This is a genomic window from Thalassoroseus sp. (assembly GCF_984380535.1).
This window is the reverse complement of record NZ_CFHRBF010000006.1, coordinates 57,672-173,014: the sequence shown is the minus strand read 5'-3', so window position 1 is coordinate 173,014 and position 115,343 is coordinate 57,672. Positions and strand designations below refer to the sequence as shown.

Below are 115,343 nucleotides of genomic sequence, written 5' to 3'. Positions count from 1 at the left end.
GTGACAACTCGGTCAACCAAGTCGTCTTTCCGCCGAGAAGTCGCCCGGAAATCACGTCCGCCAGCGGTAACGTCAATTCGATACCACAAGCCGCCTGACCGGTAATTTCACGACCATCGATGAGTTTCCAACGAGTCAATGTGATCCAACTGCCGTCGGCAAGCGTCAATAAAACACGGGCCGTCGTCGGTGCAGGGAAGCTGATGATCTCGTCATCCAAACGAACCGCTTGCACATCTTTTGTGGAGACAGGGATCTCCTTGCCGTTGCGGTCTAAAGTGAGCTTGTCGTCTTTCATTCCCAACAGAACGCCCGTCAGTTCATCGCGATTCTTGAGGCGGATTAGGTCCTGCCCTGCATACGGTTTGAGCCCCAAGGCGATGACGCGTCGACGGGGATCAGCCAGACGGGGTACATCGGCAAAAATGGCCTGAACGGTCTCAAACGGAATTTCGGCGACGGGCAGTTGAGAGAACACCGACCATTTCATCCGAACGGCAAGTTCATCGATCCCGATGACAGTTCCGCGGAGCCGATCACCATTGGCCAACACAACAAGCGGCCCACCGTTGACCACTTGCGGTTGTCGACCGGGTGATCGCAGCCAGACAAGATCGCCGGTCGGAATGGACTGCGTTTTGCCATCGTTGGTCAACAATTTGATCGCATCGTCATTCCAAGTCTGAATCTGGCCGGTGAGTCGCTGGTTCGAGACGGTGAGCAACTCGAACACTTCCGCCGAAGTTGCATTCGACGAGAGTCCGGCAAACAGGATAAGAAAAGCGATCAAGAACAGTCGGCTAGAAATGACCACAGGTGCTAGGTCTCAGCGTTGGAAGATGGGCAGATAATTGTTTGGCATTTGCAGGATGATCAATGCCATCCCGGTTGCATATTCGTTGCAGATCGCCGTGTCGGACCAAGAACCATTGGGGAGTTGCTTCTGCAGAAGTTCCTCGCGAATCGCGGAATACCACTCCGTCCAGTAACGTCCTCCAGCGTGCCACATGGCCTGAATCGCGTAGTAATGCCCGTAATAATAGTAGCTTTCGTAACGGAAAATCTCGCCTCGGGGCAAAGACCGCATTAGATAGTTCAACCCCCGTGTGACTTCGGGGCCTTCGAAAATACCGGCGTTGTACATAGCGACCACGCAGGCAGCCGAACGTGGAAACATGCTTTCGGCTTGACGGACTAGTTGATACCGAAAACCGCCATCAGGGTTTTGATTCCGTTTGATATAACCGATGCAGCGATCGACGGTCTCTTTGGGCACCGACAGCCCACAGTTACGGGCCGCCCGTAACGCCATCATTTGGCAAACCGTGACTGAGACATCTGCAGCAGACACCTGTGCCGGTTGATAACGCCAACCGCCTTCACGGTTTTGCGTGCGGATGATCAACTGGACGGCTTTCGCGAGCTTCTCCCGAATCTCGTCGTCGGGTGTCATTCCGTAAACTTCGGCTAGAAAGAGCGTTGCGAAACCATGACCGTACATCGGACCATGCGATTTGTAACGCTCGTTGATAATGAACCCGCTCGGCTTTGTTTTCGACAGCAAGAATCCGACGATTTTCTGAACGTGTTCGCCATACGGTCCACGCCCCGGTGTGCTGCCACTGGAGAGAAACGCCATTCCGCAAAGGGACGAGACCGCAACGTTGCGACCGTAGTTGTTGCCAGACCCGAAAGAACCGTCTTCATTCTGCCGACTTGCCAGCCACGCCAACCCGCGATCGATTGCAATCTGCGTCTCCGGCGTGACCTGGTCCACTGCCAATTCGGAGGTGTCATCCTGTTGTCCAACAACCGGTTCGGTCGTGGAGACGAGAACAATCAACCCCAGGAACACAACACGCATAAATCCGCTCCGGAATGAGAGACACCGGCGTCTGCATCCTTGCGGGTTCCAGGTGCCAAATTGGGGACGACGAAACACAATGGACTCGGTCAGCTAAGTGACACGAATCCACGGAGTGTCTCATCCCCTCGTTCCCGGCTATTGTACCGCGTCGGGGTAGTTTGTGGAAACCGCTGGTGGCAATGTCGGTGCGAGGAACGGGTCGGCTCCCAACATTGTCCGACCTTCGAGCGTGCGTCGAGGTTCCGGTCGTTGCTCTTGGAAGCTGGGCGGACGGGTGAACGTGTCCGGCCCGGCGTCTTCGTCGGCGAACGGATCGTGCAATCGGTATTTGGCCCGTTCGATCGGCGATGGTGTGGGAGCGACTTGCGGCAGCTCGGTGTTGAACGGCGTCACACACCCGGTTGCAAATGTCATTACACACGCAACGGCAACCAGCGTGACTAGTTGAAAAGATTTTCGCGACATGAGAACCGCTCGGATTTGAGTACCGCAATGCGAGAGAGGAGCGGAAATCTAACGAAATCCCTGAATTCCGGGAACCCCGATTCATCTTGGTCGAAATCGCCGAGATACTTACACTGTTCTCGCCTAATCAACGAGGATTTTCCTATGCCGGTCCGTGAAGCTTTGCTGCAAACCGTCTACCGCCCGTTCCGTCGCCGCACCAAACCCGGTTCGGTTCCTGGCACGATTCGGACCGACCCGTCGCTGCCGCCGACAGTCTGTGACATCGTGGCGTACGGTCCTGTCGATATCGAGGAACGCCTCGAAGCGACCGTCGACGATATTCCCGAATTGGCAGAGCGTTTTGCCGTTTGCTGGGTGAATGTCGTCGGTCTTGGCACAGCGGAAGTGCTCAAGAGAATCGGGGAATATCACAAAATGCACCCCTTGGCCTTGGAAGACGTCGTCAATACGCATCAACAGGCCAAAGTGGAAGAGTACGATGGGCAACTCTTCATCGTCGTACGGATGGCCCGGCAAACTCCACGGCTGTGGGCCGAGCAGGTCAGTATGCTGGTCGGTGAGAAGTTCGTTGTCACGTTTCAGGAACAAGCAGGGGATTGCTTCGACAGCGTCCGCCAACGCATCCGCAAGAGTTCCGGACGAATCCGAGGTCGCGGACCGGATTACCTCGCCTATTCCCTGATCGACGCAATCTTGGACAACTATTTCCCGGTTTTGGAACACTATGGTGTCGAACTCGATGCCTTGGAAGAACGGCTACTCTCCGGAAAAGCACACAATGTGATTCCGGAAATCCACCGAGTCCGCAGCGAAATCCTGCATCTTCGACGAACAATTTGGCCACACCGCGATGCCGTAAACGTGCTCATTCGAGAGGAACATCCTCTCGTGCAACCGGAAACAAAGATGTATTTGCGAGACTGCTACGACCATATCTCGCATCTCAGTGACGTAGCCGATACCTACCGCGATCTTGGCTCGGGGCTGCGTGAGTTACAGTTCTCGCTCGAAAGTCAGCGGACCAACGAAGTGATGAAGGTCCTCACGGTGATCGCCACCATTTTTATGCCGCTAGGGTTCATTGCAGGCGTCTACGGCATGAATTTCGACCCCGAGTCATCTCCGTGGAACATGCCGGAACTCGAATGGGCATATGGGTATCCGTTCGCGATCACTCTCATGATCGGAATCGCGGCCAGCTTATTGATGTTCTTCCGACACAAAGGATGGTTGGGAAATTCCGGCTCCTGAGCACCCCAAAATCGCACTAATGTCTCATGTCACAGGCTAAAGCCAGGCCTGATTTTTGGGAATCCGCCGGAAAAGTTTCATTTTGACCGGTCGCTATTCATCGAGAGTGGGTTATATAATACAGGTAATTAGCCTGGGCCATCCCCCACCTTTACACAAAGACCTCAACAAACATCCACTTTCACAACCGTGAATCGGGAGTGAATCGGTCCGTTGGCCACGGACTTAGGAATCGTGGGTGTACAGCGAGAGTTCTTTGTGTCAACGGACCCTGAATTACGCCATGCTCGACAGTCTTCCCACCAAATCGACAGAAGCGTCGGACGAAACCCAACCTCGTTCGGAATCCCGATTGAACCTCCGTAATGAATCGCAACACTCTCCCGGACGCAAAAAGTCGGGATGGTTGCTTGCGGTTGGTGTGATTGCCGTCCTGGTGGCAGGCGGGTTCTTTCTTTATCCGCGTCTGACGGAACTCTCGGCTGACGAACGAGATAAGGGTTGGTTGACCGCTCCGGTTTCCAAACAACGCCTCGTGATTTCCGTCACAGAAGACGGCAACGTCGAGAGTGCGAGCAACATCGACGTTAAGTGTGAAGTCGCTGGCGGTAGTACGATTCTGTGGATCGTCGAAGACGGTAAAAACGTCGTGCAGGGGGAAGAACTCGTTCGTCTCGATCAGGCTACGATCGAAGAGCAACTCGTTGCCCAAAAGATCGTTTATGAACGCGCCTTAGCGACAAAAATTAAAGCCGAACAAGATTACGCGGCGGCGGACATCGCGGTGAAGGAATACGTTGAAGGAACGTACATCCAAGAAAAACAGATTCTTGAGACGACTGTCACGATCGCTGAAGAAAACTTGCGGAGTGCCAAGAATGTGCACGATCACACGCAACGCATGTTCCGCAAAGGCTTTGTGACGGCTCTTCAACTCGAAGCCGACGATTTTGCAGTCAAGCGAGCCCAACTGGAACTCGAGTCCGCTAAGACAGCCCTGGATGTGCTCAAGAAGTTCACCCGTGCGAAAATGGTGCAAGAGTTAGAAGCCGTCCGAGACGCCGCTGCAGCCCAAGCGCGATCGGAAGATGCTGCCTGCACCTTAGAGAAAGATCGGCTCGATCAACTGGTGAAGCAGAAAGAACAATGTCTGATCAAGGCCCCGAAGAAGGGGATGGTGGTTTACGCCAACGAACGCAACCGACGCGGTGGCAGTGAAGCCACCATCGAAGAAGGAGCGGCTGTCCGTGAAGGTCAGGCGTTGATCCGTCTTCCCGATCTGTCGCAAATGCAAGTTGTCGTGAAGATTCACGAAAGCAAAGTCGAGCAAATCAAACCCGGTGCACCGGCAACCATCAAGGTTCAAGGTCGCGAGTATTCGGGCAAAGTCGTCTCCGTGGCTAACCAACCGGAATCGAAGAGTTGGTTCTCATCCGATGTGAAAGAGTATTCCACGGTCGTTGCGATTGATGGCGAGACCAAACGCCTAAAACCGGGGATGACTGCCCAAGTCGAAATTTTTGTAGCAGACCTCAAAGACGAGTTGACGGTGCCCGTCTCGGCGGTTGTCGAGCAGGGTGGCCAGTTTTATGTCTGGGTCATCGGTGAAAAGGGCCCTGAACGTCGACCGGTTCTATTAGGGCCAACGAACGATAAGGTGATTGCCCTCCGTGACGGTGTCACCATTGATGAAGAAGTGTTCCTGAATCCACGTGCTGTGATCGATGAAGCTCGACAGGATTCCGATGCACCAGCAGGTGAAAAGGTTCTGCCGGATGGAATCCCTTCGAAGATGGAGCCCAGTCAACCTCGTGATGATGCCCCTGGTCGTCCGGTCGCTAAGAACGGTCCGGCCAAAGGTGCTAAACCGACCCTTGCCAGTCTAGATACTGACGGCAATGGGAAACTCAGTCGCGATGAAGCGCCGGCCTGGATGAAAACCTTATTCGATAGTGTGGATACCGACAAGGACGGAAGCGTAGGAGCAGCGGAATGGGCGGCTATGCGAGCCCAAGCTCCCAAACGGCGTCCGGAGAATGCCGAGCAGACCACGAGCGAAACCGCCGTGGGCGGTTGATTGATTGTACGCCAAGACACTCCGCATGTTCTTCAGTGACGGCATAAACTCCTGTGATTTTTGAAATTTGGCGGACGCTCCGCCTCGGACTTAAAAGCCTGTTCCTGCACAAGTTGCGGTCGGCTTTGGCGATGTTGGGGATTCTGATCGGCGTGACGGCAGTCATTTGGCTCGTCGCGTTGGGAGAAGGCGTTAGTTACCAAGCTCAAGAGCAAATCAAAGAGCTCGGTGCCACCAACATCATCATCAAAAGCGTCAAACCAACGCAAACCCGTTCCTCGGGCAGCGGAGGTTTGGTCGTCGATTACGGTCTGACACGGAACGACTTTGACCGGATTCTCGCCATCCCGACCGTCGAACGTGCTGTCCCGATGCGGACAATCCGACGCCAAGCACGGTCGCAGGGACGGACCGTCGACGTCGAACTACTCGGCGTGACGCAGGAATACATGGAGATCAATCGGTTATCCCTGGATCGGGGTCGATTCATTGAGGACCGCGACTCTGCGATTCCGCCCGATAACGTAGCCGTCATTGGTAGCGAGGTCGTCGAGAAACTCTTTCCCGTCGGAAACCCGATTGGTCAAACGATTCTCATCGACGAGGACTTCTACGTAGTCATCGGCACCACCAAGAACCGCCAAGCCTCGGCTTCCATCGGCGGGAGCCTGGAAGGCAGGAACTACAATCTCGACGTCTACATTCCGTTGGCCACGCTGCGAGCCCGCATCGGCGATCAGGTGATGACCAGCAATGTCGGTAGTCTCGAAGGGGAACTGGTCCAGCTCAGTCAAATTACGGTGACAGCGAAGGACTTCAAGTCCGTCGAGGAAACGGCAGAAATCATTGAAATTCTGCTCGCGAAGTATCACACGAAATACAAGAAAACGCCGGACTACTCGATTACGGTTCCCAAAGAACTGCTCAAGCAGGCCGAAGTTGTTCGGATGATGTTCAACATTTTGCTGGTGCTGATTGCCGGTATTTCGCTGGTGGTTGGCGGGATCGGCATTATGAACATCATGCTCGCCACAGTGACAGAACGTACGAGAGAAATCGGAATTCGCCGAGCACTTGGCGCGAGACGAAAAGATATCGTCATCCAGTTCCTCGCGGAAACTGTTTTACTTTCGGCGATTGGTGGCTTATTGGGTGTGGGTCTGGGACTCCTCTGCGGCCCTGCCATCACTTCGGTGAAGTGGCTGATGAATGAATATTGGCCGGACGTGATCGTCGCTCTCCCACGCAACATTGCAAACTTGGAGCCGATCATCGCGAACTGGTCAGTGATCGCCGCCTTCTTGATTTCGGTCTGTGTGGGCGTGCTTTTCGGCGTCTACCCGGCTGTCCGAGCTGCCCGGATGGATCCGATCGAAGCTCTACGCCACGAATAATTTCAGCGACCTCGAATCACCACGACGACAATACAGCTATGCGTTTAGCCGCCCTCGTTGAGAATCTTCAAAAACACTACCGGCTCGGAGGCGACGTTCTCGTTCGAGCGCTGCGCGGTGTCTCGGCAGAGTTCCCGGAAGGTGACTATGTCGCACTGATGGGGACATCCGGGAGCGGTAAGAGTACGTTTCTCAACTTACTCGGCGCACTCGACCGACCAACTTCGGGTCGGTATGTGTTAGCAGGACATGATGTGTCTCAGCTTAGTGACGACCATCTCTCCGATATTCGCAATCAACTGATTGGTTTCATCTTCCAATCGTACAACTTGATCGCTCAGTACACGGTTCTAGAGAACATTCAAGTTCCGCTCCAGTACCGTCCTGGTCATCCGCCGTTGAGTTCGCGGGATGTCAATCATTGCATCGATTTGGCGTCGTCGTTGGGACTAGGGGACCGGCTCGATCACCGACCGAGCCAACTGTCCGGGGGGCAACAACAGCGGGTTGCGATTGCCCGGGCACTCATCAACGACCCCGCGATCATTCTCGCCGACGAACCCACCGGAAACTTGGATAGTGCAACCGGGGCGGAAATCATGCAGATCATGCGAGACCTCAACGAAGAGGGCCGCACGATCATCATGGTGACACACGAACCCGAAATCGCTCAGCACGCTCGCCGTCAGTTCTACATGAAAGACGGCGTGATCGCGGGCGAAGGCATCTTCCCTGGTTGAACCACTACGGTGAGTCGGTCGTCGACAGACTCGGTTCGGGTTGCCAGAGGTACAAGAACGTCGGCAACTTCGAACGGTCGAGGCCGGGTACGTTGACCGCCAAGAGGGTCTTCTGCAGCGGCGTATTCGGCGATATGTCGTAGGGCGAATTCACGGGATCGTTCTTGCGATGGATCATCACAAGACCTGCATCCTGGCAGTTCCCGAGTTCGGCCACTTTGTTCATCGCTTCATCAAGGTAGCCAACTTCGTCGATCAGCCCCCGTTCATACGCTTGAGCTGCAGTGAAGACGCGACCATCGAAGTTGCTTCGTTCGTCCTCAACCTGTACGGGTCGTGATTGCTTGACGACCGTGATAAAGCGTTCGTGGAATTCGTTGGCCATTGTCGCCAAGATTCGACGTTGTTGTTTCGTTTCACCTTCACGCATCGTCGGTGTGCCCAGGTCGATGTTTTTTCCCGACTTGATCGGTACCGCGAAAATGTTGAACTGGGCCATCTGCCCTTCGACATTGTAAAGGTTCAAGATCACGCCGATCCCGCCGACGACACTGGTCGGATGGGCAATGATATGATCGCTGGCCTGTGCCAAGTAATAGGCACCACCGGCACCATGAGCCATGATACACGTGACCACTGGCAGCCCCGTGCGAGCCTTAAAGGCAATCAGTTCACGAGCCATGATATCGGTCGCGGTCACGCCACCGCCGGGGCTGTTGATCCGCAGAAGCACCCCACAAAACCCATTGGGGTTGTTTGCGATATAATCCAGCTTCTCCCGGAACACCGCAACCGGATTTTGGCCGAGTGAGAATAGTCCCGTCCGCTCTTCGTAGACGAGCAATCCGTCCACATCGATGACTGCGATCTTTCCGCATCCGTTCTTCGGGTACGGAACGACCGGCATTTCGACCATCGGACCATGATCGGCATCCGGCGGCATGTTCACAATGACATCCGTCGTTCCGGTCAAGCCGACTTTCGAGAATGTGGTGACGGGGGGAATTGCCGGAATTCGACAACCAGCCAAACACACCAGCATTCCGTACAGAAGGAGACATTTCCGCATGTTGCTTCAAACCACAAGAGTCGCAAAACTGGATTGTTCCCATTCTGCGTATCGACCGTTGCGGCCTGAAAAATCGAACCAACCGTACGTTCGCCGATTGTACCGGTTATGACGATTTCAGCGGTTGTGAGCTATAAGAGCGAGTCTGTTACCCCGTGTTCAGTCACGAACGCAAAAAATGCCGGCTCACGAAACCGTGTTCGGCGAGTCTCAACTCAATTCGAAAATCGCATGCGATTTCGCGAAAACAGCATGATCAGCGGAGCATCGTGTCTTCGACGACTTGGCCGTCGAGAAAGCGAATCATCCGCTCGGCTCGGTTGCCGACGTCGTCGCTGTGCGTGACGGAAATCAAGGTCATACCACGATCTGCGTGGAGTCGGTCGAAGAGATCGAGAATCTCAGCGGTCGTTTTGCTATCGAGATTTCCGGTCGGTTCGTCCATCAACAATAACGCTGGATCGTTGGCGAGTGCCCGGGCAATCGCGATTCGTTGACGTTCACCGACGGACAATTGCATCGGTAAGTGTCGGGCACGGTGATCCATGCCGACGGCTTCCAACAGCTCGGCCGCCTTCTTCGCGCGTTCGCTGGCAGACAACTTGCCCTCGAACATCGGAATCTGAACATTCTCCACAGCCGTCAGCGTTGGGAGAAGATAGAACGATTGGAACACGAACCCGATTTGAGCACTCCGAAACGCATCGAGATCGCGAATTTCCGCTAAAGATTCGCCTTGGAAAACGACGCGGCCATCGGTCGGCAAGTCTAATGCTCCGAGACAGGAAAGGAGTGTGGATTTGCCACTTCCACTCGGCCCCATGATCGCCACATACTGACCGACTGGGATATGCAAGTTCACGCCATTGAGTGCGTTGACTTTGCCATCGGGGTACACTTTGCGAAGATTCTCAGCTTCGATCAGCATCGGAGTTTCATCCGTTCGTGTTGTGGAGTCGGGCGTGGTCATGATGCGGCTTATTCGTGTCGAAGACCTTCGGAGGGCAACAGTCGGGCGGCTCGCCACGCCGGATACGCACCGCCGAGCACCCCCACCGCCAATGCCAAAGCGAACCCTTTGCCAATCACATGCGGAGCGATGTCACCCTGAATGAACCCACCCGTGACCGACAACGTGGTTAGCCATTGCACCAAGGCGAGTGCACCGAGTGTTCCTACGGTGGCCCCGATCAAACTCAAGAGTATCGCCTCGCCCATCACCATGCGGATGACGCGATGTTTCTTCCAGCCGATCGCCCGCAGAATCGCGATTTCGCGAATCCGTTCCACGACGGACATCACCATCGTGTTCAGCACACCGATGGACCCCACGACGACAGCAATAGCGGAAGTCATCCAGGCCATCGCATGGGCAATCTGAATGTGCAGTGAATTCTGCACGAATTCTTTAGTGCGTTTCGCGTCGAGACCGAGGGACTTTCCTTTCTCGTTCTCGAAGCCATTGATCGCTTCCCGGATACGATCGAGTTCCTCGTCCTTGCCTTTCATCTCGTCTTCGAGCAATACCGAAAACGCGGAGACTTTGCCTTCCCGTGCGGTGATCTCTTGCAAGTCCTGTAGTGGTACGGTCATCGCACCGTTTTCGAAAACCACGTAGCTGTGGTAAATCCCGACCACTTCAAATGGTTCACCGGCAATGAGGAGTTCGTCGCCAACATTCTTGCGGACGTTCTTCGATGCCGTATCTCCCAAAACGACTTTCCGGGAGTCGCCATCTTTCAGCGGTCGGCCTTCGACGAATTCGATTTCACTGAATAGATAACCGTCCGGTTCCCAGCCTTGGACGATCGTTTTGAGCAAATTGTCTTCATCGTCGACGTAATCCAGCAGGTCGACGAGCGTCGGTTCGGCAATCTTCACGCCCTCGACCGCTTCAATTCGATCTCGGATCGATAGGTCGAGGTTCATCGTCAATTGATCGACGGCACCTTTCTCGGCGACGATCAAGTCGATACCGCGACCGCTCATCGAAGCTTCCCATGCCCGTTCAAAACTTTCGGACACGCCCATCAACGCGACCGTCGTGCCGACGGCGACCGCGAACCCACAGACCGTGAGCAGCGACCGCGATTTTCGTCGCATCAGGTTTTTGATCAGAAACGTAATGAAGTGCATGTCAAATCGCTTCGTGAAGTGCTTCGTGGGATGTGGGGCTGGCTTTAGGAGGTTTCAACAGCGGTATCCATTCCCGCCATCCGATGCAGATGCGTCTTCACCAACCGTGTGAATTCGACCGGACTTTGCAGCGGTGCCAAGTGTCGAGCACCGGGCACCACATCGATGCGGACGTCCGCCAAATGATCTTCAAGGTACTTACAAGTTGCCCCGAACGTGGTTTGTTCGTCGTAAAGTCCAACGACCGGAACAGTCACCGATTGAATGCGGTCAGCAGTCAGACCAGCTTCTTCGAACATTTCCATACCAGCAGTCGTACCGGCGAGCTTACCGAGCGGTGCTAACCAACGCACGGATGCTGGCCCGAGTGACTCACGAATGGCTTCGGTTTGCTCGGGTGTGAGATTCTTGACCGCTTCGAACAAACGACCGAAATCGACTTGCTCGCCCAGATCGATACCACTCTTGCCCAGATCGTTGCTAAGTTCCCGCCAGATAACGGTATCAGCCACGTTCGGCTCGATATGTTCAAGCCCCGGGAAATACGTGTCGGCCAAGATGATTCCCGACACCTTGTCCGGGTATTCGAGAGCCGCATGGGTCCCGATCACGCCGCCGTAACTGTGACCAACGACAAACGCCGAATCCAATTCCAACGCATCGTGCAAGCGGGCGAAGTCGCGTGCCATCGCGGCGGAGTTGTAGCCGTTCGGCGTGACTTCACTCAGCCCATGACCACGCAAGTCGTAGCTGGTGACGCGGAAATCCTTGGCCAACTCGTCCATGATGCCGATCATCATCCACACCGCAAGATTGCTCGTGAAGGCGTGGATCAGGACGACATCCGGCCCTTCGCCGGTTTGCTGGTAATGCAGTTTGACGCCATCCACATCGATGCGTGGCATGGTCTCACCTTTCGTAACGTGATCGGCGCGAGGCGATCGCAGTTCCACTCACTGACTGGATGATAAATCTTGATAGACAAAAGCGGACAATCGGCCAATCGGCATGTCTTCAACGCCTTCGGCCTGAAGTTCCATTAGCAATTCGTTGAACGGAAACCTGCGGTTGAAGGTGAACTCCATCTGCTCGCCGAGGAGCACCGCGTCAATCGATGCAAAACCCATGTCCGCAAAGAACATCGTGTCACGTTCGATCGGACCGGAGTATTCCTGCCCTTCAAAATTCCGCAGGATGTGGACGATATGCTCAAACACTTCCGCTTCGCTGTTTACGTGCATGCGGGAACTCCTTCCAGGATGCAAGTCGCCACGATGAATTTGTCTTTCCTCAGCGTCGGTACGCTGAACGTGGAATTCTGCAGGTCGGGCAACTCGCTGGCGAGTTTCTCGTTGATTGCCACTTCGATTTGTCCGGTCGCGGAATCCGCTGCCTGAATCGTGACGTTTGCCGGACTTTCCAGCAAGCCACGACCAACCGCGTTGACAAACGCTTCTTTCGCACAAATCAACCGGGCGACTGCCTCGTCGCGGTCCTCGAAACGGTCGATCAGTTTCAATTCGTTGGCACTCAGGATGCTTGAAACGGTCGCCGCGTCCCGATTCTCAATTGTCTTCAGGTCGACACCCACGGGACGATCGAACGACGACGCCGCCACGATCAGCCCACCCGCTTCAGCAATGGAAACGTTCGGGTAATCGTCTGGTCGTTCTTGTCCGAGTGGCGTCGCAACGGGTCGGCCGTTTTCGTCGAGATCGATGCTGATGTCGGCGGGAACCATTCGGGCCCCGGTGCGACTTCGCCACAATAGACGCACGGCATCCTTGGCAGCCATCCGTCCGAACAGCCATTGAATTTTCTCAGCGACCGGCACATTGAGTTTGCGGAACTTGGACAATTCCTCCGCTGTCAAGGTGACACGGGCACTTGCCATCATCAAACCAGGTTGTTGCAAATCGCGAGGCGGTTCCAGTGTCACGCACCAGGCATTCGGTTGTTCGGCGTTCTCATTCGCAGCGGCGACCGCTTCCGGCAAATTGTCGCTGAGGAAGTAATCGTCCTTCGGGCCGTGGAAGTTAAACTCGCCGAACGGCAGATAGAACCGCCAGTATTTCAGGCCGTGCATCTGTGCCCAATACCGACCGTTCGGTGCGATCGCATCGACCGAGTGCGTGAAGCGTCGGCCGGATTCATGCACGATCCGACCTTGCGACGTCATCTCGGTACCCACCGCCGGACGCGGGCCGTAGAATCGCATGTCCTTAAGTTCAAACGGCAGCAGAATTCGCCCGGATTGATCCGGTTGCTCCAGATGCCAACCGGCGAGCGGATGCATCAGGATGTCCATGAAGACCGGATCGAGCACAAACTTCGGATCGGGGTTCGATGTGAACAACCCATCGCGTGGCAACACTCGACACTGCCCTTGAATACCTTCTTCTCCGAACCGGTCCAGTGAGCACACGCCCTGGAAATATTCGCCGTGGAACAGGTTCTTGTAGAGTACGTCCAACGGAATTCGACACGGTCGCTCGTTCGACAAAGGAAAATCTTCGACCGGCGGCGGTTCCGGATAGATGTTGTTCATCCGCACGGTCCCGACAGCCGCGAGCGCACCTTGTTCGCCGTCTTGCGGATTGTGACCCAGGTCGTGAATCTTCATTTGCAATTCGGCTTCGGTGTCCGAGACCGAAATGAGTTTCGCCGTGAGTTCGATCGTCGGCGGTTCATCTTCATCGAAGCCCAGCCATTTGAGTAACTGCACGTTTTGAATCGCTGTGACGACATGACTTGGCACCAACAGCGTGGCGGTTTCAGCCATCATCTCCAAGCTGAACGTCATCGGTGTAACAGGTTGCCCGTTGCGTTCCGGATAGACGTAGCTCACCTCGCGACCACCGACCGTGTGATGAGCACCGAAGACGTCTTCTTCGAGATCGAGAATCCGTCGCACCGTAATTTCGTGCCCCGGTACAAACCGTGTGACTTCGTCGATCATCGGCAGATGATCTGTCGACGGTGGCGGTGCGGTAACGGCTGCGGGTTGTGGTTCGGGAGTTGATGTCGGTTCAGGATGAGCAGCCGCCGCTGGCGGTGGTGCCAACTGTTGTGGTTGCTGCATCGGTGCGGGTTGTTGAACTGGCACGCTCATGCCGCGTCCGCGTCGCCCACGTCGGACCGGTTGTCCCGATCGCCGACCATGCAAATACTGATGCATGACATCGTTTTGCAGTCCGAGGAACTGATCCATCAGGCCCAAGTACGAAGCCGCTGCGGAACCGGCCGAACCGGACCTCGTGGGAATTTGCGGTTGAGCTGAGGGAGTCGGCTGGGGAATTGTCGGCGTCATCGGGGCCACTCGTGATTCGTAAAGGGATTCCAACCGCATCGGCACATGATTGGCAACCAATTGGCCGGCGAGGTGGTTCAGTTGTGTCAATCCGTCCCGACGCGCGGTGTCGGCGGGCACGGCGAGATAGTCGCGGCCTCGCAGAATGTCATCGACAAAAGACGTCAAGTTCCCGCGTGGTCCAACTTCGACGAACACTCGGACGCCGTCGTCATGCATCTGACGAATCATGCGTGTGAATTCAACACGCGATTTCCAGTGCGATAACGCCAAGTCGCGAATCTCGTTCGGATCTGGCGGGAAGGGCAGGGCACTCGTGCAGGAGTAAAGTTTCGTGTGCGGTTGTTGGAAAGGGATGCCTTCGAACATCCGCGTGAGCGGTCCCATGAATGGATCGAACAACGGTGTGTGATAAGGCCGCGAAAACGGCAGCCGTTCGAACATGGTTTTCTTACGAGCGAGTTCCGCTTCGAACGTTTTCATCGGTTCCGGAGGTCCGATGACGACCGTTTGGTGCGGGCAGTTGTCCATTGCCAGGAAGAAGATGCCCGGATCGACGTTCAATTCGACCGCAACCTTTTGGACGAGTTCTTCCATCGCCTCGCGGGATGCACCGACGGCGAGCAACACGGATTCGCTTTCCGTTCCCGTGCCTTCGCCCTGTTCGAGTTCCTGCATCGATTGATGCACCGTCGCCAATGGCGGATCACCGCCCAAACATCCCGCCACCCACAAAGCCGCCAATTCACCAGCACTATGTCCGGCCATGGCGTGCGGTTGGACGCCGAGTCCTTTCAACATTTCGAGCAGACACCAATCGACCATCAGCACGCTGAACATCGTGTTGCCCAGCCCACCAAGTTCTTCCTCGAGTTGCTGGCGAACGGCGGGATCATCTGGCTTGAACAGGAACCGACTCAGCGGACGGTTGTCGTGTTCCGACATGGCCTGCATTTCGTCGCATTGCTGAATGATCTGTGCGACATGTGGAAAGTGCGGCAGTAAGTCGCCGAGCATTCCCACATAGGGTGCTCCTTCGCCGGGGAACAAAAACGCGACCTGGCCACCATGCCCCAGTGGTGCGGATGCGTAGTAGATTCCCATCCGATCGCGAATCTTGTCACATTTCGGATCGGCGAGTTTTGCCTCGGCCCGCTCCAAGTTGGTTTGCAACTTTTCGACAGACTCTGCCACGATCGCCAAGCGTTCCGAACCGGTCAGTGGATTGCGATTCAGAGACACTGCCAAATCGAGCAATCTGACGTGCGGATTCTGACCGAGATATGCCAACAACCCAGCAATGTGGCTTCGCAATTCATCGCGGCTTGTTCCTTGCAGAACAAAAAGTTCAGTGGGCCATTCCGGGGAGGGTGTCATGTTCGACTTGTGCGAGACCATCGCGGCGCGGACCTTGATTGAGTTCCGTTGATCGTTTGAAACAAGCGTAGCTCACGGGTGTGCTGCGGCGATAGATTCTTTGAAGAACCAATCGCGACAGCCCACACCGTTCACTTATGGGAGACCGACAATCCTAGCCCGCGGTCGCGGGTTGGGCGTCGGGATGTTGTCGACTGTGACGGGGTTGGAACTCATGTTCCTCACCGCCGGCGACCAGGATTTCGGCTTCACCTTTTTTGCCGAACAGGAGTTCGTCAGCGAGCATTCGCGATCCGACTTGCGGCGGAATCGGGAACAAACCGCGTTTGACGAAGTGTTTCTCCAAGTGCGAAGCCATGCCGACTTCGCCCCACGGTCCCCAGCAAATCGCCGTCACGCGGGCTTTCCATTGCCGATCGAGTTCGAAGGCCAACTTGCTGAGCACCTCGTTGGCGGCGGCGTAATCCGCTTGCCCACGGTTGCCGTATCGGCTGGCAATTGAAGCGAAGAACACGCAGAACTTCAGCCGTTCCGGGTTCAAGTGCTTCAGCAGAATCGAAACACTATCGACTTTGGTGAGGAAGACGCGATCGAACGACTCGGGTTGTTTGTCTTTGATGAACTTGTCATCGATGACACCCGCACCATGAATCACTCCGTCGATTCCGCCGAACTGGTTCTCCAACTCTTTGAAGAGAGCAGCAATTCCGTCGGCGTCCCGCACATCGCAGGCTCGGTAGTGAATCGTCGCACCAGCGGCTTCGATCTTCGCGAGGTTCTCCCGCAATTCTCGATCCCGCAGAAGTTGTTGATACGTCTTCTCGATGTCCACCGGTTTGAAGTCTTTGCCGGACGCTTTGAATCGTTGGATCAAAGCAGCTTTGATCTGCATTTGACCTTCGATGCCGACGGTATCGGCTTCTTCCTCAGCAGACGGCAATTCCGAACGCCCGACGATTACCACATTTGGTTGATGGCGTTTCGCCAGTTCTTCGACAATCCGAGCGGTAATCCCACGGGCACCGCCGGTCACCAGGATCGTGGCACCGCTGGGCAGTTCCATTTCTGGTTCGACAGTGGTGTCGAGTTCCGAACGAATCGGTTCCCACGTCACCCGTTTTGCACCGCGATGACCGACTTCCAACGGTCCTTCGGGATCGTTAAGTTCGTTCAGCAAATGGTCGGCCAACTCGGCTGGGTCTTCGGTCGGATCGAGATCGACTGCCCGCACCATGACTTCCGGCCATTCAGAGCCAAGCGTCTTGGTGAAGCCAATCACCGCACCGTCACCGGCGGATGCCGTCGTCGGAAGATGATCGTCGCCGAATCCAATCGTACCACCGAGTCCAGTTGCAGAGAGAATGAACGCTCCGCCGTCTTCACCGATGATTCGCAGTTCCTCGCCGATGGCTTTCGAGAGCACGAACAGCGATTTCACATTGCGGTGAGCCCGTTCGGCCCAGTCGCCACCGTCATTCGCGATTTCCGCCAGCGGCATCAGATGGATCAAACCACCCAGCGAACCAGCTTCCTCGCGGATGCGTTTGAGCAGGTCTTCGACTTCTTCAGGATCGGTCAGGTCGGCCGTCCAACCCTTCGAACCTTCGCCAGACATCCGTACGATGGCCACGTTGACGTCAAAGTCGGCCAACTTGGCGGCAACCGCTGGTGCGATGCCGCGTCCGTCGTCGGTGACGATGACGGTGCCACTCGGGACAACCGCCCCCGCCCCGGAAGGCAGGGGAGCGTCGACCAATTGGACCAATCCGCGTTGAATCTCGCCGGTGGCAGATTCCTCCGATTCCGTTGGGGCGGACTGATCATTCAATGACCCGTTCGCTGCCATCCCGGCGGCCGAACTGGTCTCATCCTCATTTCCGGAACCCGCGGTGTCCTCAGCTGACAACGCGGGCTGGGTGGGGTTTACGAGCGCCTCATCGAGGTAATCCAAGATGCCACGGAGCGTCCGCAAACTGGTCAGTTGTTCGAGGTCCAACGCATCTTCCATGTCGGCATCGCTCTCGGCGGAAATACCTTCCGCGAGCGTTCCGAGGATTTCGACGCGTTTGATGGAATCGATACCAAGTTCACCTTCGAGGTCGAGATCGAGCCCGAGCATATCTTTCGGATAGCCGGTTCGTTCGCTGACCAAGTCGAGAAGTTGATCGGCCATCGACTCGCGGCTGAGTCCACTGGACGCAGCAGGAGCAGATTCGGCGACAACCGGTTCTTTGACCTTCGCTAAGCCGGTTTCAGCGGCCGGTTTGGCTTCGGCTTTCGGCTCTGGAGCCGGTGCAGGTGCGGCCGGAGCAGGGGCCGGTGCAGCAGCAACCGGAGCCGGTTGCGGAACGGGCTGTGGTTGCGGAGCCGGAGCTTGGTACGCTTGCGGCTGTGGAGCCGGTGCGTATTGCGGTTGTGGTTGCGGCATCATCACCGGTTGAGCCGGGTAGCTCGCAGCCGGAATGGGTTCGCCAGCATCACCTTGCATGTAAGCCAGCATGACGCTGCGTTGCGTGTCGAGGAATTTCCCCATCACGTTTTGGAAACCTTGCATGACCACGGTGGCCTCGTCCATTGCCGGGCCGTACTGCATCGGCAATTGAGCCGGTTGCGGCTGAGCTGGCAATTGAGCCGGTGGCTGCGGTGCGGCCGGAGCCGGATACGCATGTCCGTTGGAATGACCATTCGCATGGCCGTTCTTTTCCGGGTGATGCCCATTGGTCTCAGCAGCCGGTTGGCTGGCACCGTTGGTGTGTGCATGACCGTTCGTGGCTGACGAGGACGAAGCAGCGGAGGCCGCTCCATTCTTCGGTGCCGACCCGTTGGAGGGCGGCGGCGGGGATCCGCCTGTGGCGGATGGCAGTCTGTCCTTCATTGGCTGTCCCAATACGTAAGGTTCGGGTTCATTGTGAAGACGAGAACGCACGCCGTTGACCATCCAGGTCATGGGTGAGTACGACGGAATGCTGGCGTCTTTCTCCAGCCGCGAAAGTTCGTAAGTCTCCGGCTCACGATCGCGATATAAACGACCCAAATCCATCGGGACGCCACTGACAAGAAGCTGAGCCAAACAGTGCTGGAACTGAACCAGTCCCGCTCGGCCTTTGAGATCGGTCGGCACCGCGATGTGCGGAGCATCACCCAGAGTTTGTTTGACCAAGTTGGTCAATACGCCCTGTGGACCGACTTCAATAAACACCCGGGCACCGGCTTTGTGCATCGCTTCGACTTCCGGTCGCCATTGGACCGACGAGGCCAAATGGTCGGCAAGAATCGAAGCAATCGCGTCGCCATCGTTCGGGTACGCCTCACCCAAGGTGTTCGAGAACACCGTGTGTTTGGGTGATCGGAATTTTGTATCGCTGAGAACCTTCGCCAGCGGACGAGCCGCATCGGCGACGAGTTCCGAGTGGAACGCACAGGCGACTGGAATTTGACGCCCGCGAACTTTCTTCTCTTGCAGCTTCGCGAGAAGTTCTTTCAGGCCTGCTGCTGTTCCGGAGACGACGGTTTGCGTCGGCGAGTTCAGGTTCGCCAACCAAACACCTTCGATGCCTTCGATGAGTTTCGCAACTTCGTCCGCATCGGCGTCGATCGCGACCATGCTGCCGGCATCTTCACCGGCGGCTTCGTTGATCAGGCGACCGCGTTCGTAGGAAATCCGGAACAAGTCCTCTTCGGAAATCACTCCCGCTGCACACAAAGCGACGTATTCACCATAGCTGTGACCGGCAACGAAATCGGGCTCGATTCCGAGAGCTTCGAGCAATCGGAACATCCCCAGACCAGACGCCCCCAAAGCCGGTTGTGCGACTTCGGTGTTCGCCAAGGCTTCGCGGACTTTTTTGTCTTCCTCGGGCGTGAATGTCGACGGCGGATAGATGAACCGACCAAGCGGTTTCGACCAAGTGCCGTACAACGTGCGTTCGGCGTTGTCGAATGTGCGACGCACTTCGGGGAAGTTCATCCCGACTTGCGAGAGCATATTCGGATATTGCGACCCCTGGCCGGGGAACAAGAACGCGACCTTCCCACCACTGTCAGCGGGTTTCTCGGCGAAGTAGATACCGCGTGGATCTTGGATCGTTGCGTCATCGCCGTTGAGTTTTTCAATGGCTTCCGGCAACTTCGTTTTCAGATCGTCGACGGTGGACGCAATAATCGCGAGTGTCGGATGACTTGCGTCGTCCGTGTTCGCTTTCCACAGCGTTGCCGCCAACTTGCCCATCACCGGGACAGCGGTTGTCGAAATGGCGTGATTGACCTTCTCGACAGCTTTCAATAATTCGGCTTTGGAACCACGTCGCCAGACCAGAAGTTCCGCAGGCCAATGTCGCATGGCAGGCGGAGTTTCCTCGCGGTATTCGCCGACGTATTCCTCAAGAACCGTGTGGAAGTTTGTGCCACCGAAACCGAAGGCACTCACGCCGGCACATCGCGGTTCGGGACCGCCGTGCACCCACGGTCGTGGATCGGAGTTGAGGTACAGCGGGCTGTCTTCGAAATTGATTTTCGGATTGGGACGCTCGACCAAAGTCGGCGGCAACACTTTGTGGTGAAGTGCTTTCGCGGATTTGATCAAACCGGCAACACCGGCGGCACACTTGGTGTGACCGATCATCGACTTGACCGACCCAAGAGCCGTCGATTGGATATCGGCTCCGCCTTCGCGGAAGACTTCGATCAACGCTTTGGCTTCGGTGTGGTCCCCGACAACGGTTCCCGTTCCGTGAGCCTCGACCAACCCGACGCGTTCCGGCGAGATGTTCGCCTTCTCGTAAGCTCGTTTGAGTGCCCGCACCTGTCCGGAGTGATTCGGAGCGGTCAGCCCCTTCTCGCGACCATCGCTTGACGACCCAACGCCTTTGATGACCGAGTAAATCGTATCGCCATCGCGTTCCGCGTCTTCGAGACGCTTGAGCATCACGATCCCAACGCCTTCGCTCAATGCGATTCCGTCACCGGCGGCATCGAACGGGCTGCACTGTCCGCGTGCGGAAAGAGCATGGGTCTTGGAGAACGCGGTGAACGCGAACGGCGTCATCACCGCATCCGCTCCCATCGCAAACGCAACGTCGCTGGTACCGCTTTCAAGTTCCCAGACGCAATCGTAAAGAGCCGCCAACGAGGACGCACATGCGGCGTCGATCGCCATGTTTTTCCCCGCGAAGTTGAAGCGGTTCGAAACCCGCCCAACCGTCACGTTGTTCAAGAAACCGGGGAAGGAGTCTTCGGTCCATTCCGGCAGAACGGCGTTGCTCTTTTCGACGAGTTGCTCGTGATCGATGTCCAAACCCGGCACCGTTGAAAACAACGGCAAACAGGCACGGAAACCGTAGGCGACGGATAGCGGAGCACCACCACCACCGATTCCGACCACCGCACACGTCTTCTCACGGTTGAACGGACGGTTCTCGTAACCGGCATCGTTGATGGCATGTCGCACACCTTCGAGCAACAGCAATTGCAACGGTTCGATCGACTTCACACTTTTGGGCGTGATGCCATACCGCATCGGTTCGAATGGCACATCGCCCATGAACCCGCCCCACTTCGAAATGCTCTTATCGGGGGCACGCGGATCGGGATCGTAGTACAGCCGCCAATCCCAGTGCGTGTCGGGAACTTCAGTGACGGCGTACGTCTTGTTGAGGATGTTTTCCCAGTATTCCTCGACGCTGATCGATCGCGGATAGAAACTCGCCATCCCGACGATTGCAATATCGCTCGGTTTCTGTTGCGGTACTTCGCGAATGACGGTCGGCTTGAGTTGGTCGATGCGTTTCATACCGCCGAGACACACGGTTTCGTGCAGTTCTTGCATCGTCAACACACGATCGTGCATGGCGGCGACTTGGCCGATCATGTACATGCCGCGAGCGAGTTGGTCATCATCGGAAACGTTAGCGAGTTTCGAGGCCCCGGTTTCGTCGTTTTGACGTTCGAGTCCTTTGGAAGCGACCCGCAGACGGCCCATGTTCATCCATTCGAGAGCCCGCGTGATTTCCTCAGGCGTCTTGCCTTCCTTTTGCAACCGGCGTTTTTCGGCATTGAAGTGTTCGAAGTACGGCGTGTTGATGCAGCGGATCGCGTGACCCGGTCCGGTTTCCAGCAACACGGTATCGCCACTGCTGACGGCCGCCTCTTGGAACTTCTTGACGATCGCTCCGCTGTCGACGGCTTCTTTCGTGAAGAGGTACGCGGTGCCCATCAAGACGGCCACATTCACGCCACGTTCGGCGAGCGGTGCGGACATCGCGGCGACGGCGGCACAAGAAACGTCATCATGAATCCCACCGGCGAACACGACGTGCAAATCTTCGCCACGTCCTTTTTCACCAAGGTGATTCAACAGCAGACCACACATGGTTTCCCATAAGAGGAAGCTGCCACGGGGACCAACATGCCCACCACATTCGCGGCCTTCAAAGACGAATCGTTTCGCACCGTCTTTGAGGAACATCGTGAGCAAACCCGGCGACGGAACGTGCAAGTATGTCGGCACGCCTTGGTCTTCGAGTTCTTTGGCCTGGTCCGGTCGTCCACCGGCGATGAGGGCAAACGGCGGTTTGTTCGCGAGCAGGGCAGACATTTGCTCTTTGCGAATTTCGGGCGGCAAGAAGCCCAGTAAACCGGCTCCCCAGGGTTTGTCGCCGACGAGTTTCTTCGTTTCGTCCAGCAACTTCACAACCGCATTTTTCCGCAGCAGCGAAAGTGCGAGGAATGGCAACGCACCGGCTTCCGCAACTGAGTTCGCGAACTCGGCGGTGTCGCTGACTCGCGTCATCGGACCTTGCAGAATCGGGAACCGAATGCCATGGCTTTCGGCGAACGGCGAGTTCTCTGCGAGCGGTTGCAGATCACGTGCGGAATCCAAGTTCTTGCGGACCCGTTCGACAACCGCCTGCAACACGCCGGAAACCGTAAAGTTCTCTTCTGCCAACGAAGCGGCCAGACAGGCGTCTTGCCCCAAGAAGACCGCTTGGCCAACAGGTGCAGTTTCCACAGCGTTGCGGATGGCCTGACGCCACTCGCAGAGTTTTTCCTCGCGGCTGAGTTCGGAGCCGATGAGGTCCTGCTCGCGTTTGGTCAGTTCTTCAACCGCTTTACTGCCGGGCCGTTTGTGAATGCGATAGGACTCACCGAGTTGTGCGCCCAAGCAGAGGGTGTCGCCACCGTCAAATGCGGCGATCAACTTTCGCGATTGCGGTGGAAGCGTGGACTCCCGCGTGAGCAGTAGTTGGCCATCCAGCACAACCCCGGCTGCTCCGGCAGCGGCACAAGCGGCGGCGGTGTTGAGACCGATCCCCCCTTGAATCCATACCGGCAAGGTCTTGGCATCGGTGCGATTTTTTAACCGGTGCTGCCAACGTTGCAGCAGGACGAACGCAGTCTCGTCGCCAACCCGACCACCGGATTCATTCCCTTTGAGAATGATTCCGTCGACATCGAGTTCTTCGGCCCAATCCATCTCGAGGACGCTTGTCGCCTCAAAATAGACGCCGAGCCCCTTCTTCCGGATTCGCGAGACGACTTCCTTCTGGCTCGATTCGATGCCGCCGCTCAGCAAGACCCATCCCAAACTCTCAGGTGGGGCCTGCAAGACGTGTTCAAGCACGGAGGCGTCTCGCACCCCAAGCTTGACGCCGAATTCACCCTGAGCAAATCGGCCGAGCCGATTCAGGGCTTCGCTCACGTCGTCGATCGAAGAAGCATATTCCAAATCGAGCGTGCCTTTGGCTCCAGCGCGACACGCGGCGATCGCCATTGTTGGATCGCATTCGCCAGCCGGCGTCAACACAAAGAGAGCATTTAAGTCCATTAGATAACCCCTGGGAGCCGAACGTGTCGGCCCACTGATGCAGCTACGATAGTTCACGAAGGTGTGGATTCCCGGTCCACAACTTCTGACGGAAGCAACCCGACGACCCATCGGGATTGCTCTATCCGTCCCACTTTACCTAGTTCCCCTGTCCCAAGATGCTACGCTACGCGCCGACCACACGCAAGCTTTTCATCGGATTCGTGGCAAGGTTGCAGCGACCGTGTGGATTTTCGAACGGGCAATACGGATGTGTTGCGAATCGGCAACACGCTGGTGAATCGAGCGGGAATCAAAGTCGGTCTTGACCAAATCCCATAATCGCGGTAAGCCGGGGCTGAAGCGGTCAGGACCAGATAGCCGTACGACATATCGTGGGCATTTCCTCGACCATCGGGTCAATTTGAACTGGACACTTTGTTGCCGAGCATGGGAGCGGAGAATTCCGATGCCACGTGTGACTGTGAAAGGAACTACGACGATGCCGTCGCACGGAAGCTCAACCATCTTGGGAATTTCGGCCGTCTGCCTGATTTCCGCCGGCGCAATGCTCCAAGGCGATGTGACGCCTCAAGAATTATCCGCCGTTCCCGTTCGCCAGAACTCCAAGCAACTTCCTGGGAATCAGCTTCCGAAGTTTCATACGGTCAATCGGCCGGAATATCCCCAGCCGCGACTTGTTCTGATTCGCCCTGGAACCGTCATCACCGATCGTGCCCCCGAAGGCTGGTCGCATCTCGTGTTGAAAAGTTTACCACGGATCCATCCCGATCACCGTTCGAAAGTCAATGAGCAAACGTACCGGATGTCGAGTCTGATCTTCACTGCTGTCACGGCAAATGTTCGGGAATCGGTCAACGCATCCGGCCAACGCGAGTTCCACATTGGGAACATCGGGCTCGGAATGGGCACCAAAATCCGCGGACAAGATGTTGTTATCACTCCTGAGACCAAAAATCGATTTGGTACGAAATTCGGGTTTCTCGAAGGGATTCTCATTTCCACCTGTTATGAGAAGCTGATGATGGCTCGATTACGCGCACAAACGCCAACCATGGCTGTCATTGATACTCACGCAGTGATGGTTCGAGGACAAGCCCACCGACCGGCAATCATGCGGCATGTGTTATTGGTAGATGCTCCAACAGGCCGACTGGAAACGCTTTCCTTCGGGATTGATCTCGACGAAAGAGGCCAATACGTCGGTGTTAACTCGCATATGGAATGGCTCGCGGGTAATGCAGTCGATGATTGCCAGCTCTATGTCGACCGACGCGAATTCACCGTGGGAATTCCATCAGACAATGCATTTGCCGTCAAAGCACCGCCGAAAGGTCGGATGACGGTTCAATTCACGAAGTCGCTTGCCGACTTAGCCGGACAACCGACCTTGAATGCTGAATCCCTACAAGCGTTGGAACACGGACTGCGAAAAGCTCTCTGGAGCGCGGCGACCCGGAAGTCTTCAAGCGGTCTTGCCGATGGTTATGGCGCCCGATAAGGTTGAAGGGAGGCAAATTGGCGACACAACATCAATCAGTCCGTTCGTGTCAGCCAGGTCAACTTTGCCATCCCGCCAGCTCAACTTCATAGGGTCGACAATGACGACACTACTCTGCTTAACCGCCGCACTTCTGTCCGCCGATGGCGTGGCCGACGCTAAGCATATCGCAGCGAACCCGGTCTACTCGGAGCTTCGCCAGACCGGTCTCACGATTGGTAAGCAAAAACCGTTCACGTTGCCCGCTCCCACCATGGACGACGGTCTGACCGGTGAGCAGCAAGACAAGATCATGAAAGCGGTCGGCGGCCGAGCAGCCCCGCTAGACCGTCTGACCCGCGACTTCATCTACGCACCATACATTCTGAAGAAGATCGACGAAGTCGATTGCCCAACGGTGAACGCGAAAGCCAAATTCGTCAATGCCTACTTTGTGGCATACGGTAACTTCGAAGACTTGGCCACCAATGGAAAACAGGACGACGACTGGACAACCATCGACGAAGCCGCACTCGTCAAGCGTGGCATTGACGAAATCGACGCCAAGCATGAACGTTACGGACACATCGAGCGGAATCTCATTGACTACGTGGAAATCAATGCCGCTGTGCGAACGTTTTGGAGTCAAACGGAAGACTCGTTAATCTTCGCCACACGGCTTGCGCCGGAGTTCAACGGGGATCCCGAATTCCCAAACCACTGGCAAAGCCTCGTGCGTAAGAAACCGACGGGCCCGAAACATCCCTATGAACATTTAGGGATGTACATCAAAGTCACGAAACTCAAGAACTACAAAGATGGTCTCTTCATCGAAGTTCACGTCGTTTTTTCGGAACCCGAAGGTTGGTTCGGCGGTCGGAACCTGCTGATTTCCAAATTGCCGCAGGTTGTGCAAGCCGAAGTCCGCGATGCTCGCTCCGACATGAAGAACAAACCCTAGTCGAGTTGGAGCAGTCGACTTTCGACCGTCGTGGTCTAGTTTCACACGATCTCGATGACTGACACGAGAATCGCCCCAAAGGAGTCGTGGTGTTTGTAAACCAGACGCACCTTCAATACCTACTGTCTTCCGACGACTATCGATCGGCCGATCAACATCAGGCTGAAATTCAAGAATTGTTCGTTCCGAGTTGGCAGTTTGTCGGCACGAAATCGGAACTGTCCAAGCCGGGTGATTATCTCACAATTGACCTGTTTGGTCATCCGGTCCAAGTGCGGAACTTTGATAGTACGTTTCATGCGTTCGAGAACGTGTGTGCACATCGGCATTGTTTGCTGACTCACGAACGTCGTGGCAACACACCGAAAATGGCCTGCCAGTATCATGGCTGGGAATACAATCAAGACGGTTTGACTGGCCGGATCCCCGATGCCCGTTGTTTTCGCCCATGGGACCGTGAGAATTCCCGGCTCAAGAAGTATCGATTGGAGAGTTGTGGCGATCTGCTATTTGTCGCACTGACCGATGAACCGCCGTCTCTCGTCGAATACCTCGGCCCGACGTTCGAACGCAACGATCGTTTCTTCTCGACTCCTGATTGGCGACTTCTGCACATCTGGGAATATGAATGTCCCTGCAATTGGAAAGTGCCGGCTGAGAATACATTAGAGTCGTATCATATTCCGCATCTCCACCCGGAGTCGTTCGGCGGTATCTACCCCAGTGAAGCGGCTTCCGATCATATCTTAGATCCGAAGTACACGGAACTAGCATACGATTCCGGCGAAGACCCACGTGTGGACCGTTGGCAAGGTCGAATAGTCCAGTGGCTTGGTGGTGAGAAAACTAACCTATACATCCACCAACATATCCACCCGAACCTTATCTTCGTAACAACGGACGTTTTCTCGTACGTGCTCACGTATCTCCCGTTGTCTCCGACTCGATGCAAAATCAATCTCAGAATGTATTCGTTCCGGGGACGGAAACGAGGCCCATTTGCTAGTTTACTCGCATTCGCTTCAGCTCGGTTCGCCAAGAATATGATGAAGCAAGTGCAACTCGAGGACTGGGAGATCTTCGCTGACCAGCAGAAAGGGTTAGAAGTTAGCAATCACCGCGGGGTGATTGGTACACGCGAGGAGCGAATTTACGTCTTCCAACGCTATATACTCGACCAACTTGGCAGAGACACTCCGAAGCATCCGAGTGAGCAAGAATCACAGCCACTAGCAAAGTAGAGCGTTACTAGTTCCGCGACGAGAGCGTTACGCATAACGCCACGAAGTACAACGAACCTATTGCCGAGCATAGATCACACGCCGAAGCTCTTCTTCGAATGCGTCACTGTTCTTGAGTAGCTCTTTGAAGTCGGACTTGCCAAGAACATAAGTAACGACTTTCCCCTCTGCGACGACATCGGCGTTGGTTTTCTGATCTTTCGCCAACGACGTTTCACCAAAGTATTCTCCTTCACCGAGTCTGGCGACCTGCTGCTGGTCTTCGCCGCGAAACACTCCGACCTGACCACTGCGAATCAGATAAAACGCCTTCCCTTCGTCGCCTTCGCGAATGATCTTCTCTCCACTTCGGAAATCGACACGCTGCATTTTCGCTGCGATATCAGCCAACCACTGCGCCCGAGACGCATTCTGAAACAGCATGACTTTATCGAGAAAGTGACAGATCAGTTCGGTTTCGCGAATGTGAGTGTCACTCTTGATCGCACCATCTTCCACGGTGATGACTCGATCAGCGATATCCATAACGCGATTATCATGCGTCACCATAACGACCGCACTTCCATGGTCCTTCGCAAGTGCTCGGAGCTTGTTGACAACGATCCGACTCGTTTTCGCATCAAGAGCCGCAGTAGGTTCATCCGCTAAGACAATCCGCGGCTTATGAATGATCCCGCGAGCAATCGCAACTCTCTGACGTTGCCCACCAGACAAGGACTTCGGCCGATAGTAAATCCTTTTGCCAAGATCAAGTTCCGTTAGCAACTCTTCGATTCGTTTTCGTTCGTGACTTCGATCGTTCGAAAGTTGCAGTGCCATCTTTACATTCTCATAAGCTGTGAGTGAACCAAACAGATTATGAGCTTGAAAGATGAACCCGATTTTCCGGCGGACGGCTAATATCTCTTCGGTGCTAGCACCGAGCAGTTCCGTGCCGTCAATGCGGATGCTCCCTTCCTGTAGACCGCGTAATGTGCCAATCAGCACCAACAAGGTCGACTTCCCGGAACCCGATGGCCCTTTGACAATCACCACTTCGCCCGAACGAACATCAAGATTGATATCGTGCAGAATCTGCGTTTGTGTCGCTCCCTCACCGTAACGATGATTCACTCCCGCAACATGAATAATGCCGGCCCCCGTCTTCGGAGGCGGGGGAATGACTAGGTCATCGACTTGAGACTCTACATTCGACATAGGACGAACAGACTCCGAGAATCGAAATAATTGACGCCAACATAGTGACCAACTCACGATCGCCCACTAGCTTCACACACTAGCTACTAACGACCTAACTCCAAAACAACTTACAACTCGTGTGTTAGAAACGAACCTGACTTCAAAGGCGAAGACTCGACCGCTTCTAAAATAATTCTGCAGGATCGAGTTTGAGAATCTTGCGAACAGCCAGCCCCCCCGAAACGAGACACATGACTAACGTAGCGAGAAAAACGTAGGCTGCGCGGCTTGTAACCATTTCCATGATCAAACCAGTCTCAGACGACAAAACATGAAACAAACCTGCACTAATAATACAACCTGGCACAAAACCGAACACGGCTAAATAGATCGACTGAGCAAAGACTTGTCCCACGAGAAACCGGTTCCGATAACCAATCGCCTTGACGGTTGCGAATTCGGCTTGCAAATCAGAAAGTCCGGAAAAGATAATCTGATAGCAAATCACGACTCCTACGAAGAAACCAAGGCCTTGTCCGAGTGTAAACACAAAGCCGATGGGAGTGCCTTTCCGCCAGTAGTTCTGTTCTCTCTCCAGAAATTGTTGTTTCGTGAGAACATCGACCCTCCGAATCGGTTGTTGTTGATTCGACCTCTGACGACCAACTTGCATTTGCTCAAGAAGTTGGCCACGAACTTCGTCGGCATTACTCTCGGAACGAAGTTTGATCAACGCAATATCGACCGTGTGTAGTGGATCATCAAACCGACCAAGACGCCTGGGAAAATAGCTTGCCAAATTTTGCGAGCTCATTAGAAGATTCCCGGTATTGATAAAGTCCGTCCCCAGGTCGAAGGATCCGACAATCTGAACTTCACGATTATTCAGTTCTACCGGCATTTGACTCATGCGAGTTGCATCGTCGAATGGAAGTGGAAAGTATTTCGACTTCGAACGACGATCGATCATCGCCGTCCCCGGATGCTGCAGTTTGGCGATCATATCGCTAGTCAACGCGGGAAACTCAATAACAGGTTTCGTCAGATCAAACGCAATGACTCGAATAAGCCGCGGCGATCGTTTTCCGGTTCGGAGTTTTGATTGCACAAACTCCAGGTAAACCGGCTCGACACTGACAACACTTGGATTTCCAGCAGCCTGTAGGATAAAGCGATACTCAATTGGTTGCGGCGTGGTTAGCATTCGACGACGTGGACTGACCAGCACCAAATCTGCATCCATACGATGAATCAGTTCGGCGGTACTATCAAGCAAGGTGTAGTAGAACCCCTGTTGCGTAAACATGAGCACAACCGCAAAGGCAATGCCCGCGACCGACAGCATTAGCCGACGCTTGTTATGAACTAAGTTACGCCACGCGAGTGGCACCCGTCTCTGAAACATAAGGTGCGATTCGTGTTCGTCGTGTTTTCAAGCCGAACGAATAGACAAAAAGAAACTAGAACAAATCCGCCGGCGCTGCAGCTCGAAGCTTTCCTAAAGCAGCCATACCGGACCCCACGCAAATTACGATTGCCGCCACTGCAACACCGAGGCAAAGCGGCACACTCATTTCGACGGGAATCCGAGCCATCTCCCGCGTCACACGATACAGTATGATCGAAACCACCCAGCCGACTAGGAACCCGACGATCGCGAGTAGCATCGACTGAAAAATCACAACCGCCGAAAGAAACCGATCACGGTAACCAATGGCCTTGAGGGTTGCGTACTCAGGCAACCGATTGGCGACATCGCTCGCCAAGACCTGATAAACAATGACCACGCCCACAACGCACGCAATGCCAGCGCCCATTACAAAAATCAAACCGAGAGGAGTATGCCATAACCAGAGCGTCGTTTCGTAGTCAATCACTTCCTGACGCGTTAGTACTGCCACATCCCCCCCTTCGCCAGTTGGAAGTTGCAACCGCATCTTTTGCAGTACGTCTTGCTTGTTGACATTAGGATGACAGCGTACTAGTCCTAGACTTACGTCGGCTAAATTTCTGCCCGGGTAAAGCCGTCGAAACCCGCGTTCGTTGACAAGTACAGTACCGTCGGCGCCAAATCCTGCCCCAAGGCGAAATACGCCAACAACCTGAACCGGTTGATCGTTCAACCATGTTAGTTGTTGACTGCTAGTCGTCCCGTCAGAATCCTGAAACTGACCAAAACCTGGATGTGACAATTCGTCGATCAACACGTCATCGGACAGACGAAGCTTGTTCAACGTTGCCAAAATTTGTGGCTGATTGAAGACTTGATCGTCCGGCTCAGATCCAATGACTTGAATTGCACGGTATTTGGGTTCCGTTGGATGTTTCCACTCACCAGTGCCAAGATAAACCGGCACAACAGATTCCGTACCGGCGATGGAATCCGCCTGACGCAGACGCTGAATCGGCAGACTTCTAGGATCGGAAAACTCGACGTACTGTTTCGAGCGAATTAGAAGATCAAAATCGAGTGCACTATAGACAAGCGTCGCTGTCCGAGCGGCAGACAACACCATTCCAATCTGAAAGAACAAGAGTACAACTGCGAACGAAACTCCGGCCACTCCTACGAATGTCCGCACTTTACTTTGTGCTAAGTTTCGAAACGCTAACCAGACTGGCATTAAACAACTCGTTGTAATAACGAGCACAGTGTACACGACTAGGCATCGTTCAGAGTGCGCCTAGTTGTAGTCCATTACTTGTTGTGCTCGTTGATTTTGGTTCCTGATCGGTTCTGATTTCGACTTCAACTTGCAGATTGATCAGCTGAGCCGCAATCCGCTGGCTTGGCTCGTCAAGTTGAATCTTGACAATGAAGACATGTTTGTCTTGCGGCTTGAAGGGGTCGAGATTGTCGAGAGTTGTCCGTGATATCATTTGCCCGACACTCACGACTGTGCCTGTCAACTCGGAAGACGCTGCCGATTGTCGTCCGCTGATGGCTGGACTGGTGATTTCGGCAGTCATTCCATTTTGAATCGCAGCACGATCGGACTCATAGACCTCTGCGACACAATACATGGGATTCAAATTCGCGATTTCCATGATCGGACGCGGGCCAAGAGTGTCCCCTTGATGCAACGCGATTTCCAGGACGGTGCCTTCAATTGGAGAGCGGATCGTCAAACGGTCGCGAAGCGACTCCGCTTTCTTGATCCGAGTCTCGAAGGCATCTTTCGAGTATGCGTTCTGAGCTTTGACCAGGTCGGCTTCCGCGAGTTTCAACTTTGAACGAGCGACTAAAATCGCCTGCTCGGCGGCTACATTGAGCTGTTTCAACGAATTATTGGCGGCCGCGAGTTGGGCTTCCGTCGATCGGACTAACTGGGCTTGCTGTTCGATTTTTTGGCTCGGCACGAGATCGGGAATCTCTCGCATTTTTTGTAACGAATCTTTTGCGGCAGCAAGATTCGCTTTTAGAACATTGATTTCCTGTTGCTGAGAATCGATCTGCGGGTTCTCTAGTTCGGCTTGCTGCAACTGTAGCTCGGCAGCTTCTTTCTGAGCCTTAGCGGCCAAGACCGCCGCTTCAGCCTGGATTTGAGCGGTCTTATGTTCAGCATGAAGAACGTCCAACTCAAGATCCGCTAGCTCGGAATCAAGCTGAACGAGGGGGCTTCCGGCATCGACTGAATCTCCCTCGTCAACAAGAATTTTCACAATCTGTTGCTCGGCGGGCCCAACGATACTGACGACTCCATTGGCCGGCACTAGCCGCCCGACCGCAACAACTGACGACCCCAGAAACGCCGCTTCCGAGCTAGACGCAGACTCAGCACCATTCGCTCCGTCCTCATGCCCAGTTGACGACTCCTGTCGATTCCAAAGGGCAAATACGCCCATCCCGATCCCTAGGCCGATTATCAGTGTGAGTAAATAACGCATGAGACATGTATCTGTCTAAGTCACTAGGAAAAGGGTACATCCGTCCTCGCACCACTCGCAGAATAGGCCGTGGTTTGCAATTTGATAAGGGCGGGCGATGCACCACCTCATGGTAAATGCGATGGGACTTGTCGCAAACACGGAAGTTCACGCGGACCAGAAAAAATAGGAAGTCCTGAAAAAACTTTCTGCCTGGCAGGCATGAAGACGCGCGGATTTCCGGCATAACCGGCAAAACCCCACGGATCCCACTTAAACCGACCGATTTCCAGATAAGAGCCGTCACGTTTGTGCGGGCTGGGTTTGTGGTTGCGGTATCCGCTCCGACGAAAACCTGGAAATGCTGTGATCACATGAATACAGGCCGAGCTACAAACGATCAAAGCGGTGAAAGCGACAGGGATTCCGAAATGATGCGGGCAATAACAACGACACCCCAAAACGTGACGATGTGGAAACGTCGGTTGTGGGGTTCTCTTACGTGTTCCTGTCTCGCGATCGTGACCGGTTGCGTCGGCCCCGGATTCTATGATTCCGACATTCGTTCAGAATCCGCAAGATCGCGAATGGTCCATCGTGCGCCGATCTATCCCCAATTAAATCAACGCGTCGATCATTCCACGCGAAAGCCAGCTCTCGAGCGACGCTCGTCAGTCAGCCGTCCAAGAATTCAGCAGACGAACTACGAAATACCGTCTTCGATCGAAGCAAGTCCAGAATTACCAGCTTTGGCTGCTGAACGGGTCCGTTGTCAGGCGGCACTTGCATCGACACCGGTTCAACTGATCGAGATCGAACGGCAATTCGCCTTCGAAAAAACTTCGAACACCCGGTGCATCAGCGAAGAAGTTGCCAATCAAGTCCAACAACTCCTGATGCTTCGAAGCGCAATCCGTGGAAACGAAGCCTCCGTTGCGGCACTGCAGCTCTATTACCAACTCGCTGAAGGCCATGCTCAACTCGGCTACTTGCAGGAGAGCTTGCAGAACATCGAAATGATGCAGTCGGACGTTGCCCGTATTCTGGCACGCGGGTTCGCCGTCGAAATCCGCCAAGGTGATCTAGAACGCCAGAAACTGGAAATCGAGCAAAAACAGCAAGAAATCGAAGGCCAACTCGCTCAAGGATGGGCCCGCCTCCAACCACTATTGGGCGAAGAACCAACCGCGCCAATGCCTGATTTCATGACATTGGAGGAACGACCCACGTCAGCTCCAACCCGAGAAACTGCGGTTCAGACGGCAATGCACCTGCGACCGGAACTGCGGTTGCTACGCGTCTTGATTCATGGCATCCGAGCGGAAACTCTGTCAGCAGCCATTGCCGCCTTGCAGCAGGCCGAGGCGAGTCTCGGAACCGCTTCAGAGTTAGATATCCTTAAGCAGTTGAGCGACACCATCTTCGTTATCAAGCCCTTTACGAAGTTCTGCCGCACCCGGGACGTCGAAGTTCGCACAACGCAACTCGTGGTACTGTTAAACGGTCAGGAACAAGCAGTTCGCGGCGAGATACATGCCGCGATCGCCGCCTGGAACGCCGCCACCGAACGCTGGCACATTGCAGATCGACTTGTTTCCAGTTGGGATCGTCAACTCGATGAACTTCGACAGAAGCAGGCAGTCGATGAGACCATCACCAGTTTCGATATCCGGCAGGCCGAGCTAGAACGGATTCAGGCAAAATCGGATCGACTTGCGGCGTTCTTCGCCACTAAGCAAGCCGAAGTGTCGTTGCTCAAAGCCCAGGGAACCGCAGCGATTGGTTGTGGACTGGCGGGACATGAACCATTTTGGTGCGAATCTTGCAAAATGACTCATGGAGGACCAATTCACCCGGAACCTCATCAGCCGACGGCAGTTCCTGGTGGATCACCAAGTTATGAAGTAGCGCCACAACCTCTACCAGCCCCCGAGCCTCCGGCACCACTGACTGGTCCATCCGTCCGCAGCCCACGTTTGATCCAACAAGCAGCCAACACCGCCCCTCGAACGCTCACGTTCCAGCCGACTCGATCACTCGGAAAATGCCGGCCAATCTCTCGACCGAAATAGATCGGCAGGGAGTTAACAGGCCGGCTTTGACTGAGGACGCGTGGAACCGTTACTGATCTCGATTGGCCAACCGTTCTGCCCGACGGCGTTCGCGGCGTTCTTCCCGCAACTCCTTCGCTGTTGGCTGACCATACCCGGGTAGCCGCCGACGCACGACGCTGGCAGTGGTATCGGGACCAATCGCCGCGGAATTCATTGGCAGGTTTGCAGAAAACCCCTGGGTCGTTCTTTGCGTTTGTGGTTGCAATAAGGACGCCTGCATCTGCTCACGCATTCGAAGTTGCTGAAGCTGAAATGCCTGCACTCGCTGAGCCTGGAGCGTCTGCATCTGCTGAGCAGCTTGCATCGTCTGCATGAAGTTCGAACCACCGCCTTGGCCACTGCCCGCCATCATTCCCATGCCACCAGGTGGTCGACCGCCACTCCCGGGCATCATACCGCCGCCTCCACCTCCACATCGACCTTGCGCAAACCCCTCGCCGGAAGTGAAAACACTGACCGCCAACGCAAGACCCGCCACCCAAAAACACTGTCCCTGAAAGATTCTCACAGAGTCACCTTTTCAAAAAAGAGATTGAACTGCTAAACGATGGCGAGGCCTGCCAAAGCTAGAAACGACAGGCCAAACCAAAATCAACAACTCAATCTTTCGAATCTTTGAAAAGGTCACGCGGAAGCGTCAGACCGAAGCGGCTTACGTGGCCGGTGTGGGTGTCAACAGTGAAGACCAGCGGCGTTCGGGACGCGCTTGCCAATTGCCTTGGTGATACGCATAGCCTGCGATCAATGGCACAGCGAGTGTCGCCTCACTGAACACCATTTGCTCGTATGCGATATCGACCTTGCCCCAACTGCACGCCTCTTTCAAGGTCGACCCGGACAAAGCCCCGTCCCGGACATCGGCGACCGTGACCTGAATCGCGTACTTGTGCATCGGCACTTCATGCCCCAGGATTTCAGCCGCCACCACAACATCCTGCGCGAAGTTCTTCGGCACGCCACCGCCAATCATGAGCAATCCGGTCTCGCCGCATTGAACTTTCAACTGCGTAATTTCGTGGAAGTCTTTCACGCTATCGATGCTGAGCCGTTCCCCGTCTTCACGTTTGGCTTGATGGGCAACCAACCCGAATCCTGCGGAACAATCGCTGAAAGCCGGAACGAAAATCGGTACCGACTTCCGGTAACACTCCAGTACGATGCTGTCGGTCTGCGTTCGCCCGTTCTGCTCGAGCCACGCACCCATACTCTGAATAAACTCCCGCGACGAATACGGACGCGGTTCCAATTCGTCAGCGATTTGCATGATGGTGTCATCGCAAATCCGAAGTTCATCTTCGTCGATCAACGTGTCATAGATGCGGTCGATCGCGAGTTTTCGCAGTTCGTCATCGAACAGACCACTTTTCAGCCGATCCTCCGCAACATAGTGGCGAAATCCAAGAGCTTCAAAGAAGTCTTGGTCGACAATGTTCGCCCCCGTCGAAACGATGGCGTCCACCATGTTGTGACGAATCAGGTCAATGAAGACCTTTTTCAGCCCAGCCGAAATGAGGGACCCCGCCAGACAGAGAATGATTCCGCAGTCGGTATCACGGACCATCTGATCGTAGATATCGGCAGCCCGAGCAAGATCACGGGCCGTAAACGCAGCGTGACGATACGCCTCGACAAGTGGACGTGCGTCGTGCTGAGTGATATCGATGTGTTCAATGGTCTGCTGAAGAAATCGTGTTTTGTCGCGCATATCTGTATTCGGTCCCATGAGTCAAAAATCTCTGGCAGTCCATCCAGAGACTAAGGTTCGCTTTGCGTTGCTTTCACGAATTCTAGTTCCCCTGAAGTGCAACAAGCAAGCACGCGGAACCTCCCGGCATCCAGCCGCATCTTTCACACCTTATAACAACCTCTCGATTGACACGTGCACCGGTTACGCCAGTCGTACTTGCGTGCGGCCTCAAACAACCGTCACAAAAGGAAATCCCACCGAATTTCCCCCTCCTTGACAGGATCTATGGTCTATGTATTCGGTGCCGGACACGAGCAACCCGGGAATCTACCATCACAACTGCAACATCTTGACGTTTTTTGAAACATAATGCTTGCTTTTGGTGATTCATTTCGGCAGACTGCTCCCATTACATGATCTACCCCATTCGAAGGAACGAGTGAATGCTCGTCGATCAGCGTCGGCAGCACATACTGAAAGCCGTTGAGTCGAAAGGATTTGTGTCACTCCAAGAGCTTTCCGAACTCTGTGACGCGAGCGAATCGACGGTACGGCGGGATTTGGAACACCTTGATAATTGCGGGACGATTCGACGGACACGCGGCGGAGCAGCGTTCACCGGGGAATCGCTTGTCACATTCGACGATCGAGAGAAGCAGTCATCGCACGAAAAACAAGCCATTGCCCAATTTATCGCCGCTCAGATCGAGCCCAATGAGACCGTGTTACTCGACGGCGGAACGACGACGTTGGAAGTCGCCCGACAATTGATCGGCAAAGAACTGCAAGTCGTCACCAATTCACTCCCGATCGTAACACTCCTCTCCCATCAACCTGGAATCGAACTGGTTATTATCGGAGGTTACTTATACCCCAAAACTGGCGTTTGCCTCGGTCCGATTTCGATCGATGGACTCAAAGGCATCTCAGCCCGTCGACTTATTATGAGTACTGGCGGAATCACTGAGAAAGGTCTTTTCAACAGCAATGTCCTACTTGTCGAGACGGAACGCCAAATGATGTCTGTTGCCGACGAAACCATCGTCGTTGCCGATTCCACGAAGTTTGGCCACTCGGAGCTGACACATCTCTGTGAGCTAAGCGAAGTTCAAACGATCGTGACCGATTCCAATGTCAAAGATGCCTGGAAAAAAACGTGTATCAATCATGGCGTTGAATTGATCGCTGTCGACGCCTGAACCAAGTTTGCAACCTCCAAAACCTGATTCTGTTCATTCATTGGTGTTATATGTCTCAGCTGGCTAATCCGATTTCGCGAGCCGATGTCGAGCGTCTCGTACGCGACGTCGTGACGCATCGACTGCAAGCGGCCAAGCCTCAAGTCGCTCGCAATCCGCTCGTCGTCAACATTTCGGCAAGACACTGTCATTTGACACACGAGCACGTCCGCATTCTATTCGGCAAAGACGACCTCACACCGTCCAAAGACCTCTATCAAGACGGTTACTACGCCGCCGAGGAAACAGTTGCGGTCGTTGGTCCACGTCGTCGGATGATTCCGAATGTTCGCGTCTTAGGACCATGTCGTGGGGACTCGCAAGTCGAGCTCGCGTTCACGGATGGCATCTCCCTCGGGATCGATCTTCCCGTTCGCATCAGTGGTGACGTCCAGGGTACACCTGGCTGTATTCTCGTTGGTCCGAAAGGTGTGGTCGATCTCCGTCAAGGCGTTATCCGCGCGATGCGACACGTTCACATGGGGCCGAGCGATCTCGAGTTCTACAACGTCAAGAATGGCGACGAGCTTAACCTGCGAATCGAGTCGCCCGGCTGCACGACGACGCTTGAAAACTTAGTCGTCCGCGCGGGGGACAACATCAAACTTGAAGTTCACTTGGACACCGACGAGGGCAATGCGGCAAACCTCGACAATGCCACAAACGTAGAACTCGTCAAGCCGGCTAGCTGCGGCTGCCAGACACATTAGTCGTACAAACTTTGTTGAAATCTAGACTTCTCGAGCACTAACTCAAAACTGGAGAGCACTCATGGCAAATCGGATGGAAGCATTGGGAATGATCGAAACCAAAGGGTTTGTCTGTCTCGTTGAGGCAGTCGACTCTATGTTGAAATCAGCCAATGTTCAAATGATGGGTTGGGAGAAAGTTGGCAGTGGGCTAGTCACTGCATTCGTCGTGGGCGATGTCGCTGCAGTCAAAGCAGCAATCGATGCCGGTGCCTCGGCCGCCAGCAAAATCGGTGAAGTTGTCAGTGTCCAAGTGATTCCTCGACCACACGAGGAATTGAGTGGCGTGCTGCCGAACAAAGGTGCCTAATGTCAGACGAAAACCAAACGTCGGAAACAGTTGAAAAATCCACTGAAACTTCTACGCAAAGTCGAAACATGAACGAAGCAATTGGCTTGATTGAAACAAAAGGACTCATCGCCCAGATCGAAGCCCTCGATGCGATGCTGAAGTCGGCAAATGTTAGCCTGGTGAAACAGGTTCAAATTGGTGGCGCCTTTGTAACAACGATCATTAAAGGCGATGTGGGTAGCGTGCGAGCTGCTGTCGATGCGGGAGCATCTGCTGCTGCCCAATCAGGCGAACTGGTTAGCGCTCACTTGATCCCACGTCCTGAACCTTCGTTGTTGGAAGCTTTTCTTTAAGCCGATCAGAACTTGGATTCTATTCGGCTAGCACAATTCGGCCACGTCGTTCTAACGAAGGGATTCCCATGTCCGCTGGCAAGATTCTCGTTGCGAATCTCGGTTCCACTAGCTTTAAGTTCCGTCTGTTCGAAATGGACACGGAAACTCAAATCGCTCGTGGAGGCATGGATCGCATTGGTGGCGAGAAGAGCGAGTGTTCCATCGAGTGCGGAGGTGAAGTCACCAGGTTCGAAGCGAGCCTTCCCGACCACGCTGCCGCAGTCCAGTTGTGCTTCGATGCACTGACAGATGCTGATACAGGATGCCTGAACTCGATCGATGAAGTGCTTGGCATTGGTTTCAAAGCGGTATTCGCTGGAGACCTTAGCGGGGTGCGTCGCGTCGATGAGAAACTATTGGCGAGTATGGAGGACTTGGCAGAAATCGCACCGGCACATAACCCGCCTTATGTTCGGGCTATGCGGTCGTTGCAACAAGCGTTTCCACAGTTGCCATTAGTCGCCGCCTTGGAAACTGGTTTCCACGAGACAATCCCTCTCAAGAACCGTTTGTATGCAGTCCCATACGAATGGGCAACGGACTACCAGATTCGACGATGGGGATTTCACGGTGCAAGTCATCGCTTCGTTAGCCAACGAATCCATGAGATTCTCAAGCGAGATGATCTTCGGGTAATTTCGTGTCATCTTGGCGGAAGCAGTTCGATCTGTGCGACACGAGGCGGAAAGTCTGTTGCCACAAGTATGGGCATGAGTCCGCAGACAGGTCTTCCACACAATAATAGGGTGGGGGATTTCGACGCATTCGCTTTGCCGTTGTTGCTCAAGAAGTCAGGAAAATCTCTTGAGGAACTCCTCAAAGAGATGTCGAGCCAAGGAGGATTACTAGGACTAAGTGGTCTGAGTGAAGACGTTCGCGACCTGGAAGAAGCAGCTTCGAATGGACACGAACGAGCAACCCTAGCATTAGAGCATTTTGTATCGTCGATCCGCCACTATGTGGGGGGATACATGGCTTTGCTAGGCGGACTTGATGCACTCGTCTTCACTGGCGGCATCGGTGAAAACAGCACCTACATTCGCGGTGCGGTCTGTGCCGATATGGAATGGGCCAACCTTATTTTAGATGAAGAGGCCAACAAGACTGCAAAAGGTGAGGCAAAGGTATCGGATCAGCGTAGCGGTATTGAAGTCTGGACGGTCCCTACCAATGAAGAATTGGTTGTTGCCCGTCAAACCCTGGAAAACATTACCAATTCAGGCAGTTAGAAAAACTTGGATTTCGATTTCGCGAGTTTGAACTCGCAAGGTCACAGAATTGCTTGAAAGTATTTTATGTTCGTCGCACGTGTTACCGGCAGCCTCGTTTCAACGCACAAGGTGCAGGTCATGGTTGGGCAGAAACTTCTCGTAGTCGAACCGTTGCGAGTCAACGAGCACGATCAGTCGAATCTTCAACCGACTGGGCGAACATTTGTCGTTGTTGACCCGATTGGTGTGGGAGTAGGAGAAACGGTGCTTTGCGTCCAAGGATCAAGTGCACGGTTCACACCGGAAACCAAGTCGTTGCCGATTGACGCCGCCATTGTAGGTATCGTCGATACCGTCAACATTCAGGGAAAACAAATCTTCAACTCCGGAATGGATTCATAGTGAGCAGCAACACCGAAAACGATCAACCAGCAGATTTTAATCAAGCAGTCCTCGTACTGCAGATTATCTGCGCTGGACTCATGTTTGGAGTTGTCGTTTTTGGCATTTTCACTCTGCTTCAAGACTCGGATGGACCGGCTAAGAACCCGCAATTGACTTATTTTGCCCTGTTTGAGGCGATTATCGTCATACCGATCGCCTTGGTGATCCCTAGGTTTATCAATCCTAAGCAGCAACCTGGCAGACCAAGCGTCAATGACCAGGTTAACCCAGAGTCAGCACAGGCCCAGATTGCTCCTTTGCAAATTCAAAAAATCATTCAGTATGCACTGCTAGAAGGCTCTGCGTTTTTCAGCCTGGTCGCATACTTCATCGAACGCCATTCACTAGCCTTACTTTCGGTTGTCATCATCCTGTTTCTCATGGTCAAGATTTTCCCCACCCACGCGTCAGTCACTCAGTGGCTTCGTAGACGTCGTGAAATCGCCATGTTTGAACAAGACACTATGAATTAAGCAGGCGTTTCCTTTTAGCGTCTGTTATCGCGATATCTACAAATCAGGTCTCACAATGGTCCAAGCAAACGAACAAGCCATTCGCCAAGTCGTCGAGGAAGTTCTCGCAAAGCTCGGCAAGCAGCCTTCTGCACGCCCCGGTATTCGTCATCAGATCTCGCAGCCGAGCCCTGCAAGTTCATCGGGGCAATTCGGTGTGTTTGCAGATGCCGAATCCGCGATCGCAGCTGCCAAGTCTGGCTATGAGCAGCTCTGCAAAGCTCCAATGGCTGCTCGCAAGAAGATCATTGAAATTGTCAAGCAGACATGTCTCGAACAAGCTGAAGAACTTGGGCGTCTTGAGTTCGAAGAAACTCAGATTGGTCGACTTGAGCACAAGATCGAGAAGCTCAAGATCATTAAAGATGTGCCAGGGACGGAATGGCTGCGTGCCGACTGTGTAAGTGGTGACAACGGACTGACCGTGACCGAGTATGCCCCGTTTGGTGTGGTCGGTGTCATCACGCCAGTGACCCACTCCCTCCCGACACTCGCGGGAAACATTGTGAACATGGTCGCAGCCGGGAATTCACTCGTCTGTAACCCTCACCCAAGTGGACGTCGGATCGCCGCCGAAGGTGTTCGTCGTTTCAATCAACAGATCGAGCAACAAACCGGGCTACGAAACGTCGTAACAATTGTTGCGGAGCCCACGCTTGAGTCGGCTGAAGAAATCTTCAATCACCGGGATGTCAGATTGCTCTGCGTTACCGGTGGCCCTGGTGTTGCACGAGCGGCACTTGCTAGTCGCAAAAAGGCAATTGTCGCCGGTCCGGGTAACCCACCGGTGGTTGTGGACGAAACCGCTGATCTCGAACGTGCCGCGATTTCCATCGTTGCCGGTGCCGCCTACGATAATAACTTGCTCTGCATTGGCGAGAAGGAAGTCTTCGCCGTCAACGCGATCTTTGACCAACTGCTGAACTCCGTTGAGAAACACGGAGGTTACCGGCTCTCACCGTCGCAGTTTGCAGAAATGACAGCCGTTGCTTTCAAGACCGTCCAGGATCCTAAGACTGGAAAACCCAAAACTGCACTGAACCGTGATTTGATCGGTAAGGATGCATCGTTCCTTGCCCAGCAAATCGGTCTGAGTATTCCTAAGGAAACTCAAATCCTGTTTGCCGAGTGCGATGAATCCAACCCGTTCGTCGCTGAAGAACAAATGATGCCCTGCGTTCCGTTCGTGCGTGCTCGAGACGCCTATCATGCGGTTGAGCTGGCAAAACACTACGAACATGGTTTTGGGCACACGGCGATTATTCATAGTCGAAACGTCGACACCATGACACACATGGGTCGGGAAATGAACACCACGTTATTCGTGAAAAACGGTCCTTCGATGGCCGGCCTGGGGTTGGGAGGCGAGGGTTATCTCTCATTCAGCATCGCCACTCCGACAGGCGAAGGCGTCACGAATCCGTTGACCTTTACACGCCAACGTCGATGCGTCCTCGCTGGCGCGTTGAATGTGGTCTAGAAGTAGTCCCCGATGAATGTTGCCAAAGTCGTTGGACACGCGACAGCCAGCGTGAAACACCAGAGCATGCAAGGGTGGCGATTACTAGTCGTTCAACCTCTTGGTATGCACGACAGCATTGATGGCTATCCATTCCTAGCAATTGACAAACTTGGTAGTGCGATTGGTGATCATGTCCTCATCACAAGCGACGGTAAAGAAGTTCGGATGATGATGGATTCGGACCAAACTCCTGTCCGGTGGGCAGTGATTGGTATTGTCGATCCTACTCATTCGCAGTCAGCAGCTAAAAACTGAAAGGTATCCCTGTGGTCCGGTCGGATGTTGATTCCGAATTCATCGACCAAGTCGTACGCGACGTTCTCAAGCGTATCGATTTCGGTGACGCACGTTCGAGCGAAAACAACCGAACCAATGGTCAGCCTGTCAAAGCCAATTCAGAAGTTGCGACGCGTCTGAGCAATTCGGTACTGACAGAGGACATCCTTAAGGGACTCAAACTCACCCGCCAGGTTCTCGTCTCGGAACGAACGATCCTCACACCATCGGCAAAAGATTACCTTCGCCGCAAAAACATCACATGGTCACGGACATCCGCTTCGCAGTTAGCTTCCGAGCAAGAATCGGCGCGATGGTCGGTGCTGCTCCTGAATGATGCACCGCGAATTCAGCCTGTGATCAAAGACATGCAGAACGTCTCTTTGGAACTGGTGAGTTCTAACTCTGAAGCTGTTGCTCAGACGATTTCGAAGATTTGCCGGGCTAGTTCATCGGGTGTACTCATCTGCACAGAGAATGTCTATGAAGTTGCCTGTCGTGTGAATCGTCAGCCCAAAGTACGTGCGGCGGTCGTCAGCACCCCTGAAGAGGTACGGGCAACACAAACTCAGATCCAAGCCAATGTGTTCTGTATTCATACGAAACCAGTTCCGTTGTATACCGTGCGAAACTTGATCCGAGAGATCACTCAATCCGCACCGCCAACATTTCAAAAGTGGGGTGACTAGCACGATGCGAATTGGCGAAGTCATTGGAAAACTCACGCTGTCCGAATGCCATCCGTCCCTAGTTGGTGCCAGGTGGGCAGTTGTTGTTCCCTTGATGCTTGAAGGGATCAACGATTCCACCCAAGGACGCGGCGAGCCAATAGTTGTTTATGATGAACTCATGGCTCATGAAGACGCGAAAATTGCTATCAGTGAAGGTGCGGAAGCAGCTGCACCGTTTCACCCGGACACAAAACCGATCGACGCCTATAACGCGGCTATTCTCGATCATATTGAAGTCATTTAGCCAGAAACCTAGTACACGAAAGTAACCAGTTCTATGTATCACCCACTCTTTAATAATCCAGAAATCAAAGAGCAGATCTGTGAGATTGGCCGACGCGTTTATGACAAAGGTTTCGCCGCGGCTAACGATGGAAACATTTCCTTCAAAGTTGGAGACAATGAAGTTCTTTGTTCTCCCACTATGATCTGCAAGGGCTTCATGAAACCGGAAGATATCTGTATGGTCGATCTCGACGGCCAGCAACTTGCCGGTGAACGGAAACGAACGAGTGAGATTCTTCTTCACCTCACGATCATGAAACATCGCCCGGATGTGAAAGCGGTCGTGCACTGTCATCCGCCGCATGCAACTGCGTTTGCCGTTGCCCGCGAGCCGATCCCTCAGTGTGTGCTTCCGGAAATCGAAGTATTCATGGGCGAGGTACCACTTGCTCCCTATGAAACTCCTGGCGGGCAAGCGTTCGCTGATACTGTGGTTCCGTTCTTGAAGAGTACGAACACAATTATTCTGACAAACCACGGGACCGTCAGTTTCGGGAAGACATTAGAAGAGGCCTACTGGAAGACTGAGATCCTCGACGCATATTGCCGAATCCTGCTGCTTGCTAAACAGCTTGGTCCGATTCAGTACCTCGACCAACGCGAGTCGACCGAGTTGCTAGATCTCAAAAAGAAACTAGGCTTTGACGATCCGCGATTTCACGTCGAAGACTGCGATCTCTGTAGTAACAGTGCGTTCCGCGATGGATATCAAGAAAAGATGCCCCAGCAACGCGCTTTTGAACCGGCTCCGCAGTACCCAGGTTACTTGCAGGCCCAATCGAACTCGCAGGCCAAGTCAAACGGCCAAGCATCGATGGACACGGAAGCGGTTGTCCAAGCAATTACCGAGCAAGTCATGGCCGCCATGCAACGCTAGACCGCATCGCAGTACGAAAACGCCTTTGACTTTCGGCCAACACGGGACAGAAACCGCAACGGTTAGGATTGAACGACTCACGCGGTTACTAGCTCGGTGAACTTCATATATAGGTAGACATCATGAAGGTTAGTATTATTGGGGCCGGTGGCCTTGTCGGTTCCTGTGCCGGATTTGCGTTGCAAGCAGGTCAAGTCGTTCGCGAGATCGTAATGATCGACGTGAATCGAGAAGCGGCCGAAGGGCAAGCACTTGATCTCATCCATGGTGCATCGTTTCTGGCAGATCAAGTCATCTACGCAGCGGGCACGGAAGCTGTTGTCGATAGCGACGTCATCGTCATTACGGCGGGTTTGCGGAGAAAACCCGACGAGAGTCGACTCGATCTCATCAATCGCAACGTCGAACTGTTCCGGAAGATTCTGGCAGATATCAAAACGCACGGACACAAACCTGATGCGACTGTGTTCGTGGTTTCCAATCCGGTCGATGTCTTGACGTACCTAGCTGTTCGTGAGCTTTCACTTTCGCCCGAACGAGTGATTGGTCTTGGAACGGTGCTCGACACGACTCGACTGCGAGGGATGTTGTCGCTGCAATTGGAGGTTCCTCCGACACAAGTCTCGGCAATGATGCTGGGTGAGCATGGTGACAGCATGGTTGCCATGTGGTCGGCCGCTCAGATTGCCGGTTTGCCGATCGACAAGTTTCCTGGTGTCACGCCTGGCCTTCTCCAAGATGTGGAACGTCGCACGCGGGGCAGCGGAGCGGAAGTCATCAAGAAGAAAGGTGGAGCCGGTTTCGCAGTGGGTGTTTCAATTGCCGAAGTTGTGCATAGCATCGCTTTGGATCAACGACGAATTCTTCCGGTATCGTCATTGCAGACGGGTGCATATGGCATCCATGAAGTCTGTCTGTCTGTGCCGACGGTCGTGGGACGTGCGGGTGTGATGGAGCAAATCGAAATCGATCTGTGGCCCAAGGAACGAATGGGACTCGTCAATTCCGCCGGTGTGTTGCGTGAGACGATTCAGAAAGTCCTGTAATCCAGACTTGAAGTGAACTCTCAAGACGCTCCGCTGAGAACTCTATTGACGCCGAACTGTCCGTGAGCCGATTCATGAGTGATGTGCCGATGAAATCCTTGGATTGGAAGCTTAGCGACATCCATGCGAACCCTTCGACTTCTAAGGAGTTTATCATTGCCGATGCCAAAGATGCTGACATGGCATTCGGCATCGGTGCCCCTGGTGTATCGCCGGAACGCCATGACGGCGAATTGCGTTTCAAGACACTGGCAGAGTACCGCGAGCAAATTCGTCAGGTCATCCGACAAGGTATCGTCGATATCGTTTTGATGTCGACGAGCACGAGTGAAGTCTTGACGCTTCAAGAGAACCTATTCGACGGGTCCCACGTCACGCCAGCGATTCGGGCCAACGATACTACCGATGTCCATGTTTTTCGGGGAAGTCGTATCGGTGAGGCGGCTGCCAAACCGTTCCGCACGACTCAGCTCGATCACGCTCAGTGCGGACACCTCGACTGCGAACCGCAAGAACGGTCTCGGGGGGCGAATCTTGGTCTATACTCTGTGACCTTTAACAATGACTGCGAACTCGATCTAGCGACACTCGAAGCCTACAACGAGTTTCGTGTCGAAGCCGAGCGGAAAGGGTTTCGCCATTTTTTGGAAGTTTTCAATCCCAATCTTCCAAAAGCAATCACCGAGGAACAGCGACCGAATTTCATCAATGATGTCATCGCCCGAACTCTTGCAGGTGTTGCCTCAGCAGGACGACCGATCTTCCTGAAGATCGCCTACCAAGGTCCACGGGCGATGGAGCAACTGGTTGCCTACGATCCTCATTTGATTGTCGGCGTCTTAGGTGGTGCAGCGGGGACGACGCTCGATGCATTCCAGTTATTGCACGATGCCAAAAAATACGGGGCGAGGGCGGCACTGTTCGGACGAAAAATCAACCAGGCCGAATGCCAGCTTGCGTTTATCGAGTTTCTCCGTTACATCGCTGATGGCTTGCTCGAACCTCAAGAAGCTGTCCGAGCTTACCATGCGGTGCTCGAAAAACTCGGCATCCCACCGCATCGGTCGCTAGAGGACGATTTAGTGCTGCAGGCGACTCAAACGAGCTATGGGGAAAGCAAAGACCAACCCACCGGATCAGAAACCAAATCACCCGCCGCTCCGTCGGCAAAACCGAAGCACGCCGCGCCCGACTTCGGTCGCATGTCTTCACAAGAAAAGGCAGACTATTTCCGTCAACGGCTTGGCAGTATCAAGAATCCGTAATTTCCGTCCGGTTGTTCAACGTTGACAAGGCACGGAAAAAGGAACGACCCGCATGGACGAATGGGACGACGAGACCACCGACACTGTCAACTGCGAGAACTGCGGCGAAGAAGTCTACGAAGATGCCGAACAGTGTCCGTACTGTGGATGGTACGTTACGCAAACGACATCGACGTTCGACGGCAAACCGTTTTGGTTCGTCCTATTAGGGATTGCCGGAATCGTCGCTGTCATTGCGGTTTTAGGTGGCGTTCTTTGACGGTCGTCTTCGCCTGAGGGGTTTGCGGTTTTCCGACGATCTGAATGGGAATCCATAGCGTAGGATAGGTTTCGTCGTCGGTCTCGACTTTGACGACACCTTCCTGCAACCCAGCGGGAACTTCTCCCGCAACCTTGACCGCAATCTCCGCCTGCGGTCCGGCGACTTTCTCTTCTGCCGACAAATGATTGACTTGAACATCGACGAAGCTCGACTTGCAACTTGCTCGCAGTACGGTTAGTGGTTGCTTACGGAAATCGCTGACGGTGAAAGTTTGCGTCGTAGGTTGGTTGCTGAATTGATAGAAGGTCAATGCCCGGGGTGAAATTGTGACCCGCTGTTCAGGAAGTTCGAGCTTGAAAAGAAGCTTCGTTTGTCTTGGTTCCGGGTCTTCGTAATTGACGGTCAGCCAATACTCTTTCGGTCCCGACTCTTGCGTCGCCGCATCGGAGCGAAGGTAGAATGTCCCAGCTTCACCAGGTGCGTAAGTTGTTTTCTCGATCTTGGGTTGCAAGCATCCACAGCTTGGTTCGAGCTTGGTGATCGTCACTGGTTCATCGCCGGTATTGCGAAAACCAAAGCGTGCTTGGACAACTTTCGCAGCCGGGACTTTACCAAGATTGACCGCATATTGATCGAAGGTTAAGCCTGGCCGATCGACCACTCCAGCGGATTCCGTGGGTCTTGCGCCCGCCTGTCGAAAGCCGATCGACACGAAACATGGAATCGCAACGGCCAATAGGCAGACCGCTTTGGCAGCGAAATTCCTGGTAAACCAACCTTGTGATATGGTGGACGAGGTCTGTGTCATGCTCGTCAATCCCGGAGTGGAGAGTGCAAACCGTGAGAAACCGCTGGAAACCAGCGGCCGACGGCTTTTAGCACATCCCTTCGGATGGGAGCAATGTCAGTCTTTCTGTGGCGGTTCCGGCTGAACCAACCAGCTCTTTTGGCCCATTGTGAGATAAATGGCCTCTTCACGCATCACGCGACACATGCGTGACAGAAATTGCACGAAGTCGGAGAGATTCTCCTGGCCACGAAAACTGACTTCATAGCGAGCATTTTTGTCACGGAAAATTTTGCTCCGTCGGTGTTGTCGCCAGAATCCTTGGGTATCGCTGATTTCCAACGTGTAAGCGTTGAAGTGGCCAATCAGGAATGCTTCAAACATCGCACGCGGCGTTTTGCCATTGGTTCCGAATTTCTCTTCATCGAGCTTCACAATCGGCACATAAAACACGGCTACCTCACCGATGTATACCAACGAACGGGCGTGCGAGAGTTGCAGATCGATGAAGTCCATATGACATCAATCCTGATCGGGGTCAGCTGGTTCTCGGTTCGCCATGAGACGTGAAAATCGGATCGGCGATTTGACAGCCCGACTACGAAACTGTAGTGGTGCCGAGTTTGCCAAGAGTCGTGCGGAAGACGGTAAGACTGTGGTCAAGCTGACTGCGATCTCATCATGACATAAAATGGCGGGTGAAAAGTGGCAGTCAACCGTCGAATAGGCGGTCCGTAGTGACCGATAGAGCATTTGATTGCGAACGCTCGCCTCTTTTCCAAGGTGCTCTTCCGAGAAATCGCGAGCACGTTCGGGTTCGTGAGCGTACCGATGCCAATCCACAGGAGCTGTCGTGATGCCCAGCAAAACGTCCGTCCAGCGTTCGCATTTCCGACGCATGACGTCGATTTCGCTAATCGCACGCGGCGATTCATCGGACTGCTGAAGCATCCAAGTCATTGCACGATGCCGCGCAGACTGGTGCAGTTGGAATGCTTCGTGTGCTGCGGCGGCAATTTCGGCATCGTCGGTTCGATGGCCAAATGCGTGAAACACACCGCTCCACACACTGGTGAGCATTTCGGTCACGAAGACTTCGGCGATGATTGGTCGAATCTGTTCGACATCACATTTCGCAGATGGAACGATCTGATCCGTCCAGATATCCAGACGGCGACGACAACAATCGCGGTAACGCCCGACAGAACGGGCAATCCGCAACCGGCTGATGTCGTCGATGGTATCGGCTTCCGCGGCTAAATGGCCGGCCAGTTCGGCTGTCTGCCTGAGATTCACGTTGGGTTCCTTGGAGCAACTTCACTCTGCGTGGGGCGACAGTGTTCTATTGGGTTGACCAGAGTCGCAAACATGGTGCCAAGCGAACAGAGAATCAAAAATACGCCAAAAACCCAGCCAGAACCGCTCACGCCGCCTTCAACATGTTGACAAACGTCATCGCTTCGTCGCCTAGAATCACCGTTGGTGGACCCGGCGAGACGTGCCAACACGTTTCCGGTGGGCTTTACCTGATTATTGCGAGACAGGTTTTCCGTTGTCTTCCTTGGATTTCGAAGCGGCGGCAGTTTTTCGGATTTTGATGTCCTTCAACGCTCCACAAGTTGCCCAGGTGGCGAATCCGAATGGTTTGGAGAGTTCGACTTCACTACGAATGGAGACTTTTCGGCCATCGAGTTCCTGATCGACGATTTGCTCATCGTCGATCCACGCCTCAATTTTCTCTTTGGTGACTCGCAGGCGGACTTGGTACCACGTTCCGTTCTTGAATTGGCGATACGACGTGGTCTGATTCTCGGAGGCATCCAACCCATCGATACTGGACAGACCGCATACGCCGCCTCCCCAACCGCCAAGAATCAAACTGCAGGGATCATCGCCGACCGGGAATGTCATTCCGCAAAAGAAATCCGTGCCCGCGACACGTTGGGCTTTCAACTCGACTTCATAATCGATTTTGGGAATCTCTTGCGTGGCTCGGATGCCCGTCATGTAGTTGCCGATTTCGAGGTAGATCGCCCCGTTTTCGACCGTCACATCCCCTTCACCCCCGAACTTCGCAACTTCCCAACCCTTGAGGGTTTTCCCATCGAACAGCGATCGCCATTCCTTTTTTTGGGCGTCTTTCTTTTTGGCAGGGGCATCGTCGGCAAGCATGTTTGCAGAATGCGACAAGACCGCGATGCTGACAATCAGCAGGGCTCGCGTCAATTTTCGAATCATTTCAGAAACTCCGTCGGTGAGTTGTTGATGAGCGGGGGATTTGGGATCGGATCAACTTTTGTCCGGTGGCGTTTCGAAAACCGTAGTTGTTCCACATTCCATCCGGACTCCAAAGACCGTGGTTCGGTCCGCTGAATACTCTCCATCGTACCGACGTCTGTCAGGGGTTCAATGCTGGTACATCGGCAGGCGACAGCACCGCGTCAGTTGGATATAATTTCACACCAGAGCAAACCCGCAAGATGTACCATAGAGGTGAAGCGAAATCTGATGTTTCAAAAAGTCCGCAGTTGGTTTCAGAAACGCGGATTGAGTCCCCGGTCCCACGAGGCGTTCGAAGCCGAACGCACGCGGTTGATGTCGGCGACTCCGGTACCTGTCTTCTGGCTGTTCGGCAAAACCGGCAGTGGGAAAACATCGATCATCAAGTATCTTACCAAGGCGGAACGGGCCACGATCGGCACCGGATTCCGGCCGGAAACCCAGCAATCCCAACGGTATGACTTTCCGTCATCCGAGCAACCATTATTACAGTTCCTTGATACCCGAGGACTTGGAGAAGTTGGATACGATCCGACGGAAGACATCGACAAGTTTGATGATGTCGCCCATTTGATGCTTGTCACAATTCGTGTGACTGACCATGCGTTGGAACCGATGTTGGAACCACTCCGACGGATCCGCAGGGCTAAGCCCGACCGACCGGTGATCCTTGCCGTTACTTGTTTGCATGAACTGTATCCGCCCGAACAAGAACAACACCCCGAACCAGATCCGTTCGGACAATCACCAAACGACGAATGGCAAACTGACCGTCTGCCGGAGCGATTGCGACGGGGGCTTGAAGAACAACGGAATCGGTTTCGAGAATTGGTCGACGTCATCGTTCCGTTGGACTTCACATTGGAGGAAGATGGTTACACGCCGATCGATTTTGGCGGTCATCGGTTACAGCAGGCCTTTATCGACCAGTTGCCCGCCGCCTACCGGCAGACATTCCTTACGATGACCGATGTCATGGGATCTCTCCGGGAACTTCATGAGGAACAGGCAGCACCGTACATTCTCGGTGCATCGACAATGGCAGCAACCGCCGCAGCGGTGCCGTTGCCCTGGGTGGACATTCCGGCCGTCGCGGGGATTCAGTCGGAACTGATTCGTCGGCTCAGTTTGCTCTATGGCAAGAAATTGGACTGGGAACAGTTCCTGCAAATGGCTGGTGCAATGGGCGGTCGGTTGCTGCTTCGGCAAGCCATCCGGGAACCGTTGAAGCTCATCCCGTTTGTCGGGCAGGCTGCGAATGCCGCGTTAGCGTTCGCCTCGACATATGGACTCGGCGAAGCCTGCTGCTGGTATTACGGGCAACGATTGGCCGGGCATTCCCCGACGCAAGCCGAATTGAAGGTCGTCTTGAAAGACCGCATTGCTGAAGCTCACAAATTATGGGCGAAGCACAAATCCGACGGCGAGGCAAGTTCCACGTCCGTGACCGACGAAAAGGAAACACTGTGAGCCGTTGGCGACTGATTCTCGTTTGGACTCTATTGATTCTGCCTTGGCTGATCATCCTGGGATTTGGCACCTATGCGTTGTGGCAAATCGGCTGGACGCGATGGATCTGGTTTCCGATCGCTTTATGCTGGGGATCGGCACTGATCTTGATGCGATTCTGGCGAACCCGCTGGAAGATCTTGCAGTCTCCCAAACCGAAAAATGTTCCGCACTGGACTCCACGCGATCGCGACGCCTGGGCCATCGTCGAGAAGAAAGCTAGGGCAGGGGAGAATCTCGATCAGGAACGATTGCTCCGTCCACAGATGTATTTCGACCTGGCCTTGGAACTGGCAAGCGAACTCGCGGTGGTTTATCACCCCAAGAGTTCCGATCCGGTGGAAAACCTGACCATTCCGGAGATTCTTGCCGCTGCCCAGTTGGTGTTCGAAGACCTTGCGAAAATGGTCGACCAGTACGTTCCCGCGGGGCATCTGCTAACGATCAAACATTGGCGACGTCTCTCGCAGGTCCCCAAATGGTACGAACGGTTCAGTAAAGTTTACTGGCCAGTTTCCGCCGTATTTGCACCGGCCACTGTGGTTGCTCGCTATGCAACTTCACGTATGGTGATTTCTCCCATCAAGGACAACATTCAAGAAAACCTGTTGTCCTGGTTTTACGTTTCCTACGTGCATCGACTCGGGTTTTATGTCATCGAATTGAACAGCGGTCGGTTGGCCGGCGGAGCGGAACGGTTCCGCGACATGATGGACCGCATGAACGAGAACTTCGATGCCACCGGAACTCCCGAAACAACATCGGATACGACATCAGACGTTCCAGAACCTTCGAAACGAAGTGAAATTACGATCTGTCTGGTCGGTCAAACAAATGCTGGCAAGTCGAGTTTGATTAACGCATTACTCGGGGAGCAAAAAGCCCAAGTTGATTTGGTGCCGACGACCTCCACGATCACGCGGTATCAACTTCACCGGACGGAAACCAACGACCACCTAACCGTCCTCGACACGATCGGTTATGCGACCGAGGGGTTCACTGCAAAGCAACGTGATGAGTTGGAGACGGCCCTGAAACAGTCTGACTTGGTCCTGATGGTGATGAATGCCGCCAACCCGGCGAAGCAACCGGACGCGGAAGTCGTCAAGATGTTGCAAGACTGGTTCCAGTCCCGTCGGGATTTGACGCCCATCCCCGTTCTCGGCGTTCTGACCCACATTGATCGTTTACGACCACTCCGCGAGTGGGCTCCGCCATACGAATGGCCGGACGGCGAGCGGCCCAAGGAACTTAGCATTCGTGAGGCGGTTGAGTACCACAATCAGGTCTTGGAGGATCGTGTAGCGGGCGTCATTCCAGTGTGCACCGATGGTGAGCAAGACCGTGTGTTCGGTGTCGAAGAGTATCTGTTACCCGCGATGACACCACTACTCGGCGACGCGAGAGCATCCGCTCTACTACGATCTCTACATCAAGACATTTCCAAGAACAAAGCCGGACGTGTCATGCAGCAGTTTTGGGAAGTCGGAAAAGTTTTACTGAAAGCCGGTCTCAAGAAACGCGATTGAGAGGACCAGCCTCATAGGTAACACGACTCGCCCATTGCGAGTTTCCGTGGTATCGATGATCGGGGAATCGACGATTTCTCTGGCGAATTGAATGACTTCGTTGAGGTTCTGAATGCCGAAATCCTTGGCCAGTTCCCGCGACTCGCTCAACAATTCGATTGCCCGACTCGCGTGACGACCAACACCTACTCCATTCCCCGTTCGGCACTTCACCCCCGCGGCGGCGAGTTTGATCAAGCCCTGTAACAACCTTGCACGCTGTCCTTTTCGACCGCACGCGATCCACAGGCACTCCCATGCCTCGTGGGCTTCCCAATAGTATCCTGCATTGAACAAATCGACTCCGAACAAAAATTCCTCGCGGAACTCTGGGTCTGTCGGGTCACCGGTTGGTTCGGGGCGAACACTTCCAAATGAATGACCAGCCGGATCACTCACCGGATGTGGATGCACGCCAGGAACGAAGGCGTACCCGGGAAACGGACGATCCGGGCAGTATCGCGGCTCAAATTTGGATTCGTGCGCGAAGTGACTTGACGAACTGGGCATTACTTCGGCTCTACCGTTTTCGTCGACTGTCGCATGAGTCGGAAATGCAAACCGTTTCGGCGAATCTCATCGCGTGACAGCTCACGGGAGTAAATCACGATTCCTTCGAGAGTGCCTTTCCAGGGTGTTTCTCCAAGCCAGTCATTTCCGAACACAAGGTATTCGGCTGGTCTCGACGAGAGGTCGAACTCGATATCCCGATGGTCGGCCGCCAACTCCCCGTCGATAAAACATTGCAATCGCTGCGGAGTGATCACAACAACGACATGCTGAGGATCGGTATCAATGAGCCGACCCAAGAACCGACTTTCCGCAGGCGGACCGGGCACTTTGAGACCGAGCGAGTCGCCGTCTTGATAGAACGCCAGAGGTGAGGTCCCGTCATCAGTCGAAAACGCGAGTATAGTCCCGGATTCATCCGGTGAGACATTCTCTGGCAGGATCGTCAACTCGATGGCAAGAATTGGGTCGGTTCGCAGTGCACGAGAGATCGCTTCGCCCGCGGACTGATCCGCTAAAAACGCCCCATTTTCGAAAACCATTTCCCCGGCTTCGAACCGAGCATTTTGACGTGGTCGCAGTGGGAATGGCCCCGCCGGACCGGTCGCGAATACCTGCAAACCTTGTTCGGCGGTAAAAGTCTGTGACGCATCCGGAGGCAACAAAAACACAACGCGATCAGCATTCGACGGCCAAGGCCCTGTTTCAATCGTAATATCTTGCGGTTTAACGTTCGCAATCTGACCACTCAATATTTTCCGAACCGCGTGACCCGGCTCAACGAGAGAAACCTGTGCCAGACCTTCCTCGGCATTGATGATCGTTCGATCCTCGGTGTGTTCTAACCGGAATCGTCCCTTGGCAATTTTTACTGTCACGATTGGAGTCGTGCAATAGACTGCCTGCTGCTGGTCGGTCGTCGGTATGGAGACGGACAACTGACCGTGATCCAAATGAATCTGCGGCTGGCCCGCTGCGTTCTTGGCAATGTGCGCGATACTGTTCGCCGAAAGCTCGAACCGAGTCTTGTCGGACAATTCCATGGTCGTGGTGGAGTCGTCGAGAGTTTCGATCTGATCGCCCGCCACAATCGGCATTCCTGTGACCAATCGGACGCCATGAGCATTCCGCTCCAGAAAGGCGGGCCCGTTGACACTGGCCACAAATCCGATCTTGTTCGCCCATGGCGTTGTTTCCAACCAAGCCAAAAGAACCGCCCAGCATACAGCGAACGCCGAAACGAACACCAGCGTCTTTCGACCAGATGTTTTCGTTTTGGCGGGCAAAGACGCTGAAGTTTCTGCTGGCGCGACCGGTTGCGACTTCACCGCTGTCTGCGCGGCAGTTTCGGAACGAATTCGGCGGTTGACTTGGTCGACGAAACTCTGTCGACTCGGGGAAAATCGACGAGAGAGCAGTTCGGCCAGTAACAGATGATCTTTGAGCCGCTCCGCAATCGCCGATTGTTGCCTTACTTCATTCGACAGCAGTTGGAGTTCGTCGTCAGATAATGCGTCCGGGTCATCGAGAAACAATCGGACCAGTTCGTCGTGTGTATTCATGAGTCGCGTCCCACTCCCCGCGTCACACAGTCTTTGAGACCGCCACGAATTCGAAAGAGCGTTTCGCGAATCATCCCCACGGTCTGGCCCAATGTTCCCGCAATCCGCGTCGCCGGGACATCGGCTTCATAACGCGACTTTAGTAGCGACCGCCGGTCATCGGGAAGTTTCTCAATGCACTCCGTCAGTGTGGTATCGAAATTCGATATCGACAGGGATCGCTGGATTGCCGACGAGGTCTCACTGAGAGACTCCGACAGCGAAAGACGGTTGGGTGAGGCGGCCAACAGTTCCCGTACCAGGTTTTTGGCGATTCCCTTGACCCAAAATTCCGGTGAAGCATCCGGCGGCATACGGTGGAAGTTCCGGTACAACTCCAAGAAGCATCGCGTCGCCAACTCGTCGACCGACGCGGTTGGCACACCCAGACCGGCCAAATAGGAACGAACCGCCGAGTGGGTATCTCGGAGGATCGTCTGAAAACGGTTTTCGTCGGTGTCGTTCAGTGGGGGCAACATTCTTACAGAATATAAAAAGCCCGCCGAGGTGTCGACGGGCAACGAGTTTTGACGAAGATCGTTTCGGTTTAGAAATCGCCGATGATTTCTCCACCGTGAATGGTTGAGAGGGCTTCCATCACTTCGGGATCGATGTTCTCGGAAACGAAGCGGACGGAACCGTCGAGGATCATCATGTTACATCCACCGTTAAATGGACTGCCGATTCCATCGGGACCGTTGATGTACGGCTTTGTCGTTAGGGATCGCAGTGTGCTGTCTCCACCGGCGGCCCATGGTCCGATCTTACCGGACGCTTCCGAAATCCCAACGGTGTTGGAAAGACCGTCGGTCACATCTCGGAAGCTGATTTTCCGATCGTAACCAAACGCACCGACGCGTTTGTCACCTAAAGGCAGCGTCGCAGCGTCTTTGCCGACACCACAAATCCCCACATAGTTTGTGACACCGAAATCACCCTCGACAGGCTCAGGTTGACTCGCCGGATTGATAAGCGCTTCGATCACCGGTCTTGCGAACTCTTTGTTGTGATCGGAGTCCCAAGCCTCATCAGCTTTGATCTGCTCGAAGAGGAAACTTTGTTCGATGAACGGCAGGACATCGTAGATCCAACTCAGACGTTTCTCCGGTTTCAGGTCTGTATTGGGATGTGTGCCGATCGGGAGATGACGGAAAACGTCATGATAATTGTGCAACGCGAGTCCAAGTTGCTTCAGATTGTTCTTCGACTGTGTGCGTCGGGCTGCTTGGCGGGCTTGTTGAACGGCGGGCAATAGCAAAGCCACACCCACAGCCGCCACGGCCACACCACTCCCGCCCCCACTTCCCAGCAACGGAATTGCAGGCAGCGATGTCCGACTATAGCAGTGGAAGCCGTTCTCATCTTTGGTTGTGACAGAAAGATTGGGAAACAGGTTGGCCGCGATCAACTCAGCCGGCGGAATCTCCGCCAATGCGAGATCGAACGGCTGCGGTGCTCCAAACGGCCGATTTCCGTTATCAAACTGATTGACCTGAAAACCCATTGTCGCTTGTTTGATGATGGGAAGCACGACCGGTGCAAATCCTGCCAAGGTCTGGACGCTCTTTTGCGGATCGACATAAACGAGCGACGTAAACTCCTGCGGCAAACTTTCGAAAGCTGCCTGGAATTCTTCGTTCGGTTCCCAATGAGGCAATGTGCCATCAACTCGTAACGAGAACGCCTCGACACTCTGTGGCAAGATCCCGATGACCAACCAGCCATCGACGATGGCATACGAAGGATTCACAATTCCACCGGCAATCTCCAATGTCTTAATCTTCACCCCATGCTTGGTTTTGGATCGTAGACGAAATTCACGAGGCGTGGTTTGCTCGCGAATGACACCGAAGATATGGTCGAGCGTGTCGCTAAGTGTATCCTTATCTTTCACTTGAATGGCAACGGCACTCCCGAGGCCAAACATACCATTGGCTGAGTCCGTGTAGATACAAGCCACCGGTCCGAAAGCGTCAGCAAACTCGGTCTTTGGATCGAAACCGACAATTTGTGGCAAACTTTGTAGTATGCCATCGGTCATTGCGGCTGCATCGGGCGGACCGAATTGACTGAGGCCACGAATGATGTTGATGAGTTCGTCATAGGAACGTGACCAATCCACACTGCACACCGCGAAAGCCTCGGTCGAAGCCGGCAACACGGGCAGGTCTTCGAGTGTCATCAACGGTTGATCGTCGAATGCGAGTAGACCTTTTCGTGGGCCAGGTGCGATCGCGTGAATTTCGCTCCATTGAGCTTTGCCACGGAATCCTGTGCGGAAGCGAATTGGCCCCAGATCTTTAATTCCCAGAACCGTCAAGACATCGTCGACTTGCATGGGCTCGGCTTGGGGATCGCGGTTCGGATTCGGGATCGGCATTTGACCGAATGTGTTGCGGAGTTGACCGAAATCGAACCAGCCTTGAGACACCACGGCGACATCGTCTGCCACTTCCGACTGCAACGATTTCCAAACCGGCGATGCCAACGCGTTCGGTGTCGTTTTCGATGCCACGGAGATCGCCTGATTGATGGCATCCACGCCGACTGCGACCACCAGGTGATCGCCTTCGGTCCACCATCCGAACTCGACCATCGGATTGTCGGGCAGGGTCGCGCTGACGACGGCACGCTGTTCAACTTCGGCTTCACGAAATTCCAAATCTCCAGCACTCGCCTTGCGAATGAACCCACTGATCTCGGGCTCCATTTCCGCCGCACCAGGAAGCACAACCACACCGTATGGCAGCGGTGGACCTTGCATCGCGGGTAGGGCAACAGCCAGCGATACGCCGTTTTCCATCACATGTTCATACAGGTCTGTGAACAAGCTGAAGTCCGCAGCCCCCGGCGGCATCGATCGCATGGCCTGGACTTTGAAGGAATCGACGACTTTCATCACGGCGGGCATCAACCCGGACTCGTAAAGCGATTCGTAAGCAGCGGTTTGTTTCCAGGCTTCTGCGTGTGTGGAACTCCCGGCACAGTGCAACAGGAGCACCGCGTTCTGAGGCAACAACTCGGTCACCGGAACCGTCTTTGCCTCAACTTGCTTCTTCTTCGTGACCGCTTGTTCCTGAGCATCGGTCTTTGGCATGCCGAACAAAAACGCCAGCACCACCGCACTCAACAAGCCTCCCCATGCCCACAATGTTTGTCGCCGCGACATTCCGTTTCTCCACTGGGTGTAGGTTTTGATCCAGACCGTCCGTCAAATTCAGTATACCGTGTGCGGACGGTCAGACTCAACGAATGCAACCCTCCAGAGGCAAAGTCGCTGCAATCGGGGAATTCCCGCATTCTTTTTCGATCGGTCAAGATCACCTCTCAAAGCATGCCGACCAACGCCTTAAGTTCGCGTCGGTGCGTGAGGAGGATCACTTCTTCATTTCAATCGAGAATTGCGTTTCCCCGTGGACGAAGACATAACTCGGTTCACTAGGAACTTCGTAAAGTAGTGTGAGAGTCGGTTTCGCGAGTGTCCAACCCGTCGGCTGTGACGAACCGATCGGTGCGGTTTGCGGCCCCGCTGAAAGCTTCAGTTGGCGATACCCCAGTCCACGGACGAATGTCGCCTCCCCACCGAATGCGACCGCGAATGGTTGATACCGAACGACACCTGGCGTAAACAGCACATAATCGTTGGCGGTGAATTCCTCATCTCCCGAGACCTGAAACTCAATTGCCAAAAATTGGTTTCCCTCACCTGGCGATTGGGGACGACCGGATTGCCAATTTCCGGGACTGTCGGCGACCGAAACCGATCCGGTGCGAAACTGCGCGTCGACCGCCTCGCCGACAATCGGCGATCGAGCGACATAATCGGGCATCCGAGTCTCGGGTGTCGGAAACTTACTCAGTGGCTCGACGGCGTCTGCCAAACTGATCGGTGAAACGCCTGGGAAATGCATATACAACTCCGAAGTTCCCGGCGGATTCGGGAAGAAGATCTGCAACCGCGAAGGTTCCGCAGGATCCACAGGGAAAGTCACGCCGCCCGAAAGCAATCCGAACAATTCCTTGTTCTCGAATCGCTCTCCGGTTTGAATCTCCGAGTTATAGACCGGTTGGTATTTGATACCCATAAAGTCGAAAAACACCGGTCCGCCGCGACCGGTGGGACCAGAATCCGTGGCAATCAACGCCAGATCTTTTCGGCTCAGTGTCACACGACCGGCTTGATCCGGTACGATCTCAACGAGCAGACGAATCGCGTTCGTTTTGTTGCCGGTGATCTCGAGATTCAACCGCTCCGCGTCAACAATTTGCACTGTGTACGACGGGCCTTCATTCATACTCTCGGGGTTGCGAACCCCCGTGGTTTGAGCCATCGACGAAACCGCATCATCTCCAATTTGTGCTTTGAGGGTGCCAAGATCGGGACTTAACGGAAACGCATTCTCGCCGTGTCGTAGAACAGGGCTGGCGACTTTGGGGACATCGTAAAGCAGGACCAGTTGCGGTGTTCCCAACAACACGCGGCGAATTTTGCGACCGTCGTGTTGCGGTTCGTCTTTGGCGGATGGCTGAAGTTCGACGGTCTCGCCAACCAGTTCTTCGACCGAAGCGTAGATCTGCCCCGCCTGACCAAACCCAACAGCATGTGGCTTGTAACGTTTCTGGTCGATTTCAATTTTGTAATCCGCCGGCACAAACTGAGCCTGCTTTTCGACGGGAATCCGAACCAGCAAGAACTCCGGACCGTTCTGAGGTGTGTCGACTTCGCGGATCGGCGGGTCCGGCAAGAGTTGCACCGTTGCGCCACCTTCAACGTAACCGCTCCCGCTTGGAGCCGCGATCAGCGGAGCTTCGACCGGATCCGCCGGCAGCCCCGCTTTTTCTTCTTTCTCGGGTGGGGCTTCCTTCGGTTCTTCGCCGCCACTACATCCGAATGTCAACGTAAGTGAAATAAGACCAACAAACATTCGCATGGGAAATCGCATCAACGCCTCGGAATTTTCAGCGGGTAACATTCGAGAAACCGAATCTAGTTGCAGGGAAGTTAAGTTGGAAACTTGGCGGGTTCCTCGACAATGTAATAGGCCCGCAACCGCTTTTTCCAGAGAAAGCGAGGCTGTCCGACTTCCCGGATACGCACATTCGGCATTCGTAACGCGACCGGTCGGGTGGTGTGTTCTTTCCACTCGATGATGACGGTCTCCCGCAAGCCGTACTTGTTCTTGGCAAGGGAATCGATCAATACATCGTCCCAGGAATTCATCAGAATTTGCCGACCACTCGGCCAAACGCTGCGTATCGTGTATGCCAAACTCGGCGGAATCGGTTGCGATGCCAACACACTCCATTGTTCGACCGATTCGATTGACTCGAAATCGCGACGCACCATCGCTAACACATCATCTTCCAACCGCCGATTCTGGATGCCTCGATAACTCACCACAGCATCCAACGCAAAGATTATGATTAGGCAGATGATCAGAACCAATCGGTGTCTTTGGTCGTGTCGATCGAGAAACTGACGCAGTCGCCAGAGTCCGACGACCCCGACACAACTGACACACAGAGCCAACCAGATCACGATCGCTCGCGGAACTTTCTGTCGGATCTGCGAGAAGGATAGGATCAGGTCTCGCTGACGTTTTTCCACAAGATCGTCATCGATCGAGTCGATCTCGTCGAGAGCCATCGGACCATCTACCGACTCCGCTTGAACCCCACGTGCAAATGCCAGCGGCGATCTTGTGAACCCAAGTTGCGGCGGAACCGCCATCAATAATAACACTGTTACCAAGGTCATCGTGACGACCAAGAACGTCGCCAATCGTCGCTGCGTCACGGCTTCCACGGCACAGGCGGCGAGCAAAATTCCGGCCAGCAGGGTAAAACTTTGCCAAAGTTGGCGAGTTTCGAACGAGACCTGTCCACTTGCCACACAAATGCTCCACAGGATCCAACCGAAAACAAACCAACTCAACAGAAACGCGGCTGGCGGTCGACGGCCGACGACGAAACCGACTCTGCGAACTAACCGCATGCCAGCCAAACAAACGCCGACCAGAACAAACGCCGAAAACGCGGTAAACACTTGCACGTTCGACCACAGCAGTCGATACAGCAGGCCATCGGTATTGGCGGAAGCGTTGTGAATTCGACTGACTGAAGGACCTGTCAGCCATTGCCCGACAAAGTCTCCGCCGTGATACAAAGTCATCCAGATCGACCACCATCCGCCCACAGACAGACTGATCAAAACCATCAAGCCAATTGCACCAAGCGTCACGTTCCTCGCACGTCGTTTCGGTGGCAGACCCGCTCGTTTTCGTTCCAGAGACACATCTTGATTCCAATGGAACCAGTACAGAGCAATCGGAACCAGCACAGCGATTCCCAGCGGACCGCCACTCAAGAGGCAGCCCCCAAGTGCGACCCCGGCTGTCAGCAACGGCCAGGACATCAGTCTCGGTCGATTCTTGAGATGCCGAACGACACCCCAGAACGTCCCGACGCAACACAGCATCGGCAGTGCAATCGGATTCGCAGCCTGAGACATCATCAAGAACGGCCCATGTAACGCCATGATGACGGTAGACCACCATGCCACACGATCGTTCCACAATACTCGCGCTAGCGCGAATGTCGCCAAGACCAACCCGATCGTCGCGCATGCGGATACAAACACGACGATCCATGGTTCGGTGTATCCGGTCAATTGCATGATCCCGGCTGTCAGCCAGCTCACAAGCGGCGGCTGCCAATTCAAGCGAGACTCGTCTAATGACTGATCCGGCCCTAGCAATTCCCGCTCGAAGATCATGCCATCGCCCGCGAAAGCCTCGCGAACTTCCAAGGCACGAAGACCCCATTCGGCATCGATGGGGGAAAAGCTGCGATTCACCACAGCGACCATGACCGGGAAGACAGCCAACAACACCAACAATGGGCGTAACGCGGCAGTCCGATCCAATACAGGAAACAGTCGCTGGGCGGGCGCGGTTGCCAACTCGAGCAAATAGCGGTCGTCAATCGTGGGCAGCGTGGTTTCTCTGTTCACGTTTCCACCGAATGATATCGTCTAGAATCTCACCGAGCGACAAACTTGGTGTCATTCCTAGAACACTCTGCAAACGATCCAAACACGGCACTCGACGACGAACGTCTTCAAAGTCGGCTCCATAGGCCGCATTGTAGGGAAGCGAATCGATCGACAAGCCAGGATCGACCCGTGCCACCACTTGCTCGGCCAATTCACGAATCGAAACCGGTGAATCACCGCCGACGTTAAACACCCGCCCATGAGCCGCCGGAGTGTCGACCAGCCGAATCACACACTCCACCACTTCACGAACATGTGCGAAACAGCGAACTTGGCCACCATCATCGTAAACTACCGGAGGTTCCCCGGCGAGTGCCCGATCGACAAACCGTGGAATGACCATTCCATAATGCCCGACCTGTCGCGGTCCGACCACATTGAAAAACCGCCCGATGACCACAGGCAGGTTGTACTTCCGAGCGTACGCCAACGCGAGAAACTCATCGATCGCCTTGGAACATCCATACGCCCAACGCGGTTTCGCGGTGGAACCCAACACAAGATCATCGTCTTCGGTCCAGGTCTCTTTTGGATTCTTGCCATAGACCTCGCTGGTGGAAGCCAAGAAGAACCGCTGCCCGCCTTGAACCGCCAACTGGAGCAGCAATTCGGTCGGATAGATATTGGTTTCGATTGTCCGTACCGGATCGTCGGCAACGAGTTTCACCCCGACAGCCGCCGCCATGTGATAAACGGTGTCGGTACCGGGTAGGGCGTCGGTCAGGATCGTGCGGTCCGAAATCGAGCCGTGAATCAATCGCAGTCGCGGGTGATCTTTCACCCCGGACAAGTTCTGTTCGCGTCCGGTGGAGAAGTTGTCCAGCACGGTCACCTGATGTCCCATGCCAAGCAGTTTTTCCGTGAGATGGCTGCCGATGAAACCGGCTCCCCCCGTCACCAAGCAGTTACCCATCGTTGTTTCGGCCTTCTCCAGAAATGTCACGTTCAAGCGAAGCCTTACCGTATCGATTCTTGCGTAGCAATCCTAGAGAACCGCCGCTTCCATCGTGTTCAAAGTTTGAAACAGTTCGCCAAGACAATCGGTTCAGAACTCGAAACACCGACCATGATCAAAATTGCCTTCCCATAGAATATCCCCTCCAAACCAAGTCTCCAAACCTCAGTCGCCTAACAGGTTACGACAAGACGTCCGATTTTGACGATTGTACCGATTCTGCGTTTGGTACGGACTGTGCAACTTAGAGCAATTGTAACGGAACGACGGATTTTCCTGGTTGGGAGAGTTGTTCGGGACGTGACGATTGTCACGATTCGAACGACAAACCAAACCGCCGTCGAACCGTTTTAACGAGAGAGCGTGTGTGGCGTGGAGAAGGCGCCACGAGGCGGTGACCTGAGAGACCACTGTCTCAAGCCGACCGGCTGATCCCCGGTCTTTTAACTATCGGAAAGTCGAAGCGGACCAGTCGTCCAAGTCGCGAGCCATCGGCGCGGGACGGGGTCATCGAGTTCCACCCCCGGCGTTTCGCTTCAAACGAATTTGTGACGCAAGTCATGATCGTTCAGGGCTTTCCGATAGTTTTCCTCGCAGAAAACGGCCGAGAAACGACCGGCCATTCCATAAATCGACAACTCACGAACCCGGAGAAAAAGACATGAAATTGACGATGACGAATCTGTGGAACGACGAACGAGGATTCCTGATTTCCGCTGAACTAGTCGTGATCGGCACATTGCTCGTGCTCGGTTTGGTCGTCGGCTTGACCAGCGTGCAGAATGCCGTGGTGAGCGAGTTGTCCGATGTCGGCCAAGCGATTGGCAGTCTCGACCAGTCTTACTACTACAAAGGCTTTGCGAGCGAGAGTGCAATTGATTGCCATCTGAAGGCATATTCATCCGGCTCGGCGTTCTTCGATACGAAAGACGCCTGCGATGACGGCGTGCAGTCTCTGGCATGTGACGATGTCCCACGAATTCACACAGAGCACGATCACCATCACAAAGCCACGCCCCATCATCATAAGCACGATCACGACCATGAGCCCGAAGGCCACAAACGTGATATGAAGCGACCAAAGGGGAAAGAACGAGAAGGCACACGACGCAGCAACCACGAACGCATCGAGACGACACAAGTCGCGGCCCACTAAAAGTCAGATCAAAGCCACCAAGCGATGCACTGATGATCCTCTGACTAAAGTCTTCGGAGACCTCAACGTTTCAAACGGCAAACATCCTCTTTGACAGAACGTTGATTTTCTGAAACACGTGCTAGCCATCTCAAAATTCAGGCCATTGATCTTGCCGAAAGATCAGTGGCCTGAAGTCATTGACGAATATGGACTTATGTGGAACGAAGCAAAAAGTCCGATTATACCGGTTGTGCCAATTCCGTCAGTGGTACGCAATGTGCCTTTTGTAGGAAACAGTAAGACGAAACCGGCTGGAACGATCATGCGGAATGGATCAGTCAGACTGGTTTCAACGATCAGGTTCAACGACTGTTTTCTCTCAAAGGACTCGACACCATGCCAACCCGCAACGCCCTGCAACTCTTCGAGGAATTCGTCAACGACGAGAACGGTTTCATTGTCTCCGCAGAACTCGTCATCATCGCCACGCTACTCGTGATTGGCCTCGTCGTGGGGCTGTCTCAGGTCCAACACGCCGTTGTCAGCGAATTGAACGACGTCGGCAAGTCGATCGGGCGTCTCAACCAAAGCTACTACTTCGGCGGTTTTCTCGGTCGTAAGTTCAACGGTGGTTTCGGTGGCGGTTTCGGTGGTGGATACGGGTTTGGTGGCGGACTCAAAGCGTACACACCGGGATCCGCGTTCTCGGACGCGATCGACGCCTGTGACGGTGACGGGTCGTGCTCCATCGCTTGTGCGGGTGCAGTCGGCGAGAGCGGCGCAACCACCTGTAGCATCGAAAACTCCTGCGACACGCTGAACAACTAGAAAGTCGCGAACGTCTCTCTCCCGATCTATTGCGAAACTCTGAGTCCGAATTCACGAGAGCCGGAAACCCATACGCTGATCCCGTATGAGTTTCCACCTTCTGATAAGCCGGCCGCTTCTGAAAAGAGGCAGCCGGCTTTTTCGCGCGCTCAGTGTTGGCTCTACCTGGCGGTCAGATGGTGCCGGAGAATGCTTCGTATCCATCCCATTTTCGTCAGACACAGTTTGATCGACGAAAAATCAGCCCCGATCTGGGTTGGATATTGACGATTGCAGGAATGCTCCCAAGTTCGACGGTCGAAGCGCCGATATTGTCAATAGCGATATTGCGCGAATTTTCGCGTTGACATATTGTTCGGCGTTTGCGTCTCGCAACGCGAACACCGAATTCAAGGCTCTCACGGATTATTCGTGATTTTCGATCGAAGCCGACGCCGTCGACTGACGCTGTTGGCAACCCCCGCGATCGTTCCCGATAGTCTCCGAGTCATATAGCACGACCCAGCCGACCGCAGGGCGGATCACTCCGACCCCGTGGCGAGTGTTCTCCCATCTACGGAGCGACCGATGCGTAGAGGATTGTCTATTTTCATCCTGTCGACGGGAGCCGTCTTTGGCACCCTGGCGAGGACGGAGGCTGCAAATCCCGCAGCCAATCAGGACGGAATCGTACAGTTGGGAAGCCGATCGAATTCGGCCCCGCGTTCCGAGGGAGTCGTCGAACTCGGCCAGCGATTCTCGCCACCGATTGTCACTCCCACCGCGGACGAGTCTCCGGGACCATTGCCGCCAGCTCCGGGGGCAATCAGCGACAGCCCGGCCGGTGAAGGCGTCGTTGAAATGATTCCGGCGCCGGATGACGAAGGCGTGATCCAGGTCATCCCGGAAACATCCCGACCACGTATCAATACCAACACGTCGAGTGCACCGTTGGAATTGCTCTCACGCGAACCAAACCCGGGTGGCGAGCGACCGGTCACAGCGGCGAATGGCTCGTTCTGGGTCGGCACCCCCCAAGGGGAAACCGTTGAGCATGCCCAAGACGTCCCACGTGCGTACTGGGTCGGTCACTATTATCAAGGTGACGGCATCGGTTACGAAGACGGCTACTGGACCGTCGGCTACTTCATGCCGATTTACGAGCCAAACGAAACCAACATGATTTACAGCAACTCGCGTATGTTGGTGCAATTCGACGGCGATCTTGGAGCAAACGTCGGCCTGGGTTATCGACACTTCAACCAAACGTCGTACATTCTTGGCGGCAACGTTTGGTACGACTCGGACGAAAGCGAGTTCGGTAATCGTTACGACCAAATTGCAGCTGGCGTCGAACTGTTAACGCAGAATTTCGATATCGTTGTCAACGGTTACTTCCCGTTGCAAACCGAAACCCGTGATTCACGATTGGTCACCGGGACCAACCCACAATACGCCGGCAATCGGATCGTGTTCGCAGATACGCAGTTCTCCGAAAACGCGATGACCGGTGGTGATTTCTCGATCGGCTTCCCGATGCCGGGCAACCCGTGGATTAAAACCTACTTGGGTGCCTACATCTATGACCCCGAGGTCAGCGATGCCGAAACGGGTTTTCGGGCAATCGTCCGAGCGAACATCACCGACGCCGCAGCTGCGGAAGTTCGCGTGACCGACGATGATTTCTTCGGCACGAATGTCGTGCTTGGCGTGGACTACAAACTCGACGTCAAACGCATGAATCGTTGGGACTTTTCCGACTGCTGTCGTTGGTATCGCCAACCCGCCCTCGCCGATCGTATGTATGAGGAACCCTTCCGCTACAACCGAGTGGCCGTGCGTCAGTCGGCGGGTGCCCCGATCCTCAATAACGCGATCAATCCACGAACCGGTCAGGCGTACTTCGTCAATCACGTGAACGCAACCGCCGCTGCTGGCGGAAACGGGACGGCAGAGAATCCGTATAACAACCTTGCTGCTGCTGGCGGAAACCCGGGTGACGTGATCCTCGTCCGCAGTGCTGGCACGAGCATCTCGAATCCCATGGCCGGCGGAATTCAACTGATCGACGGCACACGAGTTCTCGGGGAAGGCCAAACGCACTTCTTCGATGCCTCAGGTCGTGGCACGTTCCAATTCCCGAACTTCGCAACCTCTGGCCCCGCTCCATTCGTGAATGCACCCGGTGGTGGTCCAGTGATCGCATTGGCAAGCCAGAACGAAGTCAATTCGTTGAATCTGATTTCCTCTGCAGGTTCCGCCGCGATCACAGGGTCAGGGATTCAAGACTTCGACATCCTCAACATCAACCGCGATATTCAGTCGCCAGTCACCACTGGTGCGGGCAGTGGGATTCTGCTGACCAACGCCTCGGGTGTCGGCCGAATCGAAAACGTGCGGTTCGCAAGTTCCGATCCCAACTCGTTTGCGGGAATCAACGTCGTCAATGCTGGCGTACCTTCGCTTGATCTCACGATCAACAATGCCACCGAACTTTCCGGAAGCCGCTTCGGGATCGCCTTATTCGCAACCGACACGGCCATCAACGCCAACATCAACAACGTCAATGCGGACAACAATGGCAAGGGCATGTTGATCAGCACGGGCAGCGCTGGCACGATCAACGCGAACATCGCCGACTCCAGCTTTGACAACGCCAACGCTGCTTTGATCGGCGATGGTCTGCAAGTGGCCTCTGCCGCTAACAGCACCGTTGCTTTGAACGTGCGGAACTCGACATTCGACAACGCCGTCCGCAGTGGAATCCGGATCGCCGGCGACGGAAATCCCGCTCGTGGAAACGTCTCCGTCAACCTCGATGCCGTCACCGTTCAGAACCCAGGCATCGCGAATCCGATCCTGATCCAAATGGACGACGTCGGCGGTGCATCCTCGTTAACATTCAATCTGCTTGGCAACGCCGGACCATCACTGCTCTCGACGACCAACGGATTTTCCGGGGTTTCCGGCAGCTTCGCCGGTGCAAACACCACCGCGAACTTCCTGTTCGATGGCAACTTGACGGTCAACACTCCGAACCCACAAGTCATCTTGTCGGACGGCGGCACGGCGACGGTCAATGTCACCGACAATGTCGGCTTGAACATCGTTGGACCGTAATCAATCGATCGGAAGCTGAACCACCACGAGTCGGCTAAAATCAGCCGGCTCGCAGGTTCATCTCCCAGACACTCGGCTTTTCCCGCAACAACACCCCCGTTTCGATGCCGACCCAAATTTGCATCGAATCATATCGGGAGTCCCATACCATGATTCAATTTCGAATGCCGCGATGTCGATCGATTTCGTCGTCGCTTATCGCTGCCGGTGTCGTCTGCGGAGCATTCTCCGCAAGCGTGACCGCTCAAACATTACCACCGGACATCGCAGTGCCCCCACCAGCTGTCACTGCGGAGCCGGAAACCATCGTCATTGACGACGAACCCGGGGTCGTGGAGCTAGCACCGCCGGCGACTATGCAACCTGCGCCACAACATGCCGCACCGATGCAGTATCACGCACCGCAACCACGCCCCATGCAGCCGTACACTCGCACAACAGCGGAATGTCCTGCACCTCGCAGTATTCTTTATCTTGTGCCATCGCCGCGGGAATGCATGGACGGTCTGGTCGAAGGCTATCACAACAAAAAAGCGTATCCAACATACCTCGACGACTACCTTCGCAATTGCTTTCTGTGCTGCTGCCCCTGGTGCCCGTCACAATGCGAACCACCACAAATGTCGAAGAAAGGCCTGGACATCCACGGCCAAATCGACTTCCCAACGTTTGGTTCGTCTCGCGTGATATACCCGGCCAACCCGTACTACTTCGACCCGCGTGACGGAAAAGTCTACGCGGCTCAAGGGTATGGAATGCCGGTCGGTATGCCCCTCGCACCGAACGTGGAGCACGCCTACAACTACAGCCACGGCACACCAGCCAGCCGCCTGACTCCGATTTCGCGTCAGACGACACAGCCATAACGAGCTTCGGCGAACAACGAAATCTCATGACCACAGAGGCCATCTTCATAAGGAAGGTGGCCTCTGTTTTTTTACGCGCTCGGTTGGGATGCCCCCCGCGAACAGGTAAACTTGTTGATGACTGCATCGAGACTCGAACAGAGTGTCAGCGACAGTGCCAAGTGAAATCCACATCTCTAACTAGCGCGAATCCTATGTTAAAACCATTGCTAGCTTGCTTCTTCAGTATCAGTTCTCTGATGTTGACTTCGATCGGACTAGCAGCCGAGCGACCTAACATCGTTTTTATCTTTACCGACGATCATGCTCCCCACGCGATCGGCGCTTATGATGGTTGGTTGAAATCCGTCAACCCGACGCCCAATATCGATCGGCTTGCTAGTCAAGGAATGCTATTTGAAAATAGTTTCTGTACCAACTCGATTTGCGGACCAAGCCGAGCCGTGATCCTGACGGGAAAACATAGCCATAAAAATGGCTTCATGAACAACGGCAATAATTTCGATGGCGACCAGCAAACATTTCCGAAACTACTCCGCAAGGGCGGCTATCAAACGGCATTCTTCGGAAAGTGGCATCTCAAGAGTCGTCCGCAAGGATTTGATGAGTGGAAAGTCCTTCCGGGCCAAGGACTCTACTACAACCCAGACTTCCTGACACCAGACGGCAAGGTTCGTGTTGACGGCTACTGCACCGACATCGTAACCGATATGGCGATTGAGTGGCTCGAAGAAAATCATCAATCCGGCAAGCCGTTCATGCTGATGTGCCAACACAAAGCACCACACCGGAATTGGATGCCAGCCCTTCGTCATTTACATCTCTATGATGACATCGAAATTCCTGAACCTGCGACACTCTTTGATGACTACAAAGACAATGCGCCACCGGCTCGGCATCAAGAGTTGGAAATCGATCGACACATGGATTTGAACTATGATCTGTTCGTCGATCTCACTCCAGAATTCTCCTCGCCAGCATCGCAAGAACGCCAAGACAAGTCCGCCTGGCAAAACATGAAACGCATGTCGCCGGAGCAGCTCAAAACCTGGCGAGACGCCTATGGCCCGAAAGACGAGCAGTTCCACGCGGCCAACCTGAGCGGTCGTGATCTCGTCCGCTGGAAATACCAACGCTATGCCAAGAATTACTTGCGTTGTATCAAAGGCGTCGACGAAAACGTTGGTCGTCTCATGAAGACACTAGACGACCTAAGTCTTACAGATAACACAGTTGTTATTTATTCATCCGACCAAGGTTTTTATGTCGGCGATCATGGCTGGTATGACAAGCGGTGGATGTATGAAGAATCGCTGAAGATGCCCTTTATTGCAAAATGGCCCGGCGTCACAAAACCCGGCTCACGCAATGACCTGATGATTCAAAACCTAGACTATGCCGAGACTTTTCTAGACATCGCCGGTCTCGACATCCCTAATGACATGCAAGGCAAATCACTAGTCCCACTACTGAAGGGGCAACGTCCTGAAGATTGGCGCAAAAGCATCTACTATCATTACTATGAGTATCCCAGCGTGCACATGGTTCCGCGTCACTATGGCATTCGGACGGAAACGGAAAAACTCATTCACTTCTATCAGTTCGACGAATGGGAATACTACAACCTCAATGACGATCCTGATGAGTTACTCAACCAATACAACAACCCCAAAAATCAAACCCGAATTGCAGAACTCAAAGAACAGCTCAAAGACTTGCAGGACCACTACGAAGACGACTCGGACATGGCTGTCAAACCGAAAGAATGGCAACGTTCGATGCGGCATTGACATTAGTCCAGTCAACATGACAGACTACTCCATCCGACGTGATTGAGACGTCGGGAAAAGGTCTGTCAACGTAACAACCATCGTGAAACCCGGAGCCCGACATGCGACTACGCGATCGACTACTGCTCACTCTCGTTTTGCTTCTGATGTGTGCTGGACCAGTCTTCGCACAACCGAAGGCTGGGCGGTCCTATTTTATCGAACACGAGCGGTCGGGCAAGTACATGTCGGCACACTCTGATCTCAATGGAGCGGGCGTCCATATCTGGGGACCGATCCACGAGGGAGATAAGATGGCCTATCGATTCAAGCTTGTTGAAACCGAAGAAGACGGCTTCTACTACATCGCCCATCAACTCGCAGGAAAATACTTGGTCACTGATGGTTACGACAACGGAGCACTTGCTTTCCTATTTGGACCAATCCCATCAGGGCACGAAGAAAGCTACAAATTTAAGTTGATCAAACAGGATAACGGTACCTATTACCTGTTGCACAAGCGGTCTGGGAAGTGCCTCGCTCAAGTCGGTCGAGCCAACGGTAATAATTTTTACCTTCATGGACCGATCACGCCCGAAATAGAAGACCACTATGAATTTCGCTTCTCCGACGCTGATGATTCGCGCGAGGTCGCTGATCGGTCACGTCCGGCGGCGAAACCAAAAATGAAGGATCAATTCGAAGTCGGCAGTGTGTGGGGAGGCACCGCAGTCGATAGCAATAAGACGAAAATCAGGTGGGCTATTTCGATTTCCAAACGAAATGGCGGTCAATTCGAGGGCGCAGTCGCTGTCGCCGACAACAAAGGAAGGAAGTTCGAATTTCCGATTAAGGGGACAGCACCTGCCGAGGGTGACGGCGTTGTAATAATTGAATCGCCCGCGGGAAAAGACAAAATGTTTGGTCGAGGAAAACTCGTTGATGGCAAAGTTGGCTTGGCATATTCATCAACCGGTCCACGCGGAACGAAGATTTTCGGCGCGGCTGAGCTAACCCAGCAAGAGTAGCTCTTGCGGCCCCAACTATCGGTATGTTTGACATTCGACGAACGGCGCAGAGACTCGTCACATTTGCGTCGCATCAAGAGTCGGGGGCGTCAAACTTTCTCCGCGACGACGCGGATGAACTCCGCTTGGCGGGTCCGTTCCGTCCAGTTAGCGACGGCGGTGGCGGCGTGCTTGTTCTTGAGAATTCGCGGCCACCGCAGTTTCTGCCCACTAGCGACCGCCATCCGAGCCGACTTCCTGAGGAAGTGCGGGCGGGAAATGTGGTCGAGTGTCAGTGGACGGAAACCGCACTTGAAGACCGTTTCCTGCAGTGTCAGTGGCGTGAAGTGCGTAAGGTGTCGCGGCAGTTTCAGCGGATACCAATCTTGCCGAAACTGTCGGAACGCCCAGGAATCAATATTCGGCACACCGACCACAACAATGCCGCCACGCCGAAGCAATTGGTTGGCCGCCATCAACGTTTCGCGTGGCTCGTGAACGTGTTCGAGGGCATTCCACATCGTGACGGCATCAAAGGATTCCGGCGTCAAATCGGGATGGGGCAGCGTACCGACGTGGACGGGAATTCCAGTCCGTTCCGTCACACCGGCGGCACATGCGGCAGACATATCCATGCCGCAAACGTCCCAACCGTGTCGTTGCATCGCTTGCAAAAATGCACCTGCACCGCAGCCGAAATCGAGTAACCGCCCTGGTGCTCGCCACGGAATCCAATCTTGCCGACGGTCGCTTCGGCTAATCCATGCAGCACCGACATTAGCCCAGAACGACTCCATCATCCCGGTCGGCTCTGGATACCCAAAGTACCGTCGCAGGATGAGATGTTCGGAAGACTGCCGAAGACGATCTTTCCACTTCGGTTTCTTTTCGTGCCCAGTCCAACAGGCATAATCATCCGGGTAGAACATGCCGATGGAGTTGACCGTTGGACGCGGATTCGTGAAATGCAACCCACAGTCGCTGCAACGGACAACTCGAAAGTTGCCACCGAGTTTCGTCAAAGGATCGGACGCAACGATCACGGTGGAAAAGCGGTTTCCGTCGCAAAGCAGACACGACACGGATTCGAGTTCGATGGGCGTGGATCGCCCCGTCGTCGACTTCATCGGGTCAGGTCGACTGATTGAAGTGGGCAACGGGACAGCACTCATCAGTGAATCCTTTCACATCGCGGCGTGAACACAACAGTTCTCTGGTCGCAGCCTCCTGTGCGACGGCTTCCTCCCGACGAATGGTGAGGTCGCCCGGCAAGAGTACACAGTTTGCGTTTTCTTGCCAATACCGTTACGCCTGACCCCAATTCCGAACTTTACAGAGCCCCGTCCGACTGGAGATGACAGGCCACGCACGAAAGGATGATCTCATGATTGCTCATACCCTTAGGAACTGCCGTGTCATTGTCCTGAGCCACCCACAAACACGAGTTCGGCGATACCGTCGCAGCTTCGGGCGACGCAGGATTGGTGCCGAAGTCGGGCTTCCGTGTCATCCAAGAATGAACTCCGAGGAACAAACAGCAGGCAGTTGCCGCAACCAGCGACAGACGCCGCCACATCCGTTTCGCACGAGCGTTCGTCCAATTGGCGGCAGCTTGCTCGGCAAGATCGAGGGCTTCGTCCGACAAAATCGGCAGACGAGAACTTTCGGAATTCAACGCCTGACGGGTTGGGAACGTGGCGGACGAGTCTTGTTGTGAACCCGATGGAGCAGGTCCACTGGTTTCGAACATCGCAAGTGCAGGCTCTAAGACCTTCTGCAAATCGCGACAACGGGGACACAAATCGAGATGCCAAAGCAACTCCTGACGACGCGAGGAATTGGGCTGTGTGAGAACATCAAAAGCTTCGTCACAGTTCATCTTTGGCCTCCCGCATTTGGCGAGATCAACGTTGACAATATTTCGTTCCAGGTTGCTGCATCAAAAACTTGAGATGGCACAACATGCTCGGAGACTTTCATGACTCGCCCCCTTCCTCAGATGGGGAACGGTCACGCAGCAGTTGGGCACAGGCAATGAGCCCTTTACGGACTCGAACCTTGGCACCGCTGACACTCGAACCCATCGCATCGGCGATTTCGCTGAATTTGAGCTCGCCGAAAAATCGTAGCCGAAGTGCATCGGCTTGGGCTTCCGGAAGTTCATCGAGAACCGCAGCGATCTCGTCGCGACGTTCACTCAGGAGAAGTTCAGTCAGCCCCGACTCTTGGGAAACGGTCGAGCAGAGCACGCCAAGTTTGCTCATCCGTGTCGCTTGTTTCTGCTGTCGTGCAAGATGCTTCCGACACAAATTCAGTAAAATCGTCCAGACCCAAGTTCGAACCGCGAATTTGGGATTGTACGTTTGACGAGCCCCATAAACAGCGAGAAACGTTTCTTGCACAATATCGTCCGCAGTGTCGGCATCGGAAATCTTGCTACGGGCAACGCGTGTCAAAGCGGAACGGTAACGTTCAACGAGTTCGCCGAACGCGTTGCGATCACCTCGCTGAACTTGCAGCATCAATTCCACGTCGGTGGGCACGCTCGTGCATCCTTCACTGCTGACATCAACGACCTACCATCCAGTCTGGCAACTGAACGCTATGCCTTCAAGTCAGAACCGACCAACTCTTCACCAACGCGGTAAATTGCAACCGTGTCGAGAACGTGGTCGTTGGCGGTAAACAACTTACGGATGGAGGCCTTGTGAATCTTCATTTTCAAGCCACCGACGCCGATCGCGCCGTACAGGAGGAGGTCACCTGAGCCGCTGGCATCCGTCACCGATTTGGCTTTGTCCATCACATCGACACCTTCGATGCCGAGCGGCGGAACCGCGTTCAAATCGATCGCGACTTGTAAGGCATTAGCCGCCTGCAGCTGCGACTTCGAAACCAACTGCACTCCCGCAGCCCCGGCGCAAACGAGTAACTCACATCCTTCGAGTGCTTTGCCCAGGTCCTCGTCGCTCTGAACGTCATGACCGGTTAACTGGGCATTTTCATAGGTCTTTCCGACGGTTTTGCAGACCTCGTCGGCTCGTTCTTGAGAGCGTGAACCCACCCGGACCGACGCTCCTTCCATCGCAAGCAGCTGGACAACTCGCAAGCCAACGGGACCCGTGCCGCCGAGCACGAGAGCTTGACACTGAGAAAGATCCAGGTGTTTCCGAGCCGTCAAGACAGCGGCGGCTGCGGTGGTGTTCGAGCCGTTCGAGTCCATCATGACGGACAACCGAACAGGCCCGAAGTAGGTTTTCTGAACTTCCTCGAACACAGCTTCGCCAGCGGAAACGCTACTTCCTCCGACAAAAACCGCAGTGTTCTTCAGATCTTCTAACCCGCGGGTGAACATGCCCCCGCGTACCAAGCCGGGGACAGAATCCGGATCGACATCTCCGTAACAGAACATCTCTTCCACTCCGGAGTCGATCGCAACAACGCGGTCAAAACTACACGGGCGGGTATCGGTGTCGAGTTGGATCAAGATTTTGCGCATGGTTTTGTCGCCTCGGACAACGCAATGGAAATGATTCCCGTGAGAAACCGTGGTCATCTCAGTCGAGAATCGGACCAAATGAACTGCAAGATTCGAAAGAATCCGGCTTTCTGTTCTCCACCCTCGGTCTCCTATGATCTCTCAATCATAGAAGTCCGGAGAGATCTGGAGCGTTGAAGCGGGCGACGTTAACCGAACTGCAGCGAATTACACGCCGGAGAATGGGTGTTTCGCACTGTCTTTCTTGGCGAGCATTTCTTCGGCCGATGGCTCGTTTTTCATCGCGCGCTCGATGGACAACTTCGTGGCTTCGTAGTTGTACTCGAAGATTTTCTTGTCGTCTTCGGCCAACCAGTGAATGAACACGCCGCAAACGATGACGAGTTTTTCCGCTTGATCAGCGGGGATGACGCCCGCTTCGACGCTGTCGGCCACAGCTTTCGCAACGGCGAACTGAGCCGGTCCAAACATGTGGACGGCTTGCTTGGCTCCGTCGATCGTGACTTTTGTGATCATCACGGTGGCTGGTTTGACAGCCAAGTTTGGTTCCAAAACGGCAAGCAAGTTCGAGTGGCCTTTGCTTTGGTTCGCCAAAGCTTGGGTGAATGCGGTACCGGCTGGGCCGTCTTTTTCACCGATAATCAAGTCGATATGAGCGACTTCATTGCCTTCGCCGACGAGAGCTTCACCAATTTGGAACGACATCAGAATTCTCCACTCAAGATGGGTGTTGGGCAGGGCGTACCCCACCGACTTTTCAAACGAATGTGTGCTGACCTTGGCACGATCACGATAGACGGCTGAAAAAGCGTATCCTCCGTGACGCGCTCGGTATAACATAGGCGTTCGATGATTTCCAGTCTGTCGGTTGATGGTGATTTCGGGAACATCTTGCATCCGGTTGGGTGTTGTTCTCTAATGCGCTCGCGTTTTCCTTCCAACACGATTGAGATCCGAATGAATGGGCAGACAGCGAAAAAACATTGGCTTGGTTTCGATCTTGGTGGCACCAAGATGCTTGCCACCGTATTCGACGAAAACTTCAAGATCCTAGGCAGCAAACGCAAACGTACGAAAGGTTACGAAGGCTTAGAGGCCGGTTTTCAGCGGATCGAATCGACGATTTCGAAAGCCCTTGAAGACGCGGAGGTTGAAGCCGAAGATCTCGCCGCGATCGGAATTGGCTGTCCCGGTCCGATCGATGTCGAACGTGGACGAATGATCGAAGCCCCAAATCTCGGCTGGCGAAACGTCGATATTGCCGACAAACTGAAAAAGGAATACGGGTGCGACGTTGTCGTGCTCAACGATGTCGACGCGGGCGTGTACGGAGAATATCTGTTCGGTGCGGGTCAACGGGCCCGGTGTGTCGTCGGGATGTTTCCCGGAACCGGCATTGGCGGCGGATGTGTTTACCGTGGCGAGATTATCCAGGGTCGTCACGTCACGTGCATGGAAGTCGGCCATACTCAAGTCATGGCCGGCGGACCGATCACCGGCAACAACCGACACGGTTCTTTGGAGTCGGTCGCGAGTCGGCTGGCGATTGCAGCAGCGGCGGCTCAGCAGGCGTATCGCGGTGGAGCACCGCATCTTCGCAAGGCGGTCGGAACTGATATCGCCAACATTCGCAGCGGAGCCTTAGCCGATGCCGTGGCAAACGGTGACGATGCCGTGAAACAGATTATCAAATCGGCGGCAACCTACATCGGCAACGCCGTCGGTGGATTGATTCACCTCCTCGCACCTGAGGTCGTGGTGCTGGGTGGCGGACTCGTGGAAGCCATGCCGGAGTTGTACGTCAAAACGGTCGAGAAAACGGTCGCGGACTTCATCATGCCGTCGTACAAAGATACCTACCGGATCGAAACCGCAAAGCTCGGTGACGATGCAGCCGTGCTCGGAGCGGCAGCTTGGGCCAAACATGTCCTGACCAACGACGCGGAACCTCCCACTTTGCAAGAGGACTAACTATCATGGGACATCGTCAAACACGAATGCGGTAAAGAACTTGTCGCGATCGCGTAACCATTATCCCCCAATGGTTCGAATTGAGATGGATGTGATTCAACCCCGCACCGACATTTCCCATCGGCCCGCCACTCCTGTTCATCCGGTGGCGGTCATCGATGTGGGCACAAGTTCCATCCGTATGGCAGTCGCGGAGATTCACGCTGACGGCCAATACCGCACGCTCGAAACGCTATCGCAGTCGGTAAGCCTAGGGCGAGACACATTCACACGCGGACGTATCGCTCGCTCGACGATTGAAGATGCGGTCCGCGTCCTCCGAAGTTATCGCAAACTTCTGCAAGAATACGGTATCGACCATAGCGATCAGATCCGGGTCGTCGCGACAAGTGCCGTTCGTGAGGCGGACAATCGGCTGGCGTTTCTAGACCGCGTGTACAGCGCGACGGGATTAGATATTCAGGCTCTCGATGAGGCCGAAGTCAACCGGATCACCTATCTCAGCGTACAACCGCTTCTAAAAACGAAACCCGAATTGGCGGCTGCGCGTTCGGTCATCATGGAGATTGGCGGCGGAAGTACGGAGATTCTTGTCGTCCATCGGGGTGATGTGTTGTACTCGCATACGTTCCGGCTGGGTTCGTTGCGGCTCCGGAAGATGTTGGATTCTCACAATGAAACGAGAAGCCAAGAACGTCAAATTATGCGGACGCAGATCGCGTTGACGGTCGAAGAAATTATCCGCCACGTGCCTGCGGCGGACGGACCGGACGACCAAGGCGTCGAGTTGATCGCCCTTGGCGGTGACGTCCGCTATGCCGCTTCGCAGGGTACGAACCAATCTCCGCTGCACGATTTTGAACGAGTTCCTCTTGCACACCTGCAGAAACTTGCGGACAAAACCCTCGACCGTTCCGTCGACGAATTAGTCCGCCGCGACCATCTTTCGATTCCAGAAGCCGAGAGCCTAGGCCCATCGCTTTTGGGATATGTGCTGTTGGCACAACGGTTGAAACTCAATCACGTTTTGGTCTGCGATGCCAATCTCCGGGACGGCCTGCTACAAGACATGGCCGCCCGCGACGCTTGGATGGACGATTTCCACGAGCAAGTCGTGCGTTCCGCAGTGAGCTTTGGTCGCAAGTTGCAATTCGACGAAAACCACTCGTTACATGTGGCCAACCTGTCGCGACATTTGTTCGAGCAGTTGCAAAAAGAACACGAACTGCCGCCACGCTTTGGTCTGATTTTGTACTTGGCGGCGTTGCTACACGAGATCGGCTTTTTCATCGGTACACGGGGCTACCATAAGCATACCTATTATCTCATCATCAACAGTGAACTGTTCGGGATGAGTAAACAAGACTTGCAACTGGTAGCGACGGTCGCCCGTTATCATCGACGATCATCACCGAAGCCCACGCATGAAATGTACATGCGACAGTCACGCGAACACCGGATTGCGATCAGTCAAATGGCGGCAATCCTGCGTGTAGCCATTGCCTTGGGACGTTCTCGGAGTCGTCGGGTCCGGGAACTTCAGTGCTCAAACGAACGCAATCAGATTGTGATCACAGTTCCCGATGTTGAAGAATTGGCCTTGGAACAACTCGCACTCAAACAGAGTGGTTCGCTCTTCGAGGAAATCTTCGGCAAACCACCGATGATACGAACCAAACCGCTGCCACAAGCCTAGACATTGAGACTTTTCACGCTCTTCCATTTTCCTTTTACTCATTGCCTTTTCCATGTCGCCAGAGCATTTCATCAACCGGGAACTGAGTTGGATCGAATTCAACAATCGTGTTCTCGATGAAGCCGTCAACGAGGCGAACCCCACGCTGGAACGGCTCAAATTCCTGGCGATCACTGCGTCGAATCTGGATGAGTTTTTCATGGTGCGTGTGGGTGGCTTGCAGATGCAGTCACGGGAACGCGGCATTTCTACCGACCCTTCCGGCTTGACCGCCGATCAGCAACTCGCCGCGATTAGCGAACGAGTTCATCGAATGGTGGCTGATCAATATTCCTGTCTCGCAGCGATCGACAAAGCCTGTGAAGAAGCAGGAATTCGCCGAGTGTCGTCCAATGATCTCCGCGAGAAACAGGCTCGTTTCCTTAGCCAACTGTTCGACCGCGAGATCTCCGCGATTCTTTCGCCGCAAGCAGTGGTGGGCGCCGACGATTTTCCGTTGCTGGCCAACCAATCATTGAATCTCTGTGTCCAACTCGAACCGCGTGCCGGCGAAGAGGACTCGCTGTTCGCCGTCATTCCGCTGGGACAGTCGACGCAACGATTCATCAGCGTTCAAGCCGAGCAGGGCTACGAATACATCTTGCTCGAGGAAGTCGTCGAGATGTTCATCGACCGCTTCTTCACAGGCGAAAAAGTCGCCGCGTGCGTGCCGTTTCGCATCACACGCAATGCAGACATGGCCGTCCGCGAAGATATGGCTTCGGACTTGCTTGCCGGCATGGAGGAAGTTCTCGATGAACGCAAAACCGGCGGCTGTGTTCGGCTAGAAATCGGCGACAACGTTTCGCAGGCCACTCTCCAGTTCCTCATGAACACACTGGGTATCACCGAACAAGACGTCTATCGCGCCCCGGGGCCGCTCGAGTTGTCGGCGTTCTTCCGACAAACCGACTTGAAGGGCTTCGATCATTTGCGCTTCGAGTCACAACGACCGCAGCTTTCACCGGAATTTGAACACGCCACCAGTGTGTTGGAGTCCATCGGCCAACGCGACGTGTTGTTATACCACCCATTCGAGAGTTTCGAACCTGTCGTCCGAATGATCGAGGAAGCTGCGGACGATCCCGATGTTTTAGCCATTAAACAGACACTCTACCGAACCAGTCGCAACAGCCCGATCGTGGCTGCCCTCATCCGCGCTGCCGAATCGGGAAAATACGTGACGGTGTTAGTCGAGCTCAAGGCACGTTTCGATGAGGCTCGCAATATCAACTGGGCACGCGAAATGGAACAAGCGGGTGTCCAGGTTGTCTTCGGCGTGAAAGGTTTGAAGACGCACGCGAAGATTTGCGTGATCGTCCGTCGCGAACCACAGGGCATCCGCCGGTATATCCATTTCGGCACCGGCAACTACAATGAGATGACCGCCCGGCTCTACACGGACGTTAGTTACTTCACCACCGATGAAACACTCGGCGGCGATGCATCGGCTTTCTTCAATGCCATTACAGGTTACTCACAGCCTCAACGATTCGACAAACTCGAGATGGCTCCGATCGGGTTGCGGGAGAAGTTGCTCGAACTGATCGCCGGTGAAATTCAACGCAAGAAAGATGGGTCCGATGCCCATATCCACGCCAAAGTCAATTCCCTCGCCGACCCGACATTGATTCAAGCCCTCTACGAAGCGTCCCAAGCCGGTGTGGAGGTTAAACTCAACATTCGTGGCATTTGCTGTCTTCGCCCAGGTGTTAAAGGACTGAGCGAAAACATCGAAGTCGTTAGCATCGTCGATCGTTACTTAGAACACAGCCGGATTGTTCACTTCCACCACGGCGGTGACGATATCGTGTTTTTCTCAAGTGCCGACTGGATGCCACGGAACCTCGATCGTCGGGTCGAGCTACTAATTCCCGTCGAGAGTTCCCATTGCCGACGACGATTGCTGAAAATCCTACGATCTTGCCTGCACGACAATGTCAAAGGCCGCAAGCTCCGGTCGAATGGCAGCTACGATCCGATTAAACCCAGCAAAGGGAAACGGCATCACAGCCAACAGTTTCTTTATGCCGAGGCATGTGAAGCAGTCCAGCGACAGGAAGATTCCCAGCGAACGGTGTTCGTCCCGTACTGGGCAAGCGACGGCGGCGCGATTTGACCTCCTCGTGGGGCACCTTGTTGTCACATTCACTCCGATCAGTCGGCCTGATGTCACGACTCTATGAGGCGTGGTAGACCGAGCTTTCCTATCAGGTTCTCGACTCTTGGCCTTTTGTTCTCTGCTTCGGTGTTGGGTGGAGGATCAAACCCGGCTTCATTACGATACGCCCAACCCATAAAACCTCTCACACATCTGCAAGTGGAACGGCCATGCAAGCCAAGATTGTTTTACTTCCCGGCGACGGGATCGGACCGGAAATCGTCACGCAAGGGCAACGGGTTCTAGAGACTGTTGCTCAGAAATTCGGTCATCAATTCGAATTTGTGTCAGCGATGATCGGCGGCTGTGCGATCGACGAAACCGGTGATCCGTTGCCGGAAGCCACGATCAAAGAATGCCAAGACTCGGCGGCTATTCTGCTCGGTGCTGTCGGCGGCCCCAAATGGGACGATCCCAACGCAAAAACCCGACCGGAAAAGGGGTTGCTGGGAATCCGCAAAGCACTCGACTTGTTCGCGAATTTGCGACCGATTCAGTGTCATCCACAGTTAATCTCCGCCTCTCCGCTGCGACAAGACATTATTGACGGCACCGACATTTTGTTCGTCCGCGAACTGACCGGAGGCATTTACTTCGGGGAATCGGGTCGCTCGACCAACGATGGCGTGGAATCCGCTTATCAGTCGATGGTCTACTCGGTACCGGAAGTGGAACGAGTCGTCCGCATTGCGGGTGAAGCGGCTCGCAAACGTCGCGGCAAAGTGACAAGCGTCGACAAAGCCAACGTGCTCGAACCATCGCGACTTTGGAGAAGCGTAGCCGCCCGTGTGATGCAGGAAGAGTTTCCAGAACTCGAATATGAAGTTGTGTTAGTCGATGCGATGGCGATGCACTTGCTGTCACGACCACGAGACTTCGATGTGGTGGTCACAGGCAACATGTTCGGCGACATTCTGACCGATGAAGCATCGATGCTGCCAGGGTCCCTTGGATTGCTACCGTCTGCATCCGTGGGAGCAAGCGGCCCCGGACTCTATGAACCGATCCACGGATCAGCACCGGATATTGCAGGTCAAGGAATTGCCAATCCACTTGCGACAATTCTCGCCTGTGCGATGCTTCTGCGACACTCTCTGGATCTGCAGGACGAAGCGTCCGCTATCGAATCCGCGGTTTCCCAAGTGCTCGATAACGGCCTGCGAACCCGCGACATTGCAGCCGGTGGCAGTGCAATCGGCACCACCGAAATGGGTGATGCCGTCGTGAAAGAACTGAACGCCAACTGATACTCAGCAATTCGTGATGCCATGCCCACGTAACGTCGTGGGCATGGCGGACCGCCAGTAAAACCTAGATATGTTGATCAGCAGCTTCTTGAGGTTTCAGTAGTCGTTCGGCTAGCTGTTCGATCAAGCGGAACATCAACACGAGCGATTCTTCCGCTTCGGCGGTCGACATTGTCAACGGTGGACTGACCCGCAGAACATTGCCCGCCAATGGGCCGAGCAGGTGAATGCCGTCGCCATCGGAACCGAGGTAACAGGTCTCGACGATTGCGTTTGCCACTTCGTGCGAACTCATCTCGCCGACTTCCGCACACTCGATGCCGAAGACCATGCCTTCGCCACGAACCTTCGCGATCAACTTCGTTTTCTTCAGTCGATCGAGCCCGGTCATGAAGATTTCCGACAGTCGGGCCGAATGCTTGATGACATCTGTCGACTCAAATTCGTCGAGCGTTGCCAACACGGCTGCGGAGGCCAACGGGTTTGCACTCCAGGTGTCTGAAGTCGCACCGTATTTCATACCGTTCAAGACGTCGCCACGACCGACAACCGCCGCCACTGGCATGCCGTTCCCGAGGCCTTTGCCTAGACAGACGAAGTCCGGCTCGACTCCGTATTTGTCGAACGCATACAACGACCCGGTCCGGCCGTAGTTCGCTTGAACCTCGTCGAGCACAAACAAAATATCGTGCTGACGACAGAAGTTCTCCAGCAGATGCAGGTACGCGGCCGGTGGGTGATAACTTCCCCCACCACCAAGATACGGCTCGGTGATCAAACAGTTAATACGCTCGCTGTAACGAGCCCACATCGACTTTAACTCTGCTTCGTATGCACTGAGGTCGAGGTCCGATGTGCAGCGACTGAGATCGTCGATCTCTTGCATTGGGAAGCTGATAAATTTCACGCGTGGATCACGATCAGGATCGTTTTCGGAACCAGTGACCGCACCGGCGAGACCTTTCTTGCCATGGAAGCCATGACGGGTCGCGAGAATGATATCACGGTCTCGATCACGAGCCAGACACGCCCAAAGGGCCTTCTGAACAGCTTCGGAACCCGAAGCGGCCCACGCGACAGTGTCGAGTCGACGACCACCACGGAACGACTGCACGCTGCGAAGCAATCGCTGGACTGCCAGCGTTTCGACTTCGGTAATCGCGTTGTAGGCCGTCATGGTAACGGCTTCGAAGTATTCGTTGTCGGTTACCGCGGTATTTTCATCCGACGGAGCCAAATGCTCCGGCTTCCAACCCATGTAGCCGGCGAATCGGCTCATCCATCGTTTCGGATTATGCCCCAGGTTGGCGACCAGCACTCCCGACGTGAAATCATAAAGACGACGCCCTTCGGGAGTCCAATGGAATACCCCCGCCGACTTTGCCAGCACGGCCTGTGTTGGCGTGTAAGTTCGCAACGACGGTGGCTCTTGACGAGCAATGACTCGACGGGCGGCGTTGGAACGGTCTTCGGCGGGAAACTCGATGGCATTCGTCATGAAAGCACCTGGTGGGCAGGAGGACAATGGCTTAAAAAATCAATTCGGGCAGGCATCTGCGATTAGCTTCCGTGCAGTGATATTTCCTTGGCAATCCTAGACTTTCGGCTCGTAGAGAACTTCAAATTCGCTCGACCCCGGACGGTACAACACCAATCCGCCATTGGAATCGTTTACTCGGACCACACAGTCGGGTTCGCCCGCGGTGTGGTGATCCAAAATTGCTTCCAAGGCCTGGACCGCAGCAACCGTTTGACGATCGGCGGTTAAGTCGTTGTAGGTCAGGCGACGCATTTCTGACAGGCGTTCCGCTCGATTCTCGGCAGGACCACCGTATTCGACATACCCAACTTCTCGCGCGAATCGCTCGATCACCTCGACGCCGTAACCTCGCTGAGACCGTTCGCCCCATGGTTCGACGACGGGGGCGTTGTAATGGTTGTTGATCGAGTTCTTCACACTGAACGGAGTTTTTTCTTCGACCGTGCATTCGACGCCACGTTTACGACTGTGGCCGTTCCACAATCCGTTATCGAAGCGGAACTGCACTTCTTGTTCGACATAGCCCGGGAAGTTGTCCGGCGTGACCCAAGAGGTATGAATATCGAAGGCGGCTTCACGACCGTCGCCATACTCGTAGACCATCCGCATCTGCACGCTGTCCCACGTCGGGCTGTCTTTCGGGGCGACAATCCCTTTTTGACCAGTCGCAGTGATCGTCTTGAGTTTTCCACCGAACGTGAAATCGATCAACTTAATATAGTGGACCGCCACATAGGTGCCCGGGTTGCGACCGGTAATCCATTCGGAAAACTGTGCGCCGGAGATTTGTTTGGGCTCCAGCAACGTGCAATACCCTGTGTTCACATGCTTCAAGACGCCGTCGACGACGAACGTCCGCAGCTTCTTGTGATCGGGATCAAGTAGTTTGTGGTACACTGCTTTCGCCAAAACACCACGTTCCCGAGCCGTCTCGACCAAATCATCGAGTTCCTGCAATCGCAAGACCGAGGGTTTCTCGACGAGCAAGTGTTTGCCGGCTTCGAGTACTTGTTTGGCAGCGGAATAGTGCCGGTCGTCGGGAGTGGCGACACAAGCAAAATCCACGCCCGTTTCAACCATCTCGGAGACGCCATTGTCCCCAGTAAAACTTTGGAATTCAGCCAATGCCGCCGGTGCGGAATCTCGGTAGCGTTCTGCCCGAGAACCGGTCCGCGATGCAACTGCATGCAGTTGGCAATCGATCGCACCGAATCGGCCATCGTAAAGCCGATCCTGAGCAACACGCTCAAAGAACGGCCGGTAAGTTTCGTCGAAAATCATCCCCATCCCGACCATGCCAGCACGCAATGATCGCTGGATATTTTGGCCCGCGTCGTCTGTCATACTACCTTCAACCAATCAACAAGTGGGTTCACTTTTATGCGTTTTGGAGCAGCTTGGATCGAGCAATTTGTCAAAAATTCGCATCAGTAACCTTGCGAACGTCTACATCGCTAAGCGAAAGTGTATGCACCTTAAATTTCTATTCGATTGCTGTCAACGACTAAATCTCCGAGAAATATATGCCGGCCCAAGAATTAAAGACGACGCCTCCTTCCGACGATGCATCTCTCGTGGACGATGTATACCATCAAATCCTCTTGCGGATTATCCACCAGGAATTGCCAGGTGGCACGGAACTGAAGTCCACCAGACTAGCTGCAGACATGGGTGTGAGTCGCACCCCGGTCGTGCAAGCACTAGGCCGACTCGCGGCCGACGGCATTGTGATGCAGCAACGCAATCACCGGGCCGTCGTCCGCGAGAATGCCGAGAATTGGCTCGTCGAACTGCATGAATTGCGATTGTTGCTCGAACCATCGGCAGCGGGCAGGGCGGCCACTCGAATTCCCGACGCAGTACTTGATGAGTTGGAACAACTCGCTACCGCTGCCAACCCGGATAGTAACCCGAATTGGATGCAAGCGTCCCGACAGTTCGACTACGCACTCCACCATGCCGTGGCGGAATATGTGGAGAACCTCCCGTTATGTGAAGCGATTCGGAAATGCTGGAGTTTCAAACGACTCTCGTATGACGCCGGTCAAGACACTGAGGAAACTCTCCGCAACGGGTACGAAGACCACTTGCATATTATGAAAGCGTTCCGCCTTCGCAGCCCGGAAATGGCGGAAGCCGCCATGCGTTGGCACTTGCAACACGCCGCCAGTTGGGGTGCTGGTAGCCGGATTGTGTAATTCGTTTTCGCTTGCCTTGAATCTCCGGACTCTGCGTTCAAGAATGGCCGGAGATTTTCGAACTGACCACTTAGAAAGCCATTGATTCATGTCGACGCGTCCGCAAGTTATCCTCAGTGCGTTTGCCGATGAGGCCGCCAATCACAAGACTGCCATCGAGCAATTTGTCGCTTTGTCCGCGATCGGGCTCAGTTATTACAGCCCACGTTTCCTCGACGTTCACGGCAACGGGGAAGTCAAGCATGTCGTTGAACTGAATGACGACGAACTGACCACGCTGAAAACCTTGCACGATGAATTTGGCATGAAAGTCACGAGCATTGGCTCGAGAATCGGCAAGGTCAAATTGCTGGACCAGGAAGACGGTTCACACAACAAATACGTGCCCTTCGAGGAGTATCTCGAAGGCGAAGTTGCCGCTACGATTCGGGTGGCCTTGGCTCTCGACTGCAAGTTGATCCGCGGGTTTTCCTTCTACCATCCGCAAGGCGATGACCCGGCGAAATATCTCGATCAAGCCACCGAACGGCTGACGGAAATCGTCAATCGGTGTGCGAGTGAAGGGTTGATCTACGGCTTGGAAATTGAACCGAACCTCATCGGCGAAACCGGGCAATTGTTGGAGCAACTCCACGAACGAGTTGGTCACGACAATATGGTCTTGATCTTTGATGGCGGCAACGTCGCGGCTCAAGACAAGAATCCGCTGACTTGCTACGACGAGTACACCGCAATGCGAGCGGGACTCGGTTGGATGCATATCAAAGATTACGCTCGCGACCCCGGTCACACCTGGATGGGGAACCGTGATGCGTCAGTCATCAACGAAGATAAACTCAAGAACTTTGTCCCGGCGAACATTGGCGACTCCGGTCATGAAATGGTCTTGCGTGACCTGAAACGTCACCTGCCAGCTTTGACCGAACGCATGCAAAAACTCGGTGTGCCAGGGTTCTTCTTGGAAGTCGAACCGCACCTCAAAGGTGGCGGACAATTCGGCGGATTCAGCGGCCCGGACGGCGTCGGCGTGGCGGTTCGCGCTCTGTGCGAAGTTCTGGATTACGTCGGAATCGACTATAAACTTCGCGACTTCGATGACATCCGTGAAGCTCGTGGGTTTTAGAACTCGTTCACGGATTCGTGTCTGTGGCGGATGCGGAATTGCGTTTGCACCCCGTCCGCCACGAGACAAAACGTGCGATGATCAACACTGAACTGTTCGGTTACAAAGTCTTCGGTCTGATGTCCCTACACTCCTTCCAAAGGTTCACCGAATGGCCGGCTATTATCTTTACACTCTCGATGCCGATGTGTTTACGGAGTTGACCAACAACCCGACCGAGAAGCATGGCCGAATCTTCGTAGACTACTTGTTCGACGATTTTGAGGACATCATAGAAGACTACGAAACCGAAGACAGCATCTGGCCTACTGACAAAGAGGCCTTGGTTGCGAAGATTGTAGAACGTTTTGCGTTGCCGGATTGGTATTCCGATCTGAGTTACGAAGATGCCTGCATCTGGGACACAATCGTCGGTTCCCTCGACGACAAACCCGGTCGAGAAATTGGCATCGATTTTCAGTGTTCGGACTATGAAAGCATTTACTGGGATTGTGCCGAAATTGCCGCGGAACAAGGTGCGACGATGATGGCGGAGCCCGCCTTCGGCAACGCCGGTTTCCGTTACTTTGGGAAACCGGAATCCGAATGGAATCCGTTCCCGATGTACACGTTCTATCTCCCCGAGGAGTCGAAGAAGCTGCTGGCTCAGCTCAAGCAAGTTGAGCCGCACTTTGCGACTCTCTCTCGGGAGGAAGGTGATCCCGGCGATCAATTCTTCGAAGGCTTGTTGCCGGTGGTAACCACCGCTGGGGAACAAAATCGCGTGTTGTGGGTTCAAACAGATACATGAGTCATCCCCGTTCTAGTCCGGCGAAAAGTCCATTTAATTTCGCCGCCGTCGAAAACTATATTCGTTGCCCGGCGTCGGGAGCGGAGTTGGTGTTGGCCGAGGATGCGCTCGTCAGTACCGATCCAGAACAGCGGCTGCGATATGCAATTGTCAATGGGATTCCGAATCTCATTGTCGACGACGCCGAAACGATGCCGCTTGCTGATTGGCAGACGGTCATGCAACAATCGGGTCGCGATCCCCAAACGGGTCGTTCACTCGGCAGCGATTAAATTTCAGAAGGGACTTCGAAATGCTCACCCGTCGTCTACTAGCCTTCGCTTTGTTTCTCATCGGATATTCCCATCAGCGCCAACTCATGGCTGAGGAGGAAAAGGCCACGAAGCCCGCTGCTGAGACGCGTTATGAAACTCGGGAACGACACGATCCCAATGGCATCGGTAAGTTCTACATGGGTCGGGAAATTGCCCGCGTGATGGGCTGGCAAGCCGCCCCGTGGTTGGAACGTCCCGAGCGTGAGAAGGAAGAAAAACTCTCGCTGCTCGTGAAGTCGCTGAAGCTGAAACCAGGCATGACGGTCGCGGACATCGGTGCCGGCAGTGGCGTCATTTCCGCGATGATGGCAAAGGAGGTCGGGGAAGAGGGCAAGGTGCTTGCTGTCGATATTCAAGACGAAATGTTGATGCTACTCGACAAGAAAATGAAAGCCCGCGGCATCAATAATGTCGAACCCGTCTTGGGGACCGAGAAGGATCCGAATCTCAAGCCCAACACCGTTGACCTGGCATTCATGGTCGACGTGTACCACGAATTCGCGTTTCCCTACGAGATGACCGACAAACTCGCGAAGGCCCTCAAACCCGGCGGACGGTTGGTGTGGGTCGAGTACCGCAAGGAAGACCCAAAAGTTCGGCGGATGATCAAACTCGTCCACACCATGACCGAGGCTCAAGTCAAAAAGGAAGCCTCACATCCCGAGTTCGGACTTGAGTGGAAGGAAACAATCGACGTGCTTCCGGTCCAGCATATCATCGTGTTCGAGAAGAAGACGAACGAGTAATGTTCAGTCGATCCCGCGATTTGGCTTTTCGACGAACTTCTTCGTATCACCCGCAAATCTGAGGATTGAAGATCGAGGATGGCGTTCGGACTGGGCGGCCAATTTCGCCATCCTCTGTTCTCTATCTTCGATGCTCGCGGGCGAACCGAATCGGCATCGATTGCAGACTCGAATTCGGGTCAGCAACAACACTACTTCTGAATCTCGTGATTCCGTTCGATCGGCACGCCAATCATGCTGCCGCTGAAGACCATTTTGTTGTCGACCCAGCCTTGGAAGTCGAATTCCGACCGACGGCCTTTACGAATTTTCGTCACGCGGCAAATGATGTCCAATCGGCAACCCGGAAACACTGGTTGACGGAATCGCACGTTGTCCATGCCGCCAAAACCGAGGTAATCGCCGCCGAGCAAGTCATGCTTTCGTGCGTAATAACCCGCCAACTGGGCGGCACACTCGCAGAGAACCACGCCCGGCATCAGCGGAAATCCCGGCATGTGGCCAGTCACCCAGAACTCTTCTTTCGTGACTTCCTTGTAGCCGATAATGCAGCGTTCTTCCAAGTCGATGTGCACGACTGCTGAGAGTTGCTCCATCTCGTGTCGTTGCGGATTCACGCGACGAACTTCCTGCAAGTCGTACATTGGCTTGCTGAAATCGAGTTTGGACAAATCATAAAGTGGAGGAGGGGGCATGGTCTCACACTCCGTAGCGTATTAACAAATCTGGTGATGTTTTGAGGTCGGGATGACGACGAATCTTCCAACCGTTGCTGAACGGCTTCGTCGGACTTGGAGAGTGTAATCGTGCCGGTCTTTCGTCGCAACGATTCCGGGACGAACATGGCGGAGAGTTTCAATCTGACATTCGAAAAAATCCGCCCCGGACGTTGGCTCCGCTTGGCCGCTCAGGATCGGCGTTTCACTACTGCCCCGACGGGCCTTTTTGCAACATCTCAATATACTGGTTGGTGACTTCCTTCGGAAAAATGCCTTCGGGCGCTTCATAGCGAAAGAGATCAGCTTGTTTGGCAAGATCGTCGGGACTGAGCCACGCAATGTCGTTGAAATCCAGGGTGACAAGTGGCATGAGAATCTTGTCTTCCCCCTGTTCCTTCAAGTACCGAATGCGACGCGGAAACAATGTGGAGTCCAAGTAAATTCGCACGGTTTGCGGAAGATGTTGGGGGAGTTGTTTCGCGGTTAACGGGTTGGCCTTGAATTTGGCCTGGTATTGCTCATTCCAAGTACCTTCGAGGACTTGGAAGGTCTCACCATCGATGATTTCCTCTTTCGGCTCGGCAAAGTCCATGTTGCGTTCGAGACTCGCCAGTAACCCTGCGACACCGCCGACGCCAAGTTCGACAATCACACGATTCTGGCCAATAGCCCCGGACCGCGTCGCGGCGTTCAGAATTTGCTGCACATCCCGGCGGGTGAGACGAATTTCCTCACCGAGCTGTTGTTCGGTATTCACGATGTCGCCATCGCAAACCTGGAGCAATCGCGCCTTCATGCCAGCGGCTTCAAACGCGATCTGCATTCGCATTTGCAGATTCGGGCCCTGCACGAAGAACCCCTCCGCATCGATTTGCCGACCACCGACGGTAATCGTTTCGTGAATTTTCGCCCGATAGGGTTGGTTGAGCAGCTTCTTCCGCGATTTCGCAAGCAACGACTCTTCAGCCGGTTGGTCACCCGCTGAACTCTCTTCGGACGGTTTGTTTTGTTGGGCGTTTACCGCCAATACGCTTCCCAAAACGACCGCCGAAATCACGACAAACGCGAAGACAGGTAATCTAGGAGACATAGAGTAGCCAATAAGCTTATTCATGGTTTGTCGATTCTACCAGTCGAGCGGAAAAGACGGGTTTTATCAAAGATTCCACGGACGAGAGTCCGAAAGAATAGATGCGTCGAGTCGTCGCGGAAACCATCCGGCGACTGTTCGCTCGGACCATCTCCCACAACCGTTCGGTATTGTAGCGGGAATCGGGAGTGTGGGTCGAGCCGACTTGACGTCGAACCTTTTAAGGATTTCTTCCCGAGTGACACGGGGTCATTTGGCGAAGTGAGGGAAGGTGCGGTGGCGACCTGTCAGGGGACGGGGTAGCCCAAGTGAGTCCAAACCGCTTCCGGCGTTGGCCATCGGCCTTCACGCTAGGGACAGCCAGAGGGGTGACGATGAAATACTACTTTTTGGGTCTCGGCGTTCTTGTAGCCGTCTGCGTCGGTTGCGCCGGGGGTGGCTCGAGCAACGTGTCTAACATGTTCGACAAGGGAGAGTACGCAGCACCTCCCGCAGCAATGATGATGCGACCCGGTCCAGCCGTTGACGGCCCCGGACCAGGCGTGTTGAATTGGCCGGTTCCAGCACCGGTCGCACCGGTCCAACGGACCACACAAGTTCGCTTCGTGTCTCCACAGACGATGAAAGTGGGCTGGCAAGTCGGCAACCGATTCGCTGAGAATCAAATCGTCGTGCCAGGTCGGTACAACTTCCTTCAAGGGCACACGTTTCGCTTGAAACTCACCGGCATGCCGGATCGAGAAGGCGAAACCTTGTACCCCACGTTGCAAGTGTATCCCGGTCAACCACAGACCGATGCCTACCTGACTCACAACAGCATTCCGATCGAACTGACCATCGACGACTTGGACCAAGTCGCTGCTGGCAACTTCGTGACGAAAGTCATCTACTTGCCAGATCCCAAGTTCCAAGACCTCGCCATCGGCGATGTGGAAACCTTGGTCTCCACGCGACTCGCTCCCGGTGTTGATCCGGTTGTCGAGGCCGACAAACGGGGAACGATCATGGCGGTATTGCGAGTGGGTAACTTCGACTACGAAATGCCGACCGCCTTCGGAACACCAGCAGCTCCGGGAATGCCCGCGATGCCAAATGTTCCTGGTCCCGTCAACACGGAAGCCGGTCCTTCGTTGTCCGCTCCGGGTGGTGACTTGACGACGATGAACTACGACGGCGAAGTTCAACAGGTTCAGTACCAAAACGGTGCACCGACTCCGAAGTTCGTACCGCCAACCCCGATCGACACCATGAACCCTGGTTCCGGTGGATTCGGTGTTCCCGGTGCAACGATCGTCGGTGGCCCACGGGTTCCGCCCGGTTTGCCTCCGATGCACCCGATTGCCGGCATGGGTCCGGTTCAACCGTGGGGCCTGCCTTACACCGGCACGCCGATCGGTCTGCCAGGTCCGGCTCACTTGCCACTTGGCGGGGAAGCCACCTTGCAATCGCATACGGTCATCAACAACTCGAAGAACGATCTTCCCGATGGCGTGCGTGACTTCAGCGTTGTCGTGAAGCACGAGCCGGGCTTCCGGTTGCCTCCGCCAGTGAGCTCTGTCGAGTACACCGAGAAACACCCGATGTACCAAAACGGCGAAACCTCGTGGCCGCGATGGTCGGGGCGTTAATCCTAACGCTCTGAGGGCAACGCTCCACAGCGACCGACGTTGCTCGGTCCCAACATCGTCAAACCCCAAAATCGGAGCGGTGATCTCTTTCACGAGGTTCCGCTCCGTTTTGTCTTCAATCGGGCGACAAAACGCAGGAGACTTGGCGTGACAACCACAGCGACAAATGCCACATCAGAACATCGCCATTGCGGTTGGTTCGGTCAATTGCGAATCGTCCTGATCGGCCTCGGTCTGACCTCGCTATGCAGCTTGCCGACGAATGCGTTCGCTCAGACAACGCGTCCCGAACGATTTATCGGCGACCGCCCGTTGTATCAACCTTTGCACGCTCGCATGCCACCCGGTCAAGCAGCGTACATGAAGAACTTCGGCGAGCGACCCCAATGCCCGTACTATCAGGCCTTTCAGGTCCGCATGCCGAGCGAAGGAAAGGCCACGGTCTATCACAGTGGCGTCCAAACAATTCCACTCACCGGCAACACGCAAGCGGGTTTGCTCGTTGGTCATGTTTATCGTCTGAAGTTACAAGACATGCCCGAGCTGCCAGGTTTGGAACTTTATCCGACGATCGAAGTGCTCGACCGATTGCATCCGCCACAAGGCCGAGAAACCGCGTACCCGGTCCCGGTAGAGTTTAGTCTCGATGAACTCGAAGCCGCCGCCGCGGGCGGTTTGGTCACAAAGGTCGTGTACCTCGAACAGCCCGACCTTGCAACTCCACAGCCGCAAGCCGATCGAATTCCCACCGCGACTTTGCACTCACGTGCGAACGTGTTGGCGGAGACGGATCGTGTCGGGCGACCACTGGCGATCGTGCGACTCGGTGGTCGTGTGCCTGTGAATCCGTCGGCCGACATCGACTTCTACGGCACCGGCGCTCCTGCGATTCCAATGCGAGCTGCGACAAATCCCAAGCAATAAAAACGGTCGAACCTTGACCACCTTGAAACTCCCGGCAGACAGGAATGTCCGCCACACCTGACAGATTGTAGTCGATCGCGTGGCTATTGAACTCAAGAGGCTCGACATGCTGACCACCGTTTTCCGTTCTGAACGATTGCGGATTGTCGCCGGCGTCCTGTGCGTAGGATGTTTCAGTTTGCTCAGCGCATGTGCCACGCCCGGTGGGTCGAGCATGGATCGTGATCCGTTCCTGACGGCGGCAGATGCGGCGAATCGAGGCAAAACCCATCCGACGTCGACTCGGGTCGCGAAGGTCATCGGGCTGAAGAAAACAAACGCAGCGACCGACGATCAATTTGCGAACGAAACGTCCCATCTTGGTGGCGTATGGGCCAATCCCACAGACACGCGACTTGTGGACTCCACGATTGCATCGGCTAACATGCCCGGCGAAGCCGACGATGTCGGCACCGTCACGTTGGCGCAAGCGGAAGTGGCTCAGCCGACGGGTGTGCAAGTTTATTCACAAGACGCACGCGTGCTGCTTGGTATGGGTGGGATGTTCTGTCCGCCATGTCCCGGTCCGATCGTGTGTGCTCAGTCCTGCGAGACTCGGGTCTACAAAGACGAATACCTCTGCGACGGTGGCGACCGCGGTTATCCAATCCACTATGACGACTACAACCGCCAAGGCTTGGAAACCGAAGACACCATCGCAGAGTACGTCGATAGTTCCGGCGAATTCAAAGTCAAAGCAAGCAACCGCGTGTGCGTGTATGCTCCGCGATTTGCGGCCATGCGAACCATCGATACTCCAGTTACCGACATTGGCTTTGCCGGGATCGCCAGTGCCGACCGCTCCACACGAACAGGTGGATTGCTCGCCAACACCGGATTCCATACGCAAACTCAACAGACACCTGTTGTCGGCGTGAACATGCGAAGCCGAGCTAGTGGCGTCGACGTTCCCGTTGGCGTCGATAACCTGGGTCAAAACGCAAATCTCGGCGAATACTCCCGCTATCGCAGCGGACACCAAGAGATTCAATTCCTAGCCGGTGGCATCCTGAAAGAATCCGAAGAAGCTTGGCTCGCGAAGGGTATTCGAGCGGCGAAAGAATGGTCGCAGGTCCAATTCCCGCAGATCACCGGACGCACACAAGCTGCCCAGGAAGTGCACGCCGAGTTTAAGCCAGAAGAAATGGTTGGCATCGAAGACGAAGGGCAGGGTGAGCTTCGCATCGTGAAAATGGCGGACCGACAAGAGGCATTGCCGGGCGACATCATCACGTTTACACTCCGCTACGACAACATCGGCGATGGTCGTTTGTATCATATCCGGATCGTCGACAACCTCACGCCACGTCTGGAACTCGTCGAGGACTCGGAAACCAGCGATCGCGGCGGACGCATCTTCTATGAAGACAATTCCGAAGGCAGCTTGGTCTTGATCTTCGAACTCGACGAAGTTTTGCCACCGAAAACCGGCGGCGTCGTGACCTTCCAAGCACGCGTCCGTTAGAAGCAACTCAAGCGATTGTCGGGTCCGCACGGCGGATCCGACGAAGCTGACCTCAGAATCCTCGTTGAATAGGTGCGGGCCAATCACCTACGGTTGACGGAGTCATTGGATGACGACTGATTGGTTCGCCCGGTATTTCAAGCCCGCACTCGCCACGCTCACGATGACCAGTGTGCTGTTGTCTTCGTCGTGCGGAACGATTCTGCACCCCGAGCGACGTGGCCAACCCGCTGGACGACTCGATCCGAAAATCGTCGCGTTGGATGCGGTCGGCATGCTGTTTTTCTTTGTGCCGGGTGTGATTGCGTTCGCGGTCGACTTCTCGAACGGCACGATCTACTTGCCACCAGATCACTACGGCCAAAACCAATCCAGCCCCGTGAGCGATGCCGTTCAGGTGAAGGTCGATCCGACGGAACTGAACGCGGAACAGATCGAACGTATCGTCGAAACCCATACGAGCAAAGACATCTCCCTCGTTCCCGGATCGTATTCAGTGCAACAAATCGATTCGGTGGCTGACCTGTCGTTCGATCCAACCGACGCTCCGAGTGAACCACGGACTTCGCACGTCGTTTTTCGCGGCCAATCGTTTTGATCGATTCGTGAAGTTGTGACCCCCACTAGCCAAGATTTGTCTTGCTTTTCATGCCGAAATGGTGCACATTGGAAGACTCACCATTCACATCTTCTTCCCAATTCTGGTTTGATCTGAGTGATGGCCTTCACACCAACAACATTCCAGATCTATCAAGCTGGCGAACTTTCGGTTGTCGGCTTTGAGACGCACACCAACCTTCATCAATTGGATCTTGCCCGGTGTCGGGAGGAATTGGCGAAGTTGGTCGAAGAGAACGAATGCCGCTTCCTGGCATTTGACCTCACGAACATCCGCGTATTTCCGAGTGGCATGCTCGGATTGCTGGCCTCGCTCCGGCGGCTCAATGTCGAAGTGCACCTGTACAATGCCTCGGCGGATATCGTCGAAGTCTTGGAGATTACGGGACTGAAGCGATTTGTACGGTTACACCAAGTAACGCTCTGATCACCAATCGCGGCTAGCAAAATCAAACACGCCAGCGTTTTGACATTCGGCCTTGTGCAGGGAATAATCTCTGCATGTCCAAACGATCAAACGCCGACCGCCCGTCCATCCCTGACCCGAGTCCTCCGGATGTGCTCAATCCGGACCTGCGAATCGACCAGGAGCGATGGAACAATGTCAAAGCTCTTGCGACTCGCTGGACCGAGGCTGGCGAGATTCCTGCCGTCGCGATCTGCGCAGGTCGCGGAGACCGTTCCACGGGCGTTCAACCATTCGGTCAATTACGGCTCAACTCGAACGACTCACCGCTTCAAGCCGATAGCATTTTCCTGGTCGCCTCAATCACGAAACCGCTGGTGGCCATGGCGGTGTTGCGACTGGTGGAAAATGGTTTGCTCTGTCTGAATGACAAAGTGAATGCCATTATCCCCGAATTCAAGGGTCCGCAACGGTATGCAGTCACGCTGCGACATCTGCTGACGCACACGTCCGGTCTGCCGGACCAACTCCCGGATAATCAGGAGTTGCGGTCCAAACAAACGCCACTTTCCGGATTCGTCGAGAAAACGTGTCAGGTCAAGATGACCTTTTCCCCAGGTCGCGGAGTGCAGTATCAGAGCATGGGGTACTTGCTACTGGGCGAAATCATCGAACGTGTCTCTGGCAGGTCATGCGCCGCGTTTTTGCGTGAAGAGTTTTTTCAGCCGTTGGCGATGCATGACACCGCGTTGGGTGCCCCTGCCGAGTGGTATCACGGAGACACTCCCAGAATTGACCGGCTCGCGGAAATTCGCATTGCGGATGAACGCAGCGATCCGAGTTGGAACTGGAATAGTCGTTATTGGCAAACTCTCGGTGCACCTTGGGGCGGACTGCTCACCACGGCGGGTGACCTGGGAAAATACTGTCGCATGATGCTCGCCCATGGGCACTACCGGGGACACCAGGTCATCAGCCGTGCTAGCATTCACCGCGCAACGACCAACCAGTTAGAGGCACTGCGAGAAGTGCCAGAAGACGATCGTCGCTGCAGACCTTGGGGGTTCGGATGGCGTTTGAATTGGCCTGCGCATAGCGCGAATTTTGGTGATCTCACCAGCCCGCACACGTTCGGTCACTGGGGAGCCACCGGGACTTTGATGTGGATGGATCCGGAACGCGAACTCTGGGCGGTCATCCTCACCACACTGCCACAGGAACCCCATGGCAAACATCTGGCACGACTGTCCAACATGATCGCTGCAGCGTTTCTGTAGCAATCCCGATCATCCCACGCGATGGCAGGGCGGGAGCGATTTCCATTGATCGCACGGGCAGTAGCCGGTTGAATCAATCGTCAAACTGCACATCGACAATTTTGCCGGTCCGGGCGGAGCGATCCAGGTCTTCGCAGACTCGTTGCACTTGGACGGCGAATTCCGTCCATTCCGGTTCGAGGTTCCCTGACTGCACGATTTTCGAGAACTTCTTGATCATACAGGTTTCTTGGATCGGCGTGTCCGAAACGATCGTGCTTGCTCCGCCGGTGCTATCGTGGACCCAGAATCGTGGTTTATCTGCTTCCCATGGACGTGTGAAGTCATCGCAGACCAGCGAGCCTTCCGTACCGGCAACTTCGATCCATCGTCGCATGACGGTGTCGAACCCGCAGTCGAAACTGGCGCTGCGTTCCTCATCGAACCACATTTGACCGGCAAAATGCATGTCGACATCACCACGCATTCGAGCGGTGCCCCACACGCGGCTTGGTAAACCTTGAAATGCCCACAAAGTGGCACCGACGCAATACCAGCCCAAGTCGAGCAGACTTCCGCCGCCATACCGTCGTTCCAGTCGAAATTCGTTTTGCGGAATCTCTGGCCAACAGAACGAGAACGCCGAAGTCACCCGGCGCAACGCCCCGAGTTGATCACTCGTAAGGACCGCAGCCATATCATTCGCACGCGGGTGATGTCGCCACATCACCCCATCCATCAATTGCACATTGTTCGACCGACACGCATCCCGCATTTCGGCCGCTTCCGACGCATCGAGCGCCAACGGCTTTTCACAGAGGACGTGTTTCCCCGCTTCCGCAGCCCGGATTGTCCATTCGCGATGCATTGATGGCGGAAGTGGGATGTAAACGGCATCGATGTCGTCGGCGTCGAGCAAGGCCTCGTAAGAGCCATAACAGACTTTCGCTTCGTGACCGTCGGCCCACAAGCTTGCTCGTTCCATGTCACGGCTGGCCACTGCCATTAATTCGGCATTGCTGGCTTGATGAATTGCTGCCGCAACTTTGGTGGCAATCCGCGCGGTTCCCATAATCCCCCAACGGACACGCATCGCATTCAACATCGATTCCTCCTTTAATGGCCTGATTTCGTCAAATAGGGACCGATTACCGATGCCGCATCCCGCGCGACTTCAGCCGGAGTGCCCGAGGCGATTATTCGTCCGCCGTCGGTTCCGGAACCTGGCCCCAATTCGATGAGATGATCAACTTGACGTAACAGACTTATGTTTTGCTCGACCATAATCACAGTATGCCCGACAGCGAGCAACCCTCGCAGACATTCCACCAATCGCGTCACATCTTGGACATGCAGCCCGAGTGTGGCTTCTTCCAACACGAACAGGGTCCGTGATTTCGTACCGCTGGCAAAAGCACTTGCCAACTTCAGACGTTGGGACTCGCCCCCCGAAAGCGTGTGCAACGGTTGCCCGAGCCGGAGATAATCCAGTCCGACTTCACGCAACGGTCCGAGTCGTTTCGCGACTTTCGGATGAGTGCGAAAAAATGAAAATGCTTCAGTGGCGGATAGCTGCAGCACTTCGGCAATGTTCAGGCCACGATACGTCGCTTCAAGAACTTCCGGTCGAAAGCGTGTGCCATGGCATTCATCGCACACGACTTGAATCTCTGGCAGAAATTGCAGATCGACGGAGATCTCCCCCCGCCCCTGACACGTGGGACACCGCCCGCCACCAGATGCATTGAAACTAAATTGCTTCGCCGACCACTCCCGTAATTTTGCCTCCGGCGTTTCCGCGAAAATCTCGCGGATGCCTGCAAATACCTTCAGGAAAGTGCAGACGTTGCTTCGCGGCGATTGCCCTAACGGCGATTGATCCGCCAATACGACATCACCTAAGTGCTCGTGACCGGAAAGTTCGCCGCACTCCGGCACAACCGACGTCTCTTTGCCCAGTGCCCGAGAAACCGCTGGATATAAGGTTTCGAGAACCAACGAACTTTTTCCGCTGCCGCCGACCCCGGTGACCGCGATCAATGAACCGAGCGGGAACTCGATATCGATCGCTTGGAGATTATGTTTTGTCGCCCCGGACAAATGCATCTTCCGCTCGGATGTTGGCGGAAGTTCGTCATTGACGACTGGAATCGCATTTAGCACAGCCGCTGACAGCGATTGCTCAGTTTGTTTCGCTTCGGTCGATGTCCCCGTCCAGACGACTTCTCCGCCCTCCGCCCCGGCACCTGGACCGAGTTCGATGATGTAATCGGCAGCGGTAAAAAATGCCGGCTGATGTTCAACAGCTAAGACCGAGTTTCCCGCGTCCACGAGCCGCCGAATCATCGTCACGAGTTGCTCGACTTCTTGCGGGTGCAATCCGGCGGACGGTTCGTCAAGCACGTACAATGTGTTCACAAGCGGACTCCCCAGCATTGCCGCAAGGGCAGCACGACGTGACTCGCCCGTCGAAAGTGAACACGCAGCCCGGTCGAGCGTCAGGTAACCCAGTCCGACCTCAACCAAGAACCCAATGCGGTCGCGAATCGCCTGCATCGGTTCCATCAGAATGTGACGTTCCCGGTCCGACCACACCGCCTCGATTGCGTCCAATTCCGCAGGGAACTCTCGCACCGTTCGGCGACATATGTCGGCAATCGATCGCTCTGCGACTGTAGCCGCCAATGCGGCAACCTGCCAACGCTGTCCATGACAGGCCGAGCAGGGGATCGTGGGACCATCGTTCCAGCGTTTCGACGCCTTCGTTTCGCCCGTCCCATGACACTGCGGACACGCGCCCAACCGAGAGCGATGATTGAACAACCGCGGTTCAATCTCCGGAAGCAACGTTGCACAAGCGGGGCAACGAAGTTCATTCCGAAACCGTGCCACAAACCAATCCCGACCATCGATTGTGCGGTGCTCGACGTCTCCATGTGCGGGTTTCGAATCCAAGAGAATATCGCAAACCCCGTCACCACTCCGAAATGTAATTTCTAGACTGTCACGGAGTCGCTCTGCAGTCACCTTTGCGACAGCCAAGCGATCAACGATGACAGTTGCATCCTCAAGCGACTCCGGCACCATTTCGTCGACTGAGTAAACGACCTCGCCACTCAAAACACGCGTGAATCCATCCTGTTTGAGCGTCTGTTGCAAAGATTCGTCTGGCGTTGTCGTCGGGATGGGAAAGCCAATCATGAACCGCGTTTTCGGGTCACAATCATTCAGCCAATTTCGCACCGAGTCCACGCTCGCTCGTGTAATTGGCCGACCACAATGTGGGCAATGCGGTTTTCCGCTTGTAGCGTAGATCAGTTGCAGAAAGTGCGCGATTTCCGTCAATGTCGCCAACGTATCGCGGCGATCGACGGAACTTCGTGATTGCTCGAGTGCGACAGTCGCAGGCAAGGGTCCGATGAAGTCTGCATCGGGTTGTTCGGGGCGTTCCAGGCGACGACGCAGTTGCGGGGCAAACGCTTCGGTAAATCGACGACGACCTTCCGCTGCGATGGTATCGAAGGCCAGACTACTTTTCCCCGAACCGCTCACACCGGTCACCACGACAAACCGGCCCAACGGAATTTCCAGCGAGACCGATTTCAAGTTGTGGACGCGAACGCCTTGGAGTTCAATCGTTGCCGGTTGCATCGTCATCCACCATTGGAGTTTGATGTTCGGTTTCCGCAACGGTCCGCTGCATTCGCGAAACATGATTTGCCACCAACATAAAGGCGACAAAGTCGTATGCAGCGTGCGTAACGATCGGCACGACTAAATTCCGTTCGCCGGTCACATCAAGCAAAAAACTGAAATAACACCCAGCGATTCCCGTCAATACGACGTACCAAACGGTAATGGGGTGCATCAAACCGAAGGCGAGACTGGTCGTCAACCAGACCGCAGGTTTTGACCACCCGAGAACTTCCAATTGCGTTTGAATCAGACCTCGGAACAAGATTTCCTCGCCGAGTCCTGCGAGAATCGAGACCCAAAGAATCTCGAACCAACGCATTTGGCTCAGTACGGGTCCTAGCGTGTTTAGGAGAAAGTCGCGGATTTCTCGGAATCCAGCGAAGGGGAAACGATCAAGAATCTCGTAAACGACAACCAACGGTATCGTCCAAACCAAGCCGGCGATCACCGCAAATGGCGTCCAGGAAAATTGGAACAACTCCCACAGACCGCTGAAATATGCCAACGCGATCCCGATAACGAGAAGTCCGCCTTCAACAAATAGAACATTCCTGAGGAACTGAGCACGAGTCATGGCGGTAGAGTAGCGAAATCGGCTTACAATTTCACGATGCAGACACGCATTCCATGAGTGGTGATTGAAAATCGATTCCGCGTCGCGATATGATGAAACCGGAGACATCGACAATTCCGCGGCCGAGACCAGATTTCCTGTACTTTATGCACTTCCTTGATATGGAAGGGATTAACGACGATGATCCGCCTCGACCGAATTTTGGTACCGGTTGATTTCAGCGACAGTTCCACATCCGCACAGAAATACGGTGTGGCTCTTGCGGAGCGTTTCGGTTCAGAAATCCACTTGATTCACGTTTTGCAAGATTTAGTTGCATTGTCCCCGGAACCGGGGTTGTCGTTTCCCCCGCCTGGCGAATACCTGCAAGAGTTGATGGAAAGTGCCAAGCGAAGTTTGGCGAATTTGCCATCGGCTGATGACGGCAACGCGACCGAACAACCGGTCATCCGTGAAGTGATTCAAGGTGCGCCGTTTCTGGAAATCATTCGGTACGCCAAAAAGCACGAAATCGACTTGATTGTGATGGGCACACACGGACGGGGCGGGTTGGCTCATGTACTCCTCGGCAGTGTAGCCGAGAAGGTCGTGCGAAAAGCCGGCTGCCCGGTCCTGACAATCCGCCCCGAAGGCCATCAATTCGTTATGCCGTAACCGCCTGGAATCGGTTCGCTGAACCGTATGCAATTCCCCCCTTCGTTCTTTCCGCGGACGTTCCGTCCGCTTCGATGACTTTCAATAAAGTGATAGCCCGGTGACACACCCCTCCGATCAGGAGCCAAACCCCGCGCAGGATGCCGAGGATTTGCAAACCCCAACCGACGATGCGGTGAGCACGCCGGATGCCGAGACGGAATCGACAGTCGAGACAACGGCCGATCCCGAAGGACTTCCGGAAATCGAAGAGTTGACGCCGGAGATCGTGGAGGAGCAGGCTTGGCGAAACGATGTCATGCTGCGTTTGGCCGTGGTGCTACTGGCCTTCCTCATGGGATTCACCGCCACTCATGAGAGCGGGACACTCGTCCACATTCGATCAGGCGAGTACACCTTCGAACACGGCGGACTTCCTCCACGTACGGACGTGTTTTCATTCACTGCCAATGGGCAACTGTGGGTCAATCGGGGTTGGCTGTTCGACGTCGTTGTTGCAGGCTTGTATCAAATATCGCCATGGGCTTTGACTATTGCAAAGGCGTTGATCGCCGCCGGAGCCTTTTGGTTGCTGATCCGCATTCGTCTCCCGGAAGTTCCCACGTGGTGGGGTTCGGTGTGCGCGGTGTTGGCGCTCGTGGCGTGCTTACCGCTGCTGACTGCTCAGCCGGAATTGATCACAATTTTGGGAACCGTGATCGCGATTTGGTTACTGGCCCGTTGGCAGTCTCAGCTGCGTGGAATCGCTTTCGGTCTCCCGCTGCTGTTTCTAGTTTGGGCCAATCTTGATCCCCGGATGTTTTTCGGACTCGCGGTTGTACTTGCGTTTGCGATAGGAGAAACCGTTCAACGCATTGTCGGGGACCGGAACAATGCCCCCTCGCTGACCACGTTATGGATCGCGTTGGCAGGATCGTTCGTTGCGAGTGTCGTTCATCCGTTTGGCTGGGAAACACTCTTGGCTCCTGCGGATCTCTATCAGATCATCTACCCAACCCTGCGGGATATCACATCAGTCGTTGGTCTGAATGCCCGAAGCTCGAGCGTGATGATCACATCGGAAATCTATTGGACGCCGATTTCCCCTGCGACAATTGCCGGTGTCACCGTGTTGGGGCTTGGATTCATTTCGCTGCTGTTGAACTGGCGAAATTTTCGAATCAGCCATTTGTTGGTGTTGGTTGTCTCGGCTGCAGCGGCCGGTGTGGCTCGACATGAACTTGGATTCGCAGCCATTGTCGCGGCGGCGATCGGTACCCTGAACGCCCAGCAATGGTATATCGAAAATTTCCGTGCGGAGTATTCGACAGCTTTAGGCGAGCGAATTTTCTCCGTGGGTGGACGAGCGGTCACGGCTCTGGCGTTTATGTTACTGGCGTTGGCATTTCTGATCGGACGATTGGATTTCGGCCGACGTGCGGGGATCGGTTTTTCCGCAAAACTCCAACAAGACATGCGGAGTGCCGAAGCCGATTCCCAAGACATTCCGAAAGACCATCGCGGATTGAATGTCTCGTATCGTGACGGTGACTTGCTCATTTGGGCGGGTCGCAAACCGTTTATCGATAGTCGATTGGCCATGTACGGGCGGATCACTGCGACGCAGGAACAAACGGACGCAGCCGAGGCCGACAGTTCCGAACCGGTCCGATCGATTTTGGAGGAACATCGGCGATTGTTCGCTGGACTCGATGCCGCAATTAGCGGCAAAGGTGACGATGAGTTATCCGCATTGACTTGGGTCGCGGGCTTGAAACGGTGGGGAGTCACGCATCTCTATGTACCGTTCTTGCAACCGCGACCGGCCTACGAATACTACGCAGCACTAGTCGGAGGTCGACAGCCTTGGGTTTTATTCGACTTGGGAACAGCATACGCGGTCTTGTATCGCACAGATGTTGTTGACCAGAAAAGCCAGAAACTCGATACGGAATTACAAGAATTCATCATCAAACATCTTCCGAATCCCGGTATCGACGTTTACAAGGCGAACGTAGAAACACCGCCGGCTCCACTATTGGAGTGGCCGAAGCCACAGCCTTGGCTCACGCAGCAGTTGTACGGACCACCGATCCCGCCAGACGCCACGCAGCGTGCTCGGAATTACAACGTGCATGTTGGAGCGATGGTGACCGACTTGATTGCCACTATTACGTTTGCTCACATCGTAATCCGCGATGCCAAACAGGGATTGGCCGAGAACCCGACCGCTGTCGACAGTTACCGCTTGCTCGCTGATGCCTATTCGCGTCTCGGACTCGCAGAGCGTCAATTCAATGGGCAGTTTGTCGGGCAACCGCTGCCGCAAACCCGCCGGTATTTCCAGGCAATCGCGGCGTGTTATCAGGCGTTATCGCTCAATCCCGAAGATCGGCAAGTGCGTCAATTGCTGATGCAGCAGTACGAGATGAACAATCGACCGGACCTGCTATTGCGGGAACTTTCGTGGTTCTTGGAACATTGGGAGTTTGCGTCGGATGACGATGAAGCGGCCGATGCCCGTCGACGATTGGCTGAAGAACAACGTGAGAAACTGATCGAGGGTATCAAATCGGTTCGATCGGAAATCGACAAACGGGTGACACAGGGAATGCCCATTCTGCAGGCGGCGGGAATTGCCTATCAACAAGGTGGTTGTGTGGAACTTGCGTTGGAGTTACTCGATTCGAAACCCAGCACCGAAGAAACCGGTCTGCCATCGGCCGGTGAAACGTTTCTGCGAATTCAACTTTATCTGGAGTCCGGTCGAATCCCGGAAGCTCTAGAGTTAGTTCGCGTCTCGCAAGAAATGCTTGCCGAGTCGGGATCGACTTCCCAAAACTTGCCTTGGAAACAGTGGATCGCCTACCTCGATTTGGCCATGTACCGGAATGAGGAAGCAGCGATTCTTCTAAAAAACGAAGCAGAGTCGTTGGTAAAAACATCCATCCGAAATGTCATGGCGACACTGCCGCTCGCAACACGACCAATGGAACCGTTCCCGTGGTTCATGCAGGTTCAGGACGACTGGGTGATGCCACATGCGTTGCTTTCGGAGCAAGCCATCGGGCAAACTGCCCAGCGTGCGGCGCGATTGTCGATCGAAGCTGGGCTGACATATCTGGAAATGGGGCAATCCGCGAAGGCCGGTGAGATGTTCCGTCAGGCGTTAGACATCCACCCGGAAACGGTGTATCGCCCGTTGATGGCGTTCTATATCGGACAGATTACTGGTGAACCTGTCCGCTTGATGCCACCATCAATGGAAATTCCCGTGTGGGGCAAAATGTTCGCTGACGGCCCTAAAATCCAAGAATCGACAACGCCACCAGCCGAAGCCGAGAAGCCCGCGGAGTAAATCATTCCGTCGAGTGTGACCGCTTTGAAAACAGCGTGATCGCGGACGCGATGCCGAAAAAAAGCCCCGACTCAGAAAGCCGGGGCATACTGGCGAAGTACTCGCGATCGCGTTACCAGACTTGGATTTCGAGTTCCAACTCCACGCCAAATTGCTCGGTGACTTTCGAGCGGGCAAGGTCGATCAATCGCATCACATCGGCGGAACTGGCTTCCTCATGCGTGACGATGAAGTTCGCATGTCGATCGCTGATCTCCGCACCGCCAACGCGGGTACCTTTCAGACCGGCTTGCTCCATGAGCGTGCCAGCACTGAGACCTCGCGGATTCTTGAAGATACAGCCCGCACTTTGGAAGGAAAGCGGTTGGCTGGATTTCTTCATAATCCATAATTTCCGCATCCGCTGCGTGATCTCGTCAGGATCATCCTGCGTCAATGCGAACGAGGCTTCCAAGATAACCAGTTCGTTGATCGAACTTTGTCGGTACGCGAAGGACAATTCGTCTTCGGTTCGCGTGGAGATCGTCCCGTCGGCGGTCAAAACCGTGACCGATTGCACGAACTGACCGATATCGCCGTTGCGACCACCGGCGTTTCCACGCAACGCCCCGCCAACTGTGCCGGGAATTCCGGTCAACGTTTCCAAACCGGCCAAACCCGCTTTCACGGTTTCGGCGATCAGGTGAGAAAGCGTCAAACCGGCCCCGCACCGAGCGGTTGTGCCTTCGACGTGCAGTTCCGCGAAACACGGATGATCCAACAGCAACACAACACCGCTGACGCCGTCGTCGCGGATGAGTAAGTTGGAACCTCCGCCAAGAACGCGGATTGGTATGTCATCTTCGCGACAATAGCGAACGACATCAACCAATTCATCCTGGCTAGTCGGACGGACCAAATACTGGGCCGGTCCGCCGACTTTTAGCCAGGTTCGCGGGCCAAGTGGCTCATCCGGCAGCGTAATGCCGTTGAAGCGTTCGGGTAAGCTCGTGGTGGATCCGGTCAATGTTTCCCGCTCCCATCGTGATCAAGACGTCTCCAGGTCGGAGGCTATGGTCTAAAGTTCCGATGATGCGGTCAAGCGAACCGGCGTACTCTGTCGGGCAAGAATTCCGAGTGATCTCAATCGCCAATTCCAATGCAATTTCTTCGGCGGACTCGGTGTTCGCTTCACGGGCCGCAAAAATCGGGGCAATCAACGTTTCGTCGGCATCGGCAAATGCTCGAGAGAACTCGCTCATCAATGCTTGTGTCCGACAGATCTGATGCGGTTCAAACACACAGACGATCCGTCGCCGCCCGAACCGTTCGCGAGCCGTCTTAAGAGTGGCCTTCACGGCGGTCGGATGATGAGCGTAATCGTCGATCAGCGTCACGCCTTTCCACGAGCCTTGCGATTCGAACCGTCGTCGCAAACCCGCGAAGTCGGCGAGGCCTTCACGAATATCGCTCACCGACGCGCCCGCAGAATGAGCGATGGCAACCGCGGCCAATGCATTATCGACGTTGTGGAGCCCTGGCAAATGAATTGTGATTTCGGCGAAGTACCATCCCTGATGGAACACGCGGAAGCGATGCCCATTGCCATGTGGTTTGATGTCGGCCGCCCACCAATCGGCTCCCGACTCCCGAGAAAATGTCGCGACTTCACAATCGACAGCGTCAGCGATTTCCCGCGATAAACGACATTCCTGGCGAATCAGCAGTTTGCCGTCGGCTTCGATGCCGTTTGCGAATTCGCGATACGCGTTCTGAAGGTCGGTTTCGTCACGAAAATAGTCGAAATGATCTGCTTCGATACCGGTGATCACCGCGTACCGAGGCTGCAAATCGAGGAAGCTGCGTTGATACTCGCAACCTTCCGCCACGAATAAATCTCCGTGACCGGCCCAACCGCTTCGACCGGGAAGTGCGCAGTGGGGATCCCGTAAGACTTCGGCACCGAAAACGGTAGTCGGCGAAAGTCCCGCGTAGTGAAGGGCGGTTGATGTCAACGCGGTTGTCGTACTCTTGCCATGTGTACCGGCGACGACGACCCCCGTGCGAGACTGCATCATCAGCCCCAACATTTCACTGTAAGATAAACACGCTACATCAGATTGTCTTGCGTGTTGCCGCTCGGGATTGGTACTGGGAATCGCCGGACTATGGACGACAACGTCACAGTCTGCCGGAATCGCATCCGCCGAGTGTTCGGTGCTCACACACCAATCCCGTTGCCGCATGGCTTGGATCAGCGACGGTGAACCGCCCGCATCGGTGCCGGACACGTTCCATCCCAATCCGTGAGCCAACTCCGCCAACGCACGCATTCCGCTTCCGCAGATGCCGACAAAGTGGGCCGAGCGAATCGGCTCTCCAGTTGGCAGTCGGAATTGGTGAGCACGACAAGCAGGGTGGCGGAGAATCGACGTGGCACTCATAGGCGGTTGGTCAACATCCTTGAGGGAATCGACATCCGTCATGCAAAATGACGGCGAAAAGAGGCCGTGAGAAGTTCGCAAATCAAGCCTCGATTGCTGATATCGGTTGGGAACCTCTATGACCTTCATCGGTTGTGCCGTACATTCCTATTGTGAAAAATTTACCGACTGTTCGAGCACCGGTTGTAACGGTTTTGGAAGCTGGAGAAACTGGATAACCCCATTGAGACCATTTTCGATCCATAGTGTGAATCACACATACACAGGCATTCCGCGTGCCGAAGCTCCTTCGAGTTTACGATTTTCCTGCTAACAACGTTTGTACCGCGGAACAACCATACTGAATTGGATTCGTGGCGTGTAGCGTTCGCGAGGTTCCGAACAAATCACGATTCGACGAATCGGTACAATCAGCGCAGCTCTGTCAACCGAGACGAGTTGCCTTGTCCGTTTTTTGCCGATACTCAATAATGCAAACGGATGAGACGCCGAATGGACGAGCGTCCGCGAACCGGAATGAACTGGAGGGAATCGAGACATGCCCGTATTCGAAGACAATTCGCAATCGATCGGTCGGACGCCGCTTGTCAGAATTAATCGATTGACCCAGGACGTCGGAGCGACGGTTCTCGCCAAGATTGAAGGACGCAACCCCGCCTACAGCGTGAAGTGCCGCATTGGGGCGGCAATGATCTGGGATGCTGAAAAAAGCGGGAAACTGAAACCCGGTATGAAAGTCGTCGAGCCCACCAGCGGCAACACCGGAATCGCGTTGGCCTTTGTCTGTGCCGCGCGTGGCTATTCTCTCACGCTGACCATGCCGGATTCGATGTCGATCGAACGCCGCATGATGCTGAAATCGTTCGGAGCCGAGCTGATTCTCACGCCCGGTGCCGAAGGGATGAAGGGTGCGATCAATAAAGCGACCGAGTTATCCGAACACCCGGAATACTTCATGCCGCAGCAGTTCAAGAACCCTGCGAACCCTCAGATTCACGTCGAAACCACTGGCCCCGAAATTTGGGAAGACACCGAAGGGAAGATCGACATTCTCGTTGCGGGGGTCGGAACCGGCGGAACGATTACCGGCGTCAGTCGCTATATCAAAGAGAAACTGGGTAAACCGCTGCACTCGATCGCTGTCGAACCGGCAGCCAGCCCTGTTATGTCTGGCGGTTCCCCCGGCAAACACAAAATTCAAGGCATCGGTGCCGGTTTCATCCCCGACATTCTCGACATGTCCCTCGTCGATGAGGTCGTGCAAGTCACCGACGACGAGTCCTTTGAAACCGCTGGACGGTTGGCTCGTGAAGAGGGGATCACTTGTGGCATTAGCTGCGGTGCAGCGATGTCCGCAGCATTGAAAGTCGCCGCCCGTCCGGAATCTGCCGGCAAAACAATTGTCGTCATCTTGCCAGACAGCGGCGAACGCTATCTCTCGACGCCACTATTCAATAGCGTTCGCGAATAGAGAGAAGTTGCGTGTCACGGCTCTTAACCCTGTAATTTTCGAGTCAACGACACCCTCCTAAGTAATAACGACATCACCCCGGCAACCGTGCCGGGGTTTCTCATTAGAGCGGACGATGACGATTCAAACGGATCAGGATGTTGCCGAGTTCCTGGCATCCCGAATCAACTTGGAGCAATCCCGTGGATCGTCGCACATCAAACGGGGCTACAAACTCGAACGCATGCGGGCTTTGTTGGAGCGGCTGGGAAATCCGCAAAAGCGTTTGAGATCGGTACACATTGCCGGCACGAAAGGCAAAGGATCGACGGCGGCGATGACCGCTTCGATTCTGCGAGCCGTCGGGTTGTCCGTCGGGTTGTTTACGTCGCCGCACATCACACGATTCGAAGAACGCATTGCCGTCAACGGAAATCCCATTCCATCGACGTCGGTGATCGCACTCCTCCAACAAATTGCGACAGCGGAAGAATCGCCCGAATTCGCCGATCAATTCGGCCACGCCACTTACTTCGAGGTGCTAACAGCATTGGGGTGGTTGCACTTCGAGGCGTGTGCCGTTGATGTGGTCGTGCTCGAAGTTGGCCTCGGGGGTCGATTGGATTCCACGAATATCTGCAGCTCCGTCGTCACTGCGATCACTTCGATCAGCCGCGATCATACGGAACTTCTGGGCAACTCGCTCGAGGAGATCGCCGCCGAGAAAGGTGGCATTATTAAGACGAACGTACCATGCGTCATCGGCCCGCTTCCTGATAACGCAAGAACAGTGATCGAGGAGATCTGCCGGAAGCAGTCCGCGACACTGATCGATACGTCTTCGATCACATCGGCCACCGGTGCCGGTTGTTTCGACCTGACCACACCGAATTGTCAGTACGGAGAATTAACGGTTGGACTTCACGGTGCCCACCAGAGGAACAACGCAATCATCGCAGTAGCGATCGCCGAGACGTTGAATCAAAACGGCATTCCCGTGTCCGCCAACGCTATTCGTGACGGGCTTCGCACGGTGCAGTGGCCATTGCGGTGCGAAGTCTTTCGGACGAACCCCACTGTGCTCCTCGATGCCGCTCACAACTGGGCATCAGCGGGGGTCTTGGTCGACACACTCCGACAGTTCCCCGCCGAGCGTCGGTTTTTGATCTTTGCTTCAAGTGGCGATAAAGATTTCGAAGGTATCCTGCGACGTCTGGTACCGCATTTCGATGGCATTGTGCTCGCCCGATACAATGCGAACCGCCGCAGCTGTGATCCCCACATGCTCGCCGGGCACCTGCGACGATTCACCGATCAACCGGTGCATTGCTGCGACACCGTTCGCGATGCATGGTCAAACGTGGAAGCTTGGTGCACGAACCGGGATTTGATCTGCTGCACCGGTTCGTTCTTTGTTGCCGCGGAATTGCGAGCGATTCTTGCGGACGCCCCCAGCCACTGACGGCACTCATAACGGCGTGTGCCACGGCTCTGAGAGCCGTGTTTTCCAGGCTTTTCGCTCATCACGGCTCACAGAGCCGTGGCACACCGAGTCATGATCACTAATCCAATTTCCTGCCGTACGCACGAAAGTGGCAACTCTCAATCTGTTGTTGAGTCAGCGTCGGCTTTTTGAATCTTACCGAACAGGTGACCGCCGACTTTTCCGTGTTGCCAGGTTCCGGCGTAGCGATCCTCGTAAAACAACACGCGGGACGTGAAGGTGCCCAAGCCGGGAATCGTGAGATCGGTCAGCGAGACCATCGGCGTATCGCCGGCCCACAGGACTTTGACCGTGATCGGTACTTTCAAGTCGTTTTTGCCGTACTTGATTCGGGCTGTGAAAATCCAATAGTCATCGCGGAGTTTCTCCACACTGTCGATTTCATATCGTTCCGCTTTGGGTGCCTGATCTTCTTTGCCGTCGATCGTGAATAAACCGATCAACACTGTGCCCGCCATCCGTTCGGAAAACTGTTTTTCCAACTCGGCTTGCGATGGTTCGGCGGCGAAAACACTGCTCGCGGCCAGACACAACACACTCAACATCAGACTCAAGTATTTCATCGCGTGTCCTTTCGGTTGATCAAATCCAGACCGGCCTCATCGATATTGTAACGTCCGCCACTCGGGACACAATCCGCGGGGAACCCGTTGTTTGACCGGCTCGGCCTGCCCGACCTATATTGGTGACCGTTCCAAGCATCCGCGAAACCGACTCCGCCGGGAAATGATTTGTCGTGAACGACCGCCCCAACCCCAGCGACATGGGCCAACCACCTGTCGCCGATCGACTGCAACCTGCGTTTCAAAAGTTTTGCGAAGTGGTCGCTCGATTGCGGGCCCCCGACGGTTGTCCGTGGGATCGCGAACAAACGCTGGAAACCATCAAGCCGTACACGCTCGAAGAAACCTACGAATTGCTCGAAGCGATCGACAGCGGCGATGATGCTTCGATCGTCGAAGAGTTGGGCGACGTTTTACTTCAAGTCGTGTTGGACGCCCAAGTCGCGGCGGATGAAAAACGCTTCGATATTGTGGACGTGATCGAAGTCATTACCGCAAAAATGATCCGCCGTCATCCCCATGTGTTCGGCGAAGTCGATACAGATGACAAAATGGAAATCGCGCGGAATTGGGAACGGATCAAACAGTCTGAGAAGCCGCGAGAGTCGATCCTCGATGGCATCCCGCTCGATTTGCCGCAACTGGCTCGTGCTGCTCGCATTTCGAAGAAGGCCGCCCGTGTCGGGTACGACTTCCCGCAGCGAGAGATGTTGTTCGACAAACTGACTGAAGAAATCGACGAACTCGCTGCAGAACTCTTTGCCGATCAAGACGGAAAGATTCCTCACGTCCCGGCCGCGGTGGAAACGCCGATTGTCGATGACGAGCCGATCGCCGATCCCGCGCGAAAAGCTCGAATCGAAAGCGAGTTAGGTGATGTGTTGTTCGTGCTTGCGAATATTGCCCGACGTTGGGGAATCAATCCCGAAGAGGCGTTGCGAGCCAGCAATCGCAAATTCACGAAGCGGTTCCAACACATCGAACAGGCCGCGAAACAGACCGGACGTTCACTGCATGACATGACTGTAGTCGAAATGGAAGATGCCTATCAGCAGGCAAAACGGCTGGCAAGAGAGACGAAGTCCGGTTGACTTCCGCGATCGCATTGGGAAATGTCTGTAGATAACACTTTTCAGGTCCAGGAAATACGCGTTAAACTGAACCAAACCAACGATAGGCGAAATTCATGTCTGACGCGTCTGCAAACCCTCCTCAAAAAAAATCGGAATCCGCGGGACCGGTTCCGACCGAAGCGGAAACGGGTTTGATCAACCGAGTCATCCGTGGCGACACCGCGGCCCTTGCGGAATTGTTTTCGATGTACCGTCCCCGATTGTGGCGAATGGTGCATTTTCGATTGCATCCCCGTTTGCAAGGCCGAGTTGATGCCGACGATGTTCTTCAAGACGCTTGGATGAAAGCCGTCGATCGGATCGACCATTTCTTGCGAGACGCATCACGATCGTGTTTCATTTGGTTCCGGATGATCGTCAGCCAAACGATGATCGAACTTCACCGTCGGCACCTGGGCGCCGATAAACGCAGTGCTTCCCGAGAAGTCTCGATTCATGGCGGCTGGGGTGCGGATTCCACGTCGTCGGCTCTCGCGTTTCACTTGCTTGGTTCATTTTCTTCGCCGAGCAATGCCGCGTTGCGGGCGGAACGAGCGAAACAACTCGATGCCGCCTTACAAACACTCAGCGATATCGACCGTGAAGTTCTCGCGCTTCGGCACTTCGAGGAACTCAGTAATCGCGAGACAGCACTCGTTTTGGGAATGTCGGAACAAGCCGCCAGTGCACGATATATTCGGGCACTTGGCCGACTGAAAGTCATTCTGGAAGCGCTCCCAGAGATGGGCAACGAATTCAAATGAGCGAGCCTGCGGAGTTCGACGAAGCCGAACTGGATGGATTCCCCACCTCCATACCGACCGATGCGAATTTCGGTCGCGATTCGCTCGAAATGATCGCCAGCGAATTCTCCGAACGTGCACGAGCCGGGGATGTACCCTCGATCGAGGAATACGTACGGGCACATCCGCATCTCGAAAAGCAGATTCGCGAAATCCTCCCGATGGTGGCCACACTCGAAGGCTGGAAGATTCGCAAAGAATCGGAGTGTCTGAAACGTTTGTTGCCGGAGGAATATTCTCCCGGCCGGTTGGGACGCTACGAAATTCTGCGAGAGTTGGGACGCGGTGGAATGGGCGTCGTGTACGAGGCTCGCGAAGACGGTTCCAAACGGCATGTGGCGCTCAAATTGCTTCCATGGCGATTTGCGAATTCCATGCCGCGTTGGAGCGAGCGATTTCGCCAGGAAGCCGAGACGATCGCCGGGCTCCGTAATCGGAACATCGTGCCGGTCTTCGATTATGCCGAGTCCGATGGTTACATGTTCTACGTCATGCAACTGGTGGAGGGTGTCGATCTCCGCTGGATCATCGATCGACTCGAACACGAATCGGCAGTGGTCTACGCCGAAGAGATTCACCGTCTCGGTCGGCAAACGGAATCACCAACGAAATCCGTGGCGGCGGAACCGTCTCCGTTTCGATCAGGTCGGCGATTGTCGCAGACGTCGTGGACGGGTTTTGCGAAGCTGATCGTGCAAGCAGCCCAGGCGTTGCAGTATGCCCATCAACAGGGGGTGTTGCATAACGATATCAAGCCGAGCAATCTCATGTTGGACGCGAGCGGGCAACTGTTCGTGGCCGACTTTGGCATCGGCGGACATTGGACGGAAGAATTCGAAACCAACGAACCCGCCGCCGGAACGCTGCGTTACATGGCTCCCGAACGCTTACGGAATGAGCCGTTCGATCACCGCAGCGATGTTTATTCCCTCGGGGCGACATTATACGAGTTGGCAAGCCGCCAACCGATCTTCACGCACAAAGACCGAGTGGCATTGGCAACAGCGATTCTTGAAGACTTGCCGGTTCCCGTTGTGAAGATTCAGCCGAATCTCCCGAAACCGTTGGGGGCCGTCATTCACAAAGCGATTGCGAAAAACGCGGAAGAGCGGTATCAATCGGCCGGCGAATTTGCGACTGATCTCCTTCGCTTCATCCACGAGAAGCCCACGGAAGCCAGCATCGAAAACCGGTGGTGGAACCGTTTGCGGAGAGCTATGTCGCGCAAGAAAAAATCGTAGGAAGCGTTCTATCGACACTTCCTACGATTGAATGCTGCTGAACATCTGCGATAACGCGACTACTCGCTAATCACTTCACTACCACTCGTGGTTCCGTAGGCACGCCAGGTGTCGATATTGATATTCTCGGAGATGAAACGTGCCGACCCGTCACACAACACGATTTGCACACCACCTGGGTGTCGGCTCCGGGAGGCGAACATGGTTGGCTCTGTGCTGGTCGAGACTGCACAGGGCAAGTTGATGTTAGGCTGATTGTTGCAGTATCCCGATGTGTAGATTCTATCGGGAATCGTGGAGTTCGGCCCCAAGTAGGTTGTCATGCTGGACGCATCGCCCCACCAAGTGAAGCCCCGCAAGTCAGAGCCTTTCCCTTGAAGCACTTCAGCAACCAGGAGAGT

96 protein-coding genes (2 of these 96 cut by a window edge) are annotated in these 115,343 nt (G+C 54.6%); 53 read left to right on the top strand and 43 right to left on the bottom strand.

Annotated elements, in window-relative coordinates:
• The 3 genes from AC5DDB_RS09960 to AC5DDB_RS09950 all read right to left on the bottom strand — a co-directional run.
• Positions 1-790, bottom strand: partial view of an NPCBM/NEW2 domain-containing protein gene (locus tag AC5DDB_RS09960; protein ID WP_491739568.1) — the 5' portion only. Its footprint begins 404 nt before the window's first position; only the first 790 of its 1,194 coding nucleotides appear in the window; the start codon lies at positions 788-790; its stop codon lies off the left edge, out of view.
• Positions 791-826: 36 nt separating this feature from the next.
• On the bottom strand, positions 827-1,864 hold the full coding sequence (locus AC5DDB_RS09955; RefSeq protein WP_491739567.1) for a prenyltransferase/squalene oxidase repeat-containing protein: 1,038 nt from the start codon (positions 1,862-1,864) through the stop codon (positions 827-829).
• A 138-nt stretch (positions 1,865-2,002) separates the two neighbouring features.
• Positions 2,003-2,332 (bottom strand): hypothetical protein, encoded by a 330-nt coding sequence (locus AC5DDB_RS09950; RefSeq protein WP_491739566.1) that lies wholly within the window; start codon positions 2,330-2,332, stop codon positions 2,003-2,005.
• 144 nt (positions 2,333-2,476) lie between these two features.
• On the opposite strand from AC5DDB_RS09950, the gene corA reads away from it, so the two are divergent.
• From corA to AC5DDB_RS09930, 4 genes are all read left to right on the top strand, one after another.
• Entirely contained in the window at positions 2,477-3,586 is a 1,110-nt protein-coding gene (gene corA, locus AC5DDB_RS09945; protein WP_491739565.1) for a magnesium/cobalt transporter CorA, read from the top strand.
• Positions 3,587-3,869: 283 nt separating this feature from the next.
• The gene (locus tag AC5DDB_RS09940; RefSeq protein ID WP_491739564.1) at positions 3,870-5,663 is read left to right on the top strand and encodes a hypothetical protein; all 1,794 of its coding nucleotides are present in this window, start codon (positions 3,870-3,872) and stop codon (positions 5,661-5,663) included.
• Positions 5,664-5,716: 53 nt separating this feature from the next.
• On the top strand, positions 5,717-7,057 hold the full coding sequence (locus AC5DDB_RS09935; protein ID WP_491739563.1) for an ABC transporter permease: 1,341 nt from the start codon (positions 5,717-5,719) through the stop codon (positions 7,055-7,057).
• A 38-nt stretch (positions 7,058-7,095) separates the two neighbouring features.
• Complete coding sequence (locus AC5DDB_RS09930) at positions 7,096-7,797, top strand: ABC transporter ATP-binding protein (protein WP_491739562.1); 702 nt, start codon at positions 7,096-7,098, stop codon at positions 7,795-7,797.
• A 4-nt stretch (positions 7,798-7,801) separates the two neighbouring features.
• Here AC5DDB_RS09930 and AC5DDB_RS09925 read toward each other — a convergent pair whose 3' ends face one another.
• From AC5DDB_RS09925 to AC5DDB_RS09895, 7 genes are all read right to left on the bottom strand, one after another.
• The gene (locus AC5DDB_RS09925) at positions 7,802-8,866 is read right to left on the bottom strand and encodes a S49 family peptidase (protein ID WP_491739561.1); all 1,065 of its coding nucleotides are present in this window, start codon (positions 8,864-8,866) and stop codon (positions 7,802-7,804) included.
• 256 nt (positions 8,867-9,122) lie between these two features.
• Positions 9,123-9,836: an ABC transporter ATP-binding protein gene (locus tag AC5DDB_RS09920; RefSeq protein WP_491739560.1), complete on the bottom strand. Its 714-nt coding sequence runs from the start codon at positions 9,834-9,836 to the stop codon at positions 9,123-9,125.
• A gap of 8 nt (positions 9,837-9,844) precedes the next feature.
• Positions 9,845-11,002 (bottom strand): ABC transporter permease, encoded by a 1,158-nt coding sequence (locus AC5DDB_RS09915; RefSeq protein ID WP_491739559.1) that lies wholly within the window; start codon positions 11,000-11,002, stop codon positions 9,845-9,847.
• Positions 11,003-11,046: 44 nt separating this feature from the next.
• The gene (locus tag AC5DDB_RS09910) at positions 11,047-11,907 is read right to left on the bottom strand and encodes an alpha/beta fold hydrolase (RefSeq protein WP_491739558.1); all 861 of its coding nucleotides are present in this window, start codon (positions 11,905-11,907) and stop codon (positions 11,047-11,049) included.
• 48 nt (positions 11,908-11,955) lie between these two features.
• Positions 11,956-12,243, bottom strand: a complete 288-nt coding sequence (locus AC5DDB_RS09905) for an acyl carrier protein (protein WP_491739557.1) — start codon at positions 12,241-12,243, stop codon at positions 11,956-11,958.
• Positions 12,234-15,689 (bottom strand): acyltransferase domain-containing protein, encoded by a 3,456-nt coding sequence (locus tag AC5DDB_RS09900; protein WP_491739556.1) that lies wholly within the window; start codon positions 15,687-15,689, stop codon positions 12,234-12,236. The genes AC5DDB_RS09905 and AC5DDB_RS09900 overlap by 10 nt, the downstream gene beginning before the upstream one ends.
• A gap of 154 nt (positions 15,690-15,843) precedes the next feature.
• Entirely contained in the window at positions 15,844-23,511 is a 7,668-nt protein-coding gene (locus tag AC5DDB_RS09895) for an SDR family NAD(P)-dependent oxidoreductase (RefSeq protein ID WP_491739555.1), read from the bottom strand.
• A gap of 481 nt (positions 23,512-23,992) precedes the next feature.
• Between AC5DDB_RS09895 and AC5DDB_RS09890 the strand changes: the two genes are divergently transcribed.
• From AC5DDB_RS09890 to AC5DDB_RS09880, 3 genes are all read left to right on the top strand, one after another.
• A complete protein-coding gene (locus AC5DDB_RS09890; RefSeq protein ID WP_491739554.1) occupies positions 23,993-25,012 on the top strand; it encodes a hypothetical protein in 1,020 nt (339 codons plus the stop codon).
• 100 nt (positions 25,013-25,112) lie between these two features.
• Positions 25,113-25,952, top strand: coding sequence for a hypothetical protein (locus AC5DDB_RS09885; RefSeq protein WP_491739553.1), 840 nt, complete (start codon positions 25,113-25,115; stop codon positions 25,950-25,952).
• A gap of 89 nt (positions 25,953-26,041) precedes the next feature.
• Positions 26,042-27,193, top strand: coding sequence for an aromatic ring-hydroxylating oxygenase subunit alpha (locus AC5DDB_RS09880; RefSeq protein ID WP_491739552.1), 1,152 nt, complete (start codon positions 26,042-26,044; stop codon positions 27,191-27,193).
• A gap of 57 nt (positions 27,194-27,250) precedes the next feature.
• Here the strand turns inward: AC5DDB_RS09880 and AC5DDB_RS09875 are convergent, their stop codons facing one another.
• The 4 genes from AC5DDB_RS09875 to AC5DDB_RS09860 form a co-directional block, all read right to left on the bottom strand.
• On the bottom strand, positions 27,251-28,390 hold the full coding sequence (locus tag AC5DDB_RS09875) for an ATP-binding cassette domain-containing protein (RefSeq protein WP_491739551.1): 1,140 nt from the start codon (positions 28,388-28,390) through the stop codon (positions 27,251-27,253).
• A gap of 166 nt (positions 28,391-28,556) precedes the next feature.
• Positions 28,557-29,777 (bottom strand): FtsX-like permease family protein, encoded by a 1,221-nt coding sequence (locus AC5DDB_RS09870; RefSeq protein WP_491739550.1) that lies wholly within the window; start codon positions 29,775-29,777, stop codon positions 28,557-28,559.
• A gap of 55 nt (positions 29,778-29,832) precedes the next feature.
• Complete coding sequence (devC, locus tag AC5DDB_RS09865; protein WP_491739549.1) at positions 29,833-30,996, bottom strand: ABC transporter permease DevC; 1,164 nt, start codon at positions 30,994-30,996, stop codon at positions 29,833-29,835.
• 49 nt (positions 30,997-31,045) lie between these two features.
• Complete coding sequence (locus AC5DDB_RS09860; RefSeq protein ID WP_491739548.1) at positions 31,046-32,260, bottom strand: hypothetical protein; 1,215 nt, start codon at positions 32,258-32,260, stop codon at positions 31,046-31,048.
• Positions 32,261-32,826: 566 nt separating this feature from the next.
• Between AC5DDB_RS09860 and AC5DDB_RS09855 the strand changes: the two genes are divergently transcribed.
• Complete coding sequence (locus AC5DDB_RS09855) at positions 32,827-34,311, top strand: TolC family protein (protein WP_491739547.1); 1,485 nt, start codon at positions 32,827-32,829, stop codon at positions 34,309-34,311.
• 49 nt (positions 34,312-34,360) lie between these two features.
• Here the strand turns inward: AC5DDB_RS09855 and AC5DDB_RS09850 are convergent, their stop codons facing one another.
• On the bottom strand, positions 34,361-34,861 hold the full coding sequence (locus AC5DDB_RS09850; RefSeq protein ID WP_491739546.1) for a hypothetical protein: 501 nt from the start codon (positions 34,859-34,861) through the stop codon (positions 34,361-34,363).
• Between the two features lie 144 nt (positions 34,862-35,005).
• Positions 35,006-36,058: a 1,9-bis(guanidino)-5-aza-nonane synthase gene (locus AC5DDB_RS09845; protein ID WP_491739545.1), complete on the bottom strand. Its 1,053-nt coding sequence runs from the start codon at positions 36,056-36,058 to the stop codon at positions 35,006-35,008.
• A gap of 425 nt (positions 36,059-36,483) precedes the next feature.
• Between AC5DDB_RS09845 and AC5DDB_RS09840 the strand changes: the two genes are divergently transcribed.
• The 15 genes from AC5DDB_RS09840 to AC5DDB_RS09770 all read left to right on the top strand — a co-directional run bounded on the left by AC5DDB_RS09840 (position 36,484) and on the right by AC5DDB_RS09770 (position 47,142).
• The gene (locus AC5DDB_RS09840; RefSeq protein ID WP_491739544.1) at positions 36,484-37,239 is read left to right on the top strand and encodes a DeoR/GlpR family DNA-binding transcription regulator; all 756 of its coding nucleotides are present in this window, start codon (positions 36,484-36,486) and stop codon (positions 37,237-37,239) included.
• A 50-nt stretch (positions 37,240-37,289) separates the two neighbouring features.
• Positions 37,290-37,988 (top strand): phosphate propanoyltransferase, encoded by a 699-nt coding sequence (gene pduL, locus AC5DDB_RS09835; protein WP_491739543.1) that lies wholly within the window; start codon positions 37,290-37,292, stop codon positions 37,986-37,988.
• A 61-nt stretch (positions 37,989-38,049) separates the two neighbouring features.
• Positions 38,050-38,337, top strand: coding sequence for a BMC domain-containing protein (locus tag AC5DDB_RS09830; protein WP_491739542.1), 288 nt, complete (start codon positions 38,050-38,052; stop codon positions 38,335-38,337).
• A gap of 68 nt (positions 38,338-38,405) precedes the next feature.
• A complete protein-coding gene (locus AC5DDB_RS09825; protein ID WP_491739706.1) occupies positions 38,406-38,672 on the top strand; it encodes a BMC domain-containing protein in 267 nt (88 codons plus the stop codon).
• Positions 38,673-38,740: 68 nt separating this feature from the next.
• Entirely contained in the window at positions 38,741-39,943 is a 1,203-nt protein-coding gene (locus AC5DDB_RS09820; RefSeq protein ID WP_491739541.1) for an acetate/propionate family kinase, read from the top strand.
• Between the two features lie 66 nt (positions 39,944-40,009).
• On the top strand, positions 40,010-40,327 hold the full coding sequence (locus AC5DDB_RS09815; protein WP_491739540.1) for a EutN/CcmL family microcompartment protein: 318 nt from the start codon (positions 40,010-40,012) through the stop codon (positions 40,325-40,327).
• A complete protein-coding gene (locus tag AC5DDB_RS09810; RefSeq protein ID WP_491739539.1) occupies positions 40,327-40,842 on the top strand; it encodes a hypothetical protein in 516 nt (171 codons plus the stop codon). The genes AC5DDB_RS09815 and AC5DDB_RS09810 overlap by 1 nt, the downstream gene beginning before the upstream one ends.
• 55 nt (positions 40,843-40,897) lie before the next feature.
• Positions 40,898-42,361, top strand: a complete 1,464-nt coding sequence (locus AC5DDB_RS09805; protein ID WP_491739538.1) for an aldehyde dehydrogenase family protein — start codon at positions 40,898-40,900, stop codon at positions 42,359-42,361.
• 12 nt (positions 42,362-42,373) lie between these two features.
• Positions 42,374-42,658 (top strand): EutN/CcmL family microcompartment protein, encoded by a 285-nt coding sequence (locus AC5DDB_RS09800; protein ID WP_491739537.1) that lies wholly within the window; start codon positions 42,374-42,376, stop codon positions 42,656-42,658.
• Between the two features lie 11 nt (positions 42,659-42,669).
• On the top strand, positions 42,670-43,368 hold the full coding sequence (locus tag AC5DDB_RS09795) for an RpiB/LacA/LacB family sugar-phosphate isomerase (RefSeq protein ID WP_491739536.1): 699 nt from the start codon (positions 42,670-42,672) through the stop codon (positions 43,366-43,368).
• A 4-nt stretch (positions 43,369-43,372) separates the two neighbouring features.
• Positions 43,373-43,654, top strand: a complete 282-nt coding sequence (locus tag AC5DDB_RS09790; RefSeq protein ID WP_491739535.1) for a EutN/CcmL family microcompartment protein — start codon at positions 43,373-43,375, stop codon at positions 43,652-43,654.
• A gap of 33 nt (positions 43,655-43,687) precedes the next feature.
• Positions 43,688-44,572: a class II aldolase/adducin family protein gene (locus AC5DDB_RS09785; RefSeq protein WP_491739534.1), complete on the top strand. Its 885-nt coding sequence runs from the start codon at positions 43,688-43,690 to the stop codon at positions 44,570-44,572.
• Between the two features lie 122 nt (positions 44,573-44,694).
• Entirely contained in the window at positions 44,695-45,618 is a 924-nt protein-coding gene (locus AC5DDB_RS09780; protein WP_491739533.1) for a malate dehydrogenase, read from the top strand.
• An 89-nt stretch (positions 45,619-45,707) separates the two neighbouring features.
• Positions 45,708-46,883, top strand: coding sequence for a beta/alpha barrel domain-containing protein (locus AC5DDB_RS09775; RefSeq protein WP_491739705.1), 1,176 nt, complete (start codon positions 45,708-45,710; stop codon positions 46,881-46,883).
• A 52-nt stretch (positions 46,884-46,935) separates the two neighbouring features.
• Positions 46,936-47,142 carry a hypothetical protein gene (locus AC5DDB_RS09770; protein ID WP_491739532.1) on the top strand — a complete coding sequence of 69 codons (207 nt, stop codon included), beginning with the start codon at positions 46,936-46,938 and terminating at the stop codon, positions 47,140-47,142.
• Here AC5DDB_RS09770 and AC5DDB_RS09765 read toward each other — a convergent pair.
• The 4 genes from AC5DDB_RS09765 to AC5DDB_RS09750 all read right to left on the bottom strand — a co-directional run bounded on the left by AC5DDB_RS09765 (position 47,114) and on the right by AC5DDB_RS09750 (position 50,170).
• Positions 47,114-47,953 carry a DUF1573 domain-containing protein gene (locus tag AC5DDB_RS09765; RefSeq protein WP_491739531.1) on the bottom strand — a complete coding sequence of 280 codons (840 nt, stop codon included), beginning with the start codon at positions 47,951-47,953 and terminating at the stop codon, positions 47,114-47,116. The two genes, AC5DDB_RS09770 and AC5DDB_RS09765, sit on opposite strands and share 29 nt — an antisense overlap.
• 96 nt (positions 47,954-48,049) lie before the next feature.
• On the bottom strand, positions 48,050-48,448 hold the full coding sequence (locus AC5DDB_RS09760) for a hypothetical protein (protein WP_491739530.1): 399 nt from the start codon (positions 48,446-48,448) through the stop codon (positions 48,050-48,052).
• Positions 48,449-48,454: 6 nt separating this feature from the next.
• Positions 48,455-49,228, bottom strand: coding sequence for a hypothetical protein (locus AC5DDB_RS09755; RefSeq protein ID WP_491739529.1), 774 nt, complete (start codon positions 49,226-49,228; stop codon positions 48,455-48,457).
• A 234-nt stretch (positions 49,229-49,462) separates the two neighbouring features.
• Positions 49,463-50,170 (bottom strand): 3-keto-disaccharide hydrolase, encoded by a 708-nt coding sequence (locus AC5DDB_RS09750; protein ID WP_491739528.1) that lies wholly within the window; start codon positions 50,168-50,170, stop codon positions 49,463-49,465.
• 270 nt (positions 50,171-50,440) lie between these two features.
• Between AC5DDB_RS09750 and AC5DDB_RS09745 the strand changes: the two genes are divergently transcribed.
• Together AC5DDB_RS09745 and AC5DDB_RS09740 are read left to right on the top strand one after the other, a co-directional pair.
• On the top strand, positions 50,441-51,682 hold the full coding sequence (locus AC5DDB_RS09745; protein ID WP_491739527.1) for a GTPase family protein: 1,242 nt from the start codon (positions 50,441-50,443) through the stop codon (positions 51,680-51,682).
• Complete coding sequence (locus tag AC5DDB_RS09740; RefSeq protein WP_491739526.1) at positions 51,679-53,250, top strand: GTPase family protein; 1,572 nt, start codon at positions 51,679-51,681, stop codon at positions 53,248-53,250. Before AC5DDB_RS09745 ends, AC5DDB_RS09740 begins: the two co-directional genes overlap by 4 nt.
• Here the strand turns inward: AC5DDB_RS09740 and AC5DDB_RS09735 are convergent.
• The 7 genes from AC5DDB_RS09735 to AC5DDB_RS09705 all read right to left on the bottom strand — a co-directional run bounded on the left by AC5DDB_RS09735 (position 53,218) and on the right by AC5DDB_RS09705 (position 63,367).
• The gene (locus AC5DDB_RS09735; RefSeq protein WP_491739525.1) at positions 53,218-53,799 is read right to left on the bottom strand and encodes a DUF309 domain-containing protein; all 582 of its coding nucleotides are present in this window, start codon (positions 53,797-53,799) and stop codon (positions 53,218-53,220) included. The two genes, AC5DDB_RS09740 and AC5DDB_RS09735, sit on opposite strands and share 33 nt — an antisense overlap.
• Positions 53,799-55,361, bottom strand: coding sequence for a LamG-like jellyroll fold domain-containing protein (locus AC5DDB_RS09730; RefSeq protein WP_491739524.1), 1,563 nt, complete (start codon positions 55,359-55,361; stop codon positions 53,799-53,801). The genes AC5DDB_RS09735 and AC5DDB_RS09730 overlap by 1 nt, the downstream gene beginning before the upstream one ends.
• On the bottom strand, positions 55,358-55,879 hold the full coding sequence (locus AC5DDB_RS09725; protein WP_491739523.1) for a sigma-70 family RNA polymerase sigma factor: 522 nt from the start codon (positions 55,877-55,879) through the stop codon (positions 55,358-55,360). Before AC5DDB_RS09725 ends, AC5DDB_RS09730 begins: the two co-directional genes overlap by 4 nt.
• A gap of 68 nt (positions 55,880-55,947) precedes the next feature.
• Positions 55,948-58,569, bottom strand: coding sequence for a DUF1559 family PulG-like putative transporter (locus AC5DDB_RS09720; RefSeq protein ID WP_491739522.1), 2,622 nt, complete (start codon positions 58,567-58,569; stop codon positions 55,948-55,950).
• A gap of 208 nt (positions 58,570-58,777) precedes the next feature.
• A complete protein-coding gene (locus AC5DDB_RS09715; protein WP_491739521.1) occupies positions 58,778-60,373 on the bottom strand; it encodes a hypothetical protein in 1,596 nt (531 codons plus the stop codon).
• A gap of 29 nt (positions 60,374-60,402) precedes the next feature.
• Positions 60,403-62,412 (bottom strand): ArnT family glycosyltransferase, encoded by a 2,010-nt coding sequence (locus AC5DDB_RS09710; RefSeq protein WP_491739520.1) that lies wholly within the window; start codon positions 62,410-62,412, stop codon positions 60,403-60,405.
• The gene (locus AC5DDB_RS09705; RefSeq protein ID WP_491739519.1) at positions 62,381-63,367 is read right to left on the bottom strand and encodes an NAD-dependent epimerase/dehydratase family protein; all 987 of its coding nucleotides are present in this window, start codon (positions 63,365-63,367) and stop codon (positions 62,381-62,383) included. Before AC5DDB_RS09705 ends, AC5DDB_RS09710 begins: the two co-directional genes overlap by 32 nt.
• 703 nt (positions 63,368-64,070) lie before the next feature.
• Here AC5DDB_RS09705 and AC5DDB_RS09700 point away from each other — a divergent pair.
• The 6 genes from AC5DDB_RS09700 to AC5DDB_RS09675 all read left to right on the top strand — a co-directional run bounded on the left by AC5DDB_RS09700 (position 64,071) and on the right by AC5DDB_RS09675 (position 72,137).
• Positions 64,071-64,565 (top strand): hypothetical protein, encoded by a 495-nt coding sequence (locus AC5DDB_RS09700; protein ID WP_491739518.1) that lies wholly within the window; start codon positions 64,071-64,073, stop codon positions 64,563-64,565.
• A gap of 378 nt (positions 64,566-64,943) precedes the next feature.
• Positions 64,944-65,375, top strand: a complete 432-nt coding sequence (locus AC5DDB_RS09695) for a hypothetical protein (RefSeq protein ID WP_491739517.1) — start codon at positions 64,944-64,946, stop codon at positions 65,373-65,375.
• Positions 65,376-65,942: 567 nt separating this feature from the next.
• The gene (locus tag AC5DDB_RS09690) at positions 65,943-68,474 is read left to right on the top strand and encodes an inverse autotransporter beta domain-containing protein (RefSeq protein WP_491739516.1); all 2,532 of its coding nucleotides are present in this window, start codon (positions 65,943-65,945) and stop codon (positions 68,472-68,474) included.
• Positions 68,475-68,623: 149 nt separating this feature from the next.
• Positions 68,624-69,340, top strand: a complete 717-nt coding sequence (locus AC5DDB_RS09685; RefSeq protein ID WP_491739515.1) for a hypothetical protein — start codon at positions 68,624-68,626, stop codon at positions 69,338-69,340.
• 239 nt (positions 69,341-69,579) lie between these two features.
• Positions 69,580-71,130 carry a sulfatase family protein gene (locus AC5DDB_RS09680; RefSeq protein WP_491739514.1) on the top strand — a complete coding sequence of 517 codons (1,551 nt, stop codon included), beginning with the start codon at positions 69,580-69,582 and terminating at the stop codon, positions 71,128-71,130.
• A gap of 293 nt (positions 71,131-71,423) precedes the next feature.
• Positions 71,424-72,137 (top strand): RICIN domain-containing protein, encoded by a 714-nt coding sequence (locus tag AC5DDB_RS09675; protein ID WP_491739513.1) that lies wholly within the window; start codon positions 71,424-71,426, stop codon positions 72,135-72,137.
• A gap of 89 nt (positions 72,138-72,226) precedes the next feature.
• On the opposite strand, the gene AC5DDB_RS09670 is transcribed toward AC5DDB_RS09675, so the two are convergent.
• The 5 genes from AC5DDB_RS09670 to fae all read right to left on the bottom strand — a co-directional run bounded on the left by AC5DDB_RS09670 (position 72,227) and on the right by fae (position 76,320).
• On the bottom strand, positions 72,227-73,288 hold the full coding sequence (locus AC5DDB_RS09670; protein ID WP_491739512.1) for a class I SAM-dependent methyltransferase: 1,062 nt from the start codon (positions 73,286-73,288) through the stop codon (positions 72,227-72,229).
• Positions 73,289-73,446: 158 nt separating this feature from the next.
• The gene (locus AC5DDB_RS09665) at positions 73,447-73,995 is read right to left on the bottom strand and encodes a hypothetical protein (RefSeq protein WP_491739511.1); all 549 of its coding nucleotides are present in this window, start codon (positions 73,993-73,995) and stop codon (positions 73,447-73,449) included.
• A 97-nt stretch (positions 73,996-74,092) separates the two neighbouring features.
• On the bottom strand, positions 74,093-74,659 hold the full coding sequence (locus AC5DDB_RS09660) for an RNA polymerase sigma factor (RefSeq protein ID WP_491739510.1): 567 nt from the start codon (positions 74,657-74,659) through the stop codon (positions 74,093-74,095).
• A 59-nt stretch (positions 74,660-74,718) separates the two neighbouring features.
• Complete coding sequence (locus AC5DDB_RS09655) at positions 74,719-75,615, bottom strand: methylene-tetrahydromethanopterin dehydrogenase N-terminal domain-containing protein (RefSeq protein ID WP_491739509.1); 897 nt, start codon at positions 75,613-75,615, stop codon at positions 74,719-74,721.
• A gap of 207 nt (positions 75,616-75,822) precedes the next feature.
• The gene (fae, locus tag AC5DDB_RS09650; RefSeq protein ID WP_491739508.1) at positions 75,823-76,320 is read right to left on the bottom strand and encodes a formaldehyde-activating enzyme; all 498 of its coding nucleotides are present in this window, start codon (positions 76,318-76,320) and stop codon (positions 75,823-75,825) included.
• Positions 76,321-76,572: 252 nt separating this feature from the next.
• Between fae and AC5DDB_RS09645 the strand changes: the two genes are divergently transcribed.
• The 4 genes from AC5DDB_RS09645 to leuB all read left to right on the top strand — a co-directional run bounded on the left by AC5DDB_RS09645 (position 76,573) and on the right by leuB (position 82,729).
• Positions 76,573-77,586 carry an ROK family protein gene (locus AC5DDB_RS09645; RefSeq protein ID WP_491739507.1) on the top strand — a complete coding sequence of 338 codons (1,014 nt, stop codon included), beginning with the start codon at positions 76,573-76,575 and terminating at the stop codon, positions 77,584-77,586.
• An 85-nt stretch (positions 77,587-77,671) separates the two neighbouring features.
• Positions 77,672-79,282 carry a Ppx/GppA phosphatase family protein gene (locus AC5DDB_RS09640; RefSeq protein WP_491739506.1) on the top strand — a complete coding sequence of 537 codons (1,611 nt, stop codon included), beginning with the start codon at positions 77,672-77,674 and terminating at the stop codon, positions 79,280-79,282.
• A gap of 52 nt (positions 79,283-79,334) precedes the next feature.
• Positions 79,335-81,440 (top strand): polyphosphate kinase 1, encoded by a 2,106-nt coding sequence (gene ppk1, locus AC5DDB_RS09635; RefSeq protein ID WP_491739505.1) that lies wholly within the window; start codon positions 79,335-79,337, stop codon positions 81,438-81,440.
• A 212-nt stretch (positions 81,441-81,652) separates the two neighbouring features.
• Positions 81,653-82,729, top strand: coding sequence for a 3-isopropylmalate dehydrogenase (leuB, locus tag AC5DDB_RS09630; protein WP_491739504.1), 1,077 nt, complete (start codon positions 81,653-81,655; stop codon positions 82,727-82,729).
• A 64-nt stretch (positions 82,730-82,793) separates the two neighbouring features.
• Here the strand turns inward: leuB and AC5DDB_RS09625 are convergent, their stop codons facing one another.
• Together AC5DDB_RS09625 and AC5DDB_RS09620 are read right to left on the bottom strand one after the other, a co-directional pair.
• Positions 82,794-84,227, bottom strand: a complete 1,434-nt coding sequence (locus AC5DDB_RS09625; RefSeq protein WP_491739503.1) for an aspartate aminotransferase family protein — start codon at positions 84,225-84,227, stop codon at positions 82,794-82,796.
• A 96-nt stretch (positions 84,228-84,323) separates the two neighbouring features.
• Positions 84,324-85,613, bottom strand: coding sequence for a Gfo/Idh/MocA family protein (locus AC5DDB_RS09620; RefSeq protein WP_491739502.1), 1,290 nt, complete (start codon positions 85,611-85,613; stop codon positions 84,324-84,326).
• 179 nt (positions 85,614-85,792) lie between these two features.
• Here AC5DDB_RS09620 and AC5DDB_RS09615 point away from each other — a divergent pair, with 179 nt between their 5' ends.
• From AC5DDB_RS09615 to AC5DDB_RS09595, 5 genes are all read left to right on the top strand, one after another.
• A complete protein-coding gene (locus AC5DDB_RS09615) occupies positions 85,793-86,467 on the top strand; it encodes a GntR family transcriptional regulator (protein ID WP_491739501.1) in 675 nt (224 codons plus the stop codon).
• Positions 86,468-86,555: 88 nt separating this feature from the next.
• Positions 86,556-87,590, top strand: coding sequence for a sugar phosphate isomerase/epimerase family protein (locus AC5DDB_RS09610; protein ID WP_491739500.1), 1,035 nt, complete (start codon positions 86,556-86,558; stop codon positions 87,588-87,590).
• A gap of 151 nt (positions 87,591-87,741) precedes the next feature.
• Positions 87,742-88,380 (top strand): hypothetical protein, encoded by a 639-nt coding sequence (locus AC5DDB_RS09605; protein ID WP_491739499.1) that lies wholly within the window; start codon positions 87,742-87,744, stop codon positions 88,378-88,380.
• Entirely contained in the window at positions 88,377-88,652 is a 276-nt protein-coding gene (locus AC5DDB_RS09600; protein WP_491739498.1) for a Trm112 family protein, read from the top strand. Before AC5DDB_RS09605 ends, AC5DDB_RS09600 begins: the two co-directional genes overlap by 4 nt.
• Positions 88,653-88,672: 20 nt before the next feature.
• On the top strand, positions 88,673-89,440 hold the full coding sequence (locus AC5DDB_RS09595) for a class I SAM-dependent methyltransferase (protein WP_491739497.1): 768 nt from the start codon (positions 88,673-88,675) through the stop codon (positions 89,438-89,440).
• A gap of 191 nt (positions 89,441-89,631) precedes the next feature.
• Here the strand turns inward: AC5DDB_RS09595 and AC5DDB_RS09590 are convergent, their stop codons facing one another.
• Positions 89,632-90,135, bottom strand: a complete 504-nt coding sequence (locus tag AC5DDB_RS09590; protein ID WP_491739496.1) for a 3-hydroxyacyl-ACP dehydratase FabZ family protein — start codon at positions 90,133-90,135, stop codon at positions 89,632-89,634.
• Positions 90,136-90,364: 229 nt separating this feature from the next.
• Positions 90,365-91,273, bottom strand: a complete 909-nt coding sequence (locus AC5DDB_RS09585; RefSeq protein ID WP_491739495.1) for a hypothetical protein — start codon at positions 91,271-91,273, stop codon at positions 90,365-90,367.
• A gap of 434 nt (positions 91,274-91,707) precedes the next feature.
• Here AC5DDB_RS09585 and AC5DDB_RS09580 point away from each other — a divergent pair, with 434 nt between their 5' ends.
• The 6 genes from AC5DDB_RS09580 to AC5DDB_RS09555 all read left to right on the top strand — a co-directional run bounded on the left by AC5DDB_RS09580 (position 91,708) and on the right by AC5DDB_RS09555 (position 97,606).
• Positions 91,708-92,877, top strand: a complete 1,170-nt coding sequence (locus AC5DDB_RS09580) for a hypothetical protein (RefSeq protein ID WP_491739494.1) — start codon at positions 91,708-91,710, stop codon at positions 92,875-92,877.
• A 147-nt stretch (positions 92,878-93,024) separates the two neighbouring features.
• Complete coding sequence (locus AC5DDB_RS09575) at positions 93,025-93,801, top strand: hypothetical protein (protein ID WP_491739493.1); 777 nt, start codon at positions 93,025-93,027, stop codon at positions 93,799-93,801.
• Between the two features lie 106 nt (positions 93,802-93,907).
• Positions 93,908-95,305, top strand: coding sequence for a hypothetical protein (locus AC5DDB_RS09570; protein ID WP_491739492.1), 1,398 nt, complete (start codon positions 93,908-93,910; stop codon positions 95,303-95,305).
• 109 nt (positions 95,306-95,414) lie between these two features.
• Positions 95,415-95,903 carry a polyribonucleotide nucleotidyltransferase gene (locus tag AC5DDB_RS09565; RefSeq protein ID WP_491739491.1) on the top strand — a complete coding sequence of 163 codons (489 nt, stop codon included), beginning with the start codon at positions 95,415-95,417 and terminating at the stop codon, positions 95,901-95,903.
• A gap of 120 nt (positions 95,904-96,023) precedes the next feature.
• Entirely contained in the window at positions 96,024-96,350 is a 327-nt protein-coding gene (locus AC5DDB_RS09560; protein ID WP_491739490.1) for an STAS domain-containing protein, read from the top strand.
• A 74-nt stretch (positions 96,351-96,424) separates the two neighbouring features.
• Positions 96,425-97,606 carry a serine hydrolase domain-containing protein gene (locus AC5DDB_RS09555; protein ID WP_491739489.1) on the top strand — a complete coding sequence of 394 codons (1,182 nt, stop codon included), beginning with the start codon at positions 96,425-96,427 and terminating at the stop codon, positions 97,604-97,606.
• Between the two features lie 73 nt (positions 97,607-97,679).
• Here AC5DDB_RS09555 and AC5DDB_RS09550 read toward each other — a convergent pair whose 3' ends face one another.
• The 3 genes from AC5DDB_RS09550 to AC5DDB_RS09540 are packed head-to-tail and all read right to left on the bottom strand — an operon-like array spanning position 97,680 to position 101,963.
• Entirely contained in the window at positions 97,680-98,690 is a 1,011-nt protein-coding gene (locus AC5DDB_RS09550; protein WP_491739488.1) for a Gfo/Idh/MocA family protein, read from the bottom strand.
• An 11-nt stretch (positions 98,691-98,701) separates the two neighbouring features.
• Entirely contained in the window at positions 98,702-101,299 is a 2,598-nt protein-coding gene (locus AC5DDB_RS09545; protein WP_491739487.1) for an excinuclease ABC subunit UvrA, read from the bottom strand.
• Positions 101,217-101,963, bottom strand: coding sequence for a CPBP family intramembrane glutamic endopeptidase (locus tag AC5DDB_RS09540; RefSeq protein WP_491739486.1), 747 nt, complete (start codon positions 101,961-101,963; stop codon positions 101,217-101,219). The genes AC5DDB_RS09545 and AC5DDB_RS09540 overlap by 83 nt, the downstream gene beginning before the upstream one ends.
• Before the next feature lie 72 nt (positions 101,964-102,035).
• Between AC5DDB_RS09540 and AC5DDB_RS09535 the strand changes: the two genes are divergently transcribed.
• Together AC5DDB_RS09535 and AC5DDB_RS09530 are read left to right on the top strand one after the other, a co-directional pair.
• Positions 102,036-102,509, top strand: coding sequence for a universal stress protein (locus AC5DDB_RS09535; RefSeq protein ID WP_491739485.1), 474 nt, complete (start codon positions 102,036-102,038; stop codon positions 102,507-102,509).
• A 100-nt stretch (positions 102,510-102,609) separates the two neighbouring features.
• Positions 102,610-105,846 carry a hypothetical protein gene (locus tag AC5DDB_RS09530; protein WP_491739484.1) on the top strand — a complete coding sequence of 1,079 codons (3,237 nt, stop codon included), beginning with the start codon at positions 102,610-102,612 and terminating at the stop codon, positions 105,844-105,846.
• A gap of 112 nt (positions 105,847-105,958) precedes the next feature.
• On the opposite strand, the gene murB is transcribed toward AC5DDB_RS09530, so the two are convergent.
• Positions 105,959-106,852 (bottom strand): UDP-N-acetylmuramate dehydrogenase, encoded by an 894-nt coding sequence (gene murB / locus AC5DDB_RS09525; RefSeq protein ID WP_491739483.1) that lies wholly within the window; start codon positions 106,850-106,852, stop codon positions 105,959-105,961.
• Positions 106,794-108,269: a UDP-N-acetylmuramate--L-alanine ligase gene (murC, locus tag AC5DDB_RS09520; RefSeq protein ID WP_491739482.1), complete on the bottom strand. Its 1,476-nt coding sequence runs from the start codon at positions 108,267-108,269 to the stop codon at positions 106,794-106,796. The genes murB and murC overlap by 59 nt, the downstream gene beginning before the upstream one ends.
• Before the next feature lie 538 nt (positions 108,270-108,807).
• On the opposite strand from murC, the gene cysK reads away from it, so the two are divergent.
• Positions 108,808-109,740 (top strand): cysteine synthase A, encoded by a 933-nt coding sequence (gene cysK, locus AC5DDB_RS09515; RefSeq protein ID WP_491739481.1) that lies wholly within the window; start codon positions 108,808-108,810, stop codon positions 109,738-109,740.
• 115 nt (positions 109,741-109,855) lie between these two features.
• Entirely contained in the window at positions 109,856-111,181 is a 1,326-nt protein-coding gene (locus AC5DDB_RS09510; protein ID WP_491739480.1) for a bifunctional folylpolyglutamate synthase/dihydrofolate synthase, read from the top strand.
• 140 nt (positions 111,182-111,321) lie between these two features.
• Here the strand turns inward: AC5DDB_RS09510 and AC5DDB_RS09505 are convergent, their stop codons facing one another.
• Positions 111,322-111,786: a hypothetical protein gene (locus tag AC5DDB_RS09505; protein WP_491739479.1), complete on the bottom strand. Its 465-nt coding sequence runs from the start codon at positions 111,784-111,786 to the stop codon at positions 111,322-111,324.
• A 173-nt stretch (positions 111,787-111,959) separates the two neighbouring features.
• Between AC5DDB_RS09505 and mazG the strand changes: the two genes are divergently transcribed.
• From mazG to AC5DDB_RS09490, 3 genes are all read left to right on the top strand, one after another.
• Positions 111,960-112,877: a nucleoside triphosphate pyrophosphohydrolase gene (mazG, locus tag AC5DDB_RS09500; RefSeq protein ID WP_491739478.1), complete on the top strand. Its 918-nt coding sequence runs from the start codon at positions 111,960-111,962 to the stop codon at positions 112,875-112,877.
• Positions 112,878-112,972: 95 nt separating this feature from the next.
• A complete protein-coding gene (locus AC5DDB_RS09495) occupies positions 112,973-113,662 on the top strand; it encodes a sigma-70 family RNA polymerase sigma factor (RefSeq protein WP_491739477.1) in 690 nt (229 codons plus the stop codon).
• Positions 113,659-114,942 (top strand): serine/threonine protein kinase, encoded by a 1,284-nt coding sequence (locus AC5DDB_RS09490; RefSeq protein ID WP_491739476.1) that lies wholly within the window; start codon positions 113,659-113,661, stop codon positions 114,940-114,942. The genes AC5DDB_RS09495 and AC5DDB_RS09490 overlap by 4 nt, the downstream gene beginning before the upstream one ends.
• Positions 114,943-115,001: 59 nt before the next feature.
• Here AC5DDB_RS09490 and AC5DDB_RS09485 read toward each other — a convergent pair whose 3' ends face one another.
• Positions 115,002-115,343: the 3' end of a DUF1559 domain-containing protein gene (locus tag AC5DDB_RS09485; protein WP_491739475.1), read on the bottom strand. The gene runs 558 nt beyond the window's last position; the window shows 342 of its 900 coding nt (coding positions 559-900); its start codon lies beyond the right edge, outside the window; it ends in the stop codon at positions 115,002-115,004.

Bases quoted from the DNA above. Each gene is read 5' to 3' on its own strand.
- AC5DDB_RS09955 (WP_491739567.1), bottom strand. From the start codon at position 1,864: ATGCGTGTTGTGTTCCTGGGGTTGATTGTTCTCGTCTCCACGACCGAA.
- AC5DDB_RS09950 (WP_491739566.1), bottom strand. From the start codon at position 2,332: ATGTCGCGAAAATCTTTTCAACTAGTCACGCTGGTTGCCGTTGCGTGT.
- corA (WP_491739565.1), top strand. From the start codon at position 2,477: ATGCCGGTCCGTGAAGCTTTGCTGCAAACCGTCTACCGCCCGTTCCGT.
- AC5DDB_RS09940 (WP_491739564.1), top strand. From the start codon at position 3,870: ATGCTCGACAGTCTTCCCACCAAATCGACAGAAGCGTCGGACGAAACC.
- AC5DDB_RS09930 (WP_491739562.1), top strand. From the start codon at position 7,096: ATGCGTTTAGCCGCCCTCGTTGAGAATCTTCAAAAACACTACCGGCTC.
- AC5DDB_RS09925 (WP_491739561.1), bottom strand. From the start codon at position 8,866: ATGCGGAAATGTCTCCTTCTGTACGGAATGCTGGTGTGTTTGGCTGGT.
- AC5DDB_RS09920 (WP_491739560.1), bottom strand. From the start codon at position 9,836: ATGACCACGCCCGACTCCACAACACGAACGGATGAAACTCCGATGCTG.
- AC5DDB_RS09915 (WP_491739559.1), bottom strand. From the start codon at position 11,002: ATGCACTTCATTACGTTTCTGATCAAAAACCTGATGCGACGAAAATCG.
- AC5DDB_RS09910 (WP_491739558.1), bottom strand. From the start codon at position 11,907: ATGCCACGCATCGATGTGGATGGCGTCAAACTGCATTACCAGCAAACC.
- AC5DDB_RS09905 (WP_491739557.1), bottom strand. From the start codon at position 12,243: ATGCACGTAAACAGCGAAGCGGAAGTGTTTGAGCATATCGTCCACATC.
- AC5DDB_RS09900 (WP_491739556.1), bottom strand. From the start codon at position 15,689: ATGACACCCTCCCCGGAATGGCCCACTGAACTTTTTGTTCTGCAAGGA.
- AC5DDB_RS09895 (WP_491739555.1), bottom strand. From the start codon at position 23,511: ATGGACTTAAATGCTCTCTTTGTGTTGACGCCGGCTGGCGAATGCGAT.
- AC5DDB_RS09890 (WP_491739554.1), top strand. From the start codon at position 23,993: ATGCCGTCGCACGGAAGCTCAACCATCTTGGGAATTTCGGCCGTCTGC.
- AC5DDB_RS09885 (WP_491739553.1), top strand. From the start codon at position 25,113: ATGACGACACTACTCTGCTTAACCGCCGCACTTCTGTCCGCCGATGGC.
- AC5DDB_RS09875 (WP_491739551.1), bottom strand. From the start codon at position 28,390: ATGTCGAATGTAGAGTCTCAAGTCGATGACCTAGTCATTCCCCCGCCT.
- AC5DDB_RS09870 (WP_491739550.1), bottom strand. From the start codon at position 29,777: ATGTTTCAGAGACGGGTGCCACTCGCGTGGCGTAACTTAGTTCATAAC.
- devC (WP_491739549.1), bottom strand. From the start codon at position 30,996: ATGCCAGTCTGGTTAGCGTTTCGAAACTTAGCACAAAGTAAAGTGCGG.
- AC5DDB_RS09860 (WP_491739548.1), bottom strand. From the start codon at position 32,260: ATGCGTTATTTACTCACACTGATAATCGGCCTAGGGATCGGGATGGGC.
- AC5DDB_RS09855 (WP_491739547.1), top strand. From the start codon at position 32,827: ATGGTCCATCGTGCGCCGATCTATCCCCAATTAAATCAACGCGTCGAT.
- AC5DDB_RS09845 (WP_491739545.1), bottom strand. From the start codon at position 36,058: ATGCGCGACAAAACACGATTTCTTCAGCAGACCATTGAACACATCGAT.
- AC5DDB_RS09840 (WP_491739544.1), top strand. From the start codon at position 36,484: ATGCTCGTCGATCAGCGTCGGCAGCACATACTGAAAGCCGTTGAGTCG.
- pduL (WP_491739543.1), top strand. From the start codon at position 37,290: ATGTCTCAGCTGGCTAATCCGATTTCGCGAGCCGATGTCGAGCGTCTC.
- AC5DDB_RS09830 (WP_491739542.1), top strand. From the start codon at position 38,050: ATGGCAAATCGGATGGAAGCATTGGGAATGATCGAAACCAAAGGGTTT.
- AC5DDB_RS09825 (WP_491739706.1), top strand. From the start codon at position 38,406: ATGAACGAAGCAATTGGCTTGATTGAAACAAAAGGACTCATCGCCCAG.
- AC5DDB_RS09820 (WP_491739541.1), top strand. From the start codon at position 38,741: ATGTCCGCTGGCAAGATTCTCGTTGCGAATCTCGGTTCCACTAGCTTT.
- AC5DDB_RS09815 (WP_491739540.1), top strand. From the start codon at position 40,010: ATGTTCGTCGCACGTGTTACCGGCAGCCTCGTTTCAACGCACAAGGTG.
- AC5DDB_RS09805 (WP_491739538.1), top strand. From the start codon at position 40,898: ATGGTCCAAGCAAACGAACAAGCCATTCGCCAAGTCGTCGAGGAAGTT.
- AC5DDB_RS09800 (WP_491739537.1), top strand. From the start codon at position 42,374: ATGAATGTTGCCAAAGTCGTTGGACACGCGACAGCCAGCGTGAAACAC.
- AC5DDB_RS09790 (WP_491739535.1), top strand. From the start codon at position 43,373: ATGCGAATTGGCGAAGTCATTGGAAAACTCACGCTGTCCGAATGCCAT.
- AC5DDB_RS09785 (WP_491739534.1), top strand. From the start codon at position 43,688: ATGTATCACCCACTCTTTAATAATCCAGAAATCAAAGAGCAGATCTGT.
- AC5DDB_RS09780 (WP_491739533.1), top strand. From the start codon at position 44,695: ATGAAGGTTAGTATTATTGGGGCCGGTGGCCTTGTCGGTTCCTGTGCC.
- AC5DDB_RS09775 (WP_491739705.1), top strand. From the start codon at position 45,708: ATGAAATCCTTGGATTGGAAGCTTAGCGACATCCATGCGAACCCTTCG.
- AC5DDB_RS09770 (WP_491739532.1), top strand. From the start codon at position 46,936: ATGGACGAATGGGACGACGAGACCACCGACACTGTCAACTGCGAGAAC.
- AC5DDB_RS09765 (WP_491739531.1), bottom strand. From the start codon at position 47,953: ATGACACAGACCTCGTCCACCATATCACAAGGTTGGTTTACCAGGAAT.
- AC5DDB_RS09760 (WP_491739530.1), bottom strand. From the start codon at position 48,448: ATGGACTTCATCGATCTGCAACTCTCGCACGCCCGTTCGTTGGTATAC.
- AC5DDB_RS09750 (WP_491739528.1), bottom strand. From the start codon at position 50,170: ATGATTCGAAAATTGACGCGAGCCCTGCTGATTGTCAGCATCGCGGTC.
- AC5DDB_RS09745 (WP_491739527.1), top strand. From the start codon at position 50,441: ATGTTTCAAAAAGTCCGCAGTTGGTTTCAGAAACGCGGATTGAGTCCC.
- AC5DDB_RS09735 (WP_491739525.1), bottom strand. From the start codon at position 53,799: ATGCCCAGTTCGTCAAGTCACTTCGCGCACGAATCCAAATTTGAGCCG.
- AC5DDB_RS09730 (WP_491739524.1), bottom strand. From the start codon at position 55,361: ATGAATACACACGACGAACTGGTCCGATTGTTTCTCGATGACCCGGAC.
- AC5DDB_RS09725 (WP_491739523.1), bottom strand. From the start codon at position 55,879: ATGTTGCCCCCACTGAACGACACCGACGAAAACCGTTTTCAGACGATC.
- AC5DDB_RS09720 (WP_491739522.1), bottom strand. From the start codon at position 58,569: ATGTCGCGGCGACAAACATTGTGGGCATGGGGAGGCTTGTTGAGTGCG.
- AC5DDB_RS09715 (WP_491739521.1), bottom strand. From the start codon at position 60,373: ATGTTACCCGCTGAAAATTCCGAGGCGTTGATGCGATTTCCCATGCGA.
- AC5DDB_RS09705 (WP_491739519.1), bottom strand. From the start codon at position 63,367: ATGGGTAACTGCTTGGTGACGGGGGGAGCCGGTTTCATCGGCAGCCAT.
- AC5DDB_RS09700 (WP_491739518.1), top strand. From the start codon at position 64,071: ATGAAATTGACGATGACGAATCTGTGGAACGACGAACGAGGATTCCTG.
- AC5DDB_RS09695 (WP_491739517.1), top strand. From the start codon at position 64,944: ATGCCAACCCGCAACGCCCTGCAACTCTTCGAGGAATTCGTCAACGAC.
- AC5DDB_RS09690 (WP_491739516.1), top strand. From the start codon at position 65,943: ATGCGTAGAGGATTGTCTATTTTCATCCTGTCGACGGGAGCCGTCTTT.
- AC5DDB_RS09685 (WP_491739515.1), top strand. From the start codon at position 68,624: ATGATTCAATTTCGAATGCCGCGATGTCGATCGATTTCGTCGTCGCTT.
- AC5DDB_RS09680 (WP_491739514.1), top strand. From the start codon at position 69,580: ATGTTGACTTCGATCGGACTAGCAGCCGAGCGACCTAACATCGTTTTT.
- AC5DDB_RS09675 (WP_491739513.1), top strand. From the start codon at position 71,424: ATGGCCTATCGATTCAAGCTTGTTGAAACCGAAGAAGACGGCTTCTAC.
- AC5DDB_RS09670 (WP_491739512.1), bottom strand. From the start codon at position 73,288: ATGAGTGCTGTCCCGTTGCCCACTTCAATCAGTCGACCTGACCCGATG.
- AC5DDB_RS09665 (WP_491739511.1), bottom strand. From the start codon at position 73,995: ATGAACTGTGACGAAGCTTTTGATGTTCTCACACAGCCCAATTCCTCG.
- AC5DDB_RS09655 (WP_491739509.1), bottom strand. From the start codon at position 75,615: ATGCGCAAAATCTTGATCCAACTCGACACCGATACCCGCCCGTGTAGT.
- fae (WP_491739508.1), bottom strand. From the start codon at position 76,320: ATGTCGTTCCAAATTGGTGAAGCTCTCGTCGGCGAAGGCAATGAAGTC.
- AC5DDB_RS09645 (WP_491739507.1), top strand. From the start codon at position 76,573: ATGAATGGGCAGACAGCGAAAAAACATTGGCTTGGTTTCGATCTTGGT.
- AC5DDB_RS09640 (WP_491739506.1), top strand. From the start codon at position 77,672: ATGGATGTGATTCAACCCCGCACCGACATTTCCCATCGGCCCGCCACT.
- ppk1 (WP_491739505.1), top strand. From the start codon at position 79,335: ATGTCGCCAGAGCATTTCATCAACCGGGAACTGAGTTGGATCGAATTC.
- leuB (WP_491739504.1), top strand. From the start codon at position 81,653: ATGCAAGCCAAGATTGTTTTACTTCCCGGCGACGGGATCGGACCGGAA.
- AC5DDB_RS09625 (WP_491739503.1), bottom strand. From the start codon at position 84,227: ATGACGAATGCCATCGAGTTTCCCGCCGAAGACCGTTCCAACGCCGCC.
- AC5DDB_RS09620 (WP_491739502.1), bottom strand. From the start codon at position 85,613: ATGACAGACGACGCGGGCCAAAATATCCAGCGATCATTGCGTGCTGGC.
- AC5DDB_RS09615 (WP_491739501.1), top strand. From the start codon at position 85,793: ATGCCGGCCCAAGAATTAAAGACGACGCCTCCTTCCGACGATGCATCT.
- AC5DDB_RS09610 (WP_491739500.1), top strand. From the start codon at position 86,556: ATGTCGACGCGTCCGCAAGTTATCCTCAGTGCGTTTGCCGATGAGGCC.
- AC5DDB_RS09605 (WP_491739499.1), top strand. From the start codon at position 87,742: ATGGCCGGCTATTATCTTTACACTCTCGATGCCGATGTGTTTACGGAG.
- AC5DDB_RS09600 (WP_491739498.1), top strand. From the start codon at position 88,377: ATGAGTCATCCCCGTTCTAGTCCGGCGAAAAGTCCATTTAATTTCGCC.
- AC5DDB_RS09595 (WP_491739497.1), top strand. From the start codon at position 88,673: ATGCTCACCCGTCGTCTACTAGCCTTCGCTTTGTTTCTCATCGGATAT.
- AC5DDB_RS09590 (WP_491739496.1), bottom strand. From the start codon at position 90,135: ATGCCCCCTCCTCCACTTTATGATTTGTCCAAACTCGATTTCAGCAAG.
- AC5DDB_RS09585 (WP_491739495.1), bottom strand. From the start codon at position 91,273: ATGAATAAGCTTATTGGCTACTCTATGTCTCCTAGATTACCTGTCTTC.
- AC5DDB_RS09580 (WP_491739494.1), top strand. From the start codon at position 91,708: ATGTTCGACAAGGGAGAGTACGCAGCACCTCCCGCAGCAATGATGATG.
- AC5DDB_RS09570 (WP_491739492.1), top strand. From the start codon at position 93,908: ATGCTGACCACCGTTTTCCGTTCTGAACGATTGCGGATTGTCGCCGGC.
- AC5DDB_RS09565 (WP_491739491.1), top strand. From the start codon at position 95,415: ATGACGACTGATTGGTTCGCCCGGTATTTCAAGCCCGCACTCGCCACG.
- AC5DDB_RS09560 (WP_491739490.1), top strand. From the start codon at position 96,024: ATGGCCTTCACACCAACAACATTCCAGATCTATCAAGCTGGCGAACTT.
- AC5DDB_RS09555 (WP_491739489.1), top strand. From the start codon at position 96,425: ATGTCCAAACGATCAAACGCCGACCGCCCGTCCATCCCTGACCCGAGT.
- AC5DDB_RS09550 (WP_491739488.1), bottom strand. From the start codon at position 98,690: ATGTTGAATGCGATGCGTGTCCGTTGGGGGATTATGGGAACCGCGCGG.
- AC5DDB_RS09545 (WP_491739487.1), bottom strand. From the start codon at position 101,299: ATGTTTCGCGAATGCAGCGGACCGTTGCGGAAACCGAACATCAAACTC.
- AC5DDB_RS09540 (WP_491739486.1), bottom strand. From the start codon at position 101,963: ATGTCTCCGGTTTCATCATATCGCGACGCGGAATCGATTTTCAATCAC.
- AC5DDB_RS09535 (WP_491739485.1), top strand. From the start codon at position 102,036: ATGATCCGCCTCGACCGAATTTTGGTACCGGTTGATTTCAGCGACAGT.
- murC (WP_491739482.1), bottom strand. From the start codon at position 108,269: ATGAGTGCCACGTCGATTCTCCGCCACCCTGCTTGTCGTGCTCACCAA.
- cysK (WP_491739481.1), top strand. From the start codon at position 108,808: ATGCCCGTATTCGAAGACAATTCGCAATCGATCGGTCGGACGCCGCTT.
- AC5DDB_RS09510 (WP_491739480.1), top strand. From the start codon at position 109,856: ATGACGATTCAAACGGATCAGGATGTTGCCGAGTTCCTGGCATCCCGA.
- AC5DDB_RS09505 (WP_491739479.1), bottom strand. From the start codon at position 111,786: ATGAAATACTTGAGTCTGATGTTGAGTGTGTTGTGTCTGGCCGCGAGC.
- AC5DDB_RS09495 (WP_491739477.1), top strand. From the start codon at position 112,973: ATGTCTGACGCGTCTGCAAACCCTCCTCAAAAAAAATCGGAATCCGCG.
- AC5DDB_RS09490 (WP_491739476.1), top strand. From the start codon at position 113,659: ATGAGCGAGCCTGCGGAGTTCGACGAAGCCGAACTGGATGGATTCCCC.